At 51.1% G+C, this 115343-nt stretch carries 85 protein-coding genes (1 of these 85 only partly in view); 78 read left to right on the top strand and 7 right to left on the bottom strand.

All coding sequences use genetic code 11. From position 1 onward, the window contains the following. The 49 genes from ACFQ88_RS31685 to ACFQ88_RS31445 form a co-directional block, all read left to right on the top strand. Window positions 1-816, top strand: partial view of a sulfite reductase subunit alpha gene (locus ACFQ88_RS31685; protein WP_379460771.1) — the 3' portion only. It extends 339 nt beyond the left edge of the window; only the last 816 of its 1155 coding nucleotides appear in the window; its start codon lies off the left edge, out of view; its stop codon occupies window positions 814-816. 370 nt (window positions 817-1186) lie between these two features. Then, the gene (locus ACFQ88_RS31680) at window positions 1187-2101 is read left to right on the top strand and encodes an ABC transporter permease (protein WP_379460942.1); all 915 of its coding nucleotides are present in this window, start codon (window positions 1187-1189) and stop codon (window positions 2099-2101) included. 23 nt (window positions 2102-2124) lie between these two features. Further along, the gene (locus ACFQ88_RS31675) at window positions 2125-3009 is read left to right on the top strand and encodes a carbohydrate ABC transporter permease (protein ID WP_239633963.1); all 885 of its coding nucleotides are present in this window, start codon (window positions 2125-2127) and stop codon (window positions 3007-3009) included. 55 nt (window positions 3010-3064) lie between these two features. Next, a complete protein-coding gene (locus ACFQ88_RS31670; RefSeq protein ID WP_379460768.1) occupies window positions 3065-4585 on the top strand; it encodes an extracellular solute-binding protein in 1521 nt (506 codons plus the stop codon). Between the two features lie 131 nt (window positions 4586-4716). Continuing rightward, window positions 4717-6999 (top strand): helix-turn-helix domain-containing protein, encoded by a 2283-nt coding sequence (locus tag ACFQ88_RS31665; RefSeq protein WP_379460766.1) that lies wholly within the window; start codon window positions 4717-4719, stop codon window positions 6997-6999. Between the two features lie 116 nt (window positions 7000-7115). Next, the gene (locus tag ACFQ88_RS31660) at window positions 7116-9050 is read left to right on the top strand and encodes an S-layer homology domain-containing protein (protein WP_379460764.1); all 1935 of its coding nucleotides are present in this window, start codon (window positions 7116-7118) and stop codon (window positions 9048-9050) included. Between the two features lie 2 nt (window positions 9051-9052). After that, window positions 9053-13690, top strand: a complete 4638-nt coding sequence (locus ACFQ88_RS31655) for an immunoglobulin-like domain-containing protein (RefSeq protein WP_379460762.1) — start codon at window positions 9053-9055, stop codon at window positions 13688-13690. Window positions 13691-13890: 200 nt separating this feature from the next. Beyond that, the gene (locus tag ACFQ88_RS31650) at window positions 13891-15651 is read left to right on the top strand and encodes an alpha-L-fucosidase (RefSeq protein ID WP_379460760.1); all 1761 of its coding nucleotides are present in this window, start codon (window positions 13891-13893) and stop codon (window positions 15649-15651) included. A 219-nt stretch (window positions 15652-15870) separates the two neighbouring features. Then, window positions 15871-17109, top strand: a complete 1239-nt coding sequence (locus ACFQ88_RS31645; protein ID WP_379460758.1) for a Ger(x)C family spore germination protein — start codon at window positions 15871-15873, stop codon at window positions 17107-17109. Window positions 17110-17293: 184 nt separating this feature from the next. Continuing rightward, window positions 17294-18088 carry a DeoR/GlpR family DNA-binding transcription regulator gene (locus ACFQ88_RS31640; protein WP_379460756.1) on the top strand — a complete coding sequence of 265 codons (795 nt, stop codon included), beginning with the start codon at window positions 17294-17296 and terminating at the stop codon, window positions 18086-18088. A gap of 246 nt (window positions 18089-18334) precedes the next feature. Beyond that, a complete protein-coding gene (gene phnX, locus ACFQ88_RS31635; protein ID WP_379460754.1) occupies window positions 18335-19141 on the top strand; it encodes a phosphonoacetaldehyde hydrolase in 807 nt (268 codons plus the stop codon). Window position 19142: 1 nt separating this feature from the next. Continuing rightward, window positions 19143-20282 (top strand): phosphonoacetaldehyde reductase, encoded by a 1140-nt coding sequence (locus ACFQ88_RS31630; protein ID WP_379460752.1) that lies wholly within the window; start codon window positions 19143-19145, stop codon window positions 20280-20282. 41 nt (window positions 20283-20323) lie between these two features. After that, window positions 20324-21382, top strand: coding sequence for a PhnD/SsuA/transferrin family substrate-binding protein (locus tag ACFQ88_RS31625; RefSeq protein WP_379460750.1), 1059 nt, complete (start codon window positions 20324-20326; stop codon window positions 21380-21382). Window positions 21383-21420: 38 nt separating this feature from the next. Continuing rightward, window positions 21421-22209, top strand: a complete 789-nt coding sequence (gene phnC, locus ACFQ88_RS31620; protein WP_379460748.1) for a phosphonate ABC transporter ATP-binding protein — start codon at window positions 21421-21423, stop codon at window positions 22207-22209. Then, complete coding sequence (locus tag ACFQ88_RS31615; RefSeq protein WP_379460746.1) at window positions 22199-22984, top strand: PhnE/PtxC family ABC transporter permease; 786 nt, start codon at window positions 22199-22201, stop codon at window positions 22982-22984. Before phnC ends, ACFQ88_RS31615 begins: the two co-directional genes overlap by 11 nt. A 76-nt stretch (window positions 22985-23060) precedes the next feature. Continuing rightward, the gene (locus ACFQ88_RS31610; protein WP_379460744.1) at window positions 23061-23855 is read left to right on the top strand and encodes a PhnE/PtxC family ABC transporter permease; all 795 of its coding nucleotides are present in this window, start codon (window positions 23061-23063) and stop codon (window positions 23853-23855) included. Window positions 23856-24457: 602 nt separating this feature from the next. After that, window positions 24458-24796 (top strand): DoxX family protein, encoded by a 339-nt coding sequence (locus ACFQ88_RS31605; RefSeq protein WP_379460742.1) that lies wholly within the window; start codon window positions 24458-24460, stop codon window positions 24794-24796. Window positions 24797-25041: 245 nt separating this feature from the next. Continuing rightward, window positions 25042-26175 (top strand): glycoside hydrolase family 88 protein, encoded by a 1134-nt coding sequence (locus ACFQ88_RS31600; protein WP_379460740.1) that lies wholly within the window; start codon window positions 25042-25044, stop codon window positions 26173-26175. Between the two features lie 140 nt (window positions 26176-26315). Then, window positions 26316-28703 carry a helix-turn-helix domain-containing protein gene (locus ACFQ88_RS31595; protein WP_379460738.1) on the top strand — a complete coding sequence of 796 codons (2388 nt, stop codon included), beginning with the start codon at window positions 26316-26318 and terminating at the stop codon, window positions 28701-28703. Window positions 28704-28946: 243 nt separating this feature from the next. Beyond that, window positions 28947-30578: an extracellular solute-binding protein gene (locus tag ACFQ88_RS31590; protein ID WP_379460736.1), complete on the top strand. Its 1632-nt coding sequence runs from the start codon at window positions 28947-28949 to the stop codon at window positions 30576-30578. A gap of 210 nt (window positions 30579-30788) precedes the next feature. Beyond that, entirely contained in the window at window positions 30789-31643 is an 855-nt protein-coding gene (locus ACFQ88_RS31585) for an ABC transporter permease (RefSeq protein WP_379460940.1), read from the top strand. A 14-nt stretch (window positions 31644-31657) separates the two neighbouring features. Next, a complete protein-coding gene (locus ACFQ88_RS31580; RefSeq protein WP_379460734.1) occupies window positions 31658-32539 on the top strand; it encodes a carbohydrate ABC transporter permease in 882 nt (293 codons plus the stop codon). 130 nt (window positions 32540-32669) lie between these two features. Then, on the top strand, window positions 32670-34628 hold the full coding sequence (locus ACFQ88_RS31575) for a heparinase II/III family protein (RefSeq protein WP_379460732.1): 1959 nt from the start codon (window positions 32670-32672) through the stop codon (window positions 34626-34628). Between the two features lie 88 nt (window positions 34629-34716). After that, complete coding sequence (locus ACFQ88_RS31570) at window positions 34717-34851, top strand: hypothetical protein (protein WP_379460730.1); 135 nt, start codon at window positions 34717-34719, stop codon at window positions 34849-34851. A 310-nt stretch (window positions 34852-35161) separates the two neighbouring features. Next, window positions 35162-36928 carry a cache domain-containing sensor histidine kinase gene (locus ACFQ88_RS31565; protein ID WP_379460728.1) on the top strand — a complete coding sequence of 589 codons (1767 nt, stop codon included), beginning with the start codon at window positions 35162-35164 and terminating at the stop codon, window positions 36926-36928. A gap of 34 nt (window positions 36929-36962) precedes the next feature. Next, window positions 36963-38567 carry a response regulator transcription factor gene (locus tag ACFQ88_RS31560; protein WP_379460726.1) on the top strand — a complete coding sequence of 535 codons (1605 nt, stop codon included), beginning with the start codon at window positions 36963-36965 and terminating at the stop codon, window positions 38565-38567. Between the two features lie 119 nt (window positions 38568-38686). After that, window positions 38687-40270, top strand: coding sequence for an extracellular solute-binding protein (locus ACFQ88_RS31555; RefSeq protein ID WP_379460724.1), 1584 nt, complete (start codon window positions 38687-38689; stop codon window positions 40268-40270). A 28-nt stretch (window positions 40271-40298) separates the two neighbouring features. After that, window positions 40299-41255, top strand: coding sequence for an ABC transporter permease (locus ACFQ88_RS31550; RefSeq protein WP_379460722.1), 957 nt, complete (start codon window positions 40299-40301; stop codon window positions 41253-41255). 13 nt (window positions 41256-41268) lie between these two features. Beyond that, complete coding sequence (locus tag ACFQ88_RS31545; protein WP_379460720.1) at window positions 41269-42162, top strand: carbohydrate ABC transporter permease; 894 nt, start codon at window positions 41269-41271, stop codon at window positions 42160-42162. A gap of 25 nt (window positions 42163-42187) precedes the next feature. Next, window positions 42188-44206 carry an alpha-L-arabinofuranosidase C-terminal domain-containing protein gene (locus ACFQ88_RS31540; RefSeq protein ID WP_379460718.1) on the top strand — a complete coding sequence of 673 codons (2019 nt, stop codon included), beginning with the start codon at window positions 42188-42190 and terminating at the stop codon, window positions 44204-44206. 108 nt (window positions 44207-44314) lie between these two features. Then, window positions 44315-48181, top strand: a complete 3867-nt coding sequence (locus ACFQ88_RS31535; protein ID WP_379460716.1) for a carbohydrate-binding protein — start codon at window positions 44315-44317, stop codon at window positions 48179-48181. A gap of 144 nt (window positions 48182-48325) precedes the next feature. Next, window positions 48326-48640 carry a hypothetical protein gene (locus ACFQ88_RS31530; protein WP_379460714.1) on the top strand — a complete coding sequence of 105 codons (315 nt, stop codon included), beginning with the start codon at window positions 48326-48328 and terminating at the stop codon, window positions 48638-48640. A gap of 469 nt (window positions 48641-49109) precedes the next feature. Next, a complete protein-coding gene (locus ACFQ88_RS31525) occupies window positions 49110-50849 on the top strand; it encodes a sensor histidine kinase (protein WP_379460712.1) in 1740 nt (579 codons plus the stop codon). 1 nt (window position 50850) lies between these two features. Beyond that, window positions 50851-52443 carry a response regulator transcription factor gene (locus tag ACFQ88_RS31520; protein ID WP_379460710.1) on the top strand — a complete coding sequence of 531 codons (1593 nt, stop codon included), beginning with the start codon at window positions 50851-50853 and terminating at the stop codon, window positions 52441-52443. Between the two features lie 97 nt (window positions 52444-52540). Continuing rightward, a complete protein-coding gene (locus ACFQ88_RS31515; RefSeq protein ID WP_379460708.1) occupies window positions 52541-53818 on the top strand; it encodes an ABC transporter substrate-binding protein in 1278 nt (425 codons plus the stop codon). Window positions 53819-53913: 95 nt separating this feature from the next. Beyond that, window positions 53914-54792 (top strand): carbohydrate ABC transporter permease, encoded by an 879-nt coding sequence (locus tag ACFQ88_RS31510; protein ID WP_239633981.1) that lies wholly within the window; start codon window positions 53914-53916, stop codon window positions 54790-54792. After that, window positions 54793-55623: a carbohydrate ABC transporter permease gene (locus tag ACFQ88_RS31505; protein WP_239633982.1), complete on the top strand. Its 831-nt coding sequence runs from the start codon at window positions 54793-54795 to the stop codon at window positions 55621-55623. Between the two features lie 60 nt (window positions 55624-55683). Then, window positions 55684-56709, top strand: coding sequence for a Gfo/Idh/MocA family protein (locus tag ACFQ88_RS31500; RefSeq protein WP_379460705.1), 1026 nt, complete (start codon window positions 55684-55686; stop codon window positions 56707-56709). A gap of 188 nt (window positions 56710-56897) precedes the next feature. Beyond that, window positions 56898-57887, top strand: coding sequence for a 4-hydroxythreonine-4-phosphate dehydrogenase PdxA (gene pdxA / locus ACFQ88_RS31495; RefSeq protein WP_379460703.1), 990 nt, complete (start codon window positions 56898-56900; stop codon window positions 57885-57887). A gap of 23 nt (window positions 57888-57910) precedes the next feature. Beyond that, window positions 57911-59161, top strand: coding sequence for a nickel pincer cofactor-dependent isomerase, group 22 (locus ACFQ88_RS31490; RefSeq protein WP_379460701.1), 1251 nt, complete (start codon window positions 57911-57913; stop codon window positions 59159-59161). Between the two features lie 60 nt (window positions 59162-59221). Continuing rightward, window positions 59222-60241 carry a Gfo/Idh/MocA family protein gene (locus ACFQ88_RS31485; RefSeq protein ID WP_379460699.1) on the top strand — a complete coding sequence of 340 codons (1020 nt, stop codon included), beginning with the start codon at window positions 59222-59224 and terminating at the stop codon, window positions 60239-60241. Window positions 60242-60248: 7 nt separating this feature from the next. Next, complete coding sequence (locus ACFQ88_RS31480) at window positions 60249-61415, top strand: Gfo/Idh/MocA family protein (RefSeq protein WP_379460697.1); 1167 nt, start codon at window positions 60249-60251, stop codon at window positions 61413-61415. A 30-nt stretch (window positions 61416-61445) separates the two neighbouring features. Then, on the top strand, window positions 61446-62411 hold the full coding sequence (locus tag ACFQ88_RS31475) for a sugar phosphate isomerase/epimerase family protein (protein WP_379460695.1): 966 nt from the start codon (window positions 61446-61448) through the stop codon (window positions 62409-62411). Between the two features lie 51 nt (window positions 62412-62462). Next, window positions 62463-62783, top strand: a complete 321-nt coding sequence (locus tag ACFQ88_RS31470; RefSeq protein ID WP_379460693.1) for a UxaA family hydrolase — start codon at window positions 62463-62465, stop codon at window positions 62781-62783. Further along, on the top strand, window positions 62776-63945 hold the full coding sequence (locus tag ACFQ88_RS31465; RefSeq protein ID WP_239633990.1) for a UxaA family hydrolase: 1170 nt from the start codon (window positions 62776-62778) through the stop codon (window positions 63943-63945). Before ACFQ88_RS31470 ends, ACFQ88_RS31465 begins: the two co-directional genes overlap by 8 nt. Window positions 63946-63972: 27 nt before the next feature. After that, window positions 63973-64881, top strand: coding sequence for an acetaldehyde dehydrogenase (acetylating) (locus tag ACFQ88_RS31460; protein ID WP_379460691.1), 909 nt, complete (start codon window positions 63973-63975; stop codon window positions 64879-64881). After that, entirely contained in the window at window positions 64868-65884 is a 1017-nt protein-coding gene (dmpG, locus tag ACFQ88_RS31455) for a 4-hydroxy-2-oxovalerate aldolase (RefSeq protein ID WP_379460689.1), read from the top strand. The genes ACFQ88_RS31460 and dmpG overlap by 14 nt, the downstream gene beginning before the upstream one ends. A 321-nt stretch (window positions 65885-66205) precedes the next feature. Further along, a complete protein-coding gene (locus ACFQ88_RS31450; RefSeq protein ID WP_379460687.1) occupies window positions 66206-68122 on the top strand; it encodes a hypothetical protein in 1917 nt (638 codons plus the stop codon). A gap of 238 nt (window positions 68123-68360) precedes the next feature. Continuing rightward, on the top strand, window positions 68361-71903 hold the full coding sequence (locus tag ACFQ88_RS31445) for an OmpL47-type beta-barrel domain-containing protein (protein ID WP_379460938.1): 3543 nt from the start codon (window positions 68361-68363) through the stop codon (window positions 71901-71903). Window positions 71904-71963: 60 nt separating this feature from the next. Here ACFQ88_RS31445 and ACFQ88_RS31440 read toward each other — a convergent pair whose 3' ends face one another. Beyond that, complete coding sequence (locus ACFQ88_RS31440) at window positions 71964-73274, bottom strand: ABC transporter substrate-binding protein (protein WP_239633995.1); 1311 nt, start codon at window positions 73272-73274, stop codon at window positions 71964-71966. Window positions 73275-73503: 229 nt separating this feature from the next. Here ACFQ88_RS31440 and ACFQ88_RS31435 point away from each other — a divergent pair, with 229 nt between their 5' ends. Beyond that, window positions 73504-74565 carry a substrate-binding domain-containing protein gene (locus tag ACFQ88_RS31435; RefSeq protein ID WP_239633996.1) on the top strand — a complete coding sequence of 354 codons (1062 nt, stop codon included), beginning with the start codon at window positions 73504-73506 and terminating at the stop codon, window positions 74563-74565. A 149-nt stretch (window positions 74566-74714) separates the two neighbouring features. Here the strand turns inward: ACFQ88_RS31435 and ACFQ88_RS31430 are convergent, their stop codons facing one another. Then, on the bottom strand, window positions 74715-75614 hold the full coding sequence (locus ACFQ88_RS31430) for a helix-turn-helix domain-containing protein (protein WP_379460684.1): 900 nt from the start codon (window positions 75612-75614) through the stop codon (window positions 74715-74717). Between the two features lie 136 nt (window positions 75615-75750). Here ACFQ88_RS31430 and ACFQ88_RS31425 point away from each other — a divergent pair, with 136 nt between their 5' ends. Next, window positions 75751-77628 (top strand): ADP-ribosylglycohydrolase family protein, encoded by a 1878-nt coding sequence (locus ACFQ88_RS31425; RefSeq protein WP_379460682.1) that lies wholly within the window; start codon window positions 75751-75753, stop codon window positions 77626-77628. Window positions 77629-77953: 325 nt separating this feature from the next. Here ACFQ88_RS31425 and ACFQ88_RS31420 read toward each other — a convergent pair whose 3' ends face one another. Genes ACFQ88_RS31420 through ACFQ88_RS31410 form a run of 3 tightly spaced genes read right to left on the bottom strand, consistent with a single transcriptional unit; the run spans window position 77954 to window position 79819 of the window. Beyond that, complete coding sequence (locus ACFQ88_RS31420; RefSeq protein ID WP_379460624.1) at window positions 77954-78184, bottom strand: hypothetical protein; 231 nt, start codon at window positions 78182-78184, stop codon at window positions 77954-77956. A gap of 13 nt (window positions 78185-78197) precedes the next feature. Further along, window positions 78198-78725: a TlpA family protein disulfide reductase gene (locus tag ACFQ88_RS31415; RefSeq protein ID WP_239633999.1), complete on the bottom strand. Its 528-nt coding sequence runs from the start codon at window positions 78723-78725 to the stop codon at window positions 78198-78200. Window positions 78726-78748: 23 nt separating this feature from the next. Then, window positions 78749-79819, bottom strand: a complete 1071-nt coding sequence (locus ACFQ88_RS31410) for a YVTN family beta-propeller repeat protein (protein ID WP_239634000.1) — start codon at window positions 79817-79819, stop codon at window positions 78749-78751. Window positions 79820-79958: 139 nt separating this feature from the next. On the opposite strand from ACFQ88_RS31410, the gene ACFQ88_RS31405 reads away from it, so the two are divergent. The 10 genes from ACFQ88_RS31405 (at window position 79959) to cntE (ending at window position 89503) form a co-directional block, all read left to right on the top strand. Continuing rightward, on the top strand, window positions 79959-80912 hold the full coding sequence (locus ACFQ88_RS31405; RefSeq protein WP_379460621.1) for a sulfurtransferase: 954 nt from the start codon (window positions 79959-79961) through the stop codon (window positions 80910-80912). Between the two features lie 11 nt (window positions 80913-80923). After that, window positions 80924-81319 (top strand): rhodanese-like domain-containing protein, encoded by a 396-nt coding sequence (locus tag ACFQ88_RS31400; RefSeq protein WP_379460619.1) that lies wholly within the window; start codon window positions 80924-80926, stop codon window positions 81317-81319. Next, a complete protein-coding gene (locus ACFQ88_RS31395; RefSeq protein ID WP_239634003.1) occupies window positions 81316-81576 on the top strand; it encodes a sulfurtransferase TusA family protein in 261 nt (86 codons plus the stop codon). The genes ACFQ88_RS31400 and ACFQ88_RS31395 overlap by 4 nt, the downstream gene beginning before the upstream one ends. A gap of 25 nt (window positions 81577-81601) precedes the next feature. Further along, a complete protein-coding gene (locus tag ACFQ88_RS31390; protein ID WP_379460617.1) occupies window positions 81602-82714 on the top strand; it encodes a YeeE/YedE family protein in 1113 nt (370 codons plus the stop codon). A gap of 533 nt (window positions 82715-83247) precedes the next feature. Further along, complete coding sequence (cntA, locus tag ACFQ88_RS31385; RefSeq protein WP_379460615.1) at window positions 83248-84849, top strand: staphylopine-dependent metal ABC transporter substrate-binding lipoprotein; 1602 nt, start codon at window positions 83248-83250, stop codon at window positions 84847-84849. Window positions 84850-84872: 23 nt separating this feature from the next. Beyond that, the gene (gene opp1B, locus ACFQ88_RS31380; RefSeq protein ID WP_379460613.1) at window positions 84873-85805 is read left to right on the top strand and encodes a nickel/cobalt ABC transporter permease; all 933 of its coding nucleotides are present in this window, start codon (window positions 84873-84875) and stop codon (window positions 85803-85805) included. Further along, window positions 85806-86699 carry a staphylopine uptake ABC transporter permease subunit CntC gene (cntC, locus tag ACFQ88_RS31375; RefSeq protein ID WP_379460611.1) on the top strand — a complete coding sequence of 298 codons (894 nt, stop codon included), beginning with the start codon at window positions 85806-85808 and terminating at the stop codon, window positions 86697-86699. A gap of 3 nt (window positions 86700-86702) precedes the next feature. After that, complete coding sequence (cntD, locus tag ACFQ88_RS31370) at window positions 86703-87527, top strand: staphylopine uptake ABC transporter ATP-binding protein CntD (RefSeq protein WP_379460609.1); 825 nt, start codon at window positions 86703-86705, stop codon at window positions 87525-87527. Next, on the top strand, window positions 87514-88257 hold the full coding sequence (locus ACFQ88_RS31365) for an ABC transporter ATP-binding protein (RefSeq protein ID WP_379460936.1): 744 nt from the start codon (window positions 87514-87516) through the stop codon (window positions 88255-88257). Before cntD ends, ACFQ88_RS31365 begins: the two co-directional genes overlap by 14 nt. Before the next feature lie 43 nt (window positions 88258-88300). Continuing rightward, a complete protein-coding gene (gene cntE, locus ACFQ88_RS31360) occupies window positions 88301-89503 on the top strand; it encodes a staphylopine family metallophore export MFS transporter CntE (RefSeq protein ID WP_379460607.1) in 1203 nt (400 codons plus the stop codon). A 145-nt stretch (window positions 89504-89648) separates the two neighbouring features. Here the strand turns inward: cntE and ACFQ88_RS31355 are convergent, their stop codons facing one another. Continuing rightward, window positions 89649-90413, bottom strand: a complete 765-nt coding sequence (locus ACFQ88_RS31355; protein ID WP_239634010.1) for an AraC family transcriptional regulator — start codon at window positions 90411-90413, stop codon at window positions 89649-89651. A 210-nt stretch (window positions 90414-90623) separates the two neighbouring features. Between ACFQ88_RS31355 and ACFQ88_RS31350 the strand changes: the two genes are divergently transcribed. From ACFQ88_RS31350 to ACFQ88_RS31320, 7 genes are all read left to right on the top strand, one after another. After that, entirely contained in the window at window positions 90624-91931 is a 1308-nt protein-coding gene (locus ACFQ88_RS31350; RefSeq protein ID WP_379460605.1) for a Gfo/Idh/MocA family protein, read from the top strand. Between the two features lie 55 nt (window positions 91932-91986). Then, window positions 91987-93447 (top strand): sulfatase family protein, encoded by a 1461-nt coding sequence (locus tag ACFQ88_RS31345; protein ID WP_379460603.1) that lies wholly within the window; start codon window positions 91987-91989, stop codon window positions 93445-93447. Between the two features lie 370 nt (window positions 93448-93817). Beyond that, the gene (locus ACFQ88_RS31340; protein WP_379460601.1) at window positions 93818-94768 is read left to right on the top strand and encodes an ABC transporter permease; all 951 of its coding nucleotides are present in this window, start codon (window positions 93818-93820) and stop codon (window positions 94766-94768) included. Window positions 94769-94801: 33 nt separating this feature from the next. Then, window positions 94802-95677, top strand: coding sequence for a carbohydrate ABC transporter permease (locus ACFQ88_RS31335; RefSeq protein ID WP_379460599.1), 876 nt, complete (start codon window positions 94802-94804; stop codon window positions 95675-95677). A gap of 33 nt (window positions 95678-95710) precedes the next feature. Next, on the top strand, window positions 95711-97282 hold the full coding sequence (locus tag ACFQ88_RS31330; RefSeq protein WP_379460597.1) for a type 2 periplasmic-binding domain-containing protein: 1572 nt from the start codon (window positions 95711-95713) through the stop codon (window positions 97280-97282). Between the two features lie 33 nt (window positions 97283-97315). Further along, entirely contained in the window at window positions 97316-98347 is a 1032-nt protein-coding gene (locus ACFQ88_RS31325; protein ID WP_379460595.1) for a LacI family DNA-binding transcriptional regulator, read from the top strand. A 565-nt stretch (window positions 98348-98912) separates the two neighbouring features. After that, window positions 98913-99758: a LamG-like jellyroll fold domain-containing protein gene (locus tag ACFQ88_RS31320; protein WP_379460593.1), complete on the top strand. Its 846-nt coding sequence runs from the start codon at window positions 98913-98915 to the stop codon at window positions 99756-99758. A gap of 61 nt (window positions 99759-99819) precedes the next feature. On the opposite strand, the gene ACFQ88_RS31315 is transcribed toward ACFQ88_RS31320, so the two are convergent. Further along, on the bottom strand, window positions 99820-102081 hold the full coding sequence (locus ACFQ88_RS31315) for a helix-turn-helix domain-containing protein (RefSeq protein ID WP_379460591.1): 2262 nt from the start codon (window positions 102079-102081) through the stop codon (window positions 99820-99822). Between the two features lie 248 nt (window positions 102082-102329). Between ACFQ88_RS31315 and ACFQ88_RS31310 the strand changes: the two genes are divergently transcribed. From ACFQ88_RS31310 to ACFQ88_RS31265, 10 genes are all read left to right on the top strand, one after another. Beyond that, entirely contained in the window at window positions 102330-103292 is a 963-nt protein-coding gene (locus ACFQ88_RS31310) for an ABC transporter permease (protein ID WP_379460589.1), read from the top strand. 19 nt (window positions 103293-103311) lie between these two features. After that, on the top strand, window positions 103312-104178 hold the full coding sequence (locus ACFQ88_RS31305; protein WP_239634020.1) for a carbohydrate ABC transporter permease: 867 nt from the start codon (window positions 103312-103314) through the stop codon (window positions 104176-104178). Between the two features lie 72 nt (window positions 104179-104250). Continuing rightward, a complete protein-coding gene (locus ACFQ88_RS31300) occupies window positions 104251-105780 on the top strand; it encodes an extracellular solute-binding protein (RefSeq protein WP_379460530.1) in 1530 nt (509 codons plus the stop codon). Window positions 105781-105803: 23 nt separating this feature from the next. After that, complete coding sequence (locus ACFQ88_RS31295) at window positions 105804-106775, top strand: GNAT family N-acetyltransferase (protein ID WP_379460528.1); 972 nt, start codon at window positions 105804-105806, stop codon at window positions 106773-106775. A gap of 200 nt (window positions 106776-106975) precedes the next feature. Beyond that, entirely contained in the window at window positions 106976-107983 is a 1008-nt protein-coding gene (locus tag ACFQ88_RS31290; RefSeq protein ID WP_379460526.1) for a LacI family DNA-binding transcriptional regulator, read from the top strand. A 37-nt stretch (window positions 107984-108020) separates the two neighbouring features. Continuing rightward, window positions 108021-108857, top strand: coding sequence for a sugar phosphate isomerase/epimerase family protein (locus ACFQ88_RS31285; protein ID WP_379460524.1), 837 nt, complete (start codon window positions 108021-108023; stop codon window positions 108855-108857). A gap of 30 nt (window positions 108858-108887) precedes the next feature. Then, a complete protein-coding gene (locus tag ACFQ88_RS31280) occupies window positions 108888-109889 on the top strand; it encodes a C-terminal binding protein (RefSeq protein ID WP_379460522.1) in 1002 nt (333 codons plus the stop codon). A gap of 221 nt (window positions 109890-110110) precedes the next feature. Continuing rightward, the gene (locus ACFQ88_RS31275) at window positions 110111-110995 is read left to right on the top strand and encodes a fumarylacetoacetate hydrolase family protein (RefSeq protein ID WP_379460520.1); all 885 of its coding nucleotides are present in this window, start codon (window positions 110111-110113) and stop codon (window positions 110993-110995) included. A 108-nt stretch (window positions 110996-111103) separates the two neighbouring features. Continuing rightward, entirely contained in the window at window positions 111104-113071 is a 1968-nt protein-coding gene (locus ACFQ88_RS31270; protein WP_379460934.1) for a YjhG/YagF family D-xylonate dehydratase, read from the top strand. Between the two features lie 692 nt (window positions 113072-113763). Continuing rightward, window positions 113764-115343 (top strand): DUF4073 domain-containing protein (locus ACFQ88_RS31265; protein ID WP_379460518.1); only part of this gene is annotated, 1580 nt, incomplete at its 3' end.

Below are 115343 nucleotides of genomic sequence, written 5' to 3'. Positions count from 1 at the left end.
CAGCAGGCAGCTGAGCTTTCAGAGAATGAAGAGCTGAAGCAGCTGGTGGCGGATGCGGAAAAATTGAAGGCTTATACGGACGGTCGAGATGTACTGGATTTGCTGAGCGATTTTGCTCCTTGGAAAGCTTCCGCACAGGATATTACCGCTTTACTAAGAAAATTGCCGCCACGGTTGTATTCCATTGCAAGCAGCCTGACAGCGAATCCGGAGGAAGTCCACCTCACGATCGGCGCAGTTCGTTATATGGCGCATGGACGCGAGCGCAAAGGTGTATGCTCTGTTATGTGCGCAGAGCGTCTGAACGAAGGAGCTACCGTTCCGGTCTTTGTTCAAGTTAACAAACACTTTAATCTGCCGGAATCCTCGGAGACGGACATCATCATGGTAGGACCAGGAACAGGTATCGCACCATTCCGTTCCTTTATTCAAGAGCGTGCGGTGAGCAAGGCGACAGGCAAAGCTTGGCTGTTCTTTGGCGATCAGCATTCCGCGACGGATTTCCTTTATCGGCAGGAGCTAGAGCAATATCAGCAAGCAGGCGCCCTGACCACAATCGACGCAGCTTTCTCCCGCGATACGGATCAGAAAGTGTACGTGCAGCATAAAATGCAGGAGAACGGTCAGGAGCTGTTCGCGTGGCTTGAGCGCGGAGCTTACTTCTACGTATGCGGCGATAAGCAAAACATGGCGAAGGATGTTCACAATACCTTGATTGACATTATTGAAAAAGAAGGCCAGCTGAGCCGCGAAGCTGCTGAAGCCTATCTTAAAGAATTGCAGGAACAGGGACGTTACCAGCGTGACGTGTATTAATAAGACGGAACAACTAGGAAGGCGAGCAGGCTGAAGATCAGCCTTCTCGTCTTCTTTGCGTAACGGGAGCCGGTGTATCCGCCTCAAATCCATGAATCAAGAAATGACTATATGGCCTCCTTTAATGACAATCAAGCCTTGTAAGCCGCTGCTGCAAGGCTTTTTTCGTGTCTTTGCAATTACGTGCCGGAATGACTATGGACGGCAATGAAAGCCTTACCCTATGATGCAGAAGTGACAGCCAGAATAGGTTCACCGGTGAATCAACTCTGCAGTTTGTGGAGACCATCCACGGCATATTCATTGAGAGAAAGGAAGGAGCGTTATGACCACGGAATCGGCCGCAGCGGCCGTCAATGTACCTGGCGATATGCTGTACCGCCGGCAGCGCATACGGCGCATGCTGCGGAATCGCTGGCTTTACCTGATGCTGCTTCCCGGCATCCTTTATTTTCTTGTTTTCAAATACATTCCGATGTACGGGGTATTGATCGCTTTCAAAAATTATCAGCCGTTTCTCGGTTTCTGGGATAGCGAATGGGTCGGGATGAAGCATTTCGACCGGTTTTTCGGAGACCCGCTCTTTTGGAAATTGCTCAAAAACACCTTCGTGCTCGCGATCTACAATATCGTCTTTTTCTTCCCGCTGCCTATTGTAATCGCGTTGATGCTGAACGAGCTGCGCCTCGAGCTGTTCAAACGGATGATTCAGACCGTCGTGTACATTCCCCACTTCATGTCATGGGTTGTAATCGTATCGATCGTATACCTGTTCTTTACAACCGAAGGCGGCTTGGTTAATGAAGCGTTGGAGTCGCTTGGATTCGACAAAATCAACTTTCTGCTAAGCGCGGACTGGTTCCGGACGTTTATCACCGCGGAGGTGATATGGAAGGAGACCGGCTGGGGCACGATCATTTTCCTTGCGGCGCTGGCCGGCGTAGACCCGCAGTTATATGAAGCGGCCCGGATCGACGGGGCGAATCGGTTTCAGCAGCTGCGTCACATTACGGTGCCTGCGATCCGTTCCACGATTGTCATTTTGCTCATTTTGCGGTTGGGAAACTTTCTCGACACCGGCTTCGAGCAAATATGGCTGATGCTTAACGCGATGAACCGCGACATCGGCGAGGTATTTGATACGTACGTGTACTCGACGGGCATCACGGAGGGGCAGTACAGCTACAGCACGGCTGTCGGCTTATTCAAATCCATCGTCGGTCTGGTGCTGGTCGCAGCCTCTAATTATATCGCCAAAAAAATGGGTGAGGAAGGGGTCGTCTAAACACATGGAGAGGAAGGGTAGGCATGGTTAAAGACCGTAACCTCGGCAGCCGGTTGTTCGATACGGTGAATATCATCGTCTTGGTTTTGTTTGCTCTTATTACATTCATTCCATTCATCTATATTATTGCCGGGTCGTTCGCGACCCAGAAGGAGCTTCTGGAGAGGGGGTTCATCCTGTTTCCGACCGAGTTTACGCTAAGCTCCTACGAATACATTTTTTCTACCGGAACGCTGCTCAAAAGCTTGGGAATCACCGTCTATATCACGCTGGCCGGGACGTTCATCAATATTTTCATGACCTGCCTGATGGCCTATCCGTTGGCACGCAAAGATCTGGATTACCGGACGCCGATTCAGATGGCGGTTATCTTTACGATGCTGTTCAGTGGAGGGATGATCCCGACGTTCCTCGTCGTCAAGCAGCTGGGCATGATCGACACCTTCTGGTCGCTGCTTATACCCGGCGCGATCAGCGCCTTCAATCTGATTATTCTGCGCAATTTTTTTCAGCAGCTGCCGGACGGTCTCGAGGAATCGGCCAAAATAGACGGCTGCAACGATCTCGGTATCCTGTTTCGGATCGTCATTCCGTTGTCGCTGCCGGCGATCGCCACGTTTTCACTGTTTTATGCAGTGGGCCATTGGAATACGTTTTTCAGCGCGGTGCTGTACATCAATGATGCGGCCAAGTGGCCGATTCAAGTGCTGCTGCGCCAGATCGTCATCATGGCGGACGGCGGAGGGCTGGGAGATTCTACCTCGCTCGCTTCGGACTTCGTTCAGCCGCCGGAGCAAAGCATCAAAATGGCGGTCATTGTCGTCTCGACGCTGCCGATTCTCTTGGTCTACCCGTTCTTGCAAAAGCACTTTGCCAAAGGCGTACTGTTAGGTTCCGTCAAAGGATAAACGGTTTACTCCGTTTGCCGATATCTATATGATGAAATAAGGGGAGGAAGTTTCAATGAAACAACGATTACACAAATCTATGCTTATGGCGTCCGTGCTGACGCTAACGGCAGGTGCTGCCGCTGGCTGCGGGGGCACCAAGAGCACCGATGGGGGAGGACAGCCGGCTGCAGCCAGCGATGCTTCCAAGGCAGCTGCACCGTATAAAATGTCGATTATGCTGCCAAGCTTCAACCCGGAGCCGATGTCGACCGACGGAGAAATTTTCAAAAAAATTCAATCGGCAACGAACACCGAGCTGAAGCTCAACTGGGTGCCGTCCGCTACCTATTCGGATAAACTGAGCGCTACCGTAGCCTCCGGCGAGCTCCCGAGCGTTATCACGGTATTGAATCAGAAAGCGCCGTTCATCGTTAACTCCGTACGATCCGGGATGTTTTGGGAGCTCGGACCCTATCTGAAGGATTACAAAAATTTAAGCCGCATGAATCCGATCGCTTTGAACGCCATCTCCATTGACGGCAAAGTGTACGGGATATTCCGCGAGCGTGATCTGGCGCGGGACGGGCTGACGCTTCGCAAGGATTGGCTTAGCAATCTCGGCTTGAAGGAGCCGAAGACGATCGATGAGTTCTACAACGTTTTGAAGGCGTTTACGAATAACGATCCGGACAAAAACGGCAAAAACGATACCATCGGGCTTGTCGAGCAGCAGGAGCCTGCAGGCTGGAGAACCATGCTGGCGTGGCACGGAGGCCCTGCCGACTGGGAGGTGAAGGACGGCAAGCTGAGTCCGGCCCACCTGTCCCCGGCTTACTTGGAAACGATGAAGTTCTATAAAAAGCTGTACGACGAGAAGCTGATGAACCTGGATTTCGCTGTGGTGAAGGACGGACGTCAGGTGATGAATAAAGGGACGGCGGGCGCTTGGGTCGCCAATCTGAATGACGCCAACGGCATCGAGGAGCAGGCGAAGAAGGTCGATCCGAAGGCCGAGCTGACGCTGGTCGGTGCGCTGGAGGGGCCGAAGGGCTTGCGCAGCATAGCCGGGACGGGCTCTTACGGGATCTTCATGATTCCGAAGACGTCGGTCAAGACGGAAGCCGAGGTGAAGGCGATCCTGAACTATTTCGACAAGCTGTCGGATAAAGACATGCAGAACATGCTGTACAACGGCATCGAAGGCCGCCAATACACGGTGGAGAACGGTGAATATAAGAAGACGGCCGATCCCAAAATGCTGGTCGAATACGGCATGGGCGATTCCTCCCAGCTGGCGGTGCTGAGAGACCAGGTCACGACTTTCGGTTCCCCGCTTGTGCACCTGCGTGACAAGATGTGGCAGGAGAACGCGAAACGGGCGATTGAAAATCCGGTGAACGCTTATATCTCTGCTACCTATAGCGAGAAGGGCAAAGAGCTGGATAAACTGATCGATGATGCTCGCACGAAGTTTATTATGGGCTCCATTGACGAGAACGGCTGGAACAAAGCGGTGGAGCAGTGGAAGCAGAACGGCGGCAGCAAGATCATGGAGGAGTACACCGCCGAATATAACAAAAGCGCCAAGAAATAAACATTCCCGACCGGCAAAGCTGTATGGCGAAAAGGTCTGTGATTTTACCCCACGGTGCAGATATCTTTTTTGCTATACTTAGGGCATGAAAGCCATAGCACACGGGCGTTCCGAAGGAGAAAACATCAGGCATGAGGACACATTCCTATTTCCGCAAATTGATACTGCTGACGCTTGCAGTGGGGGCTTTTCCAGTTCTCATCCTGGGTTGGTATTCGTATAACTATTCTTCCCATACGGTGCTGGATAAGGTAAACGAAAGCAACGCGCAAATATTGCGGCAGACGCAGCTTCGGGTGGAGCAGACGTTGAAGACGATCGATTATTCCGCCTCCCAGCTGCTGAATACGCCTCTTGTCACGGCTGCCATCGGCAAGCGGCTTACAGCAGCGGATTCGGAGATGATTACCGATGTCTATGACAGTCTTATCGGTATCCAAACGTTCGAGCTCGGAATCAAGGACGTCCTCTTGTACAGCTTGGAAAAGGATTGGATCATCAGCAACTCCGGTATCGACGAGCACAGCCAGCCCGGGATGAAGGGGCTGTTGAACGAGTTTGCCGCCATGCCGCAAGGCTCCCGGTGGGTCAGCATGGATCTGACCGGGCAGTACAATACCGATCAGGAACCGCTGACGGCGGCCGGCAAACAGACGATCATGATAGTAAAAAAGTGGCCCATCAATTCCTTGCATCCGCGAGGAATGATGGCCGTCATGCTGTCCGCCAAGGAGGCAAACCATTTTATCGATCTTGAGGACAGCAACGGGCAAGTCATCATCGTCGACGAGAACAGCCGCATCATAGCTCATAGCGACGACTCCTGGGTGGGCAAGGACGTGTCGCAGGAACATTTCATTCGTTCCATTGCAGACTCAGGCGAGCCTACAGGATTGCTGCAGTCCGCCATCGGAGACGAGGACATGTCCGTCTCCTATCGTAAATCCCCATATAACGGCTGGGTATATATAGCGGTCCTGCCGATTCACGAAATGACGGAGCAGGCGCAAAGCATCGCTTGGACATCGCTCTGGGTCAGCATTCTCGCGCTAGGCATCTCGGTGCTCATCGCTGTTCTCGGCACACGCAGAGTGTACAGCCCGGTCCGCCGCATTTACCGCGTTCTTGCAGACAACCGGGCGACCCGGGAAGGAAAAGACGAATTCGGCGTGATTGCCGACGGGATTCAATCGCTGCTGTCCAATCAATCGAAGCTGCAGTTTCAGCTGGAAGGCCAGCAGGAGCATATGACGGAGCTGCTTGTCCGTAAAATGCTGATGGGCGAGGAGAAGTCCGCGGCGCTGCAGGAGAGGCTTCATTATTACGGACATACACACGATTGGGAGAAGAAGCGGGTGCTCCTGTTCCAGATCGATGATCTGGAGGAGAGCCGGTTCGAGGAGAAGGACCGCGACTTGCTGTTGTATGCGATGAGCAACATTGTCTCCGAGCTCGTCCCGGAAGAGGAACGTCTCGTCCCGATTATTTACCGGGACGCGGTTGTTCTGATCGCCGGGATGCCGTCGGGGACGGACGATGCGTTCAAGGAGCGGCTGTACCGCGCAGCCGTGTCGATTCAAGATGCGGTGAAACGGTACATGTCCATCGAGGCTAGCGTAGGTATCAGCCGAGGCTTCGAGGATTGGACCGGAGCGGAGCAAGGCTATGAGGAATGTGCGGCCGCTTTGAAATACCGGCTGCAGCTCGGACGGGAGGCCGTCTTATTCATCGAGGACGTGCTGCCTGGCAAAAGCAGCGAGCCGGCGTATCCGAAGGAAGCGGCGGCCCAGCTGCTGGATGCGATTCAGTCGTTGGATCGGGAACGGGCTGGGGAAGCATTAACGGGATTTATGGAGAGCGTATCCAGCCCGGGTGGTCATCCGAACGACTTCCAGCTGTCGTTAGTCCGGCTGTTCGTGGAATTGGTCCGACTCCTGCAAGATGCGGGCATCTCGATCTACTCGCTTACCCGCAATGAACGGCCGCTGTTCGACGAGCTGCTTCAGCTGCACACGGTACGCGATATCGAGGCGTGGTTCAGCGGTCAGCTCGTCGAACCGGGCATCACACTGCTGGAGCAGCGGCGGGAGAAGCAGTTCCGTACGATTTCCGAGGAGGTCAAGCGGCTGATCGCCGAAGAGTTCGATACCGATTTGACGCTGGAGAAATGCGCCGCCCGGATCAATTACCATCCGCAATATATTAGCCGGGTGTTTCGTCAGGAAACCGGCATCAATTATGTGGATTATTTGGCCCAGTACCGGCTGGACGTCGCCAAGCGCTGGCTGAGAGAGACCGATATGACGGTTACGGATATCGCCGGGAAGCTGAAGTATAACAACCCGGCCAATTTTATCCGATACTTCCGCAAAATGGAGGGCATGACCCCGGGCCAATTCCGGGGGAAGGCTTAGTCATGCAGCAGGCTAGCTTCAGGCGATCATTTATCGCCTGGTGCGGCCGGTATGCTGGCTGCAGCCACATCACAATTAAATAACCTATTATTTCTATGTGAAAAGGAGGGTTATATGTGAGGAGAGGCAGAACTAGACTCGCCTATTTGCTGCTTGTTCTCATCCTGCTGGCCTCGGCAGGCTCTGCCTATGCAGAGCCGTCAGGTACTGTGCTGGCAGCGATCGGCGAGCAAAAGCAAGGCGAAGCCTTCATCATTCAAGGAACAACAGACTTGCCCGAATTGATCGTTCAGGTCCTGAGGGCGAATCAATCGATTCTGGAAATGGATCAGCTTACGAAGGAGCAGTTTCAGATCGGAAAAACGCTCACGCTTCCCGCTGATGCTCCGGTAGGCATCTACACGGTGAAGGCGGGAGTAGGCAGCGAGGCCGCCGTGATGGCTTTCGAGGTGGTCGCCGGGGATCATGGCGGCGAGCCGGGGCCGGGGCCAGAGCCGCAACCGCAGCCTGCATTAGAATTAATCCCGATCGGCGCGGTCGAAGCAGGGAGGACGATACGGATTCAAGGCACGACGAATCAGCTTGTACTTCTGTGGAGGCTGTTCGCTCCGGACGGGACGCTGCTCAAGGAGCTGGCAATAACCCGAGGCGAGCTGGAGCAAGGCTATGCTTACACGATTCCTGCGGATGCCGTCAGCGGTGTGTATACGCTCAAGGTGGGCAATGGCAGCGTGTCGGGACAGCTTACGTTTCAGGTGACGCGAAACGATACCGGAACGCCGGGAGACCGGCCTTCGGAGGGAAGCGGCCGCAACCGAAGCAGCGTGACCATACCTACACCGGTGAAACCGGAACCGCAGCAGGACGGCTCGGTTGCCCTCCTGCTGCAGCCGCAAGGGCCGCCGGATGCAGCGGGAGCGGTTCAGGTGGCCGTCACGCAGGAGGCCATTGACCAAGCTATTGCCCAGCTCCAAGCAGGAGCCTTAAGGCTGCGCATCGAGGCTGTACCTATGGACGGGGCGAAGGCTTATACCTTTCATTTGCCCGCTGGCGTCCTGGTTGAAAAGATCAAGGGCCTGCAGATTGAGCTGCGTACCGAATTTGCCGGTGTGACGGTACAGGGCAGCCTGTTCCGCCAGAGCGAGACAGCAGGTGCTCAGACCGTTTCTATAACGATAGGGCAAGCACAAATGAATGCGCTTTCCCCAGAGGCGGCTGCAGCCATTGGTACACGTCCGGCAATTCTGGTTCAGACGTCGCTGGATGGGAAAGCGGTCGATTGGCCGAATCGCGAAGCGCCGGTCGTCGCTATTCCTTATACGCCGTCGGCAGCAGAGCTGGCCGATCCCGATGGAATCACGGTTTGGTCTATCGATCGTTCAGGCCAACCGTCTCCGGTACCGAGCGGACATTATGACAGAGCTAGCGGCAAAGTGATCTTCCGGGCGGCTCTTCCCGGTCATTACGCCGTCGTTCATGTGACGAAAACGTTCACCGATCTGACGGGCTACGCTTGGGCCGAGAAGCCGATTCGGGCGCTCGCGGCCAAGGGCATCCTGATGGGCGTTGCGCCGGCTACGTTCGCTCCGGAAGCCCCTATCAAGCGCGCCGATTTCGTGCTGCTGCTAGTTCGCACGCTGGAGTTGCAGGCGCCCTTCAAGGACAGCTTCGATGACGTGCGGCCCGAAGCATATTATTACGAGGCGCTCGGCACAGCTCGAGTCCTCGGCATTAGCGACGGAGCCGGCGACAATCGCTTCCAGCCGGAGCGCCCCATTTCCAGACAGGAAATGATGACGCTTACAGTGCGGGCGCTGCACACAGCCGGCCTGTTTGCCGAAAGCAGCGGCACCGACGCTCGCAGCGAGCTGCAGGCCTTCGCAGACTCCTCGCAGGTGGCGGACTATGCCGCATCCAGTGTTGCGGCGTTGATCCGCGAGGGCTTGATCGAGGGCAGCGGAGGCTCGCTTCATCCGCAGGACAGCACCAGCCGTGCGGAAACGGCCGTAATGCTGTACCGCATAGTACAACACATCGCAGGAGGGATGTAACGATGGCTTTTGGAACATCAAACAAGCTGCGGCAATTGTTGAAACGGTCATGCACCGTGCTTGCGGCCGGTGCTTTGCTGGTATCGGCCGTGGCAGGCTTCACCTCTGGAACCGCTCATGCCGCCCCCGTGAATCTGGAGGCGGATTATGCCGTAAACGAAGGGCCGCTTGTCCGCACAGAGCAGTTCAACAATACGAACTACACGCCGCTGCCGGTTCATGTCGTCGATGAGCTGAAGGGGATCCGGACCAAGGTCGTAAGAGATTTTGTAAAAATCAATTGGTACTACAATAAAGATGAAGCCAACAGCGATTATTTGGCATATTCCATCGACGACCCGCGCAACGCGACGAACCCGGATTTGCAGCATGGCCGCAAGGAAACGTACGATTTCATGTCCCAATTCGCCGATGCCATTCTCCTTTCTCTTGCTTATTCGTATGGCGGTGACGCGAATCCGCAGAGAAACCGTGTTCTCGCCGGCGAGACCTCGATGAACTGGCCTGAATTCGACAAGGCGATGAAGAAAATCATCTATACGCTGAAGGAGAAAAATCCGAAGATCGAATACATCGAGGTAGGTAATGAGCCGAACCTGGAGCCTGCTTATTACGGCCATGTGAAGGACGACATTCCCGGCTACATGCGTATGTATCAGGGCATGTCCGAAGCCGTAAAATGGGTGAATACGCAGGGTTTGGCCGGGCAGCCGCTGAAAGTAGGCGGGCCTGTATTGTCCGGCTACAACTTCGAGAAGCAGAAGCAGTTCGTCGATCTCGCTTACAATGCCGGCTATCAAGTCGATTTCGTGTCATGGCACCGGTACCAGGAAGACGTGCGGATGAACGAAACGCAGGAGATTGAGATGAAAAGCTACCTGCACAAGTTTTATCCTAATGCTACGACCATTGTTAGCGAATACGGCTGGAAGGGCGGCGGGGGCTTAAGCGATCCGACGAACAACGTCGGGCTGGCGAAGCAAGCGGCGTTTATGACGGACTCGGCATACTATTATGCCCGCGGAGGCACGGACATCCCGATGAACTGGGTGGCGGTCCATACGCTGAATGCATATTTCAAGAACCAGTTCGATGTCGACTATGCTTTAAGCAGCGGAGATACAAAGAATTGGCAGACGTTTTTGAACCCGGCTCCCAGAGCTTTACAATATTTGAACCTGCGTGGGTGGAGGGAGTCGGCATCGTCTTCCAAGCCGATGAAAATCAAAGAAATTCGTTTTTTTGACAGCGGCAACAACCCGATACCGATTCCGAATCCGGCGAACGATCCGAACATTGCGGCGGTTACGGACGGTGACGATGCGACGCAGTTTACCCAAGCCGATTACTGGACCTGGCTCAAATTCGATTTGGGGCCGTCGGCCCCGGGGATTGCCAGGGTCGATATCAAGTGGGGCAACGCCGATATCAACACCTTCCAGCTCATAGGCACTAGCGATAAGCTGAAATATTACGAGGTGCTCGGCCGCACCTTTTTCACCCCGTATTTCAACACCATGAGGATGTTCGCCCGGCTAGGGGATACCCGGGTGAAAGCAACCGGCGGCAGCGGCGACATCTATGGGACGCGGATGCTGGCGACGAAGAACAGCGATTCCAAAGCGACGATGATGGTGTGGAACAAGCAGGGAGATAGGGCCGCATCGTCCAACATCAGCCTCAGCGTGAAGCATTTACCGCCTGGCTTTGAAGGAAAGAGTGTCCGGATCAAAAAGTATTTGGTCGACGAGACCCACAGCAATTACGCTTACAACAAAATAGACGAGCTCCAACTAGTCGATGAAACCTTAGCGAACACGGCGGACAACCTGACGCTTAGCGCCACGCTGGATAAGAATTCGGTGATGCTGATAGAGCTCGAGGCGGTTGATCCGAGCATTCAAAACATTGTGTCCGCCGGCAAGCCGGTCACCTCCGCAACCGGAATGTCGAATACGGCGGCGCTGGTGGACGGCAACAGCCTGACAGCTGCTGTGGCAGCAAACGGCAGCTATCCTCAAACGATACAAATCGATCTAGGCAGGCCCTATGAGCTGGCGGGGATGCAAATCGACTGGACAAACAGTGCGTCGAGAGGCTACAGCTACGCCATCGCGACGAGCTTGGACGGAACGGCGTATCATACCGCAGCGGACAGAACCCATCCGGCTTCCATAGCCTCGATGGGGAATAGTCTGGAGTGGTTCCAGACCAAGGCGCGGTATGTGAAGCTGACGGTGACAGGCTCCACGTTCGATGGCCCGCTATCCATTAACGATGTTAAGATTTTTGCCGAAGCGCTGTATAAAAACGGCTTTGACACCGCCGAGGAAACGAATGCGATGGCGGCATGGACGACGGTTGGCTTCGGTTCGAAATCCACCCCATGGACCACCGTGAGCGATAGCGTCTATCATACCGCTTACGTTCAGCCGACGGACGTATATGGCACAACACCGAGCTTTGCGTTATTTGGCGACAATCTAAAGGATTACGGAATCGAAGCACGAGTTAAGACCTCGGACAGCGGAAACGTCCAAATGGGCCTTATCGCCCGAGCGACCGATTACAACAACCTGTATTACTTCAAGCTGCAACGCAGCGGCTCCACGCATCAGGCGGTGCTGGAGAAGCGCGTCAATGGAACGACAACCGTGCTTAAGACGGGGGATTTGGCTGAACCGATTCAATCGAATCGTTGGTATAAGCTGAATTTGGAGGCTGTCGGGACGACGCTTCGGGCTTCTATCGACGGCGTTCAGGTTATAGAGCTTACGGATGCCAGCCGGACTTCCGGCAAATTCGGACTTCGGAGCCATGAATCCATCGCCGGCTTCGACGACGTGAAGGTGTACCCTATTGTTCCGCTGCTTGGCGATATTAAGGTGAACGGCATGTCCATCGAGGGCTTCCATCCGCTCTTGAACAACTATACCGTGCTTGTGCCTTCGACGAGCAGCGCAGTAACTGTGACGGCGTCGGTCTATGGTACGGCCAATGCCTTGGCGTCTCCGGCATCCGGGCAGGTAACGTTCGACGCGGTAGGCCAAGAGAAGCCGTACACGGTAGCCGCTCTGTCGAGCGAGGGCAACGGGGCGAATTACTACAAGATCAACCTGCGCACCGCCAGCGCCGATACGTCGCTTAGCAGCCTAAGGCTGTCGGTCATCTCCGATCCGCTGACGGCGCCGGGCCGACAATTACCCGAAACGAGCATTGCCCTGGTTCCGAATCAAACCGAATATACGATTCGCGTACCTTCCCGTACGGCTTATGTCAAGGTGGTGGAGGCGATCCCGACGGCAAGCAATGTGGCGACGGTACAAATCACCGATGCTGTCTTGGTAAACGGATCGGGTACTGCGACCGTAAAAGTTACCTCCGAAGCCGGTACGGCGGCGGAATACAAGCTGAATATCCTGGCGAATCCGGAGACGGCTGCCGGAACGGTGCTGTACGAAGAGAATTTTGAGAACGGGGCATATAATCAGGACGAAGCGACCGGCTGGAATAACGGCGCCGTACCGAATGGCGCGGCTTCACATTTGCGCGTCGCGGATGAAGATCGGGGCAAGGTGCTGGAGAAGTATACGACGGCAAGCATGGCTTTTACGGTTGGTCAAAGCGGATGGTCCAACTACGATGTACGGGCCAGAGTGAAGGCGCAGGCCAGCCCGTCGCTGCCGGGCATAATTGCGCGCGCGTCCGACGACGCCAAAAACTTTTACATGCTGCGCATTCATAACGGCACGAACGGATTGCCCGGCGGAAGCACAGGGTACATCGTCCTTGGCCGTGTCGTGAACGGGACGCTCCGCGAGCTGGACAGCAAAAAAATCCCTTACCCGTATGTAGTCGGCAACTGGTATCAGCTGCGTCTCGTCGTCGACGGCAACCGGATCAAGGGCTATGTGGACGATAGTCTGATCTATGACGAAGTGGATAGCGGAACACTATTCCCGACGAATCCACCGGCGCTGACGCAAGGTAAGGCGGGGATCCGTGTGGCGAATCAGGCGGCACGCATCGATGACTTACAGGTGTCCGGCCTTGCCGCCATTCCGGCGGATACGGTGAAGCCGGTAATTACCCTGAACGGGCCGGCAGCGGTCGAGATTCCGGCTGGCAGTACGTACACGGATGCAGGCGCAACAGCGACGGATAATGTGGACGGCGATCTGACAAGCCGCATTCAAGTGAACGGCAGCGTGGATACATCGCTTCCGGGAACATACACGCTGATCTATACCGTGACGGACAACGCACAAAATGCGGCGGACCCGGTTGTTCGTACCGTAACGGTAGCCGCTGCAGTGGATAAACCGTTCACCGTCGCGGCACACGGCGGACTGAACCGGATGAAAGGTTTGAGCGCTAAGGTCGACGTTGTCCGTACGGCCGGCTCGATAGACCATGCAGAAGAAGAAGTCGTCTATTTTCAGCTGCTCAAGGGCAGCACGCCCGTGGCCCATGTTGCGCTGGAAAGCGAGCTTGCGAATGGCAGCAGTCTGACGGGTCATTTCGATGTGCCGGATGCGGAAACAGACGCCTATACAGTTCATGTGTTTATCGTTGACAAACTCGACTCCATGGATGGAACGTTGCCGATTCCGTTATCGAATAAGGTAATCGTGAAGTAGTTTTATTCGTAAAAGACTGCCTGTGGTTGAAAGGTTATCCTTTCGATTGCAGGCTCTTTTTCGTAAGATGCCATAAAGTATTTTTTGGACAAACACATATTAGGATTGTGCAAATAACGATAAGGATTATACATTCAAATCGGCCGGCACTTTGGATAAGATAATCCTAACAACATTAATTGAAAGGGGTTTCATTAACTATGAACAATGAAATGATTGAGTCCAGCTCATCTCCTTTTGTGAACAAAATGTCTTGGTGGCGGGAAGCCAAATTCGGCATGTTTATCCACTGGGGGCTGTATGCGGTACCGGCCGGGGTGTGGCAAGGCAAGGAAGTCAACGGTATCGGTGAATGGATTATGAAGCGTGCCCGTATCCCGATATCCGAATACAAGCAGCTTGCGGAACAGTTTAACCCGGTACAATTCAATGCCCGGGAATGGGTCGAGATTGCTCAACAAGCCGGCATGAAATACATCGTGATTACAGCCAAGCACCATGACGGTTTTTGTATGTATCACTCGAAGGTTTCCAAATACAATATCGTGGATGCAACTCCGTTCGGACGCGACCCTATGAAGGAGCTGGCCGATGAGTGCGCCAAAGCAGGGCTGAAGCTGTGTTTCTACTATTCACAGACCCAGGATTGGTATGAAAAAGATGCGGTGGGAAATGATTGGGATTTCCCGAATGCTGAAGAGAAGAACTTCGGGCACTATCTAGAGGAGAAGGTCAAACCGCAGGTTAGAGAGCTGCTTACCCAATACGGCCCGGTCGGTCTGATCTGGTTCGATACTCCGATGACTATGACGGAAGAGCAAAGTCAAGATTTGGCTGCATTCGTCAGGAGCATACAACCGGATTGCATCGTTAACGGACGGGTTGGAAACGGCCACGGCGACTACGTTTGCTTAGGCGACAATGAAACCCCCGCCAAATCGCTGTCTGTTGACTGGGAGACGTGCGCCACTCTCAATCATACTTGGGGCTTTAAAAGTAATGACCACGAATGGAAATCGCCGGAATTGATTATCAAGCTGCTGTCCGACATCATAGGCAAGGGCGGAACCTATCTTCTGAACGTCGGACCTACAGCGGAAGGAATCATCCCTGCGCCTAGCGTAGAAATACTGAAGGAAGTAGGGCGTTGGCTTAAGATTAATGAGGATGCTGTCCGGGGTACCCGGGGGAACCCGTTCGAGACCGAATTTGATTGGGGAACCGTGACAGTCAAGCCAGGCAAAGTGTTCGCACACTTATTTGAATGGCCTAACCAGGGATCATTCGTGCTCCGCGGCTTGAAGAATCACGTAAATAAAGCTTACTTGCTGGCATCGCCCGAGGAACAGCTTACTTTTGACCAATCCTATGATTCGGACACGAATACTCATGACCTGCGAGTCCAGCTGCCGCAGCAAGCCTTGGATTCACCCGTATCCGTTCTGGTTCTGGAAATTGTCGGGGAAGCGGTTGCGGACAATACTTTGATGCAGCGCGCGAACCGGCATATTGTATTGGAAGCGCACCATGCTGCAGTTCATCAAGGCAATCCCGACTCGTCTATCTCCTTATCCCGGTCCGGTACGATTACGGGCTGGACCGATATCCGTGATTCATTGAGCTGGGGTTTTAAAGTAATTACCCCTGGCCAATATAAGGTTGAAATGATAAGTATGGCCGAGAAAGCACGGGGAGCGATTGGTGAGCAAACCGGCCAATGGGAAGGCGGTCATGAGCTGCGTATAGAAGCGGCTGGACAATCGCTGTCCTGCGTTGTGGAGGAGCAGGAACGAATTGTGACTTCGCGTTCGCTTTACTTCAACCGAATCCGTTCCGAATGCGGATTGATTAACATAGATCAAGCCGGAGGCTACAGTCTTCAGATTAATCCTGTTAAGCTGAACGCTGAGAAGGGGCTTGGCTTAAAGCTGATTTCGGTTCATTTGATACCGGTACAGTAAGGAAGTCCAAAAGTTTTTATCATGAATAGCCGCGGAAATCGCGGCTTTTTTGTTTTTGGGATCAATTATGTCAAAATCCAGCGGCGCCTGAGGAAAAGAGAGGATTCGTAGGGTCGAGTCGTTTGTTCCCGGCATGAAATGGGAATAATTATTTTCTAAACGTTTATCCATCCTAGATTCTGGTGATTCGCCATGATCCAAAAGAAAAGAGGGAGCAGAGTGGGGACAAGACTAGGGGTACGGAGTCTTAAATGGCTGATTATCCTGTCAATCATCGTTCCTCTGCTGACTGGATGCTGGGACAGACAAGAGATTGAGGACCGCGCTATTGTACTTGGCGTATCCATTGATGAAGCAGGGCCTGATGCCGAGAAGGAAGAAAATGAGATTTCCCACCTTCACGATAAGTTCCCTGTTCCTAATAAAGCAATGATTCGGGTTGCCGTACAGATTGCCTTGCCCGGCAAAATTCCACTTGGACCCGGTGAGAGCGGCGCGGCAGGAAAAAGCTCGGCAGAAACGGTATGGGTGATCGAAGTCGTAGGGCATACGATCGACGATGCACTGATGAACCTGCAGCAGCAATTATCGTCCAGACTGTTTTTCGGGCATTTGCGCATCATTGTCGTATCCGAGAAAATAGCGCGGAAAGGATTACAGAACTTCAACGATTATTTTCGCCGCAATCCGGAAATTCGCAGAACCGCTTGGATGGTCGTATCTAAAGGAGATGCAGAGCCTTTCTTGAGAGCAGCACCCAAACTGGAGCGGGTGCCGACGCTATATTTGCTTTCGACTCTGGACGATTCGGTGAAGCAGGGCAAGTTTCCGAACGACTTCCTCGGCACTTATTGGAGCAACGAGTCGAAGAAGGGACAGGAAGCGTTTCTGCCGTACATCGAGCTGATGACAGAGCAAAATGTAGAGCTGAAGGGACTGGCCTATTTCAAAAATTCCATCATGGTGGATTCGACCGAGCCGTTTGAGATTGCGGCCTATATGGGGATTAAAGGCATGAATCCTGCCGGTTATCGTGTCTTTATCAGCCTGGACAATCAGCCGTCCAAAACCGTGATGATTTATGCAACGCATCGCGAATCTAAATTCAAAGTCTCAATTAAGGACGGTCTTCCCCATTTTGTTGTCAAAATTTTTATCGAAACCAATCTCGAAGAAAAGCTAAGCGAAAGCTTGCTTACAAATAGATCCCAGATTTTAAAAGAGATTGAGGCACAGCATCAAAAATCACTCCTTAAAACCTATTCCGGGTTAGTGAAGAAGACGCAAAAAGAAGGCTCCGATATTTTCGGATTTGGGGAATATGTAAGAGCTTTGGAGCCGGGATTTTGGAATGAACATGTAAAGACAAAGGAAAATTGGCAAGTCATGTATAAAAATATTGAAGTGCAGTTTGAAGTTACTAGCAAAGTTAGACGGGTCGGAATGAAAGCCAGATAATTGGACTGATCAAGCGATCGAATCGTTCTCGCAGGATAAAGGCACCTCATTGGCGACGTTCACAGCGAGATGTATCGGTCCAATACAATATATAAACATTACGTTAATATGCTGTTTTTTGCCGCTTCAACCTTGACTAGACGCATCGTGTTTGTATAATAAAATTAAAATAACGGATGAACTAGTGGAAGCAGGTGGGAATGTGCTGCAGGAGGAACGCTACAAAAAAATACTTGAGATTCTAAAGCTGAATGACTCCGTAAAGGTTACAGAGCTTGTTCAGGTTCTGAACGTTTCTATTGATACGGTAAGAAGAGATTTGGAAGCCATGGAGAACAAGAAGGTGCTTAAGCGCGTCCACGGCGGGGCGATCCTTGCAGCGGACCCTGGCGACCGCAATGCTTTTACCTACAGGGAAATAAAGAATAAAGAAAAGAAGACAGAACTCGCGTCATTAGTGTGCGAGTACGTGTCAGAAGGACAAGCGATTGCATTAAACGCCGGTACGACGAATTTGGAGGTTGCCAAGAAGCTTGCCGAAAACTTCGAAAGATTAACGATCATTACGAACGGGATACGTATCCTTGATTTTTTCTCGAGCAAGCCGAATTTTACGGTCATAGTGCCTGGAGGGATCTTCGATCACCAGGAATATGCGTTGTACGGGAAAAAGTGTGAAGTGGAAATAGCCGGCTACAATATTGATCAGGCCTTTATTTCGATCAATGCCATATCCGTGGACAAAGGCTTGACCGATTTCCGCCTCCATGAGATCGATATTATCAAAGCGATGCTGGGCAATGCACGGCAAAAAATCGTTGTTGCGGATTCAAGCAAATTCGAGAAAGTATCCTATATGAACGTTTCTCCTCTGTCCCAGATCGATATGATAATCACGGATTCAACAATCAATGAAGATATCGTAAAAATGTATAAGGACAAAGGGACTGTAATAGCGTATAGACGTTCGCAAGAATAATCGTTCACAATGAACGGGCACCCATACCCTTTGAATAAGCTTACATCGGCTAATAGAGGGATTTTCCATTAAAACCGCAGGCTAATTATACCTTGCGGTTTTTTTATGTTTTCTCAGTTTTAAAAACAGCACATAACAGCATTTAATTGTTAATTTAACGTAAAATATAGCAAATTGTATTGCTTGTTTGCGTTATTTCATTTTATAATTGGAACCATCAAAACCAACAAGAATTGAGGAATCGCGATGACGCAAAAGGATCGCATTAAGGCAGTTATTTTCGATTGGGCGGGAACGGTTATTGACTACGGTTGCTTCGCACCAATGCATGCATTTATTCAAACCTTTGAAGAAGCAGGAGTTCCGATTACGATTCGGGAAGCCAGAATTCCAATGGGCCTTCTGAAGTGGGATCATATTCACGCGATATTGCAGATGGACAGAGTGAAGGGCGACTGGATTGCCAAGTACGGTACCGCAGCTGTCAAGGAGGATGTGGATCGGCTTTATGTTCGCTTTGAAGCTACCTTGATGGAATCGTTGAGAACGTACACCGATCCGATTCCAGGGGCTTTTGAAACGGTGAGACAGCTTCGTGAGGCAGGGATTGCCATCGGTTCGACAACCGGGTACACCTCGAGCATGATGGAGGTCATCTTGCCGGAAGCCAAGCGGAAGGGATACTCCCCAGACTTCGTGATCGCTTCCGATGAAGTCAAGGCAGGACGCCCGTACCCTTATATGATATACCAGAACCTGATTGAGCTTGGGATCTATCCTCCGAAATCGGTTATCAAGGTAGGAGATACGGTATCGGATATTCATGAAGGCAGAAATGCCGGAGTATGGACTGTCGCCGTTCTTAAGGGCAGCAGCGAGCTTGGGTTAACAGAAGCTGAAGTAGATCTCATGCCTCCGGATGTACTTAATGAACGAATGAACCAGACAAGACGAACGTTCGAACACGCGGGCGCTGACTACATTATAGGGTCCATCGATCAGCTTCCTGATGTCATTGAAGAGCTTGAACGCACAGGATTGGAGAGAGATTAGTATGAATCACTTTTATAATCCGGTAGCTGTCTCCTTCGGAGCACCATCGGCTCAAGCTTTCGCGGATAAGCTGCAAAGCCGCTATGCAGACGCCGAGCGAGTATTGCTTCTAACGAGGGGTGGAGATGTTGAGAAGAGCGAATGCTTGCAGCCTGTCATGAACTTTCTTTCCGGGAAAGAAACGTTATTGGTTGAAGTCACGCTGTACAATCCCAATGTAACGGATATTTTGAATCTGAAACAAAAGATCGAGCCTTTCGACTTTGAGCTTATCATCGCTATTGGCGGGGGCAGCGTTATGGATGCAGCCAAAGCTTTGTCCGCCTTGCAGCGAAGGATGGTTCATACGGCTGCCGAGGTGCGTGAGGCGATTACAGGTGAAAGTTACCGTGAGATGCCGCAGTTCACCCCTTGGATCGGAATACCGACGACGTCGGGAACGGGCTCTGAGGTTACATGCTGGGCAACCGTCTGGGACGAAGAGTGCGGCAGTAAATATTCGGTGTCGGATGTGAGACTGTACGCGGCCGCTGCGCTGATACTTCCCGAGTTGACGGTTACGATGCCGCTGCGGTTAAGCGTTGCTACTGCGCTGGATGCACTGTGTCATGCAACCGAAGCGTATTGGTCCGTCCATACCAACGCAATTACCCGTGTGTATTCCCTGCAAGCGATCGAACGAATTCGGGGGACGCTCCCGCTATTAATCGAACAGCCCGATAATCTGGAGTGGAGAGAGCAATTATCCATGGCAAGTGTATTCGCAGGATTGGCCTTTAGCAATACCAGAACTACGGCTTGCCACTCGATATCCTACCCGTTAACGATGCTTTACGGCATAGATCACGGCATCGCTGCCAGTATCACCTTAGCGGCGGTATTGAAACATAACTTCGCTGCATTAATAGAACCGGAGAAATTGCTTCATGCATATGGAGCCGCCACTGCAGAGGAAGTAGACAGCTTCATTCAAAGTATTTATAAGTTATACGGGCTGCCGAACCGGCTGAGCCAATATGGTGTTACCGTCGAAGGCATCCGCAGCCTCGTGTCCCTTTCCTACACGAAGGGAAGAATGGACAACAATCCCGTTGAGATCTCGCCCGAAGAGCTTGAGCACATGCTGGTTTCCCTGCTATAGGTCGTACAAAACAATATATATTATTTAGGAGGCATTGTTCGATGAAAAAGATGTTGACGCTTATGGTTTCTTTATCTCTCGCAGCAGTAACGGCAGGCTGTGGTATGAAAGCAAATGAGGCACAGAATGGAACGACAGCTGTAAAAACCAAAGATACCATTACAATCGCTTGGTATCCCAATGAATCCGGCGCAGAAATGAAAGGCTCGCGTGAGGAAATTGGAAAAGTCGTTGCCGCTGCAACCGGAAAAAAAGTAGAACACAAGACAACAACCGACTACACGATCGCTATTGAATCCATTGCTAACGGCAGCGCAGATATTGCCTATATGGGAGCACAAGGCTACGTTGAAGCCAATGCCAAGAATAAAAAGGTTCAACCGCTGGCTATTTCAAGCGGGGAGTCGGGAACACTAGAGGATGCTGCTTACTATAGCTGGTTAAGCGTACGCAAGGGCGAGGAAGAGGCATACAAAAACGGCAGTGGTTATTCGATTGACAATATTGCCGGCAAAAAATTTTCGTTCGTAGCGAATTCCTCTACCTCCGGCTTTAAAGTGCCTTCCGCCGCAATCATTAACTATTTTAGCAAAAAAGACAAATATAAACATATGACTGTCGATGATCTGATCATGGGCGGTAAAGATAAGTTTTTCAGCGACGTGCTCTACGGAGGAACTCACCAAGGCTCGGCTGTCAATTTGTTGACCGGCAAGGCTGACGTATCCGCCTTCTGCGATACGTGCGTTGCTAACTATATCGAGCTGAGCTCCGGGAAGGAGAACACAGCAGGTGCCGTGTATAAGGTGAAGCAGGGAGCGGCTGAACCGTTCAACACATTGACAGGCAAGGAATTTTCGCTCATCTCCGTAACACCGGTCCTGAACCAGCCGTTTGTTATTAACGCAGGTACGGTAAGCCCTGAGGATACGAAGAAAATACAGGATGCCTTTACATCCGATGCCGTAACGAAAAACACTCAAATCTTCCTGCCTAAAGATTCGAAGGAATCCGGGATGTTCAAGCAAAAGAGCGGTAAAGAGAAATTCCTGACGGTGGACGACAAGTTTTTCGATCCGATCAGACAGCTGTCCAACTAATTGGCTATAGCAATGCAAAACCTTTTGAGGGAGCAACTATGACAACGTTATTAGAATTCAAACAGGTATCGAAGATGTACGGGGCGGATACAAAGGCTTTAACAGATATTAATTTTACGGTGAGAGAAGGAGAGTTCGTGTCGATTATCGGCCCGTCAGGGGCCGGTAAGTCCACTCTGCTTCGCTGCATTAACCGAATGATTGACGCAAGCGGCGGGGAAATCATGTTTAATGGCGCTAACATTCTTGAATTCAAGAAGCGCGAGTTAAAACGGCTGCGAACCCAAATGGGAATGGTATTCCAGCATTATAATTTAGTGAACCGATTGTCAGTGATTGAAAATGTCCTTCACGGCCGGCTAGGCTACAAATCCACGCTGGAAGGGGTTATGGGACTGTATTCCAAGGAAGAGAGGCTTCAAGCGTATTCGATTTTGAAGACTCTCGGTTTGGAAGAGCAGGTCTATAAACGCTGCGACCAATTGAGCGGCGGTCAAAAACAGAGGGTCGGGATTGCCCGCGCCCTTGTACAGAAGCCTGCCTTGCTGTTATGCGACGAGCCGATCGCTTCATTGGATCCGAATGCATCCAGAATCATCATGGATCATTTGCGCTATATTTCTGCCACGATGGGGATTACCGTTATCGTCAACCTGCATCAAGTGGATACGGCTTTGAATTACTCAGACCGGATTCTCGGTGTAAACCGGGGCACCATTGTGTATAACGGTCCTCCGTCTAAGATCAGCGGAGAGCATCTATCAACCATTTACGGCTCCGAGTGGAGTGAGCTTCAAGGAGAACTGGAGGTCCGTGATGCTAGATAGCTTTTTTGTCGGGAAGCGAATGAATACACTTATGTTTTGTTGTCTCATGCTGGCAATGACGATCATCGCTATAGTGATTACGGAGTTTGATGTCATCAAAGGACTCACTTCTATACCTAAAGCCACCGAATGGGCTGTCACCAACTTTTATCCAAACGAAAAGTCGCTGACGCGGCTTCCGGTTATCATCAGCAGCCTTGTCGAGACGGTTCTTGTCTCCATTGCAGCAACTACGGTTGCAGCCATGTTTGCACTGATGTTTGCTCTTGCCGGATCTCAAACAACCGGTACAGGCGGGGCGCTCAGCTTTATTAGCCGATCGATCGCTACGATCTTCCGTAATATCGATGTCGCTGCGTGGTCTATGATCTTGCTCATTTCTTTTGGTCAAAATGTTCTAACCGGCTATTTGGCACTCTTCTTTGGTTCCTTTGGCTTTTTGACACGATCCTTTATGGAAACTATCGATGAAGTCAGCAGCAGCTCTGTGGATGCATTAAGATCGACAGGAGCGAGCTATTTTACCATCATTTTTCAATCCGTAATTCCATCATGTGTTCCCCAGCTCATCAGTTGGATCTTGTTCATGATGGAAACCAACATCCGACAGGCTACATTAATTGGCATATTGACGGGCACCGGTATCGGTTTTCTGTTCAGCTTGTATTACAAGAGTCTTAATTTCAACGCTGCATCATTAATTGTTCTCGTCCTTGTAATCACCATTTTTGCCATTGAACTGGTCTCTAACTATGTCAGGAAGGTGATTTTGTAACATGGATCTTCAGAATCCCTCTTTAAAAGTCTCTCACAAAAATACCGGACAGGACATGACCGGTGATGAATTCAGAATGAAACAACCTTTCAATAAACAAGTGCTGGCGATCCGTCTCACTTTGACCGCATTCGTCGCATTGACGCTGTACGCATTCGCAACCTTCGATTATAAGGATATTCAGCTTATAGATGCAGTCCTGCAGACAACGCAAACCGTGAAAACCATGTTCTTTCAGCCATTCTTCAAGCACATTACCTTAATCGAGGCCTTTACACATTTGAGCATCACTCTGGGACTTGCATTTCTAACCACCCTGTTCGGAGCCGTCATTGCCCTTGTCCTTGGATTATTGGCTGCCAACAATTTATCCAACCCGAAGCTTTCCATCGCAGTTAAAGCCGTTGTAGCTTTCATCAGAGCCGTTCCCACCGTCCTATGGGTGCTGATTTTTGCGGTTGCTGCGGGATTGGGCAGCGTTGCCGCCGTCATAGGCATGACGTTCCATTCGGTCAGCTATCTCGTCAAAGCGTACTCGGAATCATTCGAAGAACTGGATAAAGGGGTCATTGAATCCTTAAAAGCAAGCGGAGCCAATTGGGTTCAAATTGTGTTTCAAGCCGTCCTGCCGTCGTCGATCACCTACTTGATCTCATGGACGTTTATGCGATTCGAGATCAATTTCGCCGTAGCGCTGGCAATGGGAGCGGCAGCCGGTGCCGGAGGCATTGGGTACGATATGTTCATGGCCAGCTCCTATTACTACGATGTTAGAGAAATCGGCGCCATTACGTATCTCATTCTTGCTTTTGCCGTCCTGCTAGAGTTCATTGCCGGAAGAATCAAGAAAAAATTAAGGCTTCATGACTGAACAACCATCGACGCAGACCGGTTCCACCCTGGCCATGCTAGAGTGAGTATTCCGAGTAATACCACATATAACCAACAGACTTATCCGAAGCATTAAATATTGTCGTGTCGGATCAGGAGCATCCAAGGGATTGGAACGATTTGCTTGAGAAAAAAGGCATTTTGGGGATCGCTTGCGAGTAAAATCTTATTCATCGAGCGGATGAGCAGCTGAGCAGCTAATGCAGCTGCTCGTTTTTTTCATTATTTCCAGGGAAATTGGCTCTCATGAACAGGATAGACGTTCTCACAACCTGTACTTAAGCGATAAAGGAATGACACTCAAAACTAAGCTTCTCCCTGTTGTCATCGGGGCACACAATCATGTGACCAGATACTTGAACGAAACTGAAATTCAGGATTTAAAAGCCATTCTTGAAAAAATATACTTGAGCGTAAAAGATGAGTAAGTTGTTTGGAAGCGGAGTGGGAAGGAGGTGAAATGCCATTGCCATCAATAAAGTGGAATAGGTTTTATAGGAAGGAAAGCATTCAACACCAAATACATGCTATAGCATGTATTTGGTGCGAAGGATAATAGAAGAGATAAGGAAGTGAATTATTATGGTCATTTTGATTTTGCAAATAATAGTCGGCGTATTCTTTATGTTTACAGGGGTTAGAATTATTAGCGGTAAAATGGCGAATGAGTTCAATCGTTTGGGAATGCCGTCTATTTTTAACCTATTAACCGGTTTTATTGAAATCATATGCTCGATCGGCATGATCGTAGGCATCTGGTTTTCAATATTTGCCGTTTTATCGGGGTTTCTTTTAGGAGCTACGATGCTGGTAGCGGCGTTCATTCTACTTGTTGTGGCTAGAGACCCCTTTCCGAAGGCAATTCCAGCCATAGTTTTATGTTTGCTGTCCGTTGTAATCAGTATTAGCCATTTGATATGACTATACGATTGTGGAATCGTGGTATCATTGTGCAACAACAAAGACGCGGCTGCCGGCATGGTCGGAAGCCGCTTTACATTTCGGCGGATTATTCTAAAAAACTCAAACAATCGATCAGAGAGAATAAATAATCGATGGAAATGTCGATTTATACTATTTTTTTTAGATATACAATCACGGATAATCTACATGACTAAGAGATAAATATACCTCTAGACTAAACAAAGTGATAAAGGAGTAAATAAATGAAACCTCAAGAAGTAGATAAAATCTGGGAGCAAATCGTATCTAAAGTCGGTGATATGGCAGAACGGATGCAAGACAAATCCCCACATCGTGCCGACAAAAGCGGTGTTTACGATTCCATGCCTACTTGGTGGTGGACTTCGGGCTTCTGGCCAGGCATGCTATGGATTATGTTTGATATGACAAAGGAGCCGGTCTTTAAGGAAAAGGCATGGAAATGGGATGCGGAAATCGAGAAGTGGTTGCATGAGGGGGAACTAGGGCAACTGCACCATGATGTAGGATTCCAATTCCTTCCAACGGCCGTGATCAAATACATACTTACGGGGGATCGCGAAGGTAAGCGAATCGGTCTTGCCGCAGCCAATTTTATGGCAGGACGCTATAATCCAGTCGGAAAATTTATTCGTGCATGGAATGACGATACGTGGGAGATGGATAAAACGACCGGTTGGGCGATTATCGATTGCTCCTTAAACTTATCTCTGCTCTTCTGGGCGGCAAATGAAACCTCTGACCCAAGATTCAAGCATATTGCAACCGCCCATGCGGATACTGTCTTACAGCACTTTATCCGGCCTGACGGCTCTGTTAATCACATTGTCAGCTTCGACGCGGAGACCGGTGCATTCATTGAATCGCTTGGTGGACAGGGCTTCGGTCCGCATTCTTCTTGGAGCCGCGGCCAAGCATGGGCTCTCTATGGTATGGCGAACACTTATCGTTATACCGGCGAGAAGAGATTTCTGGACGCAGCGAAACGAGTAGCCCATTATTTTCTTGCCTGCTTACCTGAGGATGGCGTGCCTTATTGGGATTTCCGTACGCCGGATATCGTGGATGAGCCAAGAGACTCCTCTGCGGGAGCCATTGCCGCTTCTGGTTTACTCGAAATCGCCGAGTTGACTGATTCCGCAGAGTCGCGTCTCTATCAGTCAGCAGCAGAGCGAATCCTAGCTTCGTTAACGCAGCATTGCGGAACATGGGATATGTCGGAACACGAGGCTATACTGCTGAATGCGACAGGGCATAAACCTGGTAATGTGAATGTCGACGTATCGTTAATTTACGGAGATTATTATTACGTAGAAGCAATGGCGAAATTAAAAGGCTGGAGTCATCGGATTTTTTAGATAAAAAAGATGGGGCAGGTAGGATACATCCTTCTGCCTCGTTTCCATTGATCCAAATTTTTCAAAAAAAGATGAACTATACATTAGGAACAGCAGCACTTAAAATGGTGATATTCATTCTTATTGAAAGGGTAATCAACATGAAGAGAATATTTTATCAGCGCCGCAGTGTTGCCCTAACTTGGCTTATCTCCTATTTGACGGTTCTCCTGCTGCCAATTCTTTGTAGTATCGTCGTTTATTTGATATCCAGCAGGACGCTTGAGAACGAAATTGATACGGCGAACCATTCGCTTCTTAGTCAAGTTCAGGAAGTATCAGATAATTATTTTGACGCGATGCAACGGCTAAACTTTGAGTTGTCCTGGAACGTGAATGTACGGAATCTGCTGTATTCAAATAATTACGCGATACATCCAGGGGATTTCATCGTTGATGCTTACTATATTTCGAAGGAAATGGAGAACTATGCAAGCGTTTACGGTTTTGTCGATTCGTTTTATATCTATCTGAAAAACTTCAATAAGGTCATTGCACCTTCCCATATTTACGATGGTGATTACGCTTACGGTATTTATTACAATGAGCAGATGCCATCCTTTGAGCAGTGGTCCAACACTGTGAATCAGAACGACTTACGCAGCTTCTTGCCAATGGTACGCATGGACGAAAATAGCAAGATGCAAAAAACGGTGGCCTATGTTAGCTCTTATTCCTTTGGTAACACGAATTCGCCGGCGACAAATGTCATTATGGTGGATCAGAAACACATGCTTGGCGCGATATCAAACGTAGAATTATTTAGCAAAGGGCATGTATTTATTTTGAACGATAAGAATGAAATTCTTGTCTCGAATTCAAGTGAGAATAGTGCGCTTGCCATTCCGCTCGATAGTATGAATTCCCATGATGGTGTCGCATTTGCCGAAGTCGATGGCACTCGTTATGCAGTACTTTATATGAAGTCGCAGCGGTCGGGACTAAAGTATGTATCGATGGTTCCAAGTAATCTATATTGGGAAAAGGCTAAGCTGGTCCGTAACTTGATTATCGCAAGTTGCTTATTAAGTTTGCTTGGCGGCGGATTGCTTACCGTATTCTTTGTTCGCCGGAATTACAATCCAGTCAATCAGTTAATGCAAGTACTATCTGGCAAAGCAGATATTGGAAGTGGCGCGGGAGAAAATGAATTCCAGCTTATTCAGCAGGCTTTTGACAATACGCAGATCAAAATGGATTCCCTGCTGATGCAGATGGAGCGGCAAAATCAAATGCTGCGCAATCACTTTTTGGTGCGACTGCTCAAAGGGAGACTGGATGGTACGATCCCGGTTACCGAGTCATTAGCCGCCTTCCAAATGCGTATCACTACTCAGGACTTCGCCGTCATTCTCCTTTATGTGGAAAGTGTCGAAGAGTTCTACAACAGGTACGGAGAAATGGATACGGCCAAAAAGCGGATATTGCTGCATTTTATCATTACCAACGTCTTGGAAGAGATCGCCGGTCAGCATAATGACGGCTATGTCGTAGAAATTGATGAAGGACTCGCCGTTCTGATTAATTTCCGAGAAATATCTGGCGCGGAACAATCATCAGAGCTTCAGAGGATTGCACGAGACGCCCAGCAGTTCCTTGCGGAACAATATTCGATTCATCTGACGCTTTCGATCAGTTTGGTTCACAGCCAAATTGAAAACATTCCTCAAGCGTACCAGGAAGCAATGGATGCTATGGAGTACAAGCTGGTGATGGGCAGCAAAGAAATTTTGTCTTACGAGTCGCTTCGTCAGGAGCCGAGTGAGATGGGCTATTATTATCCGCTTCAAATTGAGCAGCAGCTGATTAATTTTTTGAAGCTGGGCGAGTTCAATAAGGCAAAAGAGGCGCTGGATGAAATTTTTCAAAACAATTTCGAGTTATCGGTTGTATCTATAGATTTAGCGCGCTGCTTAATCTTGAACTTGGCTAGTACGATGATCAAGGCCGTTAGTGAGACGGGCAGTCTTAATGATAGCTTTCTAGTCCGTAATCCAAAGCGAATCAAACAACTAATGGCATGTGAAACGATCCACGAAATACGTGAGGAAATGACGTTGTTCGTGAAGGAAGTATGTGATCACAATGGTCCTTTACGCCAGCGCCAGCTGCAGGCAAATCGCCAAAGAGCAATGGATGATCGTGTCGGGCTGGTGATCGAATTCATTCTTGCGAATTACAACGATCCAAACTTGAATATTTCGTCAATCGGTCAACATTTCGATATGAAGCCGACCTATCTATCAAAGTTATATAAGGATCATACCGGAGAAGGGCTGCTCGAGTTCATCAATAGGACGAGAATTGATCATGCAAAGCATCTGATCGATCAAACGGACAAGAACATAGGTGATATTGCAGGATGCGTTGGTTATAATGACGTAACTGTATTCATCCGCACATTCAAGAAATATGAAGGCATTACACCGGGGAAATATAAAGAAATGGCGTCGGAAAGCCGTTTATACGAGGGCTCAACCAGTGAGTAGGCGGATATAGATGAAATATTACCAATCAAATTGGATATATAGCAAATGATTCACACAGATTAGAGGGATTCCATTGGCTATATTGCCAAGCGAGTCTCTTTTTTATCGATCAAATTGGATATTTATAAAATTGTATGAAGGTTAAAACTGATATAGGGTATGAGTAGGAGGTCGGTCAACTCGAGAGGCTGGCGCTCATATATACCGGCTCACTAACCGGAACATCTCAGGAGGTCGTAAATCGTGAAAAAAAGCTTCGCATCTGTAATGGCGGCAACTTTGTTGCTCAGTAGTTTTGTTGTAGGCTGCTCGTCGGCAAAGCCTGATTCCACTACATCTGATAAAAACGCTCCTACCTCAAGTACGAGCAATGAACCTACAACATATCCAATCACGACTGATCAAAAACTTTCGTATTGGGCTATTCTTCAAGGTAACATCGTAGGCGTAAAGTCATCATTAGATGAGGTTCCTTTCTTCCAGGATTGGCAAAAGAAAACGGGAGTGCCTCTCAAATATACGACAGCGCCTAACAACGGAAGCGAACAGCAGTTTAACGTTATGCTTGCATCCGGCGATTTACCGGATATGATCGAATATAACTGGACAAATGGTTACCCAGGCGGTCCGGAGAAGGCGATCAAGGACGGCTACATTCTAAAATTAAATGACCTGATCGACAAACATGCGCCAAACTTGAAGAAGTATTTGAAAGAGCATCCGGATGTCGACAAAATGGTGAAAACGGACAACGGCAGCTATTACATATTCCCATTCATTCGAGGCGATAGCTACCTTCAAGTTTTCCATGGACCGATTGTTCGCAAAGATTGGTTGGATGAACTCGGATTGCCTGTACCAACGACAATCGACGAATGGTACACGACGCTGAAAACGTTCAAGGAGAAGAAAGGCGCGTCTGCACCAATCTCGTTCGTCGGACAACCGAATCCGCTCAACGATACCGTTACTGGTGATTTCGTCGGTGCCTTCGGAGTAACCAGAGGGTTCTACCTAGATAATGGAAAGGTTAAATTTGGTCCGATGGAACAGGGCTTCAAAGACTTCCTGTCGACGTTTCGGAAATGGTATGCAGAAGGTCTCATTGATAAAAACCTGGCGACAACGGATACGAAAGCAATCGATGCGAACTTTGCTAACGGTATGACAGGCGCGACAGTCGGTAATGCTGGAAGCGGAATCGGGCGTTGGCAGCCAATTGTTGCCGCTAAAGACCCAAAAGCCATCTTGGTCGGCACACCATATCCGACTTTAAAGAAAGGCGAAACACCGCAGTTCGGTCAACTTGATGTTCCTTTCACGCCAGCTGGATCCGTTGCCATTTCGGCAAAATCCAAGAATGCTGAGCTTGCTGTGAAGATGCTAGATTACGGATACAGTGAAGAAGGGAAAATGTTCTTTAACTTCGGTACCGAAGGCGTCAGTTATAAAATGGATAACGGCTACCCGCGGTACACGGATCTTGTCATGAAGAACCCGGATAAATTGGCTGTAGCACAAGCGATGTCTCTTTATACCCGTGGAAATTATACGGGTCCGTTCATTCAAGATAAGCGCTATGCTGAACAATTCTTTGCGCTTCAAACACAGCGTGACGCTGTTTCGGCTTGGCAGAAGACGGACATGGTGAAGCATCAACTACCGCCAATTACACCGACGCCAGATGAAAGCTCCGAGTTCGCGAAAATTATGAACGACACGAATACGCTAGTAAATGAGATGATTTTAAAAATCGTCTTAGGTTCGGAGCCTGTTGAGAGCTTTGATAAATATGTAGAAAAAATGAAAACGATGAAAATCAGCCGTGCGTTGGAAATTCAGCAAGCAGCGCTTGATCGTTATAATAAACGCTAAATCGTTAAATCCAAGCAGGGGGAGCACTGCTCCCTTGATTTATTTTTCTGAAAATTCAGATAACAACAACGGAAAACGAATGGAGCTGGAGAGATGACCAGAATTGCTGCTGCAGCAAAAACAGTGCCTAAGAATGATCGCAACCGCAGCCGGAATAGCCTGGGAGCGGTAATTGTTCGCGATTTTGCTTTAAATAAATACCTATACCTGATGATCCTGCCGGTAATAGCGTACTATGCAATCTTTCATTACGCCCCGCTATACGGTACTTTAATGGCCTTTAAAGAGTATTCACCAGCCAAGGGGATTGCCGGAAGTGAATGGATCGGGCTTGCAAACTTCAAAGATTTTTTTACTTCTTTTTATTTTTGGAGAATTTTAAAAAATACAGTCATCATCAGTTTGTATACGCTTATCTTCGAATTTCCTGCTCCAATTATACTTGCCTTGCTGTTAAATGAGGTACGAAGCAAGTACTTTAAACGTTTTGCACAAACCGTTACTTATATGCCTTATTTCATCTCACTTGTCGTTATCTGCGGAATCATTGTCAGCTTCACAAACTCAGGCGGCGTCATCAATAATCTATTTACACACTTTGGTTATGACGGGCAAGCCATGCTGCAAAAGGCCGAATTGTTTCGTCCAATCTACGTATTATCCGAAATTTGGCAAAGAATTGGTTGGGAATCGATTATCTATATTGCAGCTTTGACCGGCATTGATCAAGAACAATATGAAGCGGCACGGATGGATGGCGCAAGCCGATTCAAGATGATTACGCATATTACGTTGCCAGGCATTCTGCCGACGATTTCAATTATGTTTATTTTGAGAATTGGCAATATGCTGAATGTCGGTTTTGAAAAAATCATCCTGCTTTATAATTCGTTGACATACGATACCGCTGACGTTATTGCTTCATTCGTCTTTCGTAAAGGACTTCTTGAGTTTAATTGGAGCTACAGTACCGCGGTTGGGATATTTAACTCTATTGTCAATTTGACTTTGTTGATCATCGCAAATCGCATTACGCGAAAAATCAGTGAAAACAGTTTGTGGTAAGGAGAATTATGTTTATGGATAAAAATTATAGTCTTTCCGAGAAGCTCTTAGATATTTTTGTTTATGCTGTGCTTTCCGTTCTCGTCCTTGTAACACTGTATCCGCTGTTATACGTCGCATTCGCTTCAGTTAGTGATGCAGGTAAACTGGTTGCGCACCGCGGTTTTCTTTTTACACCGCTCGGATTTAGTTTGGAGGCTTACGCCAGTGTATTTAAGAATCCAGGTATTTTGAGAGGTTATCGAAATACACTGTTCATCCTTTTCTTTGGGGTCGCGTTAAATCTGGTTCTGACCGGGCTTGGCGCCTATGTTCTATCACGTAAAAATGTCTTCTGGAACAAATACTGCATGATTATGATCGTCTTGACGATGTTTTTCAACGGCGGGTTAATTCCGCTCTATTTGGTCGTAAAAGGTGTTGGTCTCATTGACTCGCTTTGGGCGGTAATTTTTCCTTTTGCTATCAGTACGTTCAATCTGATTATTATGCGAACCGCATTTCAGTCCATCCCAGACAGTCTAGAGGAATCTGCAAAAATTGATGGTGCGAATCATTTTACGATTTTCTTTCGGATTATTGTACCTCTTTCCATGCCGGTCATTGCTGTTATGATTCTTTACTATACGGTTGATAAATGGAACGGATGGTTCTATGCATCCATCTTCCTTAAAGATACGAAACTGTATCCTTTACAACTCGTGCTGCGTGAGATTTTGATCGCGAACTCGACTGAAAGCATGGCAACGGCAGCTTCAAATCAGGATAAGTTCCAGATTGGTGAAACGATCAAGTATGCAACAATTATGGTAGCGACAGTGCCGATTTTGTGCGTATATCCATTTGTGCAGAAGTACTTCGTTAAAGGTGCATTGGTAGGGTCACTTAAAGGTTAGCGTTAGCTTGCAAAAATATTTCGTCAAAGGCGTCATGATCGAGGCCGTGAAGGAGCAAACAGATTAAGCTGGTTTGGCCGCAGACCAATAAGCTCTGCAGCCAATTCATATTGAAGGAGAGGAAACCATAATGAGTATACAAAATTTGTTAATAGAGCCGATTTCCACACGAGAGCTGCTGTCCAGCCTCCGATCCAGATTAGAGCCTATGGAAACTAAAAGCGCTTATATTATGGATCATATGCCGGAACTAGCGCGAGAAACGATAGCAAACGCCGAGAAAGCTTACAAAGGCATGATTACACTCCCGGGTACCGGCGGTGTGCCTGAATTTGTCGGAAACCCGCCCTGCTGGCTGGAACACAGACATAACGACAACGAATTTCTTTGGCAGCTCAATCGGATGAATCACTGGCAGGAACTGCTGCAAGCTTATTCTCTGACGAGGGATGACAAATATGGACGCAAAGTGATCGAGGAAATGCTGGATTGGATGGAAACGGTCGAAATCCATGAAGACATGGCGGACTATCCGATCGAATATTTCTCACAATGCCATCCATTACGGGCTTTGGAGCTGGGAATTCGGAATTACAAGACTTGGCCGCTCGTGCTGGAGCATCTGGGACATACCGATATGTTTACGGAGGAATTGCTTGAGAAGTACTTGGGAGCTGTATATAAACAAATAAAAATACTGCGCAAGGTGTCTCCGATTCTATGGCCCAAGGCGGATCACAATCATTTTCTTATGGAATGTCTCGGTGTTTTGACAACGGCGCTGTATTTTCCAGAACTGAAAGAAGCTGAGGAATGGAAGGCTTTTGCAATCGATGGGATCGAAAGATGCGCTTCGGCACAATTGACCGAAGACGGCGGCCAGATCGAAGGCTGCCCATCCTACCACAATGGCTGCATGTTTTGGTTCGGTCTGGCTGTCGTCCTTGCCAAGCGTTTTCATTTTCGCTTCTCGGATCGGTATATGGAGCTGCTGCGCAAAAATTTGGATTACTCCATTTATTCGTTGCGCCCGACCGGAAAATGTGTCCCCGTGGGAGATTCCTATGCGAATCATCTGGCGGTTATGGGTGCGGTGTACGGCTACATGGCATTGGACGATCCGACCTGGCTTGGACTTGCCGCCAATCTGATTGATGATCAGAAGATTATTCATGAGGCAAGCAAGCATGTATGGCGTGCTTTGGATGTACAGAGGCTGCATGAGGATTTGCGCGCGCTTCAAGACAAGCATTATGAGTGCGATAAATTGACGGCATTCTGGAACCGGACGCTTCACCAAGCGATAATCCGCAGCGGATGGGACACCGAGGCGCTGAGTTTCTTGTTTACGTGCAGAAGCCCGGTGCAGAACGTACATGCGCATATCGATCTGATGAGCTTTGACTTTACGGCGCTTGGCAAAAATATGGTTTGCGATCCAGGGTTCTTTTGTTATCGGGAGGATGAGGATCGGAGGCAGTTTAAATGCGCCAACTATCATTCCACGCTTCTGATTGATGAAAGGGATCATTTCGAATACTTGGGTTCATGGAAGTACGGACCGCAAAAGCCGGGGGAAATTTACAATGTGGAAGACAGAGGCTTTTATCAAATCGCAAGCGCTTACCACTTGAATTATGAGCCGGCTGTTCATCATCGCCATATCGCGCTCGTTGATGACCAAATAGTAGTCATTGCGGATCAAGTTGAAGGACTGGATCAGCAAGATGTGGAGCGGTACTTCCATTTGGATTTTACCGAAGTAGTGGCAGGCCCTGATGCAGTCGTAGCCGCAAGCGATATTGCGAACCTCGCCATCTATTCGTATCCATGGGAGGAAGTTGATTTGCTGCCGGGAAGGCTGTCCGACGACAACGATGTGGCAAGAGCCGCCACAAGAGTACGGTTCCATGGCATTCAGAGCGGCACGGTCACTTATCTGACGGTACTCGTTCCTTATAAAGGCGTTCAAAGGCCGGTGGTCGATATTCGCTTAACGGGCGCTGCCAGCTATGAATTTAGCTGTGGCGGTGATAGCTATCAAGTCATTGTGAATGACAAAGATATGACGATTCGTAAAACAGATTGAGAGGAGCAATCGGTATGCTTAGGAAGGGAACTTTGAAGGTCAAGTTACGGGGGCTATTCAGCTGATCTCTGAGAAGACCGAACGAGCCTTGAATGAATCTCAGACCGTATCTGCAGCAACAGAGGAACAGCTGTCATCAATAGAAAATCTATCTAAGTATGCCGTTTCGTTATCCCAGATGGCGGAGAAGCTGCAGGGGCTGTTGTCCAAATTTCGCGTTTAAATTTACGCAATGGTCTGCCTTAATGGCAGGCCATTTCCCATAAGAAGACAGGCAATGAATGGAGACGATCCCATCCAAATTGTGAAACAATTCACAACATACAGGCGAGAATGCATAGAGGATGCAAGGCTTTACGCATGTCGGAAATACTCACTTTTCGTGCTAATAACTGTATTCAAACTTATTACCCCGCATTGTATGATTGCTGTGTATATTAACCTGCTCGAGTATATAGAACAACGGATCAAGCTCCGGGTCGGACCGGGTGCTTGTTTTTCCTGTATTCATTTAGCGGGGAAGGAGCGGGTACATGAGGCTATATTCGCTAAAAAGACTGTTTACACCAAGCGTGAGCATCCAGGGAAAGATTTTCGTCGCCTTCAGTCTCGTGACTTTATTCGGCATTGTTGCTGTGACGAGTATTGTGTATCTGTATATGAGAGAAACGGTCAAGAATAACGCATTTACTTCCGTCATGGAAAGCATAAGACAAGCTGATGAATCCGTGAATGTGCGGCTGGAAGAAATCGGACGGCTCAACACGGTTGTCGCTACCAATAATACGGTACTGGCCACCTTACAGAGCGATACCCAAGAGCCGAGCTATGAGTGGTTCTTGGAGCAGAAGCGGCTGGAGGAGTTTCTATCTGCCTTGATAGCCTACAAGCCTTATATTTCTCGGGCTGCCGTCGTCGGATTGAACGGGAAAGTGTATTTCGTCGGCTCTCCCTGGCTTGATAAAACCGTATTAAACACCCCGATGATGGAGTACTTCCTGCAGCATGGCTCAGGGCGTGCGTATTACCATCAGACGGGCTTCAACGATTCCATTATTACGGGGCGAGAGCTCCGGTATAACCGCAAAGTGATAGGGCTCGTCCTATTCGACCTCAATGCCGACAGCATCAAAAAGACCTACGACGTAAAGCCAACTCCAGACAGCAAGCTGTATGTAATCGACGACAAGAACGAGTTCATCTATGAGCCAGGGACGTCCGGACTGGACAAAGATACGGTTATAAGCCTGAGTCAAGAGCTTGCCGGTTCCAATGCCTCGGTGGAAAAAGTAATTCATCGAAAATCGTATCTCGTTATCAGCCGAAAATCGGAGTATACCGGATGGACCACCTTAGCACTGGTTCCTATGGAATCGCTGTTGAATGAAACGGTGCGCATTCGCAATGTGCTGGCTCAGGTCGCCATTATCGTTTTTATCATTATCGCTATCGGCACAATACAGGTTTCCTCGCGAATTACTAGAAATATCCGCAAGCTGCGATCTATGATGAAGCATGTGATGGACGGCAATATGACACTGCCCGCTGCGGAGATCCGCTCCAATGACGAAATCGGTCAGCTCTATCAGGTATTCCGACGGATGGTCGAAGAATTAAAGCGCTTACTTGAAGGGATTATGGCCACAGAAAGACAGAAGCGAGAAGCGGAGCTAGCCGTGCTGCAAGCCCAGATCCGCCCCCATTTTCTCTACAACACATTGAATACGGTTAAATATTTGGCCAAGCTGAACGGAGTGCCGAATATTGTGGAAGTATCGGAATCGCTCATCGAGCTGATGCGCGGTGTGCTGGGGAACCCGAACGAATTTCTTACCCTGCAAGAAGAATTGCAGTACATTCGCAGCTACGTAAACATTGAAAAGTACAAATACGTGGAGCCTATCGATGTTACTATGGAGATCGAAAATGAAGAGCTGCTGCAATGCCGTGTGTTAAAGCTGATGCTGCAGCCTATCGTGGAAAATGCGATCATTCATGGGATTACTTCAGCGGAGCATGGCGGTCTGGTTGTCATCCGAATCTATAAAGAAGGACAAGAGCTGATCATCGAAGTCACCGACAACGGCAAAGGCATGTCTAAGGAGCAGATAGAGGCGCTGTTCGAAGCGAAAAGCGACCAGGCCGGTTCACGCTTCAGCGGGATGGGAGTTCGCAACGTGCATGAGCGCATTGTACGGCTGTACGGGGAGTCGTACGGCGTGTTTCTCTATAGCGAGCCAGGTCAGTATACGCGGGTGCAAATCCGTTTTCCTTTCCTGGATCAAAGTGAAGTAGGTTAAGAAATTCATGGTTTGGAAGCAGGGGGGAGAACCGATGTTTCGGGTATTATTGGTTGACGATGAGGCATTGGCACGCAACGATGTCAAAGGTTTGATCGATTGGGAAAAGCATGGATTCACCCTATGCGGCGAATCATCTAGCGGGCCGCTTGCGCTTTCCATGATGGAGCAGCTCGTCCCTCATATCGCCATCCTGGATGTAAGCATGCCGTCCATGAACGGAGTGGAGCTTAGCCGTATCATAAAGGAACGTTACCCCAAAGTGAAAATGATCATGCTGAGCAGCTTTGACGATTACGATTACGTCCGGGCATGCCTGACCAACGGGGCCATGGACTATTTGCTTAAGCATCGCTTAAATGCGGCAGCTCTCTTGTCGCTGCTGAACAAAGCGGTTCAGGATTTGCAATTCGAAGAACGGGAGCATGAAGCCCGCAGCGCTCAATCCAAAATCATTGAAAGGCTGAGCCCGGTCATTCATCGCGAGTATGTGTCGGGCTTAGCCAGAGATGCGCATGAAGCCGGAGCGGCGCTGGAATCGTATGCCCGGGAAAATCGGCTCTATGCCGATTCCGTCAAGTTTGGAGCCGCTGCCGTGCAGATCATTCCTTTTTTGCTTCTGACGGACTCCCTTACCGATGTGCAGAAAAGCCGCTTTGTGCAGCAGGCGGAGGACGTGATGCAAATGGCGGTTGGCGATATCCATAAAAGGACGGTAGCTTACGTGGGTGAGGGTCGCTTTATCGTTGTGTTCTCTTCTGCGGAGCGCAGCGAGCATGCTGTGAACGCTCATATCCATCAGCAGCTCACCGGACTCTCCCACGCGCTCGACAAATTTCTCAATTTGAAATGCATTTATGCTGCAGGGCCGCTCTGTGGAGGGGTGAAGCAATTGGGGGGCAGCTTCGACAATGCCAGTCAACAGATTAAAGAGCTGCTGTATCCAAATACAGGCCCATCCGTCTTGCGGGAGTCCTTGCTGTTAGAGGAGCAGAAGCAGCTGCTGCTTTATTTGGAGCAATTGGATGAAGAACGAATTAACCAGGTGATTATAGCCGTTTTGGCTCCGGTACAGGAGCTGCCGGTCTATTCCATGGCGGTACAAATGCTGGTGCGCGAAATGCTTCATATGGTAGACATGGTCTGGAAACGGTATTTTTCCCAAGTGCCAATGGATGGAAACCATCACCTTCCGTCGCGGAGCGATCTGGGACGAATAGGAAGCATCGGCGAGCTTGAACAGTGGCTGATTCAATACTACGGACGCGTCGTAGAAGCTATTAAGCAGCAATACGCTGGAGGGCCTTACTCGCGGCATGTTACGAAAGCCGTTCAATTCATAACGGACAATTATGCCTCCAATATTTCTTTGGAAATTACGGCACAGGCCCTTAGCTTGAATCCGTCCTACCTAAGCAGATTGTTCAAAGAGGAGACACAAATGACGTTCACCGAATATTTGAACCGGCACCGCATCAAAACAAGCTGCATGCTGATAGAGTCCGGCTCCTATTCCTTGAGACGAATCAGCAGCCAAGTCGGCTTTTTGAATTACACGTATTTTTTCAAGGTGTTCAAGAGTATAACGGGGATGACCCCTCAGGTGTACGCAGATCGTTTGAAACCGTCAAATAAGTAGAATGGAAAGTCATAAATTTGGAACGGGCAAGAACAAAAAAAACGGTTACAATGAGATCAGCTCCGATGGAAAACGCTTTCTTTTCAGAGGGGGAACCACTTGATGGGAGGAATAGAAGGATGAAAAGAAATTGGGGGACAGTACTGCTTTCTACCGTAGTCGTATCCGGATTAACGCTTAGCGCCTGCAATTCGAATAATTCTGGTAACGATGATGGGAACAAGGCGAAAGATGAGACTGCAAACAATGTGGCTGCGGCGGGTTTTCCCATTGTCAAGGAACCGATTAAGCTGAAGATGTTCACAAGAATCGCTCCAAGCAACGGACCTTTCAAGGATATGCCGGTGTTTCAGGACTATGAGAAGATGAGCAACATCCAGGTAGAGTTTATCGAGGCGCCGACGGACGGGTTCAATGAGAAGAAGAACCTGCTCTTTGCGTCAAATGAGCTGCCGGATGCGCTGTACCGTTCCGGACTTACTCCTTTGGAGGCTATCCGCTATGGATCCGGTGGACAATTGATCCCGCTGGAGAAGCTGATCGATGCCTACGCTCCAAATCTGAAAAAGCTGATGGAAACGTATCCGGAGATACGCTCTGCAATTACAACTCCGGAAGGGCATATTTATGCCATCCCGGGCATTGTGACGGTGGGGTCGGCACGAACCGACAAACGGTGGATGAATCAAGCCTGGCTGAAGAAATTAAATCTCAAGGAGCCTGAGACGACGGACGAACTGTACGAGGTTTTGAAAGCGTTTCGCGATAAGGATCCGAACGGCAACGGCAAGCAGGATGAGATTCCGATGACAGCCCGAAACGGTCTAAGCATCGTCCCCGTCATGGCCGGGTCGTTCGGCTTGGATTTCCAGCTCGGCTATAACATCAACTTGGCTAACGATAAGGTAAGTATTTGGATGGGCAGCGATAAGAATAAGGAATTATTAATGTATTTGAACAAGCTTTATTCGGAAAAGCTGCTGGATCAGGAGCTGTTTACCCAGAAGGAAGCGCAATATTTGGCCAAACAAGGGACGGGAAATACAGGTTACTTCTTTGACCAGACGAACAATCCCATGCTGGATGGTAAAGTATCGGACCAATATATTGGTACAGCTCCTGTAAAAGGGCCTCATGGCGACCGATTGCAGCTCGCCTCTCCGGTGCCGAGGGACTTTGGCGCCTTTGCCATCACCTCGGTTAACAAATATCCCGAAGCAACCATGCGCTGGATCGATTACTTCTTCGGCGACGAAGGCTCCACCAAGCTTCGTTTCGGCCGTCAAGGAGAAAACTATGAATTGCGCGACGGGATTCCTTATTATACGGATGCATTCCTTGCCACAGGCAACCAATCGAAAATTACGCCTTATGCAGGAGGCGGGGCGCCGCATCTGATCAGCGATAAGGTCGCTTCTTACATCAATCCGCCGCAGGTTCAGGATGCTCAAAAGAAGCTGGACCCATACATGCCGAAAATCCGCTATGCGGCCCCTATGTTCGATGAAGAAACCGCGCAAAAAATCAACGTGCTGCGCAACGATATCGATAAATATTACGAAGAGCAGAGCACTAAGTTTATAGCGGGAGCCCTTAGCTTCGACAAGTGGGAAGAATTCCAGGCCACTTTGAAGAAAATGAACATTGACGAGCTGCAAAAGCTGTATCAGGCAGCCTACGATAACCTGAAAAAGCAAAAATAAGAACCCATGCTGGTTGGGAGGGCTGCAGATGAAGATAACAGCGAACACGGCAGGCACGGCGTCTCGATCCAAAACGAGGCGCTCCAGCCTTTGGAAGGCGGTGGGGAGCAGGTATGATCTGTACCTGATGCTGCTGGTTCCGATCGTTTGGTATCTCGTGTTCCACTATGGACCTTTGTACGGCTTGCAGATCGCATTCAAAAACTTCAACCCGGCAAAGGGAATCGCCGCAAGCAAATGGGTGGGACTCGATCATTTCGAGCGCTTTGTGGAGTCTTACTATTTCTGGAGGCTGCTGTGGAACACCGTTTCGATTAATTTATTCTCCTTGCTCATTGCTTTTCCGGTCCCGATCCTGCTCGCCTTGCTTATTAATGAAATTCGCAGCAAAGCGTTCAGCAAGCTCGTGCAAAACGTGACTTATATCCCGCATTTTATTTCCGTAGTCGTTATGGTCGGCATGCTGATGCTGTTTCTGTCTCCGCGGGGCGGTCCGGTGAATGCCATCCTTCAGGCGTTCGGCTCAGAGCCCATACGGTTTCTTGATTCGGCCGGCTGGTTTAAGACAATCTTCATCGGATCCAATATATGGCAAAATATGGGATGGCAATCGATCATTTATATTGCGGCTCTTAGCGGAGTCAACCCGCAGCTGTATGAAGCGGCCAAAATGGACGGGGCCAGCCGGCTGCAGCGCATTTGGCACGTGTCGATTCCAGGTATTTTGCCGGTCATCGTGATCTTGCTGATTCTTGATGTCGGGCATTTTATGAACGTTGGTTTCGAGAAAATATTGCTTATGCAGAATAATTTGAACTTGGAATCCAGCGACGTCATCTCTACCTTTGTCTACACCACAGGCATTTTGAAAGGAGAGTACAGCTATACGGCAGCCATAGGTTTATTTAACTCTCTAGTCAATTTGGCGCTGCTGGTGCTGGTCAATCGATTTGCCCGTAAAAAAGCGGAGACGAGCTTATGGTGAGGAGGAATCAGCGATGAGGGAACATACGCTCAAGAAGGGGCATTCGGATGAAAAGGTATTCGATGCCATCGTGAATACTCTGGCCGCACTAGTGCTGGTAGCGGTATTGTATCCGCTTTTGTTTATTGTCAGCGCTTCCTTCAGCGACCCGGCTCTGGTGCTGAACGGCGAGGTGCTATTGCTGCCGAAGCAAGTGACTTTAGAAGCCTACAAGAATGTATTTGAGAACGAGCAGATCTGGAACGGTTACTTGAACAGCATTATATATACGGCTGTAGGCACAGCGATCAACCTGATCATGACGACGCTTGCTGCCTATCCGCTCTCCAGGCCGGATTTGCCCGGAAGGGGAGGCATTATGTTCTTCGTTACGCTGACGATGTTTTTCAGCGGAGGCCTCATTCCTTCGTATCTTCTCGTGAAGAGTCTGGGCATGGTTAATACGATGTGGGCGCTGATTATTCCCGGCGCCGTCGCCACCTATAACTTGATCGTCATGAGAACGTATTTTCAATCGAGTATCCCCTGGGAACTCCAGGAGGCGGCCCATATGGACGGCTGCTCCAACTGGAAGCTGCTCACGCATGTTATATTGCCCTTATCCAAACCGATATTGGCGGTAATGGTCCTGTTCTACGCGGTCGGCCACTGGAACTCGTACTTCAACGCCTTGATCTACATTCGTAACAAAGAGCTGTATCCGCTGCAGCTCGTGCTGCGCGAGGTGCTTATGGTGAGCCAGGCGGATGCCGTCGACAGTAACGTAGGATTGGAATCCAAAGTGCTGCTGGCCGAAAGCATCAAGTATGTGGTCATCATCATTTCCAGCCTGCCGGTGCTGCTGATGTATCCGTTTGTGCAGCGGCATTTTGTGAAAGGCGTTATGATCGGTTCTTTGAAAGGATAAACGAAGGGAAGGGAGTCCCATTTCGATGATGAATTCAACAGCCACAATCCGGGTGATGCCGGATCAGGTAGGCAAACACAAGATTAACCCTTATTTATTCGGACACTTTGTAGAAGACATCCGCGACCACATGGACGCCATGCTGGCATATCCCCTTACGGATATGGATTTTGAAAGTACGGACGAAGTATACAGGGGGCTTTCCGGCCAATGGCGCCCGTATACGAATGGGAAAAACACCATGTATACTCTCGAGCCCGCTGCTGCGCATCATTCCGGACACAGTCAGAGAGTACGCATGTATAGCGATGACGAAGGCTATGCAGGCGTAAGCCAGGCTATAGCCGTAAAGCGGGATCCTCGTGGCTACCGTATGGAGCTGTATGCAAGAGCATCCGTCGATATCAAGTTCGTCATTGCCGAAATCGCGGACAGGATGAGCGGAGAAGTGCTTAGCCGGTCGCGAATCGATCTGGTCAGCCACGACTGGCTTCATTATGAAACGAGCCTCACCATAGAGAGGGATTGCGAGCATGCGGAGTTCCGGCTGTATGTCCCCTCTCAGCACGACCGGTGGCTCGATCATGTATCGACGGGGATGCTGTGGCTCGACCATATCTCGCTGTTGCCATCGGACAGTGTCGGCAATGTCCGCAAGGAAGTCATCGATATGGCCAAGGAGCTGAACGCCGGCATGATGAGGCTGGCGGGAAATTATATCAGCGCCTATCACTGGCAGCAGGCTATCGGTCCTGTGTACGAGCGGCCATGCGTCGTCAACGAGGCATGGGGAGGCTGGACGAGCAAGTACTTCGGCACGGATGAGTTCATCCGGTTTTGCCGCGATTTGAACGTGGAGCCGCTCATTTGTGTCAATGACGGCTCGGGAACGCCGGAAGAAGCGGCCCAATGGATTGAATATTGCAACGGCGGCGCCGACACGCCGATGGGGAGGCTGCGAGCGGAGAACGGTCACCCCGAACCATACGGCGTGAAATATTGGGAGATCGGCAACGAGGTATGGGGGCCGTGGCAGGTCGGTCATTGCAATGCCGAGCAGTTTGCGGAACGGTACGTGCGCTTTGCCCAAGCCATGAAAGCCGCTGATCCCGGCATTGTGCTGCTCGCCTGCGGGGATACGAGGATGGATTGGAACCGTGCATTGCTCGAGCGGGCCGCCGAACACATGGATTATGTAACGCTCCACTTGTACCACGGTTACAACCGTTTCGGAATGAACAGCCGCACGCCCGCAGAAGAGCGGTATAAAGCGATCGTTTCCTATCCGGAGTGGACAAGAGAGTCGATCCGGCAGATAAGGGAGATGTTCGGATCGGATCCAAGGTATTCCCATCTCAAATTGGCTATTACGGAGTATAACACCATGTATTATCCGAATACCGTCCGCAAAGGTCTCCCCAATGAGCACACGTTGGAAGCGGCGGTGGCAAATGCGGCGAATTTGAACGAATTTATTCGCAACAGCGACCTGATCGAGATCGGCAGCTTTTCGGACCTGGTCAACGGCTGGCTTGGCGGATGCATCCGGGTAGGGGATTATTACGCGGATCAGTTTCGCGGGAAATCGAAGGGCTGGAGCGGGAAATCCTTAACCGTCTACGGAACCCCGACCTATCACATGATGAAAATGTATGCCAATCGGAATTTGGGGCATGTCGTTCAGAGCCGGATCGAATGCGGGAGCTACAAGCTGAGCAGCCCTGTGCCTGGCGCGCCGCAGCCCGGCGATTTACCGAATTTGGACGTTGTGGCTTGCATAAGTGAGCATGGAGACAAGCTATCGATCTTTATAGTGAACCGTGGGCTGGAACATACGATGACCGAAGTCAAGCTAGGCGGCTTCGCCGAGACGGGAACAGCCCGGCTGCTTGAATTGACGGCGGAGCATTATGAAGCGATAAACAGTGTACACCAGCCGGAAGCCGTTATATGCGAGGCTCATGATTTGCCTATTTCGCAAGGTCAGGTGAATTGCTCACTGAGAGCGACCTCCGTCTACGTTCTCGAAGTCACCCGAGAATAGCAGCGGGGACAGAGGAGCCGGAGAGAACGATTTGTGCTGATAGGGAGAGATTCATTCTCATGAATTTCGCACCTATCAATGAATCCGCATGGAAGGAACTGATGTTTAATGAGAGCATGGCTGACGGGTCTCTTTGCATTTATTCTGATCCTATCTTTTCCTGCAGCAGGATTCACTTACAGCAATCCGCAAACGGTGCCCGAATCGTGGCGTTGGGATAACGGGAACTTTTACGGGGAAGGCGATCCCTTCATCTTGAAATTTAACGGAACCTATTATTTGTACACCAGTACGGTTGACGATAAGCCTGGAGTGAAGGTATGGTCGTCGGAGGATTTGGTTCACTGGGAATACCGCGGGTTATGCGCCACCGAGCCGGTTACGAAGGGAGCCTACGCTCCCGAGGTGGTTTACTGGAACGGCGAGTTTTACATGTACACGGCGCTGCTTCAGGATGACGGCAGCACGCCTCGCGGTCATCGCGTATTGAAGAGCTCCAGTCCAACAGGGCCCTTCACGGCTCAAACGGGCAGCAAAGTCACCGGCATTGACGGACATGTGTTCATCGACGATGACGGGCAGTGGTATTTCTACAGTACAGGCAGCGGAAATATCGATGTCCGGCCGATGTCCGATCCATATACATTCGGGGAAAAGTCGAATACCGGAGCCGCAATGAAGGGCTGGACGGAAGGGCCGACCGTCATCAAGCGTCATGGGAAATATTATATGACCTACACCGGAAACCACATCTGGAGCGATGCCTACCGTGTAGACTACGCAAGCAGCACGAATCCGCTCAAGGGGTTTGTGCCGGCGGTATCGCAGAATCCGATTCTCTTGTCTACGGAAGGGAACCATGTCGGTCTGGGACATAACACGATCGTCCGCGGTCCCGACCTGGACACCGATTATATCGTGTACCACAGCCACGCCAATCCGGGACGGCAGCTGAACATGGATCGGATCGCCTGGAACGGGGACAACATGCTTGTGCTCGGTCCTACGACAGCCGAGCAGCCTGACCCGGCCATGCCCGACTTTAGCGACAGGTTCAAGCGAAACGAGTTGGGAGATGATTGGAAAGCGGTCGGTGGAGGACGTTGGGGAATCCTGGAGGAAGGCACGTTATCTCAAGAAGCATTGGGAGAGCCGGAACGATCCGCTATGCTCTTGTCCCGGCAAGCAACAGACGACGACTTCACGGCAGAGTTCAACTTGAAGCAGGTAGAGCAGGGCAGCAGCGCTAATCCGCTGATGGGTGCGGTTTTTTCCTATGTCAATGAGAATAACTACGCTACTGCCGTCCTGAACCGTAACCACAATCGGCTGGAGACCACGCTCCGCATCGGGGGCAAAGATATGGAACGGGTAACAACTCCGCTTCCGGCCGGTTACGATTATACGAAGTGGCATCAAATTCGTGTGGAAAAGGAAGGCGCAGACTATCGCATCTATGTGGATGGCATGCTCAAACAGACTCGTTCCGTCGAACGTCTGGGCAAAGGAAGAATCGGCTATATGACGACGGATGCGCATGCGGATTTTGGTTATGTCGCTTTTAGCGGCAAGGTGGGAGGCAGCCACGCCAATACCGATTACAAGCCGATTCCGGGAGATATTCAAGCCGTCCATTATTTACCGCGCGGAACCGATAAGTTGGACAAAGACGATCGCAAGCATGACCCGATTCAGATCAAAAAAGATGCAGACGGCAGCTATCATGTCGCATCGTTCGATAAGGGAAATTTGCAGTATAACATCAACGTAGCCGAAGCGGGAAGCTATCAGGTCGTCATCCGATATGCGGCGGCAGCGGATACCCGAATCAAGCTGGAGCTAGAGGAATCGGACGAGAAGCCGGTTCTGGTGCAGCTTCCTGCAACAGGCGGTGCGGATCAGTGGAGCAATGCGATCGTGTCGAATGTCAAATTGCCGCAAGGACTGCATAAACTCAAGGTGACGGCAGCTGGAAAACCGCTCGAGCTTGGTTCATTAAAGTTTAGCCGAACGGCCGAAACGCTGTCCGTGTCCGACGACTTCAATGACGGCGACGATTCCGGCTGGTCCAAGTTCGAGCCAGTCTGGCGGGTGGACACAGGGGAGGAGCTTCCGTTTGACATTCCCAAGCCGGTGCCGGGCATTATCGAAGCGCCTTTTTACAATACGGGCGGTGAAGGAATTGCCTATCACGACGACACTCCCGAGAACATCGGGGGCACTTACCGGAGCGATTCCGTCGATATACGCACGAACACCAATTTCAATGGGCTGAACATCGGTTGGAACAAAGCCGGCGAATGGTACAAATACAACATCGATGTGAAGCGTGCCGGAACGTACCGGGTCGAGGTCACGGCGGCTACGACCTTCAGCGATAATCAAGCGCGTATATGGCTGGATGATCGGACGGATCTAACAACCGGTCCGATCCGGATTCCGGCAACTGCGAATTGGAACACATGGCAAACCTCCGTATCCAAGGACGTGTATTTGCCGGAGGGCCGGCATACCGTTACATTCGATACGTATAAAGGGGAATACGATTTTGCAAGGCTGAAGTTCGTATCCTACGAGGTACCCGCAACGATCCCGGGCCTCGTGGAAGCCGTTCATTACAACACAGGCGGCGAAGGCGTAGGCTATCACGACAATACGCCGGCGAATATCGGCGGACAGTACCGTGATGACAGGGTCGACATTCGCGTCAATCCGAAGGGCGGCTGGAACGTAGGCTGGAACCAGACCGGCGAGTGGTTGAAGTACAACGTGAACGTAAGCCAATCTGCCGCTTATGAAGCTAGCGTCCGGGTAGCAACGGCGCTGGATGGCGGAAAAATCCGCTTGTGGCTCGATGATGTAACCGACTTGACCGGAGTCGTGGATATCCTGAATACCGGAGGCTGGAACAACTGGAAGAACGTCCAGCTCGGAAGCCTGATGCTTCCGGAAGGCGATCATACTCTTAAGGTGGAAATCGTTCAGGGGGAATATGATTTCGCCAGCCTCTCGTTTCAGACTTTAAATAACCCCCAAGCGTTACCCGGAACCGTACTGGCGGTGGATTATATGAACGGCGGGGAAGGTGTCGCGTACCATGACAACACAGCGGACAACATACGCGGCTTATACCGAACCGATGACGTCGATATCCGCTTGCTTCCGGAAGGATACACAACGGGCTGGAACCAAACCGGCGAATGGCTGAAATACGACGTGAATGTCGCCGAAGCCGGTACATACAAGCTGGATTTGCGGTTGGCTACAGGGATGGAAGGCAGCCAAGTCAGGCTGTGGCTCGATGATCAGACCGATCTGACCGGGATCATCGATATTCCTAATACGGGAGGCTTCCATGTGTGGAAGACGGTATCGAAGGACGGGATTACCCTTCCTGCAGGCCGTCACACCATCAAAGTGGAGATTGTCACCGGCGAATTCGACTTTTACAGCTTCCGGTTCCATAATGACCCGACCGTCCCCAAACAAGGCGTATATAAATCCGGTCCGAAGGGGTATCCGAAATCCGTCCTAGGCGACAGCAGGTGGTCGGACTATATTGTAGAGTCGGATATTCAGTTAGGCGGGGCAACGCCGGCTGGAGGCAGTGCGGGGATTATTTTCCGTGTGAACAACCCGGCTGACGGAACGGAATACAATCAGAACCGGGACGATTTTTTCCAGGGCTACTATGCTTACTTGACACCAGAGGGTGTATTCTTGGGCAAGTTTAACTATAACTTTCAATTGTTGACCAAAGCAGAACGAGCCGGGATGGCCGGCACGATGCAGCATTTGAAGGTCGTTGTAAGCGGCGCGAGGATCCAGGTTTATGTCGAAGGCGTAGACTCGCCTGTTATTGACTACACCGATCGAAGCGGAACGGCGTTCACTCAAGGCAGGGTGGGAGTTAGAAGCTTCAACAGCGAAAGTATGATCGACAACTTTAAGGTAACTCCGATTTATGTAAAATAGCAAAAGAAGAAAATCACTTTTCTCTGTGGCCTGCACGGTATGGAGAAAGGTGATTTTTCTTTTCTTGAAAGCATTTTTATCGTACGGGCGGGTATCGTTTTCGAGCTGAAAATAGTCTATTATTACCTTAAGGAGGGAGCGATTGTGAGAAGAAAATCACTTTTCTCAATACCTGGTTTATGTCTCATTTCTATAGCCTGGTACTTGTATGCAGATCAACAAATAACAGTTAACGAAGTCGGTACACAAGCTTGGGTGATCCCCTTTTCCAATGTCGATGATTTAATAAATCATCCTCAAGTTAACCTTATCGTAAAAGCGACTGTGACCTCCAATTCACAACCTAAAACTTATGTTCTTGCAGAGAAAATAGGAATAGAACGTAAACGAATGTTTACAGAATTGATCAAGTTCCAAAATATGACAATAGGGTTACTTCTTCCCAATCAATATCCATAATAGAGCCGACGTACATTACAGATAATGGACTCAAGCCCGGGAAAACAGAATTCCCAACCGGACTATACCGGAAAGCTGAGAGCCTCAAAACATATATCTTTCTTTTAACTTGGAATGAACAGCAACAAGCTTATAATCTATACGGGGTACATCAAGGTAAGTACAATATCGACGGGTCTGACAGCAGAGAAAGTGAAATTGAGATGATAAACGAAAATTATCGTCATTTAAAAGCGTCTATTAAAGAACGACTATTATGAGATTCTGCAGCACCGGTATATAGAACGTTCCGAGCGGTGGATAAACACCGTTACGGAGCTTTTTTGTTGTTATGCTTCAGTTACTGCTCCCGTCGCCAAAAGTGATTAAAATAATCCAGTTCTTATCTCACATTTTACATATCCTTTGTTTCGGGATGTTTGCTATAATGTTAAAACGCTTTCAAAACTAGCATAGGCCGGTGACTACAATGTACAAGCGCAGCTTGCTCGTGAAATTGCTCGTATGGATGCTGATGGCTACAGTCATTCCTTTCACTTGCTCCAATCTGATTTCGTATCGTTCCACCTCCGCCGCCCTAGAGGCCAATATGATTGAGTTAAACCATAAGACGATGAACATCGGCATGGACAATTTGAAAAAATATTTGCAAGAGCTCAACCAGCTTTCCGTTTCGTGGTATTACGATCAAAGCTTGATCAATTATTTATGGCTCGATAAGCCGGACTTTGACAGCGGCTCCTATATCGACCGGCAGCTCGCCTTCTTATATTTCAGCCGCCCGGAAATCAAGCTCGTTAACTATTACAGCGCAATGAGCGGACAACAATATATCAAATTCAACTACTCGGTATGGAGCTCGCCGCAGCAGCCGCAGCTTCCGCCGAATGTTAAGGACGAATGGACGAATTTGCCCGTTTACGAGACAAAGGTAATGAATGACAGCCGGTTTCTAGTTATTAACCGCAAGCTGATTGACTATCCGAAGCCGAATGTGCTCGGCTTGCTGTCGATGTATTTTACCATGGACGAAATTAAACGGCTCAGTACGCAGCTGCTCGACCCCGATCATGAATCGGTGTTTATTTATATGAACGACAGCCAACAGCTGATTTATGCATCGAGTGAGGAATCCGCCCCTCATCTGGATGAGACGACTTTAAGGGACATTACGAAAGAGCCGCAGCAGACTCACTGGAATGGACAGTTCAGGGGAGAACAGGGGGTCTTTCTTGCGGTGAGCGACCGTTTTCTCGAGATGCCGCTGACGATAGTAAAGTTCATTCCCTCCACGTTCATCAATCAGGCGGCCAAACAAACGTTGGATCGCTCCATGGTTATCCAATTTATTGCGCTTGCTTTCGTTATTTTGTTTACGGTCATTCTGTCTTATTCCACCATCGCACCGATCAAAAGACTGATCCGCAATATGACACGCGTGGAAATCGGACAATTCGACGTGGAGCAGTTCAAGAAGCGTGAGGACGAAATCGGCATTCTGGAGCTGCGCTTTCAGACGATGGTGCGCAATTTGAAGGAGATGATTATCCGGGAGTACCAGCAGCGGATTGAAATCTCGACGGCACAGCTCAAAATGCTGCAGGCGCAGATCAATCCGCATTTTTTGTACAATACGCTGCAATCGATAGGTACGACGGCGCTTCGCCATAATATAGAGGAAATCAGCGATAAAATATCCCAGCTCGGGGCGATTTTGCGATACAGCATGGATCTGGATACGGAGACGGTAGCGCTGCAGAAGGAACTCGATCATATTCGCGATTATTTGTCGCTTCAGGAATCCCGTTTTAAGCACAAGCTGACGTATACGATACATTGTGAGTCGTCTGCAGCGAAGAGGATGGTTCCCAAAATGATTTTGCAGCCTTTGGTGGAAAACAGCATTGTACACGGCATCGAAAGCGGGACAGGTCAAGGGGCCATCCGCCTGGAGATTACGATGGACGATGCGCTGATCCTTCGCATTATCGATAACGGCCGGGGAATGGATCAAACGGCTATTGAACAGCTGAAGCAACGATTCGCCAAGCAGCGGCTTCTGCAGCCGGAGGAAGACGGCATCGGGTTAATCAACGTGCTGCAGCGGCTCAGGATTACATACGGCGACGGGTTCGCTTGGACTATGGAGAGCAAGCCGTATGAGAAGACAGAAATCGTGCTAATCATTCCGATTCAGGAGGGAACTTGAGATGAATGTGCTGATTGTTGACGATGAAGAGCATGTAAGAGAAGGCATCGAGCTGTCCATCGATTGGGCGAAATTCGGCATCACCGAAAGGCATATGGCCGAGAACGGAATGGAAGCGCTGGAGAAGCTGAAAAGCTTCAAGCCGGCCGTCCTGTTCTGCGATATGAAAATGCCTGTCATGGGCGGGATCGAGCTGCTGGACAAAATCAGGGAGGAAGGACTTAACACGCAGGTCGTCGTTATTAGCGGATACGGCGATTTCGAATATACGCGCGCTACCATTAAGGCGAACGGAGTGGACTATATTCTCAAGCCGTTTCGGCGAAAGGACGTCGAGGAAGCGCTCCAAAAGGCGATTCAAGCCTGGCGGGAAAAGTCGGGTACGAAGCAGATCGACGTAGAACAGAGCTATTTGGTGCGTAAAGCCGACGAAATGGTGGGCGATAAGAAGCTCGCAGCCTACTTCCGTGGCGAAGCGCCGTTCACATCGTCGATCCGGCAAATCGCGGAGAAGCGCGGCCTCGCCGGCAGAACGCTGAAAACCGCTCTCATCCTGCCCAAAAACCGGATGAAGATTTTAAGCGAACGGTTCATGATGGACGAGGAGCTCTTCTCGTTTGCTGTGGACAATGTTGCCCGCTATACGTTGGGAGGACCTATGGCCAGTGCCTTGTGTCGGCTGGACGACTATCAATGGCTGCTCGTCATGGACGGTGAAGCTATGGGTGCGGGCGAAGCGGATCACAGGTTTTACTTGGAGCGCTTGAAGCGGGCCTGGCAGCAAACGCTGCGGCTGGAGGTATTGATCGGCGCGAGCGCTGCGCGTGCTCAGCTTGAGCATATTCACACGGTGATCGGGGAGGCGAGAGCGAGGCTCCTTAGCGGGGACGTGCTGAGCGACGAGGCCAACGGGACCAACAGCGTCAAAGCGTCCATACCGGCAACCGGCGAGCTTCCGCAGCTGATGAATGAGCAATTTTTGCTCAAAAAAGCGATTGAATCCGGCAATAAGCCGTTCGCAACCGAGCTGCTGCGCAAGCATGTTCACATGCTCCGGAGCCACGGAACATTGCAGCTTAAGGAGCTGCAAGTATGCACGATGGAGGCCAATCTGCTTCTCGGCCGGTGGAGCCAGCTGGCTTCGATACCGCAGGGCATGGCGCAGTCGGCCTTTTTGCCGATGTGGATCAACGATTTGGACGAATGGGAGCGGGTGCTGATCGGCCAGGTTCATTTACTGATCGATCATATGACGCAGCAAGCTTCGTCCGGCAGCAGTATGGAAGAGATCAAGGACTATTTGGACAGCCATTTTCATGAGGACGTATCGCTCTCCCGGCTGGCCGAGCAGTTCCATTTCAGTCCGCAGTACATTTCCAAGAAGTTCAAGGTGACGTACCATAAGACGATCGTAACCTATTTGACCGATTTAAAAATGGAGCGGGCCAAGGCGCTGCTCTCCGGCACCGACATGCCGATAGCGGAGATCGCCAATCAGCTCGGCTACGACGATGAGAATTACTTCAGCAAGGTGTTCAAGAAGCATGCCGGCATGTCTCCGTTTCCGTATCGAAAGAGGAATGAGATTAAATAACTCCTTGTTTCAGCGCGTATATTCCATGTCGAATTCGTCGGCTTCTCTTTACAATAAAGCTATCAAGTCAATCCACAGAGTACCGAGGAGGAATACGATGAAAAAGAACAAGTGGGTCGCCCTAACGGCAACAGCAGCATTAACCGTGTCCATTCTGTCAGCCTGTGCCGGAGGGAATGAACCGGCCAAAACGGCTGCGCCGGCGCAGTCCAGCGCCCCGAAGGTCACTTTGAAGCTGATTCAAGGGAAGGTGGAAGTAACCGACCAGGTGAAGCAAATGGCAGCCGATTATGCGTTGGAAAATCCGAACGTTACGATCGATGCCCAAGTGATCCGAGATGTAGATACGATGCTCAAAACGAGATTCGCCTCCGGAGATGAGCCGGATATCTTCTTCGTGAAAAGCTTCAGCGGCATTAAAGATTGGAACGAGCGGCTGTACGATTTGTCGAATGAGCCATGGATGAGCCAAGTCATGGATGCGGCGCTTCCAGGGATGACGATCAACGGCAAAAAGTTCGGCTTCCCGGTAGCGATGGAAGGCTACGGATTCATTTATAACAAAGATTTGTTTGCCAAAGCAGGCATCGACAAAGTGCCGACCACATTGACGGAGCTGAAGCAGGCGAATGAGAAGCTGAAGGCAGCGGGTATTCCTTCCTATGCCGAAGGCTACAAGGAAGGCTTCGTGCTTGGCCGCAACCTGTTCAACCTGCCTTTCGCCTATGCAAGCAATCCTAACGATTTGATCGGCAAAATTAACGCAGGCACAGCCAAAGTACAAGACGTACCGCTCATGAACAATTTCTTTGATGTGCTCGATATGACAGCGAAGTACGGCAAAGGAGCCGAGTCAGTCGGCATCAGCTATGACAACCAGGTAGCCGAGTTTGCAAACGGCAAAACGGCGATGATGCAGCAGGGCGTCTGGACGATCGAGCTGATCACGAAGGTCAATCCGAATCTCAAATTCGGCATGTTCGCCATTCCGCTAACCGATAATCCCGCCGATACCAAGCTTCCGGTAGGCATCCCGAATTATTACGTTGTCAACAAAGACTCCAAGCAGCTGGAGGAAGCGAAGAAATTTCTCACCTGGATGCATAAGAACGGTCAGAAATATTTGGTCGATTCGATGCACTTGATTCCGGCATTTAAAGATATGAAGGCTACGAAGGAGCTGGGTCCTCTGGCTGACGATATGAACCTATATGTGGAGAAAAACCAAACGATCCCTTGGGCTTACTCCTTGTGGCCGGCCGGAATGGACGTACAGTTTACCAAGCCGCTGCAAGCCTATGTCGGGGGGCAGATGAGCAGAGAAAAAGTGCTGGAAGAGGTTCAGAAGCTGTGGAGTAACGCTGTGAAAAAGTAATTGCCCACCCATGGATCAGCCCATGCGCCGATTGTCGCTGTTCCGGTTATCGCGTATAGGCTGATCGTTTATAACGGGGAAAAGGAGTATGCATCATGTCGCGAACGAAAACGAGAAAATGGTTATTATACATCGCCTTTGTCTCCCCTGCTGTCCTGTTGTTCACGATATTCATCATGTGGCCGTTTCTGAGAGCAATCGTGTATTCGTTTCAGGATTGGAACGGCATCAGCAGCGAAGTCAAATGGGCCGGGTGGAGCAATTACACACGGATGCTCAGCGATACCGAGTTTGTAAGATCTTTTACCTTCACGCTAAAGTACGTGGTCGTTAGTACGATTTTGGTGAACATCGTTGGATTTGCGCTTGCTTTTGTTTTGAATATGGCTTTGAAAACGAAAAATGCGCTAAGAACCGTGTTCTTCCTGCCGCATGTCGTCGGCTCGCTTATCATCGGCTTTATCTTTCAATTCATTATTACACAAGGCTTTCCGCAAATTGCAAGCCTGACCGGCATCTCGATATTTGCAAAAAACTGGCTCAGCCTGCCGAGCTACGCATTCTGGTCTTTGGTGCTGGTAAGCGTATGGCATTACGCAGGATATTTGATGGTCATTTACTTGGCGGCACTGCAGGGCATTCCGACCGATATGATAGAGGCCGCACAGATGGATGGGGCCGGCCGCTGGCGGAGGCTGTGGAATATTATACTGCCGCTCATTATGCCGGCGATGACGGTATGCTTGTTCCTAGCGATCTCCCACGGATTCAAGGTGTTCGATCTGAATTTCGCGCTAACCAAAGGCGGACCGTTCGGAACGACGGAGTCGCTGGCGCTCCATATTTATTTGGACGCGTTCACAAAGAACGAATATACGTACGGCTCGGCTAAAGCCGTTGTATTCTTTATCGTGCTTGCCTCCATCACCGTGGTACAGGTGTTCGTCATGAAGCGGAAGGAGGTGGAGATGTAAATGAATGAACGTTATAACGCTGGAAAATTCATCATCGAGCTGTTCATGATCGCGCTTGGCGTTATCTTCTTTATTCCGCTTTATTTAACCTTCGTCAACGCCTTTAAAAGCTACAATGAGGTCCTTGCTTCGACGGCTTCCTTGCCGGAGCAGTTCCGGTTCACCAACTTCACTACCGTCTGGAATCAGATTCATTTCCCCGGGGTCTTCGCCAATTCGCTGATCATTACGGTAGCCGGCGTTCTCGGCATCCTGCTGATCAGTGCCGCGGCTGCCTACCAGCTGGTCCGAAATCCGGGAACGGTCAGCCATATTATTTTTCTGGTCATTCTGTCGTCGCTCGTCATTCCTTTTCAAACGATGATGATCCCCCTCGTCAAGGTGGCCAAAGACCTGCATCTGATCAACTCGCTGCACGGAATGGTCATCATGTACTGGGGCTTCGGCATCCCGCTCGCCCTGTTCCTGTACCACGGCTTCGTCAAGGGGATTCCGCTGGAGCTGGAGGAAGCGGCCACGATAGACGGCAGCGGGACGGTCGGCGTATTTTTCCGGATTTTGCTCCCGCTATTGGCGCCGATTACAACAACGATTGCGATCCTGCATTCGCTGTGGATCTGGAACGACTTTCTGCTGCCGTTCATCATGCTGAGCGCCAAGGCGAATCAGACGATTCCGCTCGCGACGTATGTATACTTCGGGGAATATACGAACCAATGGCATCTGGCGTTAGCTGCTTTGACGCTGGCGGTTTTGCCGATCATCGTATTCTTCCTGGCGATGCAGCGCTACATTATTCAAGGCATTACTGCGGGAGCGGTGAAAGGTTGACCGATTTCGGAGGAGCAGCCCCGCAATTGGGCGGTTCAATCATTTAGGAGGCTTATCATCATGACAACGATAAAAATAGGCGTTATAGGCTGTGGAGCCATTGCCAGAAGAAGACACCTGCCGGAATATGCGCAATTGCCGAATGTGGACATTGTTGCAGTCGCCGATGTCTTCGCAGGACGTGCCGAAGAAATGGCCGCACAATACGGCGCGAAGGCGTATACCGACTATCGCGAGCTGCTGCGTCACGAGGAGCTGGATGCAGTCAGCGTATGTACGCCGAATGCGCTGCATGCGCCGATCACCATCGCCGCCTTGGAGGCGGGCAAGCACGCGCTGTGCGAGAAGCCGATGGCGGTCAGCGAGGCGGAAGCGAGGGCGATGATCGCCGCATCGGAAAGAAACGGCAAGCTGCTCATGATCGGGCATAACCAACGCCTTATGCTGCCGCATCAAAAGGCGAAGCAGCTGCTGGCAAGCGGCGAGCTGGGCCGAGTATTAACGTTCCGCACCTCGTTCGGGCATGGCGGTCCGGAGTCATGGAGCATCGAAGGAGCCGGGGGCTGGTTTTTCAAGAAGGAGCTTGCGTTTATCGGAGCGATGGGCGATCTCGGCGTACATAAAGCCGACCTCATGCGCTATCTGCTCGGCGAAGAAATCATCGAGGTTGGCGCTTTCGTCGGCACGCTGCATAAGCCTAATACGGATGTGGACGACAATGCAGTATGCATCGTCAAGACGGAGAGCGGCATTATCGGAACGCTGGCCGCGAGCTGGACTTACAAAGCGAAGGAAGACAACAGCACCGTATTCTACTGCGAGCACGGCATATTGCGGTTGATCGAAGATTCAACCTATAACGTGATTGTTGAGAAAAACAATGGGGAAAAGGTACTGCATCAAATAGGCAAGGTGGCCACCAACGAGAAGCAGACGGAGAGCGGAATCGTGCGCGAATTTGCCGGCCATATTACGGCTAACACGAAGCCCGCGATTTCCGGCGAAGAAGGGATGAAGTCGCTCAAGATCATTCTGGCCGCTCTGGAGTCTGCCGAAACCGGCCGGATGGTACGGATCCCATTGTAAGCCCGTTAACGGGGCAATTGCTCGGCGAATTAGCAGGAAAGATGGAGCATCGAGGTTCGTATACTCTTATAGTGCAGTGCGCTGACCATAATGGACAGTGCTTCAGGCAAAGCAATGCTCTAAATATTCGGAATACTCAATTAATTATTCGTTAAGCACAAACATATACAGAAGGAGATGCAGAGAACTTGAAAACAAAACCGGTTGTAGGAGTCACTTTAGGGGATGCGGCGGGCATCGGCCCGGAATTGGTTGTCAAAGCGCTGCAAAATGCAGAAATTCGTCAGCTGGCCACATGGGTGCTGATCGGTGATGAGCGCGTGCTTCAGCAGGGGCAGGACGCAGCGGGAAGCTCGATTACTTACCGCAGCATAGACAATGTCGGGCAGGTAGACTCGGCAGATGATCTCTACTTCATTGATTTGCATAATGTACCGGCGAATGCGTATACGCCGGGCCAGCTATCGGTTGAGTCGGGCAAAGCGACAGGCGAGACGTTGACGTACGCGCTGAAAGTCGCGCAAAACAAACAGCTCGACGCTGTCATTTATGCGCCGATCAACAAGGAAGCGCTGCATAGCGGAGGATTCCACTTCCAGGATGAGCTGCATTTCTTCGCAGATCTGCTCGAGTGCAAGGAAGGCTTCAGCGAAATCAACGTCATGGATAATCTATGGGTGACCCGCGTGACGTCGCATATCGCTCTCAAGGACGTGAGCCGACTGGTTACGAAAGAACGAGTTGCCCGAATCATTCGTTTTGCCCATACCACATTAACGAATGCCGGTATAGCCAATCCGAGCATTGCCGTTGCCGCGTTGAACCCGCATGCCGGGGACGGGGGACTGATGGGAATGGAGGAAATTGAGGAAATCCGCCCCGCTATTCAGGAGGCGAAGCAGGAGGGCATTAACGTCGCTGGTCCGTACCCTGCGGACACGATCTTCCTGCGGCTCAAGACCGATCCGTTCGATTGCCTGGTCGGGATGTATCATGACCAAGCGCAAACAGGGATGAAGCTGATGGGCTTCAACAGAGGCGTTACCGTCAGCGGAGGACTGCCGGTGGTTATTACTACGCCGGCGCACGGCACCGCCTTCGATATTGCCGGCAAAGGCGTTGCCGATCCGGGTGCGATGGAGCAGGCGATGAAGCTAGCCGTTCGATTGATCGGATAATAGACGAAAAGGAGAGCATGCACATGAAACTGCCGCGGATGGTGCAGGTTAAGCAGCGTTTCGCCGGGCCTGCAGTGGAGCATATCGCAAGGGAAGTATGGGAGCAGCTAGCCCGTGCCGGCATTGATGAAGCCGTAACGCCGGGCATGAGAATCGCTCTGACGGCCGGGAGCCGGGGAATCGCCAACATCGCAGAGATCATCAAGGCGACAGCAGCGAAGCTCAAGTCGCTCGGCGCCGAGCCGTTCATCATTCCTGCAATGGGCAGCCACGGCGGAGCTACGGCGGAGGGCCAGGTGAAGGTGCTGGCCAGCCTCGGAGTGACCGAGGCGTACTGCGAAGCGCCGATCTTGTCGTCGATGGAGGTCGTGCAGATCGGCCGGACGGAGCGGGACATCCCGGTGTACATCGACCGCCACGCTTCTGAAGGGGACGGCATTATCCTGATCGGCCGCATCAAGGTGCATACCGATTTCAAATCGCCGATCGGCATCGAAAGCGGCATTATGAAAATGGCGGCGATCGGCCTCGGCAAGCATGAGCAAGCACTTGCGCTGCACAATTACGGCATTCAAGGAATCCGCGACTTCATGCCGGAGGTGTCGCGCGTCGTATTTGAGAAAGCGAACATTTTGTGCGGCATCGGCATCGTGGAGAACGCATATGAGCAAACGGCGGTAATCGAGGCGATCCCGACACCTCGTATCGAAGAAAGAGAGCGTGAGCTGCTCAAGCTGTCGGCTTCGCTCATGCCGAAGCTGCCGGTACAGCAGCTGGATGTGCTGCATGTCGACCGCATCGGGAAGAACTACAGCGGTACCGGCATGGATACGAACATTATCGGCCGCATGCGCATTCTAGGCGTCGATGAGCCGGCATCGCCTAATATCAAGTATGTGATAGCGGGCGATCTGAGCGATGAATGCCAGGGCAACGCGCTCGGGATCGGCCTTGCCGATTTGACGACGAAGCGGCTGTTCGAGAAGATCGATTATCACAAAACGAATGAGAATGTGATTACGAGCACGTTCCTGCATCGCGCATTGATTCCGATCATCTTGGACAACGACCTGGAAGCGATGAGAACGGCACTGCGCTGCTGCTGGGGTGTCAGTCCCGAGCAGGCCCGCATCATACGGATCGCTAACACGCTGCATCTGGAGCATATGTATGTGTCGGAATCGCTGATTCCTGAAATCGAGGCGCTGGACCACGTGAAAGTGGTCGGGGATTTGGAGGAAATGAAATTCGACGGCAGCGGAGTATTCATATAAACACGGTTTGATCTTAAGACACGACACTTAAGACAGTTCAAGCTCATGGGAGGCAATCGTATGAACAAGATTCGAGTCATTCAGGTCGGGGCCGGGAGGTTCGGGCAATCGTGGTTGAAGGTGCTATCCGAGTATGACCAGGTAGAGCTGGCGGCGGTTGTCGACGTAGTGCCGGACAATTTAGCGGCGGCATCGGCCATAACACAGCTTCCTGACAGCAGGCTGTTCGGCAGCCTGGATGAAGCGGCTCAGGCGGTAGAGGCGGATATGGCCTTGATCGTCACCCCTCCGGCTACTCATAAATCTATCGCTCTTCAAGCTCTGCAGGCAGGCTTGCATGTGGTGCTGGAGAAGCCGCTCACGCATACGTTCGACGAAGCGGCGGAGCTGTACGAGCAGAGCAAGCGCTACGACCGCAAAATCATGATCAGCCAAAACTACCGCTGGCGACCTTGTATCCAAACCTTAAAAAAGCTGCTGCAAGAGCAGATTATCGGCCGTGTAGGCTATATCGAATACGATTTCCGCAAGGCGCATCAAGTCGGGGGCTGGCGCAACGAGATGGACGAGATTTTGCTCGAAGACATGTCGCTGCATCACTTCGATATTATGCGGTTTATTTTGGACAAAGAACCGGTTGATGTATATGCGCAAAGCTTCCGTCCCTACTGGAGCTGGTTTAACGGCAATCCGTCGGCAAGCGTCGTCATCCGTTTCGAGGATAATATTCGTGTCAACTATTTCGGCAGCTGGGTAAACCGGGGCCGGGAGACAACATGGAATGGCGACATCCGCGTATACGGGGAGCACGGAGCCATCGAGATGACCGACGATCAGCTCTTCATATGGAAGCAGGATAAGGAAGGCGAGCCATCGGCAGTGGAGCTGCCGGAAGCAGCTTACGGCGACCGGATGTCTTCGTTGAACGATTTTGTCGAGGCGATCCGAAACCATCGGGAACCTGTAACAAGCCTTGCCGACAATATCAAAAGCTTCGCCCTCACTTGTGCGGCGATTCAATCGACCCGAGAGGGCCGTAGCGTCACCATCAACGATTTCATCTCCAAGTATACGAGGTGAGATACGGATGAGTAACAAGCAAATCAACGTCGGCATGGTCGGCTACAAATTTATGGGCAAGGCGCACAGCAATGCGTACAGCCGGATCGGGATGTTCTTCCCCGAGACGGTAACTCCCGTTATGAAAACGATATGCGGCAGAGACCGTCTAGCGGTCGTGCAGGCAGCGGAACAGTTCGGCTGGGAGGGCTTCGTCACCGATTGGAAGGAGCTGTTGAGCGACCCTGCGATTGAGCTCATCGATATTAATGCCCCGAGCGATGCGCATAAGGAAATCGCTATAGCAGCCGCCAAGGCGGGAAAGCATCTCTTTTGCGAAAAGCCGCTTGCCTTGAATTTGGCGGATTCGCGGGACATGCTGAAGTCGGCGGAGCAAGCGGGGATTAAGCATATGGTTGGATTCAACTACCGCTTCGCGCCTGCGGTCCAGCTGGCCAAAAAGCTCATTGAACAAAACAGGCTGGGGGAGATTTATCATTTTCGCGGCTGGTTTTTGCAGGATTGGCTGCTTGATCCGGACTTCCCTCTGGTTTGGAGGCTGCAAAAAGAAGTGGCGGGCTCCGGCTCCCACGGCGATTTGGGCGCGCATGTAGTCGATCTGGCCCACTATTTGGTCGGGAGCATGTCGGAGGTGATCGGCATGAGCGAAACGTTCGTTCCCGAGCGGCCGATGCCTACTGCAATGTCCGGTCTAAGCGCCAAGGGCAGCAAGGACGCCCCCAAGGGCAAAGTTACGGTCGATGACGCGACGCTTTTTTTGATCCGTTTTGCCGGCGGCGCTATGGGCAGCATCGAGGCAAGCCGGTTCGCCGCAGGCCATCGCTGTACCAATGCGTTCGAAATCAACGGAAGCAAAGGCAGCATCCGCTTCGATTTTGAACGGCTGAACGAGCTGGAGGTTTATTTTACAGACGACGATCCCGACGTTCAGGGCTTCCGCCGTGTGCTGGCGACGGATCCGGCTCATGCCTATATGGATGCATGGTGGCCTCCGGGACATACGATCGGTTATGAGCATACGTTTGTCCATGAAATTCGGGAGCTGATGGAGGCGATTCGCGAGGACCGGCAGCCGGTACCGAATTTTGCCGACGGCGTCATGTGCCAGCAGGTGCTTGAAGCGGTCGACTTGTCCATTGCCGAACGGAGATGGGTGAAAATTAGCGAGCTATAGCCATATTAAGCGAATAAAGGAAGTGGAACGATGCAACTCGGTGTTTTTTTGAAATTGTTTAGGACTCTCTCCTTGGAAGATGCCCTGGAGCTCGCAGCTAGCCAAGGCATTCAGACGGTAGAAATCGCTACAGGAGGATATGTGGGCAACCAGCATTTGAATCCGAAAGAGGTGCTCGGCAAGCCTGCTGAGATCGCCCGAATCAAGAGCGCTCTTGAGCGAAACGGCTTGACGATCAGTGCATTAAGCTGCCACGGCAACCCGCTGCATCCTAACCCGGCGATTGCAGAAGCTCATCATGATGATTTTATGAATACAATCCTGCTTGCTAAAGAGCTCGGTGTCGAAACGGTCGTCAACTTCTCGGGCTGTCCGGGGGAATCGGAGACGTCGCAGCGTCCGGCATGGATTACATGTCCCTGGCCGACGGATTTTCTGGAGACATTGACCTGGCAGTGGGAGCAAAAGGTTATTCCATATTGGAAGGATATGGGAAGAGCAGCCAGAGAGTACGGAATCCAAATAGCGGTGGAGCCGCATCCCGGCTTTGTCGTCTACAACTCGGAGACGGCGCTACGGCTCTGTGAAGAAGCCGGCGAGAACGTTGGAATCAATTTCGACCCCAGCCACTTGTTCTGGCAGGGCATGGATCCGATTGCGTGCATCGTTAGCCTGGGTGAGCGCATTTATCACTTCCATGCGAAGGATACGGCCATATATCAACGCAACAACGGGCTGAACGGCGTACTGGACACGAAGTCGTACCGCGATATCGCCAACCGTTCCTGGGCTTTCCGCACCGTCGGCTACGGTCATGGGCATGAAGTATGGAAGGAAATCATCAGCACACTGCGGACCTTAGGCTACAGCGGAGCTATTAGCATCGAGCATGAGGATGGGCTGATGTCCACCCGGGAGGGCTTCAACAAGGCGGTACAGTTTCTCCAGGAGGCAATGATTACGGAAACGTCCGGCGAGATGTACTGGGCTAGATAACGAGATAACCTGTTTCGGTCCCGATAAGAACCGTACACAGAAGAATGGAGGATGAGCAGCTTGAACACAGCGGGCAGCATCTATAGGGCCATTATGATGAAAAAGCAGGACAACGTAGCTACGGCATTGGAGGATATCCCGGCGGGCGCTGCGGTACAACTGCACGTCGACGACGCTAGCTTGACCGTGACATTGTGCGAGCCTATCGCGTTCGGACATAAATTTGCGGTTCGGCCGATCACTGGAGGAGAAGATATCCTCAAGTACGGCGAGGTCATCGGGATGGCAAACCGGGTCATTCAGCCGGGGGAGCATGTCCACGTTCACAATTTGGATGGAAAAAGAGGGCGGGGGGATCAAGTTGGTGCATAACGCGAAATTTTGGGGATACCGCCGCAAGGACGGACGGGTGGGAGTCAGAAACCATGTGCTGATCTTGCCTACCATTGTATGTGCGACACAATCTGCCGTTCGTATAACGGAGCTGGTGCAAGGCACCGTGTCGTTTATTCATCAGCACGGCTGTGCGCAGGTAGGAATCGACTACGAGCAAACGTTCCGCACGTACGTAGGCATCGGCAGCAATCCGAACGTGTACGGCGTCGTCGTGCTCGGTCTAGGATGCGAGACGCATCAAGGGCGCAGCGTCGCCGATGAAATCGCCAAGCGGACGGGAAAACCGGTCGAGCTGGTGTCCATTCAGGAGAACGGCGGCACGCTGATGACTATCGCCAGGGGAGCCCAGGTGGCGGCACGTATGGTACAGGACGCCTCCATGCAGCGTCGCGAGGAATGCGACATCAGCGAGCTGATCGTAGCCACGGAATGCGGCGGATCGGACGCCTGCTCCGGCTTGTCGGCCAATCCGGCCGTAGGCGTAGTGAGCGACATGCTTGTCGATGGCGGCGGGACGGCGATATTGGCCGAGACGTCGGAAATCATCGGCGCGGAGCATCTGCTCGCGAACCGTGCGGTAGATGACCGGGTCAGACAGCGCGTGTACGAGGTCATTCAGGCGATGGAAGCCAAAGCGATCATGATGGGGGTCGACATTCGCACCGGCAACCCGACGCCGGGCAACATTAAAGGCGGTCTCAGCTCGCTCGAGGAGAAGTCGCTCGGTGCCGCAGCGAAAGCCGGTTCCCGCCCGCTGCAGGAGCTGATCGATTATGCGGAGCAGCCGACGAAGAAAGGTCTCGTCTGGATGGATACGCCCGGACAAGATATCGAGCAGCTGACCGGCATGGTGGCCGGTGGCGCGCAAATTGTTTTGTTCACCAGCGGTCGCGGTACGCCGACAGGCTCCCCGATTGCTCCGGTCATCAAAATCGCCACGAATACTCGCATGTTCGAAACGATGGCGGACAACATGGATATGAATGCAGGCACCATTATAGAAGGAAAAGAATCCGTACAGGATGTAGGGCGCCGGATGTTTGACGAAGTGCTGGACGTGGCGAACGGCAAATGGACGAAGGCGGAAATTTTGAAGCAGTACGACTTCGGAATCAATCGGATCGGTCCTACGTTTTAATAGCACGGTTGGAGGGAGAGCAGAACCATGAAGAAAATCAAAGCGGCGATCCTGGGGTCGGGTAACATCGGCACGGATTTGATGTATAAGCTGGAGCGCAGCGAATGGCTGGAGCTGACCGCGATGATCGGCATCGATCCGGCTTCCGATGGATTGCAACGAGCGCGCTCTCGCGGTTACGCGACTTATGATAACGGCATTCAGGCGATCTTGGATCGCCCGGAGCTGGCGGATATCGTATTCGACGCGACGGCAGCCAAAGCGCATGTAAGACATGCCAAGGTGCTGAAGGAGCTGGGCATCACCGCCATCGATCTGACGCCTGCGGCGCGCGGACCGTTCCTGTGCCCGGTCGTTAACTTACGCGACCATTTGGAAGCGCCAAATGTGAATTTGATCACGTGCGGAGGGCAAGCGACGATTCCGATGGTTCATGCAGTGAACCGGGTGGCGGACGTCACTTACGCGGAAATCGTAGCGACCATCTCGAGCAAAAGCGCAGGTCCAGGTACTCGCTCGAATATCGACGAATTCACGAGTACGACCCGGCGCGGGCTGGAGGAGATCGGCGGAGCGGACCGCGGTAAGGCGATTATTATTCTTAATCCGGCCGATCCGCCGATTATGATGCGGAATACGGTGTACTGCCAGGTGCGGAACATGAATAAGGAGGCCATCAGACAATCTGTGCAAGAGATGGCTGAACAGGTACGGGAGTATGTGCCGGGCTACCGGCTTAGGCAAGACGTCCTGTTCGATGAAGACAAGGTGACGATCTTCATCGAGGTGGAAGGAGCCGGCGATTATTTCGAGCCTTATGCCGGCAATCTCGATATTATGACGGCTACCGCCGCCCGGATCGGCGAAGAGTTCGCCCGGTACCGGCTGGCGGCGGCCCCGGCAGGGAAAGGAGGCGACGCTAATGCTGCGCAATAGCGATAAGCCGGTCCGCATAACGGAAGTATGTTTGCGGGACGGCAGCCATGCGGTGGCCCACCAATTTACGGTGGAGCAGGTGCGGTCCGTTACCCGGGCGTTGGACGACGCAGGGATGCATTACATCGAAGTGAGCCACGGCGACGGACTGGGAGGCTCGACGCTCCAGTACGGGCGCTCGCTCGTCGATGAGATGAAGCTGATCGAAGCGGCGGTCGACGAATGCAAGCAATCCGCCGTTGCGGTACTGCTCATCCCCGGCATCGGCACGGTGCACGAGCTGAAGCAGGCCCGCTCGCTCGGCGCACAGCTGGTGCGCGTTGCGACGCACGTTACGGAGGCGGACGTATCCGCCCAGCATCTGTATGCCGCGCGCGAGCTTGGCATGGAAGCGCTCGGCTTCCTCATGATGGCGCATTCCGCGCCGGTCGAGGTGCTCGTGGAGCAGGCGCAGAAGATGGAAAGCTACGGCGCGCAGGCGGTCTATGTCACCGACTCGGCAGGAGCGATGCTGCCGGAGCAGGTGCGCGAGCGCGTGAAGGCGCTGCGCAGCTCCTTGTCGTGCGAGATCGGCTTCCACGCGCACAACAATCTTTCTCTCGCCGTCGCGAATACGCTCGTTGCGATGGAGGAGGGTGCCACGCGCATCGACGGCAGCGTGCGCTGCCTTGGCGCCGGCGCCGGCAACACCCAGACCGAGGCGCTGATCGCCGTTCTCCAGCGCATGGGCGTCGACCTCGGCATCGATCTGTACAAGATGATGGATCTCGCCGAGAGCGTGGTCGCTCCGGTCATGCACCGCGTGCCGGAGATTAACAAGGGCAGCCTCGCGATGGGCTACGCCGGCGTGTACTCCAGCTTTCTGCTGCATGCAGAAAAGGCAGGCAAGCGGTTCGGCGTCGACCCTCGCGATATCCTGCTTGAGCTCGGCCGGCGCAAAGCCGTAGGCGGTCAGGAGGATATGATCGTCGACGTCGCCGCAAGCTTGCGCACGCGGCTGTAAGGAAGCAGCTTCCGCGCAGGATGTAACCGCATAATAGCTCAATCTCAGCACCGGACTTTTGTCCGGTGCTTTTTGTGTCCGGTGCTTTTTGGATGCTGATTAACCGAGTTTACCTATACATGCTAAAGTGATGATTTGGTAGTTCTATGAGAACAAGTACTTCAACATATCCGATTGCGGTTATTTGGTTTATTTGGTGTACACTCGCAGGTGCTGCACTTGTTCATTTATGCAACTAAATCGCAACTGGATGGGAGGTTGCGGGCTGTATTATGATCGAGGTGCTTAAGCTGCAATCTATTAGATGTGGAGGAACCCATAATGATCATCGATGGAAGCGGGAAAGCGAGCAAGATTACAGAAGCTTCAGCTGCCTACACAGCAGTTGTCCCTGCACCTGACTTCAGCCGGATCCGACCGGACGATTTCGCGGATGACGATTACATATCCCCTCATGTATGGCCCAGCGACCGCCGGGGCATTCCGTATTACTACAAGCATTTCCACACGGTGGCAAACGCAGTGCGGCTGGAGGAGCCTCATCGTGGTTTTATCGATCTGGTGGTTCATCGCAGTCCCGAGCATAATTTCCCGTACAATGCACGCGTTCAAGAGAATCACCTGTGGTTTGCTTACTTTTACACGAACCCGGCGCCATGGAATATGTACTATGGGATGCCCCAGGTACAGCACCGGCTGGAGGCGATACTGGAGCACCTGCTAACCTTGCAGGGGCCGAAAGGAGCGTTCTCCGAGTACAGCCCGGAGGGATACAATTTACCGGGAACGTCGTTCGCGCTCCAATTCCTCGGCCAAACCGTACGGTTGCTGAAGGAGGCCAAAGCGGCAAATCCTGACTTTCCTTTCATTAACGAAGATCTTTATACCAGAGTGATTGAAGCGAGCCGGAAGGCGATTGAACATGTCTTGCATGACAGCAGGCTTTGGGAGCATGGAACCGGCTTTACGAACCAATATACTTTGATGTGGTCGGCAACCGCAGCCTATTTGGCTATCCATCCGGATGAGGCGATCGAATCGAAGCTTCGTGAAAGGATGGCCCAATCTGCAAGCGCCTTCATCAGTCCGGCAGGATTTTATTACGAGAATAACAGCTATGATATGGGCTACAACGTGGGCGTCCATATTCAGAATATGATGGCGGACTACTACTATTTCAGGAAAACCGAGCTGGAGCAGGAAGTAGTGGAGAAGGAGAGCAGGTTTATTGAGTGGTTGTCCTACAATCTGGTGTTAGAGCCGGACGGATCGTTCTTCACGTCGAATGCGTCCGCTTCCTGCCGTACGGAATCCGCCCACTATGAGAGAAAGGATATTCCGCTTGCGGAGAAGCTGCTGCTGGCTAGAGCTTTTGTCAAATCGCAGGAAGAGGTCGCGAGAGATATCCAGAGGGCGAAAGGCGAGATCATGAAGGACGGCAGCTGGCCCAATGTGCCGGAGCTGAATAAGACAGGAGGCAATTCCTTTAATCCCTACGGGCTCTATAACCGTATCTTGTACCGGTACTATCCAACGGAGGCCGAACGTAAGGAGGCCATTGCCAAGCTTCCGTATAGAGCAAGCGAAAGATTCAACCATCAGCGCAACGACGACCGCAGCGGTCTGCAGTTTACCTACGTACGGCGGCCGTCCTATTATGCGGCTTTTGCGGCCGGACCTCAGAAGGTGAACGCGCAAGTATTCGGACTCGGTCTGCTGTGGCATCCGCAGGGCGGTATTCTTCTATCCAGTCAGACCGAAGCGGGAGCCTTGAAAGGAAGCAAAGGGCTGTCCTGGGGGACGAAAAAGGATGGCGAACCTCGGGTATACGAGAACGGAGATGTCTGCCCGCGATACTACGTAGACCTGCAAGAAATACCCCCTGTACGGGGCTGCACCGATATAGCTCAGGGCGATATGGAAATGAGATATGAGCTCGGGGCTGAGGGTGAGAAAACCGTCCGCTTCGGGGAAAATGCCATTGCTGTGACCGTCCGCCATCTCGGCCGCATCGAAGAGCAAATTCCGCTCATGGTTGCTCCTGGCGACCGGATGGTTGTGGAAGACGGTGAGATCGCTCTGTATAGGCGCGATATCGTGCTGCGTATCCAATTCGAAGGAGATGCGGTTGCCAAGCTGGTTCCCAAGCCTTTCCACATCTACACCCGCCAAATGCAGATACTTACCCTGGAAGCCAAAGAAGCTCTTCAATATACCTTTAAGATGGAATCGTGTTAAACACAGACTGAATCCAGGCGCAGATCCGATAGTTTATACCTATTGTGAGTTCTGCGTCTTTTATAAATCCTGTAATGTATGCACTTACATTAACATATATGGATTTTGTTCTTACAAGAAAGTGCTGTCTAAAATGGAAGGGAGCCGATGCTGAACTCAAAGTGCTTATGATGCATTACTGCTTTTCGTTTGTGCCAAGATCGAGAGGAAAGAAAAGGAGGCTTGCGAGTTGATAAAGATGAAACCGTTCCTGCCTTTTGCAACCCTGTTAACCGTATGTATCGCGATACTAACCGTGCTTCTAGCCCCGGTGCCATTTACTCCATCAGTCAGCGCCAGTGAGGAGCCTATGACGGTCATTGACGAAAATGCCGATTACTCCAAGCTTTTTTACAAAACAAGTAATATTGCAATAAGCTCTAGCAGCCCCGAGCGGTATGGAGGCGATAGCTCCAGATTTTACAAAACGTCGAATGGGGAAGCTTATGTCATTTACGAGACTCCGAATGCAGATATTCGTGTCTGGAGCGGCTTCCAGATTGTGACGTGGTACAATCGAAGCGGCACGGGTGTCATACCTGGGGATATGTCTTTTGAGGCTTCGCCGGACAACTCCGTATACACTCCGATGGAAAGTGTTGTCAAAACGGTCAGCACGGATCCGTTGGTCGGGGGCTGGGGCAAGGTGAGCTGGGATGCGACGGCACTGCCTGCCGGGACCCGATATGTCAAGATCGTGTTCGGAGATACGGCAGCGCATCCGAGCTCGTGGGCCATCCAGATCGGCAAATCGACCCTGTACTCTGTGTACAACCGGTTGGCTCTTCAAGAAGAGATCGACGCCTCGCAATCCGTGCTGAATAGCGCCGTAGTCGGTAACGGCCCCGGACAGTATCCTCAAGCGGCTGCCACCGCGTTCGCTTCGGCGATTGAGGCCGCACGGGCTGTCAACAATAATCCCGATGCATTGCCGAACGAAATGCAGTCCGCCTACAACCAATTGAAGCAAGCGCGCAGCACGTTTTTGAACGCAGTCAACATGGCCTTGAATTGGCCTGCCGGCGCTACAATTACGTCTACTTCATCAAGTCTTAATCACATAACGGTGACCTGGCCTGCCGTAATGGAAGCGAACCAATATGCCGGCGTCACCTATCACGTGTACCGGAACGGCAGCGAAGCGGCAACCGTTACGGGAACGACCTATACGTTTAACGGGCTCAAGCCCCAAGCCAAGTACGAGTTCAGTGTCGTGACCCGTGCGGGAACCAATCAATCGAAGCTGCTAGGTCCTGCAGTACTCGCTACGAGCGATATCGGAGCCGTTCCAGCTCCCGATTTCAGCTTGATCGATCCCGATGACTTTGCCGATGAAGATTATATTTCGCCGGAGGTTTGGGTGAACGACCGCCGTGGAATTCCTTATTACTACAAGCATTTCCACACGGTGGCCAACGCAGTAAGGCTGGATGAGCCGGATCGCGGATTTATCGATATCGTGGTGCACCGGGATCCGAAAGATAATTTCCCTTACAATGCGCGCATTCAGGAAAATCATCTATGGTTCACCTATTTCTATACGAACCGGGCCTCGTGGAACATTTACTACGGGATGCCACAGGTGAAATACCGTTTGGAAGCGGTGCTTGAGCATCTGTTATCCCTGCAGAGCCCGCAAGGAGCTTTCTCCGAATACAGTGCAGGGGGCTACAATTTGCCGGGAACGTCGTTTGCCCTGCAATTTCTCGGTCAAACCGTTCGTCTGTTGGAGGAGGCCAAAGCGGCGGACCCCAGCTTCCCATCCATTGACGAAGCTTTGTACAACCGAGTAATCGAGGCAAGCCGTAAAGCGATCGTGCATGTGTTGAACGACAGCGCCTTCTGGACGCACGGCACCGCCTATACGAACCAGTATACGCTCATGTGGTCCGCCACCGCCGCCTATTTGGCCTATCATCCGGATGCGGCCATCGATGCGAAAATGCGCGAGAGGTTCGATCAATCTGCAGCGGCGTTTATCAGTCCGGCGGGATTTTATTATGAGAACAGCGGGTATGATATGGGCTACAATGTAGGCGTCCATATTCAGAATATGATGACGGACTATTACTATTTCAAGAATACCGATATGGAGCAGAAATTGGTTACCAAGGAAAGCAAGTTCATCGACTGGCTGTCCTACAATCTGGTCCGTGAGCCGGACGGCTCGTTCTTTACGTCCAATGCGGCGCCGTCGGGACGTACAGACTCAGGTCATTACGCGAGAAAAGATATCCCTCTTGCGGAGAAGCTTCCACTGGCAAGAGCGTTTGTCAAAACCCGGGACGAAGCGGCGGCGGAAATCGTGCAGGCTAAAAGCGATATCGTCAAGAACGGCATCTGGCCGAATGTGCCGGCCCTTTCTTTGAACGGAGGAAACTCGTACAATCCGTACGGACTGTACAACCGGATTCTGTACCGCTACTATCCAACGGAAGCGGAGCGTGCGGCGGCGGTTGCCCAGCTGCCATACCTTGCGAGCGAACGTTTTAATCACCAGCGCAATGACGATCGAAGCGGGCTGCAGTTTACTTACGTGAGACGTCCGGACTATTATGCGGCATTCAACGCAGGGCCCAAGAAGGCGGCCATGCAAGCCTTCGGGATTGGATTGCTCTGGCACCCCCAAGGCGGTATTATGGTGTCCAGCCAGACGGAATCCTCGTCGGCTTCAACAAATCGAGGATTATCATGGGGAACAATGAAAGCTTCGTCCAATAGGGTATACGAGAACGGAAATGTGCTGCCGACCTATCGAATCAACGGACAAACGCTTCAGCCGGCTATCGGGCATGGCGATGTAGCGCAAGGTCAGATGGAGGTTCAATACAATCTGGGTACAGCCGGAACGAAATCGGTAACCTTCCTGGAGGACGGTATATCGGTGCAGGTCCAGCATGCCGAGCCGTTTGTGGAATACGTGCCGATCGTGGTAGGAGCAGACGATCAAGTCATGCTGAACGGCGGAAGCTTCACGTTGGTCCGTGGCAACGCCGTGCTGCACATCACCTTCGACGAAGGGGTGGAAGCGAATCTTGAGCAGAAGGGATACCGGATTTACGACAAACGAATCCATATGCTCAAGCTGCAGGCCAGCGGCTCCTTGACCTATACGATGACGATGTCGACGGACGAGACGGCACCTGTGTCGACGTCGGCCATAGTGCCTTCGGAGCCTGCCGGAGACAACGGCTGGTACACCGGTGATGTCACGGTAACGCTGAACGCGACGGATGAAGGGACCGGTGTGGCGCGTACGGAATACCGTCTGAACGGAGGAGAGTGGAGGAGCTACGAGGGTTCGATTCCTATTGCAACCGAGGGAACGAATGTGCTCGAATACCGCAGCTCGGATCAAGCCGGCAACACGGAAGAGATCCGTACGGCTACGATACCGGTCGACCGGACGGCTCCGACGATAATCGTCGTGCCGGATCAGGCGAAACTGTGGCCGCCGAACGGACGGATGACGCCGATCCGGGTGACCGTGCAGGAGGCTGACTCCATCTCCGGTATAAGCACAGTAACGCTGGACTCCATCGTTAGCAGCGAGCCGGACACGGAAGGTGTTGCTGACGCGGACTACGGGACGAACGATACCGAGTTCCGGCTTAAAGCGGAAAGGGCGGGAGAGGGATCGGGGCGGGTCTACACGATTACCTATACGGCTGCCGATAAAGCGGGACACAAGACCAGTGCTTCGGTCACTATCACAGTTCCTCACGATGCTGGACAGGAATAACGGTGCAAGCAAAAAAAAGCGTTTGGTTGAATGACCAAACGCTTTTTCTCTGGGCTGGCATTACTTGGCTTTCACTTCCTTGGCTGCCTTGGCCGCTTCGATGGCTTTATTGATTTCTTCCTCGAAGCTTCTTAACGCCGTGTTGGAATCCGTCTTGTCTTTAATCATCGTGGCGAAGGAGCTGCCGAAGTCTACGCCGACGTCGGTCAGCTTGGAATCCCGCGGTTCCATGGGAGGGGCGTCGGGATAATAGAATAACGCGCCTACGTTTTTGCCAGCCCATTCCGGCACATTTTGGCCGAATGCTTTTTTCACGGCAGCGCTCTTGAGTGTTGTCCCTTGGCCATTCTTGGACAGAAGCGTCTGCATTTCCTCGGAGAGCATGTAGGAGATGACCTCGAAGGCTTCGTCTTTATACTTCGACGTCTGCGCGACGAACAGCGACAAAGTGGCCGGCTTGAACCCGGTATTCGGACGCTCCTTCAGGCCGGGCACGGATACCACGTCCCAATTGAGCTGCGGATTGGCGCGAACCGCACCGACAATCGCCGAATGGCTGTTGACCATCGTGGCAATCGTCCCTTTGGAGAAATCGCCCAACGGAGCGATAATCGCGCCAGGAATTTCGAAGAAGCGTCTCAAGTTGTCGTACAGCAGCTTGTAGCCGTCATTATGAATGGTGGCTTTGTCTTCCTTTGTATGCAAAGGACTGATAGAGAGCTGGTTATTCAGCATAATATTATTAGGCTGTGTCGTAAAGCCCTGGTAAGTAACGGCCCCGTCCTCCCGGGTCAATAGCCGGGACAGCTCATAGACATCGTCCCAAGTCATGCCGTCCTTCGGGTAAGCGACGCCAAACCTGTCGAAGATATCTTTGTTGTAAAATAACGCGTACTTATTCATCGTAAACGGCAGGCTGTACAGCTTTTTCTCGCTGTTTTGCGCGAGCGTGTGGGCCAATACATTGGGTTCAATGCTGCCCAGATCGAAATTGTGTTTTTTTACCAGCTCCTGCAAATCATAATGGAAGCCGTTCGTAATGACCCTGCTTGTCGTGAATGCGGTCGATTCATAAATAATGTCTGGCAGCGTTCCCTGCGCAATCAGGTCGGCGTACTCGCTGCCTTTCCCCCTGTTAATAAAATTCAACGTAATGTGAGGGAATTTCGCCTTTAGGGCTTCCTGGATCGATGGGTCCAGGGTAGCCTCGAGCGAGCTTTGCGCGAAGTACCAGGTCAGCGTTATCGGATCCTTCGGCTTCTGTGAAGCGGGATCCCCTGCAGGTTCGATCGGCTCGCCCCGGCTGCAGCCGTTCAATAATGCACCGATCAGAAGGCAGCTTAACCAAACGGTTTCTCTCTTTTTGATCATAACAATCAACCTCCGTTTTTCATGTGTGCTCTGCCGGCACCCTGTCAATGAAAATCATGATGGTATAGTTGTCACGCGTGCTTTCACGAGGGTTCCGTTGGAACGGACCAAACGATTCATTTAGCGGATAAAAACGCTTACAAAATGTGGATATCGTTATGGTACAATAAATGATAAGCATGATATAGTTGAGGTTTTGTTGATTATATTACGAAAGGCATGTGAACCTATGGCCAGAAAAAAATCTGTCACTTTGCCTATGTTAGCCGAAAAGCTGCAGTTAAGCGTGTATACCGTATCCAAAGCGCTGCGGGGACTGCCCGGAATGTCCGAGGCGACTAGAAGGGAAGTCATCCTGCTGGCCAAGGAGCTCGGATATTTAACGAAGGATCAGGAGCGCAGCCTCCTGTATGAAGGCATTCCGCGGCTTTCCATTCAGCAGAGGCGCTTCCTGATGGTTACGACCTCGCATTTCTCTTTTACCTTTCAGCAATTATTCCTTGGCTTGAAGGAGAGAATGCACGAGCTGGGCCATAAGGTAGATATGGCTTTTATGCCGGCGACTCTTTCGACGGAGGGGTTCAAGGAATGGGTAGATCAAGAGGGGATCATGTACTCGGACGGCCTGTTTCTCGCCCCGCTTATACCTGAGCCGCTGGAGGCCTTGCTATTGGAGCTGAGACTGCCGCGGGTTTTGATAAATTTTCCGCCTGTAGGAGCCCGAGTGGACAGTATTATATGGGATATCCATGACGCAACGATTCAGTCGGTCCGTTACCTGATCGCGAACGGTCACCGCAACATCATGTATGTGGGGGATACGACGACAACCCGAGGCTATAAGCATCGCTGGGATGTTTTTCAGCTGACGATGAAGCAGGAAGGCATCGAGGTGGAAGAGAGCAGCCACTTTATTAGGATTTCAACGAAGGATCCTGAGTGGATTGCCACGTTCCAGAACCATCTGGAGCGGAACAATCCGACGGCACTGATCTGTTCTTCCCATGGGACGAATTTGTCATGGTTGTTCTACGCATGCAGCGAGGCGGGCCGCAAGATTCCCGGCGACGTGTCGATCATCCTCATCGATAACCTGCAAGCGAGCACCGTTCCCGACATTACGCGCCCCGTGCTGTTTATGCAGGAAACGGGGTATCGGGCTGCCGACCGGATGCTGTGGCGAATTGCCAACACTCAGATGCCCTACGAGCATATTCGAGTACAAGGAACGTTCTTCGAAGGGGCGACCGTCAGGAATTTGTTGGCGGTTGAACAAGGTACAACCCAATAGCGACGAAGCCTATGGACTCTTAATAAATTGATACGCCAACGCAGTGAATAGGGGCTTCAGGGATGGCATCACCTGTAAATAATTGTAAATTATTAAAATCGCTGGAGCGGACTCTCGGCTGCTCCCCGATGAAATCATTCGCTCCCTGCTTAGGGGAGCGTTGTTTGTTTACCGTCGCGATAGTGCTGCGGCGCGACTCCTTCCACCTTTTTGAACAGGCGGCTGAAATAAAACGGGTCCGAATACCCGACTTCCATGGTTATTTCTTGAATACTTTTGCCGGTATGAAGCAGCAAATGCTTGGCTCTCTGGACCCTGAGCTGTTGGATATATTGAACCATAGGGATTCCCGCGTATTTCTTGAACACTTGGCATAAATATTCGTATTTGTAGTCTAGTGTCCGTTCCAGCCTCTCTCTAGTGATGTCGGATTCGTAGAAATTGTTCAAATGATTGACCAATTTGCGAAAGGTAAAGTATGAGACCGGGAAAGCCGTGTCGAGATCGCTTTGCTCCAGAAAGTCACTTGCGATGAAACCGAGCATTTCCGCGAGAAGCAGCGTGCTTTGATAACGAAAGTAGCCTTGGGGCTTCCTCATCGTTTCCACAAGCTGCTCAAATCGGCTGAGCAGATGATAGCGCTTCTGGTTCTTGTACATTCGGGGGACAATGAGCAGATCCTCATGGTTGATCTCGACGGTTCGCAGCTCGGTTCGTTCGGCATGGATAATATTAAGCTCAGTGGAGCGATTTATATTGATAGTGTCCAGTCCGGGACTGCAGGAAAATTGGGCCCAAAAGAATTTGCCCTGCCGTACGTCCGGATTCCATCCGTTATGCTGCTCCCACGGTCCAAGCAATAGCGAATCCCCGGCTTGCAAGACCATCCGGCTTCCGCCCGCTTCCAAATGTACCGCTGCTTCTGCCGCGACGATCAGCTCATAGTACGGATTATAATGCTTATCGAAAAACGAAGAGTTGGTATTCACATCGAAAAGATCGGCCCACTTCACGTCCAGTACGGATAATCGCGACATTGAATAATACATGAAATGACTCCCGTTCCTATTTTTTGGGGAAACATCTTAATCGCGTTAATGGCCTCCGGCAAAAAGCAAATTTATAATCGGTTTAGGCTTACGTCGATTATATCATAACTGAAAACGGTTGAAGGGGGCGGTATATTTGAAAGAATTAAATGTATTAAACGAACTAGATTATTATCGGATTGTATACGGAGGCTGGCTGGGCAAAAATATAGGGGGGACGCTCGGCGCGCCGGTAGAGGGCGTTAAGGATCTATTGGCATTGACGTTCTATCCGAAGCTGCCGGACGGACCGCTCGAGAACGATGATCTTGATCTTCAGCTGGTTTGGCTGCACGCGTTGGAACAGTACGGCCCCGGGCTGACGGCTCGAGAGCTGGGACAGGAATGGCTGGAGCACATTTTTTTCCCTTTTGACGAATACGGTTACGCGCTGACCAATTTACGAAGAGGATTGATTCCTCCATTATCCGGTTCGTTCAACAATCCGTTCACGAATTGTATGGGATCTCCTATCCGTTCTGAAATATGGGCCATGATCTCTCCAGGCTTACCGGAAAAGGCGGCTTATTATGCCTATCAGGATGCTATCGTCGATCACGCGGGCGGAGAAGGGGTATACGGAGAGATGTTCTTCGCCGCCATTGAGAGCGCCGTATTCTTCGAGAAGGATCGCGACCGTCTGATCGAGATCGGCCTGCAGTACATTCCTGCTTCCTGTCGGACCTATAAAGCAGTACAAGATTTGATCCGCTGGCATCAGGAAGGGAAGAGCTGGACGGAGGCCCGATCGCTGATTCTGGAAAGGCACGGTAGCAACAATTTTACCGATGCACCGCAAAATATCGCGTTTACGATATTGGGGTGGCTGTACGGCACAGATTTCGAAGATGCGATTCTGAAGGCTGTCAACTGCGGTTACGATACGGATTGCACGGCAGCTACGCTAGGTGCCATATTAGGCATGCTGCTGGGTCCGGACGGGCTCCCGGACAAATGGGTGAAGCCTGTCGGTGACCGGGTTGTCGTCAGCCCGCCTATCAAAGGGTTCCCCGCACCTAGGAATCTGGATGAATTAACCCGCCGCACGATTCGTATGGGGAAACAGGTCCTGGCTGCATCGGATTCAGGTATTACGGTTCACCCCAATGAACCAAGCACATGGGATAGGCATTACCATACTTTGGAAGAAGTTAGAGAGCTGTGGGACAGGACTCCAACCTCGAATCAATATTTGCTCCCGCGGGGAACAGTGCAGAGCCCTTCACTTGAGCTGATCATCGAGTACGGCCCGGAAGGACCTGCTATAGGTAAGAATCAGACGAAAACACTGCATTTCACTCTAATCAATCGCTCGCTGACCGCCATCGCAGGAAAACTCTCGCTTGACCTGCCGCAAGGGTGGAAGGGTCCGGATGCATTCGAGACGGTCATGCAGCCGAATGAACGTACGCAATGGGATGCCGAGATTGGTTCGTCTTCTTCTGCAGGAGCTTATCATGAGCTTGCTTTGGTCTGGACAAGAATTCACGATCAAGTGGTATGGGCAGCGGAGAAGGTCCCGTTTACCCTGATTGCCTCTTCACACTGGATAGTATGGGGGCCTTCTAGCAGCGATGGGATTGAAGCTGATTTCTCCGGGAACCGTCTTGCATGGGATAAGGCGGTCGGAATGGATGGAGATGGACGATACAGGGCTGTATCGAAGCTCCATAATCCGTCTGATCGGCAAGTGAGGTTGATCGCAGCGGCGAATAGTCCCATAACGCTCAAGCTGAACGGGGAGGTCGTAATCGATTGCAAACATGCTCCCCACTTTATGCCTGCTTATCACAGGGCGCCTAAAGAGCAGCAGGTTGAGTTGACGCTGGCGGCAGGAGTTTACGAAGTTGAGGTGGAAGCTTACCAAAGCGGCGTGCCGCTGCAGGCTTATATATTGCCGGTTGCGACCCGGAATACTAGTGAACCAGGACCTTGCTATTACTACACCGATATGCTTTTTGATATAGAGCTGTAGCAGGTTGCATTGCATGCACTTTATTATAGGCGGCAGCTCTAGTTTTCAGGAAATTTGTCGCTGGAAAGCGGTCAATGGACGCAACGTTAAGGAGGTAGCCCCTCATCGCGATATCTCTGTGCCCGTTTCACCGCTCCCTAAGCGAGTCCCAATCGTTGACGATCCCTTCCGTTGGAGAGTGTTGCCCAAGTTGATGTGGACCGCAGATCCGTTATTTTACCAAAAATGCCTCTATTTGCAGGCTGATCGGACTACAGGTCCTTTATTTTGCGTATATACACATTTTCCCCTGTTAAAATAATCCAATAACGGACTCTCGGTCCGATCACACTTCAAAAGCAGCATCATTTCTGGAAATAACGGATCTCCTGTCCGATCTTTTTGACAAACTAGTCGGAAAGGGCATACCCCACTGAATATTCGTTATCGCCTTTGATTTTTCAACAAACCCTGCTTCCGTAGGGAAATTATCATCGTAAGTGTAGATATCGCCGGAGGCAGCGGATTTCTCATCTTGGCATCGGACATTGTCCGGTGCTTTTCTTTTATCCTGCATCAGGGACTGCTGATCAATCGCTTATCAGCTTCTTTATCTTTTGTTCCAACTGCTCGCGGTCCAACATGTACAACACGTCGACGACCTTACCGCTTTTGTCGATCAGAAAGCTTGTAGGAATAGCCCGTACCTGGTACGGTCCGGTCGCGTCTCCTTTCGGATCGAGCAGGACGGGAAACCGGAAGTCGAACTCCTTGACGGTGTCCTTCACATCCGCAATCGTGTCCAGATGCGTTGCGTTCACGGCATAAAGGTCGATCCGATCTTGATATTGATCGTACAGCGCTTTTAAATCCGGCGCTTCCTGCCGGCAAGGTCCGCACCACGAAGCCCAGAAGTTCAAGATCAGCGGTTTGTCCCGGGTCCCTCCTACGTGATACGGCTGCCCTTCGAGCGAAGCCAGCTCGAAGGATGGCGCCAGATAGCCGGCTTGCGGCCCGGTATCCGCCGGCTTCGCTGTGTCACTGACTTGGAATACATTCAAATATACGGTTACGCCAATGAATAACAGAATGATGATGACAATAATCCGATTTCGCATTATACCCATTCCCCCGCCTGCGGTTAGCAGCTGCCGCCGATGCCGGGCAGCGCTTTAAGCTGAATCCCATGAGGCTGTGTACCGACGGTAATCCGGTCGACAACCTCCTGCTTCTCGGTATCTATCACAGCTACCTGATTGGAGCCGCTGAGCGTCACGTAAGCTTTCGTTTGCTGCCGGTTGAACGAAATATGCTTGGCTCCCGGAAGGCCGGTTATCGTCTTCAGCGCTTTATTGCTTTGCAAGTCGACAAAAGTAACGGCGCTGCCTTCCATTCCTGTGACAATTGCAGTCTGTCCGTTATCGGTTACGACGACATCCGTCGCTCCGTCAGCCACGTCGATTTTGCCGAGCTGCTTGCCGTCGGCGGTATCGTAAATTTCCAGGGCGTGGTCTCCGGCAGCCGGTACGTACAGCTTTTTCCCGTCGTCGCTCACTTTGACGGCACGCGGGATTTTACCGGTAGCGATGGTGCGCTCGACCGTCTTCGTTTTCACATTCACAATATATACTTTGTGGTTCTCATGATCGCTTACATACAGCTTATCGCCGAGCAGGGAAAGATAGTTCGTTTTGGCGCCAGTGCCCAGATCGATTGTTCCCGCCTCTTTTCCTTCCTTCGTGTCGACGAGATAGACAAACTGGCTTGCTACGGCAGCGACATATAACGTTTTATTATCGGGGGACAGCACCATGCCGTGCGGCATAGGGCCGACAGGTACTTCCTTCACGACCTTCAGCGTCTGCGTATTGATGAAAGAAATGGTGCTGCTGTGCTGGTTGGCCGCATAAGCTTCGCGCATCGTACTCGAGAAGATGACGGTCGACGGGGATTCCGACACCGGGATGTTCCCGACCACCTTGCTGGTGACGACATCGATAACGGAGATGCTGTTCTCTTTCTCGGAAGGGACATAGAACTGGATGCTCGTCAATTTGCCGGCCGCCGGCTGATTGGCTGCCGCCGATCCTTCAGCGTTAGCAGTCTTTCCTTGCAGGCGCTGTTCCGCCTCTTGCTTCGTTTCCAGGGCGCATCCGCTTAACAGCACGGTTAACGATGCGATAACAAGTAACCCTTTTTTGTACGTAATCATTGCAGGCTCTCCTAACTTGAACATCATTTTCATGGTCCGCAAAAAAATCATTGTATTTCTATCGGAATTGATGATATTATACAGTGGAATCGTGATGGAAAGCAATCGTTCATTTTCAAATTAGTAGGGGGAATCATCAATGAAAAGCAAATGGATTACCGTTACCTTATTGGCTGTGGCCGTGTTGTCGGCAGCTTGCGGTAAAAAAGAGGCACCCGTCTCTGTAAATGCAGGGGACGCCAAGACTAACGGATCGGCTGCCGTGGTGAAAACGTCCGATACGTATCCGAACGCACAGCTGCTCGCGGATGTGAAATGGGCGGAAGAGCATGCGAAGGACGGCAATGTAAAAATATTTGACGTACGCTCCAAAGGCTACGAGCAAGGTCATATTCCCGGTGCGATTGCGCTAAACTCCGGCTTGCTCAAGGATGCCAAAAATAATACGATCTTGGCGACCGAGCCGTTCACGGAGCTGTTCCAAAGCCTCGGCGTAAACAGCGACACGACCGTGCTGCTATACGATGAGGGGAATGCGCTGAACGCAACACGCGTCTTTTACGCACTGGAATATTACGGGCATAAAGACAAAGTGAAGGTGCTTAACGGAGGATACGCAGCTTGGGCTTCCGCAGGCAAAGACGTATCGACCGACAAGCCGGCGGTGACGAAAGGCAATTTTATCGCCAAACCGAACGATAAGCTGGTCACGACCAAAGATCAGATCAAAGAATTGAACAAACAGCAGTGCCTGCTGCTCGACGTTCGTTCCGCAAAGGAATACACAGGCGAAGATGTTCGTTCCCAGAAAGGCGGACATATCGATCAAGCGGTCAACAAAGAATGGAGCGATTCGATCGACGCGAGCGGTGCGGACGGCGTGCCGAAGTTTAAAAGCTACAAAGATTTGAAAGCCGCATTCGATCAAATCGGCATCGTGCAAGATAAAACGGTCATTCCATACTGCCAAACGAACGTGCGCGGGTCCCATACTTACTTTACATTGAGACTGCTCGGGTTCTCCGATATTCGTCCTTATGAAGGCTCTTGGGCGGAATGGGGCAATGCGGCTGACACGGAAGCCGTCAAATAAGGAGCGGAGCCATGGCACAGATCATAGAAAATATTTCTCATCTCGATTCGCAGGAGCTGCTTTCTTTAGCGGCAGACCCGGAGCGGAGAGCTATCTTCATTGATGTACGGGAGCCGGAGGAGTACGAGGCCGCCCATATTCCGGGCATCCCGCTCATCCCGATGGGCGAGATCGTAGATTTGATCGAACGGCTCGACCGGGATCGGGAGTATGTATTCGTTTGCCGGAGCGGGCGGCGCAGCCTGGAGGTCGCTATATTTTTCAGCGCAAACGGGTTTGAGAAAGTGCATAACTATTTGGGCGGCATGCTGCAGTGGCAGCTGGAAGAGCGCAAGGTAGCCCATGGCCGTGAGCATATCACTGAGCAAATTACCCTAGACCAATTGGAGAGGAAGATTACCCCATGAGCTTGAGTGAACAGCAATTACTAGAACTGAAAGCCGATATAACCGTTGATGCAGTGGGCGAGGTGTGCCCGCATACGTTGAATTTGGCGTTGGACGGCCTGAAGCGGGCGAAGCCGGGCGAGATTGTCGTTGAAATTACGGATCATACGATCGCGACCAAGACGATCCCGGCTGCAGTAAAAATGAACAAATACGGAGAGTTTCTCGGCGTGGCCAAAAAGAACGGACAATATCATATTTTCGTTAAAAAAATATAAGAACTGAACTGGAAGGGGAAGACCGATGGCATACACATTGGATGTCTTTATACTGGCCGCAGTCTTCGGGTTCCTGTACGGGTTTCTATTACAGAAGGCGGATTTTTGCTTCGTTGCCTCCATTCGCGACTGGATCAGCGTAAAAGATAACCGGATATTGAACGGCGTTCTCGTTCTGATCGCCACGGCTCTGCTCGGATGGGGGCTTGTGCTGACGCTCGGCATCAAACAAGTGTCCGACGTCTGGACCGTACCGCTCGGCGGCGCGAACCTGCTTGGCGGCATTTTGTTCGGAATCGGAATGACGATTGCGGGCGGCTGCGGTTCGGGTACGCTGTACCGATGCGGCATGGGGTATGTGCAATTTTGGATCGTGCTGCTGTTTGCAATTGCAGGCAATCTGCTGTTCGCTTTTCTTTACGACCCGTGGGCGAGGGATATCCTGCAACCGTTAACGCTGGTTGAGAACGGATATACGCTGTACACCTTGCCGATCCCTTACTGGGTAATTCCCGTTGTCCTTGTGGCCGGAATGCTGCTCATTGCCATTTATCGGTACGGCGCGTCCGGATTTTGGGGCGGAGTGAAGGAGTCGCTTACGGATTGGGAGAGAAATCCTCTGAAGCAATCGCATTGGGATATTCGGCTGGTGGCCTTCCTGATCGGCGTCGTCGCGACGATTCAATTCGCGCTCATGTCCAATGTCGGCATTACCGGTCCGGAGACGCGTATCGGAGCCGTTGCTTTGGCGCAGCTGCTAGGAGACGATGTCGTATTCAACAACACGTATTTGAACGCGCTGTTTGCCGATTTCCCCCGGGTCGGTCTGGGGCCGGAAGAAACGCTCGTGATCTTCCTGGTCATTGGCTCGCTTGCGGCATCACTGCTGAGCGGAAGCTTCAAAATCCGTTTCCCGCGTTCTTCCCGTTTGCCCTATGCCATCGGCGGCGGCTTGTTGATGGGAGTATCGTCACGGATTGCACCGGGCTGCAACATCGCGAACGTCATCACGGGTATCGGCGGGCTGTCGCTTAGCAGCGTGCTGGTCATCATTGGCATGATAATCGGAATCTTTATCGTCGTTGCCTTCATATTCAAAATGCCTTTGATGCTGTTCCAGCGGTATGACTCGATGTAAACCGTGAGGTACGGACTCCCTCAAGGGAATAATGCACACTGTAGAAAAACCCACTTTTTCTTGAAAAAGTTGGGTTTCTTTTTTACGTCTAGGCTTAACAGCCATTTTTTACATTCACATATTTTAACGGGGCACCGTATAAACGTGTTAAGTAACGCCTTTTAAAGTTTGAGAGATTTTTGTGAGAACCCTATGCTTGAATGAACATAAGGCTCCATTTCCAGCAACCGGCATTTGTTAGTCGCAAGGAATTAACATATATCTAATGAGTAACAGTACTATGCCACAAATGATACCAAGCAACTATTATGGAAAAAACCTCCTACGAATTCAACGAGACAATTCGCCTCACTATTCGTGAATTATATTTTGCAGTTTGAAATCTAGCTTGTCGGCGCTTTTTTATTACAAGTCCGCAAAAAAAGAAAAGTAAACATATTGACGCCATACAAAATTATGGTATGATTATCCACGGGATTTAATAGTAATAATTACTATTATATAATCTTATTTTTTATATCGGAGGTTGCTGCATGTCTAGAAAAAGGTTTGTTGTTTTAGCTTGGATGATTTCGCTTGCATTCCTGGTCGGCTGCAATAACGGAAACGTCGCCACTACGGGGACGGCTGCAGCAAAAGAGCTGGTCTACGCCACAGCGAAGGATATCAACGACATGAACCCGCACTTATATCCGGGATCCATGCCGGCTCAAGGCATGGTGTACGAATCGCTGATTGAGAATACGGAGGAGGGAATCAAGCCGCTGCTTGCCGAATCCTGGAAGGTCTCGGACAACGGAAAAGTGTATACCTTTCATCTCCGTAACAATGTCAAATTCCACGACGGGGAGCCTTTTAACGCCGAGGCGGTCAAGAAAAATATCGATGCCGTCCAAAGCAATGCAAGCAAGCATTCCTGGATCAAGCTGTCGACGAAAATCGTAAGCTGCAACGTGCTTGACGAGTACACTGTTGAGCTGGTTTTATCCGAGCCGTACTATCCGACGTTGGTCGAGCTGTCCATGACCAGGCCTTATGTGTTCATTTCACCCAAAAACTTTATCAGCGGTGAAACGAAAAACGGAGTCAACGGCTATAAAGGGACTGGGCCCTACATGCTCGCCGAGCATAAAGTAGATCAGTATGCCGTGTTTGAAGCGAATGAAAGCTATTGGGGCGGTCCGCCGAAAATAAAGAAAGTAACGGCCAAAGTTCTTCCTGCAGGGGAGACGACCTTTCTATCGTTGAAAAAAGGCGAGGTTAACTTCATATTTACCGATGATCGCGGCACGGACAGTCTTGATGTAGAAGCCATGAATAAGCTGGCGGAATCGGGTGATTATCAAATCGTTAGAAGCAAAGCCATGAATACGAAAATGATTGTTGCCAATAGCGGCAAGCGGGATCAGCCTATACATGAAACAGCCGTTCGCGAAGCGATTTGGCACGCCATTGACCGCGAAACGATCAGCAAGCAAATCTTTAGCGGAACGGAATCCGCTGCACACACCTTATTCTCAGCCAACGTGAACTATGCGGATGTCGATCTGAAGAAGCGAAGCTACGATCTCGAAGCGTCAGCAAAGCTTCTCGACGGCGCCGGGTGGAAGCTTGAGAATGGTCAAGCCGTCAGAACGAAGAACGGCAGCAAGCTGACGATGAAGCTCTATTACGATACCAACTCTTCCTCGCAAAAAACACAGGCCGAGTTCATTCAAAACTCATTAAAGAAAATAGGAATTCAGCTCGAGCTGTCCGGTGAGGAGTCCAGCTCCATTGCGAATAGAAGAACTTCCGGCGACTACGATCTGTTATTTAATCAAACCTGGGGACTTGCGTATGATCCACAAAGCACTATTGCCGCTTTTACATCCAAGTCTTCTTACCTGCATACGACAAGCGGCATTGCCAGAGCCGATGAGCTTTACCAAAAGATCGATCAGGTTATGGTGTCCGTGGATGAATCCACCCGAAAATCGTTATATTCAGATATTATGAGGATCGTACACGATGAAGCCGTCTTTATTCCCATTACGAACGGCAATGTAACTGTAGTTGCTTCAAAAGCTATCCAAGGAATCTCCTTTAAGCAAACTCAGTTCGAGCTGCCTTTTGAACGAATGAGCATAAGATAGCGTCAAATGTAAAGGAGATCTCTATGGCCAGATACATAGCGAACAGGTTATTGTTGTCACTCCCTTTGCTCTTATTCATTTCATTTATTACGTTTGTTCTCATCAATCTATCGCCTTTAGATCCGGCCGAAGCGGTACTGCAAGCACAGGGTGTACCGGCAATAACGGACGAATTGATTGCTCAGACAAGGGCACAGCTCGGCATGGACCAACCGTTTATGAAAAGATACTTAAATTGGTTGGCTGCAAGCGTTCAGCTGAATTTCGGAAATTCATACGTCACGGGTACCCCCGTGTGGACATTGCTCGGACCTGCCTTTCTCAACACCTTGAAGCTGACGTTCGTTTCGGTGATTGCGATTATAGTTCTGTCCATCATGTTAGGCGTAGTCTGTGCACTTAGGGAGGGCAAATGGATCGATAAATCGGTAAGAGGCGTTTCCTTTTTCCTGACCTCTGTGCCGTCCTATGGACTTGCAGCGTTGATGATCTGGTATTTCTCCGTGAAGCTGGATTTGCTGCCGACAAGTGGAATGGACTCGTACCAACACTACATTTTACCGGTAAGTGTCATCGTGATCAGCTACTCAGGTATTTACTTTCGTATTGTCAGAAGCTCGATGGTAAGCCAGCGGGAAGAAGACTATGTATTGTACGCAAGGGCGTGCGGTTTGACGGAAAAGAAAATAACGATGCACATCCTGAGAAATTCATTGCAGGTAGCCGTTTCCGTATTTTGCATGGCGATACCGATTATCCTGGGGAGCACGGTGGTAGTCGAAAATATATTCGCATGGCCCGGGCTAGGAACGCTTAGTGTCAAATCCATTCTGAGCAGGGACTTTCCGATGATCCAAGCGTACGTTCTGGTGCTGGCCGTAGCCTTCGTCTTGTTCAACACCGTTTCCGATATCATCAATGCAGCGATGAATCCTAAGCTAAGAAAGGATTACTGAATGAAACTTTTAAAGCATGTGCTGAATGACAGGCTGGCCGCTTTCTCCTTCTCTATCATCGCTATGACCGTTGTGGCGGGGATCTTCGCCACGTTCTTTGCACCGCATGATCCCGAGGAGGTCCATATGGAGCTTCGATTTGCATCTGCTTCATGGGGATATCTCCTAGGCAATGATCACTTGGGGCGCTGCATCTTATCCAGATTGATCTATGGAATCCGCCCCAGCGTGTTATGGGTGTTCGTTGCGCTCATTCTGTCCGTATCGATAGGAGCGGTTCTTGGCTTTATCGCAGGCTACTACCAAGGCAAAACCGACGCTATTTTGATGCGGATTTGCGATGTGATGCTTTCGTTCCCGGGATATGTCATGACGCTTGCTGTCATCGGTATTTTGGGGGTCGGCCTTGGAAATATTTTGATTGCGTTTGCGCTGATGAAATGGGCATGGTTTGCACGTATTATCCGAACATCCGTCATGCAATATGCGCAGTCCGACTATATCAAATTCGCCAAAGCCATCGGGGGCAGCGACGCCAACATCATGTGGAAGCACCTTGTGCCTGTCGCTCTACCCGACATAGCGGTCCTAGCCAGCAGCTCCTTTGGCTCCATGATATTGCACATATCGGGCTTTTCGTTCCTGGGATTAGGAATTCAAGCTCCGAATGCAGAGTGGGGAATGATGCTGAATGAAGCGAGGGAAGTCATGTTCTCTCGACCGGAGCTTATGCTGGCGCCCGGCATGGCCATCATTGTCGTCGTGTCCGCGATGAACTTTTTGTCGGATGCGCTGCAAGCGGCTTTGGATCCTAAATTAATGGCTTTTCCTCAGAAGAACCAAGACGCCGCAGCCGTCTCAACCGTGAAGCTGCAAGAAAATGGGGTGGCATAATCATTGACGAATATTTTGGAAGTCAACCAGTTGAAGGTTTGGGATAGCGGTACCGGCAAAGTTATCATTCCTAATAGCTCGTTCCACGTAAAACAGGGAAGCAGTCTGGCTATCGTAGGGGAAAGCGGCAGCGGGAAGTCGATGACCTGCAGGGCGATCATGAGATTAAATAAACCGGGGATCCGCCATACGGGAGACATTCTGTTCAATGGGGAGAACTTAACTCATCTTCCGAGAGAACGAATGAGGAAAATAAGAGGAAAACAGCTTTGCATGATTATGCAAAACGGCATGCGTGCCTTTGATCCTTCTTGCATTATCGGAGTGCATCTTAAAGAAACCCTTGTAGAGCATTACGGGTGGAGCCGTGAGGAAATAACAACGAATATGAAGCATGCCATGGAAAGCGTCATGCTGAAACATCCGATCGATATTATGAATAAATATCCGCACCAGTTATCGGGAGGAATGCTGCAGCGGGTCATGATAGCGCTGGCGATCGTATTGAAGCCGGACCTCGTGATAGCCGATGAGCCGACGACCGCACTCGATTCGATCTCGCAGTTCGAAGTGGTGGAGCAGTTCACTCAACTTCGGGATCGGATGGGCTGCTCGATGATCTTCATTTCGCACGACCTGGCTGTTGTCAGGAAGCTGGCTGACGAAATGGTAGTCATGAAAGACGGAGCCATTGTAGAGAAAGGGACGACCGATGCCGTTTTCTCAGAAGCCCGGCACGAGTACACTCGGTATCTGGTGTCTACGAAGCAGGCGCTAACCGAACATTTTAAGCGCATCATGGGGGGTGTTAATGCTGCTGCGCGTTGACAATGTTGAGAAATCTTATCCACATTTCGGACTATTCTCTAAGAGCAGACAACAGGTATTGAACAATATCAGTTTCGAATGCAAGCACGGGGAATGTCTCGGCATTATTGGAGAAAGCGGAAGCGGCAAATCGACATTAGGCCGATTAATCCTTGGCATAGAGAAGCCGGACCGAGGAACTATTGTGTTCGAAGGAAAACCGGTTGAAGACCGCAAGGTAAGGTCGGGGAACCTCAGCGCCGTATTTCAAGACTATGCTTCCTCCATGAATCCGTTCTATACCGTGGAAGAAGTTATTATGGAGCCACTGCGCTTGCAAAAGCAAAAACAAGCCGAAGGGCACAGCCAAATCGATCTGTTATTATATCAAGTCGGTTTGAATCCGTCTTATCGCAGTAAATATCCCCATGAGCTGTCCGGAGGAGAGGCTCAGAGGGTCTGTATCGCCCGAGCCGTCTGTACGGTGCCGAAACTGATAGTATTAGACGAAGCCATCAGCTCCTTGGATGGATCCGTTCAATTTCAAGTGCTCGATTTGTTAAAAAGCCTGAGAACCATGTACAACATGGGGTACATTTTCATCACCCACGATATTCAGGCTGCTGCCTATATTTGCGACAGTCTAATGATCATCCGCAAAGGCCGGATCGAAGAAACGGTTAAGGTTGAACAGCTTGGAGACGTTCAATCTGCGTATGCAAGGAAGCTGCTGCAGATGGTCATTACCTAGCTGCGGAGAGACAGCCGAGAGATTTGAGGAAGGAGATCGCGGTGTGAGAGGAGCCTTGTCTTGGCCATTTGTACGATTATATTTGTTAACTCTTTTATATTTTAGCGCAAATTCCATATTAAATGTCATGATTCCGTTAAAGGTTGAATCTCTCGGTGCGACCAACACAACGATCGGCTTGATCATGGGGGCGTATTTGCTGACTACCATGTTCTTTCGTCCGTGGGCGGGCCACAAGATTCAACAGTATGGGCCGATCAAAGTACTGCGCACGATTCTGGTCGTCAATGGATTGGCCTTGCTCCTTTATACGGTTACCGGATTGGGAGGCTATTTCGTCGCCCGTATACTGCAAGGGGTGTGTACCGCTTTTTTCTCGATGGCATTGCAGCTGGGCATCATTGATTCCCTACCGGACAAGGATCGGTCGCAGGGGATTTCCATGTATTCCTTATGCTCCTATTTGCCGGGTATTGTTGGCCCCCTGCTTGCGCTGGGTATTTGGCAGGCGGGAGATACGAATTATTTTGCCTGGGTCATGATTGCCATAGCCATCTTTACAGGAGCGGTTGGCTTCAGCGTCCGAATAGACAAGCACGAGAACGGATCTGCTTCAGCCCGGATGGAGCAGGGAGCAGCCATATTCAATTCGTTCCGTATGCTTGTCCAAAATCCACATTTATTCAGGTGCAGCGTCTTGATGCTCTCAGCTTCCGTTATATTGGGTTCGGTTACGGCTTTTATCCCGCTGTATGCCGCTCAGATCGATGGCGCGAATGCAGGGGTGTATCTCATGCTTCAGGCTGGTACCGTTGTATTGGTTAGAGTTGCCTTGATGAAAAAAATCCCGTCGGACGGCAAGTGGCGTTCCTCATTTATCATGTGGATCCTGCTTATTCAGACCGCTTCCGCACAAAGCATAAGCTTCTCTGCCGCAGGCGGCGCTGCTTTTTTATATACAGGTGCCGTCATGATGGGAATCGCTCAAGCACTCCTGCATCCTACCCTCACAACCTATTTGACCTTCAAGCTGTCCCAGACGAATCGCAATGTGCTGCTTGGGCTGTTTCTGGCAATGGCTGATTTGGGCGTATCGCTCGGCGGAGTCGTCATGGGGCCCGTGGCGGATATATCCTCGTATCCGTTAATGTACATGATTTGCGCCATGTTAGGTGCGGCAATGATTATTTTTACATACTCCATAAAACTATCGGGAAAATCCGATATGCTTAATGATCAACCATAGCTTACAGACCTGGCCGAAAAGCCGGGTTTTTTCGTTAAAAGGGTATACAATGTAAGGCAACCGACGAAAAGCTAATGGGGATAGGTGAGGTATCTCTGCATGGAAGGAGCCCCCCTCCGGGTACCCTTGCAGCTTGCTCCATCTGCTAACTGCGCCAGGAGGCAAACTTTCTGTTGAATTGTCTCGGGCTTTCGCCGGTATGCTTTTTGAAAAATTTCGAGAATGAAAAGATATCGTTAAACCCAAGATCGGCGGCAATTTCGGAGATGCTCTGCTCTCTGTAGCGGAGCTGCTCCTCCATCTTCTGGATTCGGACTTGGTCGATGTAAGACTTTAAGCTTTCCCCGGTTATTTCCTTGAACTTCTTCGATAAATGGCTGCGCGTATACGATAGCTCTTCGGCAAGCTCGTTGATCGTGATTGCTCTGCCGTTGCGCATTTTTACCTGATCCATAACAAGCTTGACCAGCAGCTCGGAGGTATCGTCCGATTTGTGGAAATCGTCGGACTGAACGTAGTGAAACATCGTATCCAGAAAACCGTTAACAAATGCTTCCTCATAGCTCTTGTAAGGAGAATCATGAATGACCGTCTTGAAGGAGGAGACGAGCCTGCTGGTGAACTGGTTTCCGTGAATCGTTCCTCCCCATACAGGAAAGCCGTCATCTTCCCGCTCGAACTTTAAAGTAAGCCAAGAGGCGCCATTTGGATTATATGTAAACCCGTGCTCCCAGCCTGGAGGAACCAGCAGCATATCGCCCATGTCCAGGGAGTGCTCCTCCCCGAGCATGGTGCTTTGAATTGCGCCTTGCGTAACGATCTCCAACTGCCAATACTCGTGCCTGTGCAGTTCTCTAACAGATGGATATGCTCTTGAGCCGAAATAAACGGAAAGCACTTTGGATTTCATATGCGTCCTCCCTATGGATGGCAGTGGATAATGAGAAGCTGAATCACACATTTTTACAAGTAATGCGACTATTCGGACATTCGTTTTCCGATGGGTACGTGGTAATTTAAAGGTATTATAAAGCAATGGGGTATGCGCTTACAAGGCAATAAAATCAAATTATGATGAAGTCGCGACCAGCACCTATTAAACAATCTGGGGGAAACGAAAATGAGCAATCCGATGTCAGATCATATTGAACAAAATAGCCCTGTTACCGTCGTTATCGTAGGAGCCGGACATCGAAGCCTGATCTACGCGTCTTATGCAAAGCAGCATCCTGAACAAATGAAAATTGTCGGCGTCGTCGAGCCGGATAGCGAGCGCAGGAATCTAACCAAGGAGCGCTTCGACATACCGGAGGAATGCTGCTACGCCGATCTCGAGGAGTTTGTACGCCAGCCTAAAATGGCCGATGCCGTCATTAACGGCACGTTGGATGATATTCATGTAGCTACTTCGATTCCGCTGCTTAGAGCCGGTTATGACATCATGCTCGAGAAACCGATTGGCGTGAGCGAGGATGAAGTAATGGAGCTGTATGAAGAAGCTGAGCGCAACGGCAGAAAAGTGATGATCTGTCACGTGCTCCGCTATGCGCCATTCTACGAATCGATTCGCCGCCAAATCGCCGACGGGGTGATCGGCAATATCGTCAGCGTGACAACAAGCGAGAATGTCAGCTACCACCATATGGCTATGGCTTATGTAAGAGGAAAGTGGGGGAACAAAGGCAAGAGCGGTTCGTCGATGCTCATGGCCAAAAGCTGCCACGACCTGGATATCATAACCTGGATGCAGGGCGACGTACGGCCGGCGAGAGTCGGCAGCTTCGGAAGCTTGATGCAGTTCCGTCCGGAAAATGCGCCTGAAGGGGCAGGTACCCGATGTCTGGTCGATTGCGCGATAGAGGAATCCTGTCCGTATTCCGCACGCAAAAACTACATTGAGCAGCGACTGTGGAGAGCTTACGTTTCTTACAATACTCATTTGGGGGTCAAAGCAAGCGACGAGGAATTGGCGGAATCGCTGCGGACGGACAGCCCGTACGGGCGCTGCGTATGGCATTGCGATAACGACGTGGTCGATCATCAGACCGTCATTATCGAATTCGAGGACGGAAGCACGGGGACGCATGTGATGACCGGCGGCGTGTCCAAGCCGGGCCGAGCTATTCACATTATCGGAACCAAAGGAGAAATTCAGGGAGAGCTCGAGGAGGGCTCCTACATCATCCGCCATCCCGATGCCCGCAAAGGCCGCATTTATTCCGAGCAGCGCATCGAGCTTGGAGTGGCCAACGATATGCACGGCGGAGGGGATCTGCGTCTTGCCGAGGATTTCGTCAAAGTATTGCGAGGCGCGGAGCCATCGATATCCTCGACCGCTTTGGAGAAGTCGATCGACGGGCATTTGATCGGATTTGCGGCCGACCGGTCGCGGGCGGAGAATAAAATCGTCGAGCTGCGACGTGTGTAACTGACTTTAAACCAGCTGCAAACGGTGCAGTGGGTTCAGATGGGAGATACCGTAGATGCGGGATATGCAAAAGTCAAACGAAAAACCGAATGTCATCCTGATTATGGCGGATCAACTGAGACTGGACGCTATCGGCGTCCATACTCCGAACATAAATCGGTTAAAGGAAAACAGTGTCGTATTCGAAAGAGCTTATTGTGCCTCTCCCATTTGTGTACCTGCCCGTGGAGCGTTCTTTACCGGCATGTATCCTAATGAAACGGGCTGCCTCATCAACCGGGGCGAGGAGAGGCACTCTTTTGTGAGGAGCGGCCTTGATCATCTATACGGGCTTATGGATAACGAATGGGACAGCTGGCATACGGGAAAGCAGCATCTTCAGATGAAGCCCGGTTTGGATAAATCCCCTGACAGCCGTACGAACTGGAGAAGAGTTGAAGGCCGATATGAAGCCTTTTTGAAGGAGAACACGAAACGAAAGCCAGGAGGGCCGAATTTCCGCGGGATCGTGCCTGAGATGGCATACGGAACGATAACGCGTCCAAGATGGTATTCGATTCCTGCCGTTGGCCGGTACGAAGAAGGACAGACGTACTTCATTGACGAGTTTATTGCCAGAGACTCTGTGGATGCGATTAGAAATAGGGATCGCAGCAAGCCGTTGCTGCTTAATGCCATGTTTCACGCGCCTCACCCTCCACTGGACATTCCCGATCCATGGTTCAGTCTGGCTGATGAGGTTGATTTGCCGGAGAATGTAGGGGAGTGGTCGCCGAATCAGTCGCCGCTGCAATTATATAATTTGACCGGTGCCATAGGAAGCCGATACTCACGGGAAGAATGGAGACCGGTATGGAAGGCCTATCTGGGACTCGTATCGCTGCTGGATCATTGTGTCGGCCAGATTATCGACGAATTGCAGAGGGAGGGGCTTTACGACAACAGCCTGATTATTTTTACAAGCGATCATGGAGAGATGCTGGGCTCACACGGATTGTGGCAAAAAATGTGCATGTACGAGGAATCTGTCCGTACGCCGCTGTATATGAAGTTTCCGGCTGCCTTCCAGCCGGCTGTCACTTCCTGCAGCTCGCTGGTCAGCAGTATCGATGTGCTCCCGACGATTTGCGACTATGCACAGATTCAGCCCAAATCTCCGATGTCCGGCCAATCGTTGATACCGTTGATCACCGGCGGTGCTTCAGGCCGTGAGAGAATCTTTATCCAATACGACGGCAATGGCGGGAGAGGCAACTTCAGCCGTTGTGTTGTCGAAGGGGAATACAAGCTGATCGTCGATATGTTTAAGAACGAGACGTACATCGAGCTGTACAATGTGGTGAGAGATCCTCAAGAGAGGGACAATCTTGCGTTCCAAGATCAAACTTATCGCGCACGCATTGAACAGCTGCTGCACCATCTGCGTGAGCACATGCATGCTACGAACGATTTGCTGGAGCTGCCGGATGGCATGTATGACCGGTTCCTGCAAGATTACACGGAGTTTAAAGCGTAAGCTTCAGTAAAAATAATCGATTAATAGGCGCTGCCCCTCGGGCGGCGTCTTCTTGCAATTTATGGAACAAAATAGCCTCAACATTTACGATTTCTTAAAACCCAGGAAACATTCTTTTGATAAAACCGGTTTAAAATGATAATTGTCGGAACAAACAGAGGGGTTTAGTCATCAAGAAGATACACTCATAACGCAAAACCGCTCAATATTTTACATTTATTGGCTAATCGAGGTGAAATTTTATAGGATCAACAAAATTGCTGCTTGTATGGAGAAGCGTTCCTATAAATTGGAACGCTCCAAAAACTAAAATTGGAACGTTCCAATTCAGAGAAACGACAGAAACTCATCACTTCAGGAGGTGATCACAATGAGTCAAGAGGTCGTCAAAGCCGCTATTGCCGGGGAGAACAGGCGGATTCGGTTTTTCCGGAGCTGTATGAAGTACAAAGGGCTTTTGCTGCTGCTGCTGCCCTCCTTCCTATGGTTTTTCGTTTTCAAATACATACCGATGTACGGTGTGGTGATCGCATTTAAAGACTATCAGCCGATGCAGGGTGTCATGGATAGTCCTTGGGCCGGGTTCAAATATTTCGAAAGATTTTTTACGAACAGCCAGTTTTTCACTCTATTGCGCAACACGCTGGTTATCAGCATCTACAAGCTGGTCTTTGTATTTCCCGCGCCGATCCTGTTGGCGCTGCTATTAAATGAAGTCCGCAATCAAAGGTATAAAAAGACAATTCAAACCTTAACTTACCTTCCTCACTTTATTTCTTGGGTGGTGATCGGCGGGCTGATCCAGACGGTGCTTTCGCCGACTAACGGGGTTGTGAACTATGTCCTTGTGCTGGCAGGCTTCGAACCGGTCAAGTTCATGATGACGCCTGAGCTGTTCCGGGGAATCGTAGTGCTCGCAGATATATGGAAGGAGGTCGGCTGGGGGAGCATCGTGTATTTGGCGGCTATCTCCAGTATCGATCAAGATATGTACGAGGCCGCGCAGATCGACGGCGCGGGAAGGCTGCGGCAGGCGATCAGCATTACGCTTCCTGCTCTGGCGCCGGTCATCATTATGATGTTCATTCTACGGATAGGCAATATGATGGATGCCGGCTTCGACGGGATTATCAATCTATATAATCCGACCGTTTACAGCGTTGCCGATATTTTCGATACGTACGCGTACCGGGTAGGTCTGATCGATTTTAATTTCAGCTATTCGACGGCGATCAGTCTGTTCAAAAATGTCGTCGGGCTGCTCCTTCTCATCCTCGCCAGCAACGTAACGAAACGGTTGAGCGGGCATGGCATTTGGTAGCTGCACATCGAATCAAACAGGAGGAGAACCAAGTTGACCGGTAAACCATCTAGCGCTGAGACCGCGTTCAAGGTCTTTAATTACAGCTTTCTCGGCATTGTCGCTTTTCTTATGATTTATCCGTTTTGGGAGCTGCTGATCGTATCCGTCAGTCCTGCCGTGGAAGCGTCGAAAACCGGCTTGAAGCTGATTCCGCGGGGCTTCACCCTGGAAGCGTACCGGATGGTGTTCGAATCCAAATCGATCGGCATCGGGTATTTCAATTCCATATTCCGGACTGTAGTCGGCACTTCGATAACCGTATTTTTATGCTTTTGTACGGCGTACCCATTGGCCAAAAAGGTGCTTCCCGCGCGAAACGCGTTCACGATTTATTATTTGATCCCGATGTTTTTCGGCGGCGGCCTCATTCCGAACTTTCTGCTGATCAAAAGCCTCGGACTGCTGGATACGATCTGGGCGCTTATCATCCCGTCGTTATTGAGCACATTTCAGATTCTGATTATGCGCAATTTTATTATGTCGCTCCCCGAGTCGTTGGAGGAGTCGGCGCTTGTGGATGGAGCCAGCTTCTTCATGATCCTTCTGCGGATCATTATTCCGCTGTCCATGCCGATTTTTGCGACGGTCGCTCTGTGGGAAGCCGTGGCGCACTGGAACGCCTGGTTCGATGCGATGATCTATACGAGATCGAATCACAATGTGGTGCTGCAGCTGCTGCTGCGCCGAGTGCTGATCGAACACAACAATGAAGGAATTACCGACAGCCTGCAAGGCGATGAGGGCATTGTTACGAAAACGATGGAAGCCGCCACCGTCCTTGTGACTATCGGACCGGTCGTTCTCATGTATCCTTTTTTACAAAAATATTTTATCAAGGGCGTTCTTGTCGGGTCCTTGAAAGGATAAAAAATCATTTCCCACCTCAGGAGGAGATTCGAAATGTTTGTCAAAAGAAAAAGAGCAATCCCCGCCATGGCCATTCTGGTATCCGCTTCGCTTGCAGTAACCGCATGCGGCGGACAAGCCCTATCCGATACCAAAGCCGGCAAGTCGGCAGCAGATTCGGGCAAGCCGCTGGACATCAAATGGCTAGGGAACGGAACGGCCGGCATGTATCCGGAGCAGGACGCTTATATCGTTCAAGAGCTGAATAAACGCTTTAATGTGAAGCTGCAGCCCGTAAAAGCCGATTCGACAAAAGATCAGGAGCTCAGCATGCTGCTCGCCTCGGGCGAAGTACCCGACCATATGCTGGTTAGCGCCAACAGCATCGGTAAATTCATCAATCAGGGCATAGGACGAACGATCCCTGTCGACATGATCAAAGAAGTCGCTCCGAATGTGTGGAAATCGACACTGTTGAACTATCCGCAGCTGGAGCAGATGTCCATTTACAAGGACGGTCAGCTGCTGGCTCTTCCGGAAGGGACGCGAGAGCTGTTTCCTTTTACGGCGGTGAGAACGGACTGGCTGAAGAAGGTCGGGGCGACCATGCCGACGAATCTGGATGAGTTCAAGGAAGTGGCCAGGCGGTTTACTACCGAGGACCCGGATGGAAACGGGAAAAATGACACGTATGCTTTCTCCCTGACAACCGGTTATGGGAACATTTATACGCTGGCGGCGGCATTCGGCATTTCTTTGCCCGCAGGAACCGTCAAGGACGATACATGGCTCAAGGACAGCAGCGGCAATCTCGTCCGCGCCCAAGTAAGCGAAAATTACAAAAGCCTGGTTGCCTACATAGCCGACTTGTACAAGAGCGGTTATATACAACCAGACGTTACCATTAAAGATCAAACCGCTTTATTCTCGGATGGAATCGTAGGGATGCAGACGGCAGGCTGGACCTCTTTGATGCCCAAGTACCGACCGAGCGACTTTTTCGCACTTACCTTCAAAAAAAATCCTCAGGCGACGACCGATTATTTGCCTCCTTTAAAAGGACCAGGCGGCAAAGAGGCGACGTTCGAAAATCAATCCGCCGTTTGGCGGTATATGGTCATAGGCAAAGATACATCCGATGAGAAGCTAAAGAAGATTTTGCAAATACTCGATGCGCAGCTGGTCGACCCGGTAGTTCACGATTTGGTCTGGAGAGGTACGGAAGGCGTCCATTTTACCAAAAACGGCGAAGGCATGGCGGAGCTGACCAAAGAATATGCTTCCAACGAAAAGCAAGCGGAAACGGGCATCAAATTTTTCATCATCAACAACCGGAACGAGGAGCAGTTCAAGCTGTCCTTCGGTAATGAAGCTGCCGTTCAAGCCAATCTTCAAAAAAATTATAAAACCGTCGATCAGCTTATACCTGCCGGCACCATCGTTAAAAGCTACAGCGAGTATGGCGCCGATGTCAAAAAGGTCGAGGACGAGTTTTTTATTAAAGCGGCAACAGGAGCTTGGGACGTCAACGCCGAATGGAATAACTATGTAAAACGGTGGAATGCAGCCGGCGGCGAGAAAATCACGAAGGAAGTCAACGATATCTACAAGTCGCTGAAGAAATAGAACATAGAAATTGGTCAAAAGAGAGGTTCGCTTATGCCGGTTACCATCATGGATGTGGCCAAGGAGGCCAATGTTTCCAAAAGCACGGTATCGCTGGTTATGAACAACAGCGACTCGGTGAAGCTTGAAACGAGAATCAAAGTGCTCGAAGCCATCGAAAGGCTGGGCTATGTTCCGAATATGGCAGCGCGCGAGCTGACTACAAAGATCAAACATATTTTGGGACTCATCTTTATGACAGACAATACGACGAACAAATCGTACCGGTTCGATTCGGTCACCGAGACGCTGCTCTACGATACGTTCAACGGGATTTCCTCCGGAATGAAGCAGACCGACTTCGGTTTGCTGAGCGAACGGTTCTCCGCCTTTGAAGCGACCCAGGAGCTGCCTTCCTTAATTAAAAATAACCGCGTCGACGGCGTATTTATAGTCGGGGGCTTGTTCGACGATTCGTTCATGCAGCGCCTTTTGCAGCGCAAAATCGCGGCCGTGCTTGTAGGACGCAGCTATCCGGGCATCGATTGGGTAGCTCCGGACGTACTGGACGCGATGTACAAGGGAACGAAATATTTGCTGGAGACCGGTCATAAGCATATTGCGTTCATCCTTGGCCCGCGAACCAGTCCGGTAGCCCACAAGAAGCTGGAAGGGATCCGCAAGGCGCTAGACGAGGCCGGTATGGCGCTTGAGGACAACGCGGTCAAATATTGCGATTATACCGGCGCCTCCGGGTATACGGCTATGAAAGAGCTGTGGGAATCCGGGGTCCTCATGGATTCGGTCTTTGCCGCCAGCGACGGGATTGCGGTCGGCGCAATGCGATATTTGTATGATCAAAGGGTGCGAATCCCCGATGATATATCCATGGTCGGCTACGAGCAGTCGGTCATTACTGAGCATGCCTTCCCGGCGCTCACGACGATCGACATCAACAAAGAACGGATGGGAGAGGAAGCGCTCCGCATCCTTCTGAACCGGATTGCCCGGCCGAAGGCGAAGCCGGTGCAAATGACGCTTGCGCCTTCCCTGGTCATCCGCGACACCGTAAAGCTGCGGGGATAGGAGGCTCGCTCTTTCGCGCCTTCACACTAGCCTACTTAGAAAAAACCGATTTATACGAAAAAGCCAAAGGGTTTCTCGATAAGCACAACTGCCTTTGAGAAACCCTTGCAGCTGCAGTATATCAGGCCCGATGCAAAGCTGCTCCATGGACCTGCTAGCGGTCGATCGGACAGGAGATCCGCTATTCCTTGTAAATTTGCTTCTTTTGCATGAAAAAAGCCCCATTTTCGGGAAAATAACGGATCTACGGTCCGAAACGACCGCATTGCTTTTCATAGCATCATTCTCTAGAGTTCTATCAACAAAAGCCTTAAATAACGGTTTTCACTACAAGCACACCTGCCTATCAGGCAGGTTTTTCTTTTCCTTTTTATCGATTGTAATGAAATGTTCGACTGGTTAAACAAATGATAACCTTCCCAAAACGAACTGATTTCTTAATACTATGCATCCCTGTATGATGAGAGAGTACGGGGAAGGGGGGATTCGTTCGTCAGTCCTGCACGAGCTTCGAGCTACATAAGAAGTAAGCGCATTCCGACTATGGAAAGGAGACGATTTTGAAATGAAGAAGTACTTTACATTTTTCACCAAACAACACATTTCCAAAATGGCCGCAGCCGTAATGATGGGCCTTGCATTGACAACATGTGTGAGCCCTGCAGCCCCCGTCCATGCTTTGTCGTCTTACGACACGGCAGTCCTTGCCGACAACCCCGTCGGCTATTGGCCGTTATCCACGACGGTAACCGCAGACCAATCGGGTCACGGCCTGAACGGCACGTTCACCGGCAGCCCGACGAATACGACCATGCCTAACGGAGATGCGGCGCCGGTGTTTAACGGCGTAGACCAGTATTTTACGATCCCGGACAACGACTACCTGGAAGTCACTCGCACCGGCGTCTTGACGGTCGAGGCCTGGGTACGTCCGGATGTCCTCCAGTTTTCCCACAGTGAGAGCAGCGGTTATGTTCACTGGATGGGCAAAGGGACTTCCGGTCAGCATTCGTGGGTCGCGAGAATGTACAACTTGACCAATCAGGAGAATCGCCCGAACCGGATCAGCGGCTACTCGTTCAATTTAACCGGAGGGCTCGGCGCAGGCTCCTACTTCCAGGACACGGTGACCGCCGGCCAATGGATCCACTATACGCTTACGATCAATACAACGAATACAAGCTCAACGTATCCGACCGGGTATACGAAAATATTCAAGAACGGCGTCCAACGCGACCAAGACAAATTGTCCGATTACAATATCGTTCCAGGCAACGGGACCGCTCCTATGCGGATTGCAACAAGGGATCTCGCCTCGTTCTTCCAAGGCGCGATCGGCAAAGTGGCCGTCTACGACTACGAATTGACCCCGGCTCAGCTAGCGGCACACTACAATGCCATGACGAACTGACTTGACACGAGAAAAGGACTACCTTCCGTACTATAGGGGAAGGTTAGTCCTTTTCCTTTGTTCATAGAATTTGAGCCCGCCGGAATTCGCTAGGAGTGATACCGGTATGCTTCTTGAACATGCGGTTGAACGACGCAACGGTGTGGTAGCCGACGAGTCCTGCGACGTCCTGTACTTTGAGCTCCGTTTTTTGCAGCAGCTCCATCGCTTTATTCATACGAACCGTGTTTACGTAATCGCTGAAGTTCGTTTCCGTCTTCTCTTTGAAGTACGAGGATAAATATGCGCCGGTGATGTTCAGCTTATCCGCGAGCATGTCGAGGGATAAATCGCTGCCGAAATGCTCGTTCACGTAGCTTGTCACGAAGCTCGTAATATGATCGGTTGCATCCTTCTTCTGTCGAATGGCGCTGGCGGACTGAGCCAGCAGCTCTTGGAAGAGGAGCTGGAACTGCTCAAGTGTCCGGCAATCCCTCAGCTTGTCGGCAGGATTACGCTTGCCGTCCAGCAGTGCAACCGGATGGTGGCCGGCGTAGAGCGTCTTAATAATCAGAGTGACGATTTCTTTGGCCAGCTCCAGGATTTGAAAGTAGGTGGCGCCTTTCCTGACTGCAAGCTCCAACGTTTTGTTGACGAGCGGGACGGTAATGGCATCGTTGCCGGAGGACAGGTTCGCAGTAAATTCCTTTAAGCCGGACTGCGAGAACCATAGATCGGGCGGAAGCTCCTCTTTTCTGCGAATAACTTGCACGCCTTCGCCCAGCTTGCGCTGCTTTGACAATTCGAGTGCGTATTCGAAGGATGTATTAAAAGCAAGCGCATTATCGTTCACCGGAGTAACCGCTATGGTGACGGCACAGTAATAGGCGTCCAGCTCCAATATGTTATATATCTTCTGCAGCAGCGCGTCCAATACGGACAGCTCCGTGTCGTTCATGAAGACGATGGTCAATATTTGATCTTTCTCAATTTGGAAGGTCAAGGAATCCCGGTAGGTATGGGTGAATTGGGAGTGAACGAATTCCTTAATATAGTACGACGCCCGGTTCGGATCCATCCCCATCTCGGCCAGCTCGCCGTCTTTATACATCAATTGATACAACACAATAAGATAGGGCCGGTCCGAGTCGATAGATATTTTGGCATCCTCGATGTCGGTATAAATCATTTTAACTTTGTTCAAATAAGCGTAATGCTTCAATAGCGAGTTTTTCGTAATCAAATCCTTATGAATCGTTTCGTTCGTTTGAAATAAATCGTGCAGCTTCTGGCTGATGACATTGAATTCCCTGATCGGGCTTAACGAAGGAGGAGAAGGATGCCGATCCATCTGTTGAATGGAGCCGATGATAGCGGAGAGCGGATTGTTGAACCTTCGGGCGAAAAAGATCGATACGGCAATTCCGATGACTACGGAAACGACGATAAGTACCGCCATAATCACGTTCAGCTTGAAAAATTGTGCGGTAATCGTGGCAAATGGCACGACGACAACGTAAGTAAAGCCGGTTTCGAAGCCTTTTTGATAAAAATAATAATTCGTTCCTTCCATATAAAAGCCGGCATTCCCCGTGAGCCGCGCCAATTCAATAGAAGACTCCCGATTCGTTGCCGAAAATGTTTCGCTGCCTGTTTCGTCGAAAATGTAAAATCCGGAATCCTGCTGAATATGGCTGAAAGCATCGAACATGGAAACACTGTCCATCAAGCCGATGATGGCAAAGTTGTCTGCGGCCGCGCTCTTGAATACGATCGGGTTGAAGCGGCCCAGGGTGCGGGTGGAGAAGGCCGTATTTTCCGTGTACTCGGCAGCAGGATAGACGCGAAAAGAAAACGGCTTGGCTATTTCCGCCGACCAAAATTCGGGGGTATATCGGGATTTATACAATTTGTTAAACATCGTATCGGCTTCTCGCGAGCCGTCTTTGTCAAACACGTAGTCCCGGTGCGGAAAAAAATAAATAAGGTCGTATAAATAAAGCTGACTGCCCGCCATCGTGTTCTGCAGATCTCTCTGAACCTGGCTGACCATGTAATAATCGAACTGCTGCGGATTCTTCTTAAGATATTCGGTATAGTTGTTGAAGTAGAGCCCCACCATTAAGCCTTTAATCAATTTGACGTATTTCTCATAGCTGGCGACGGTCACATCGAGGTTGCGGCTGCTGTTGCTAATAATCTCATCGCGGATGCTGCTGCGGAAAAAAGTAAACGTAACCACATTGAGCGATACGAGCAGCAGGATGATCGTAATGAAGCTGATGAGCAGCCGGTAGAATAAGGAGCCACTGTACTTATTTTTGGGTAAAATAGCAGCGTGCATAGTCATCCCCTCTCACGATAGCCAGTATCTTGTGCAAAATTATAGCATGGAGAAATTCGCTGTGGGAGACAAAATTTACAATCTTCTGCATCAATTTTTACGATTCTTATCAATTTTATCGATGGTTAAAGATTTGGTAAAAAGTAAATGAGGTCATGATAGCCAGTGCAACGCTTGCTTGCTATGATAGGCTCAACTTACCATCCTTTCCGCAGCAAGTCGCCGGAATAGAAAGGGAGAGATGACTGTTGAGCACAAATCCATCGGCCGCGCTGGCCGTCGAACCCGCTTCGCAGCGGTCGAAGCAAGCGTCTTATTGGAAGCAATGGAAGCGCGGCAAATATTTATTTCTGCTATTTTTACCAACGCTGCTATTCTATGTGCTGTTCAAGTACGTCCCCATGTTCGGTCTTATCATTTCGTTCAAAAACTACAACTTGTTTAAAGGCGTGTGGGAGAGCGAGTGGGTAGGCTTCAAGTATTACAAGCTGTTTTGGGAAAACCCGGATTTCTTCAAATTGATTTATAATACGTTTATACTTGGCGTATACAGGCTTGTATTCGGATTTTCGGCACCCATCATCCTTGCGCTGTTATTAAATGAAGCGAGACATGCGCTGTTCAAGCGATTCGTGCAGACCGTCAGCTATTTGCCGCATTTTATCTCGAACGTCGTGGCGGCCAGCATGGTGCTGATGTTTTTATCCCCGTCAAGCGGCATTGTGAATCATATCATCCAGTGGCTCGGCTTCGAGCCGATCAACTTCATGGTTATGCCCGGCATGTTCCGTTCGGTCTACGTCGTCTCGGAAATATGGCAGCATGTCGGGTGGGAGACGATCATCTATTTGGCTGCGCTTACATCGATTGATCCGCAGCTGTACGAGGCGGCGGAGATGGACGGAGCGGACCGGTGGAGGAAAATGCTTCATGTCACGCTGCCGGGAATAGCGCCCGCTATCGTTATTGTATTCATCCTCAACGTCGGACACGTCCTGGACATCGGCTTCGAGAAAGTATTCCTGCTGTACAACCCGGCTATCTATGAAACGGCGGATATCATCAGCACCTACGTATACCGGACGGGGATCGGTCAAGGGAATTACAGCTACGCGACAGCCATCGATTTGTTTACGGGCATCGTCAGTCTTATCTTTATATATTCCGCCAACTGGGTAAGCCGCAGAGTCGGCGAGACCAGCTTGTGGTAGCAAGGGGGATCGGAATCGCATGAGAACAAAGCTCGGCTTGGTCGACGTCATCATCGTCCTGCTGCTCCTCGTCGTAGTCGTAGTAACGCTGTACCCCTTCGTCTATATGATCGCGGTCTCCTTCAGCGACACGGTGAGCATATTGAAGGGCGAGGTCACTATTTGGCCCAAAGGCTTTAACCTGGACACGTACCGCATCGTGCTGAGCGATCCTCGCATTGCTTCAGCCTACTTGAACACGATCCAATATGTCGTCGTCGGCACGCTGGTTTCGCTCCTTATTACCGCCGCCGGAGCGTTCGCCATTTCCAAGAAAGAATTGCCGCATCATCAATTGTTCACGCTTCTGATCGTATTTACGATGTTTTTCAGCGGGGGGATGATTCCAACCTTCCTCGTGGTGAAAAGCTACGGGCTGGTGGACACCCTATGGGCCATGGTGCTTCCTACCGCCGTCAGTACCTGGAATTTGATCGTGATGCGGACCTTTTTTCAAGCCATGCCCAAAGAGGTGGAGGAGTCCGGCAAAATCGACGGCCTTACCGACATCGGCATTTTCATCCGGCTCGTGCTGCCGCTATCCAAAGCGGTGCTGGCCACCATCGGACTGTTTTATGCCGTCGGCATCTGGAATAACTTTTATTCCGCCCTGCTGTATTTACGCGACCAAGATATGTTCCCGCTGCAGGTTGTCTTACGCAATATCGTCCTGCAGGGCCAGATCAATTCCGCTAATGTAACCAGCGTCGGCAGCGATAATCTGGTCGTGGACGATGCTTTGAAATTCACAACGATTCTCGTATCCACCGTTCCCATCCTGCTTATTTATCCGTTCCTGCAAAAGTATTTCGTCAAAGGGGTGATGATCGGCTCGGTGAAAGGGTAGCCATCCTCATCGAGGAGCTGCCGATAAATTGCGCTGCAATCAAAACGATATGAAAATGGGGAGATGGGCTCAATGACACGTACTATGAAAGGGTTGTCGCTTTGCGTCGCCGCCGGATTATCGCTTTCCACCCTCGCAGGATGTACGGATAACGGAAAGGACACATCGGCACCGCCTGCCGCCGGAGGGAACGGAGAACCGGCCAAACAGACGTTCACTGCACTTAACTACTCCAATCCAAGCTGGCCGTACAATAAAGAGAACATCGTATGGAAGATGATAGAAGAGAAGACCGGGGTTACGTTAGATGTGCAGCTGCCGTCAGGGAAGCTGGAGGACGCCTTGAGCGTGACTATCGCATCCGGCAATTTGCCAGATCTTATGCTCACCATGGACAAGAAGCTTGCCGACAAATACGGCCAGCAGGGAGCGCTGGTCAATATTTTGGATCATGTGAACGAGATGCCTAACCTCAAGAAATGGATGGAAAAATATCCGTTAGAGACGCAAAACACCCTATCCTCCGATGGTAAAATGTATATGTTCCCGAATGCCGGAATCGGGGAAACGAACCGGATGATCTGGATGTACCGGGAGGATGTGTTCAAGAAGCTCGGACTGAGCCAGCCGCAGACATGGGATGAGCTGTATACGGCGCTCAAGAAAGTAAAGGAAGCGTACCCGAAGAGCTATCCGTTCTCTTTCCGCAACGGCCTGCAGCGCCTATTGAATTTTGCTCCGGCATTCGGCACGGGCACCGACGTCTACTACGACTTCAACAAGAAAGAATGGCGCTACGGTCCGGTCGAGGACAACTATAAGAAGATGATTGAATACTTGAACAAATTTTATAAGGAAGGGCTCATCCCGCCGGACTTCCTGTCTGCGGATACGAAGCTGTGGCAGGACTTGATGTCGACGGACCGGGCGTTCGTGACGGTAGATTACATCGGCCGTATCGACTTCTTCAACTCGGCACTGCGTAAGGACAATGCGCAATATAATCTGCTGTTTATGGGTGCGCCCGCCGGCTTTGCCGGGGGACCGGCCAAAAATGCCTATACACAGTATGTGGATGAGGGATTCATGGTAGCTACCTCGTCTAAGAAGATTAAGCAAGTCATGAAGTTCATGGATTTCTTTTTCACCGAAGAAGGACGGACGATGGCAAGCTGGGGTAAAGAAGGGACCACGTTCAAGACGGAAAACGGCAAAAAGCAGTTTATTGAAAAATACGCGGACGTCGCCGATATGAGAAAGAAAACGGGCTTGTCGACGGACGGGACTTACGCTTGGTTTGATTACGATGCCCACCTATCTCTATCGTCGCCGGAGCTTCAGAAGGCTTACCAGGAAGCGCCCAAGTATGACAGCCAGCAGCAGCCGCGCCCTGCGTTCACGCCGGATGAGATGGAAGTACTGTCGCTGACCGGCGATACCATTAAGAAAAAGCATGACGAGAACATCTCCAAATTCATTGTAGGAGAACGCAGTCTTGACGATTGGCCGAAATATGTCAGCGACATGAAGGCGCTGGGAGTGGATAAAATCGTCGATATTTATAAAAAAGCGTACGACCGTTCCACGAAAGCCGCCAAATAACAAGTAGAAGGGATACAGCTACGATGAGATACGAGCCATTGACTGCCGCTCATATCAGCGGTTTACAACGATTATGGAACACGGAATGGGGGCATTCGTTCCCGATGCGCGAACGGCTTCTGGTCCAAAATGTGCTGGAGGACCGCAATGTGGTTGGCGCAGGAACCCGGGTTGCCATAGACGAAGCAACGGGCGAGCTCGCAGGATATGTGGTGGCGAAAAGATGGCAGGACTCCATAGGAGGCCTCGATTATGGAAGCGAGCTCGGATGGATTCATGCGCTGCTGGTGGCACCGGCCTATCGAGGTCAAGGGATCGGGAGCAAGCTGCTGTCCGAAGCCGAGAGCGTGCTTCGCGACCGTGGAGCCAAGCAGATCCAAATCGGCAGCGATTTCCACATGCGGGTGTTTCCCGGCGTGCCGATGCCCTGCGATGATGTGTCCGCCTGGCTGGAGAAACGCGGGTATGTGAACCAGAGGCTCGTATTCGATTTATTCCGTGAATACGAGGACGCTGATGCCGAGCCGCTGCCTGAGCGCGAAAGCGTTCTGTTTCGCCCGCTTAAGGCGGACGAAGCGGATTCGTTCAATGCATTTATGCGGCGCTGCTTTCCGGGATGGGTATACCAGACATTGCATTACTGGCAGCGGGGCGGAGACGGACGCGAATTCGTCGTATGCGAGAAAGACGGAGAAATCATCGGGTTTTGCCGGATTAACGACTCCCATTCGCCGATTTTGGCGCAGAACATCTATTGGTCTCCCTTGTTTGAGCAGGAGCTCGGCGGTATTGGCCCGCTTGGTATCGATGAGCGGTATCGGGGTCATGGCTACGGGCTGGATATAGTTAAGGCAGGGGTCCACCACCTGCATAGGCGGGGAATTCGCAATATCGTCATCGATATGACTCCGTTCGTCGATTTTTACGGCAAGCTCGGCTTTCAGACGTGGAGAAGCTATGTCTCCTTCCGAAAAAGGTTCGCAGAGGCGGATTGACGAGGCTTGATGACCGCTCGAAACATGCAAAGACCGTAAGGGATTTTCCTTACGGTCCTTTTTGCTGCATTCCTTGAAGAGTAAGCAATGGATATTGTTTACAAAGATAGGCGTCTAAAATATAATAAAGGATAGATATTATCGTTAATATTTACTGATTGATCACTACCCACAATCTACTGACAAAGGGTTTGTTACGCATGAATGCCAAGAGTATCCGTCAAAAAGAAATTGCCGAAAAAACCGGTTTTTCCATCAATACGGTGTCGCTCGCCCTTAAGGGAAGCCCGCGGATTAGCGAGGAAACGAGAGCCGTTATTATGGCATGCGCGGAGCAGCTGAACTACATTCCGAATGTCGTCGCCAGGTCGCTCGTTCAGAAGAAGACGAATACGATCGGCATTATTTTGACCGAGCTTATGAATCCGATTCTTACGGAAACCGCGCAGGAGATCGAGCAAACTCTCAAGCAATCCGGCTACAACATGATGCTGATGATTACCAACTCCAGTCCCGTGCAGGAAGCGGAGGCTCTGGATGTGCTCGTCTCCCGGCGGGTGGACGGTATCTTGATGTACCCTGTGTACACGGCGAATTTCGCCAAAATCAAGCAGCTCCGGGATAATAAATTCCCTATTATCCTGCTTGCCGGAGGGGATTACGACATCCCGACGGACGCGGTCTATGTGAACCGGAGAGCCGGCGCTTACGAAGCGGCATCGCATTTTATCCGGGCCGGGCACAAGCGCATCGGCTTTATCGGCGGCGGCAACTACAGCGACAGGGAGAAGCAGAACGGTTATTTGGCCGCATTGCAGGACAACCATATCCCGTTCGATCCGGAGCTGGTAGGCAGAGTGCAGGGCGATGGCTACGAAGACGGGTATGAAGCTATTGGTCCATTGTATGAGAGCGTCAAGCCTACGGCCGTCATCTGTACAAGAGACTATATCGCGCTTGGAGCGATGCGCTGGTGCCGTGAGCGGGGAATCCGCATTCCCGAACAGCTGTCCTTTATCGGCTTTGACGACGTCGCTGCCGCCGGCTTTGCTGAAACGCCGCTCACTTCCGTGAAGTATGACGTCCAGACCGTTACCAAGAAGGCGACGGAGCTTTTGATGCAGCGAATTGAAGAAAGGGAGAATCCGGCTGCCGCCCCGCTTCAGAAGATTTCCATTCATCCTAGGTTGATTGTCCGTCAATCCTAGGCTTTTTTTTCCAATTATATCGTAGGAGGAGATTCTAATGAAATTAGGATTCAGTACGATCGGTTGTCCCCAGTGGAGTGTTGACGAGATTGTTGCTTTTACGAAACAAAGCGGATATGAAGGAGTTGAAATCCGATTTGTCCGAGGCAGCGTCAACCTGTGGGAAATGGAAGAGTTCCAGCCCGAATCGCTTGCGGCTACCAAAGCAAAGTTCGAGCAAAACAGAATCGACGTTGTGAGTATCGATACTAGTGTGCGTTTTGTCACCGGTGCTCCTGAAGAGATTGCCAAGCAGCTGGAACAGGTGCAGCGCAATGTCCATATCGCATCCGCGCTCGGCGCGCCTTATATTCGGGTTTTCGGCGGTCCTATCCCTAAGGATCAGACGCGGGAAGAGACGCTGCAGCACATCATTGCCGGCATGAATCGGGCGGTGGAGCTGGCGGGCGAGCATGGGATTACCGTTCTGCTGGAAACCCACGATCATTTCAGCACCGGCGAGCAGGTTCTTCCTATTCTCGATAATGTGAAGGGACTCCATATTTTATGGGACATTCTCCATTCCTACCGCCACGATGAAAGCTTCGAACAGACGTACAGGCTGATCGGAGATCGAATCAAGCATGTCCATATTAAAGATGCATCCGTGTTCACGCCCGCCGGCTTTGATTACAAGCTGATCGGAGAAGGAACGATCCCGGTAGCGGAGGCGGTTCAAGTGCTTCGCCGTAACGGTTATAGCGGCTATTTGAATTTTGAGTGGGAAAAAGGCTGGCATCCGGAAATCGAGGAACCGGAAATCGCGCTACCGCATTACGTGTCGGTTATGAATCAGATTCTCTCAAGCGGAACGGACGGCAGGAACGACAGTTAACATATCGCGAAGCGAAGCGGAGGGCGGATTATGGCTGTATTCAAAGTCGTCATTACCGATTATGAATATAAAAGTCTGCAGATCGAACGCAAGATTCTGGAGCAGCTGGATATGGAATTCATCACCTCGTTCCAATGCAGGACGGAAGATGAGGTCATCGCGGCGGCACACGATGCGGACGCCATCCTTACACAGTATGCGCCTATTACAGATAAGGTCATCAGCCGGTTGGACCGGTGCAAGGTGATTTCCCGCTACGGCGTAGGCGTCAATACGATAGATCTGCATGCCGCAACCCGCAAAGGCATTGTCGTATCGAATTGCACCGATTACTGCATGGATGAGGTGGCAGACCATGCTCTTGCTCTGCTGCTCGCATCCGCCCGCAAAATTGCCCAGGTGAATGACTATGTGAAGCAGGGCGTATGGGATTATAAGAGAGCGATCCCCGTGTTCCGGTTGCGGGAGAAAGTATTGGGGCTCGTCGGCTTCGGGAAAATCCCGCAAAATCTATGCGTGAAAGCGCAAGCGCTCGGCATGACCGTAACCGCTTATGACCCTTACATTTCCAATGATGTTACCGCCCGATTCGGAGTGCTGCAGGTTGATTTGGCTACTCTGTGCCGGGAATCGGACTTTATTTCCGTCCATGTCCCGCTCACCCCGGACACCCAAGGCCTTATCGGCGCCGAGCAGTTCCGACTGATGAAACCCGGTGTCATTGTCGTCAATACATCCCGAGGGCCTCTCATTGATGAGCAAGCGCTGATAACCGCATTGGCAAGCCGGCAAATCGCAGGCGCTGCCCTGGATGTGCTGGAGCAGGAGCCGATCCGACCGGACCATCCACTGCTCTCCATGGAGCAGGTCCTTCTTACGCCCCACGCTGCCTGGTATTCCGAGGATTCCGAGCAGGAGCTGAAGGGGAAAATAGCCCAGAACGTCGTCGATGTTCTCTCCGGCTTTTATCCAAGGTACTTGGCCAATCCTGATGTGAAGTATAAGGTGCATTTGAAGGAACGAGAGCATTAACCGCGTAGTTCGCGAAAAAAATCCCGCTAAAGATTCTTAGGAATGCTTATGCGCTGCCGGGTAATATAGTATGATGATTAGTAGACAACGAGAATTCTGCTCAATATCTGCACATCATCTTTGAAAACGCTTCAATGGCAATTGTTTATCTCAGCTAGAGACTTACACCATGATGTAATGCTGGTTAGTAGAGTATAACAAAAACGGGAGTGTGGCGTGGGATGAGAATTATTCGGTTTATTGCACAGGAAAGCGGTGAACCGCAGCTTGCGGCTATTACGGATGAAGGTGCAGGCTATGCGCTTCCATACCGCGATTACTTATCGCTGGTGAAAGCGGCGGAGTCGAGAGGAGCTTCCGTGCTCGAGCTCGTGCAGTCGAGCATTGCGGCGGGCGAGCCGTTCACGGCCGATGTGTCGGACTTGCAGCTGCTGACGCCGATTGAAGCGCCTGAAGTATGGGCTGCCGGAGTGACGTACGAGAAGAGCCGTGAAGCGAGAAATTACGAGGCGACGGCAGGTAAAATGGATGCGTCTACGTTTTACGATAAAGTGTACGACGCGGAACGTCCCGAGCTGTTCTTCAAATCGACAGCCGCGCGTACGGTTGCTCCAGGGGGAGAGGTTCAGCTGCGCAGCGATTCGCAATGGCAGGTTCCCGAGCCGGAGCTTGGCCTCGTATTGGACGGCCATGGCCGCATTATCGGTTATACGATCGGTAACGATATGAGCTGCCGGGATATCGAGGGAGATAATCCTCTGTACTTGCCTCAAGCGAAAATGTGGAAGCGCTCCTGCTCGATCGGTCCTGCAATCCGGCTCGTCGATGCAGTGCCGAATCCTTACGATTTGGACATTACGTGCAGCATTTATCGCGGCGGGGAGCAAGTATTCGAAGGGAAAGCGAATACGAAGCAGCTCAAACGGAGATTGGAGGAGCTGGTATCCTTCCTTGTCCGGGATAACGAAATCTACGAAGGTACCGTGCTGCTGACAGGCACGTGTATTGTTCCTCCTAATGAGTTTACGCTGGCTGGGGGAGACCGGATCGAAATCGAAATCGGGGGGATCGGCAAGCTGATCAACCCGGTGGCCTGCGCGGGATAACCTCGCGGGCTTCTTTTTAAATGAGCTGCAGCAGGACAAGCACCCGGGCGGGATGAAACCCGGCCGCGCCGCAAAGGAGGAGCCATGGATAAACCGTTTGACGAGATTATGGGAACCGAAGCCGTAGCCGGCTCTGCCGGCCTGTATGAGGTGATCACTCATGCTTCCGGACCGGAAGGGAAGCTGCCGCTTACGGACGAGCTGCTTAAGTCGGCACCGAGCGGCGAATTGTTCGGCATGTCGCAAAATGCAGGGATGGGATGGAATCCTGCGCTTCTGAACGCGAAGCAGTTTCTGCTGCTCAGCACCCAAGGCGGGATCCGTGAGCAGGACGGCACTCCCGTCGCTTTGGGATACCATACCGGCCATTGGGAAGTCGGCTTGTTAATGAAAGCGGCTGCTGCCGAAGTAGCGGCGCGGGGAGGCATTCCCTTTGCCGGCTATGTAAGCGATCCTTGCGACGGGCGCTCCCAAGGCACGACAGGCATGTTCGACTCGCTGCCATACCGCAACGATGCGGCCGTCGTATTTCGCCGGCTGATCCGTTCCTTGCCCACGCGAAAGGGCGTTATCGGCGTAGCCACTTGTGACAAGGGACTTCCGGCGATGATGCTGGCGCTTGCGGGCATGAGAGATCTTCCCGGCGTCATCGTACCCGGCGGGGTGACGCTCCCCCCGACAGCGGGCGAGGATGCGGGTAAAATCCAAACCATCGGCGCCAGATATGCCAATGGGGAATTATCGCTTGACGATGCCGCGGAGCTCGGATGCCGAACCTGCGCTACTCCGGGAGGAGGCTGCCAGTTCCTCGGCACGGCGGCAACGGCGCAAGTCGTGGCGGAAGCCATGGGGATGGCGGTGCCACATTCCGCTCTCGCCCCGTCGGGGCAGCCGATCTGGGAGGAGCTCGGCAGGCAATCCGCCCGTGCCGTGATCCGGCTGGAGTCGCAAGGTCTACGGATGCGCGACATCTTGACGGATTCGGCCATTCGCAACGCAATGGCGGTCCATGCCGCCTTCGGCGGGTCGACGAATTTGCTGCTGCATATTCCGGCCATCGCTCATGCGGCCGGCCTCACGATGCCGACCGTTGAAGACTGGATCCAGGTCAATCGCGAAGTTCCCCGCCTGGTTAGCGTGCTGCCGAACGGCCCGGTTTATCATCCGACGATTCGGGTGTTTTTGGCCGGCGGCGTGCCGGAAGTGATGCTTCACTTGCGCCGTCTCGGCGTGCTGGACGATTCCGTGCTGACCGTAACCGGCGAAACGCTCGGCAACGTATTGGATTGGTGGGAATCGTCCGACCGCCGCCGCTTATTGCGCCAACGGCTGCAGGATGAGGACGGCGTTGACCCGGACAGCGTCATCATGAGCCCGGACCGGGCGAAGCAGCTTGGCATTACGTCGACGGTTACGTTCCCGACGGGCAATATCGCCCCGGAAGGCTCTGTGATCAAATCGACTTCCATCGATCCTGCCGTGCTGGATGAAGACGGCGTATACCGTTTTACAGGCAAAGCAAAGGTGTTCACAACGGAACGGGCCGCCATTGCTGCCATCAAGAACGGAGCTATCCAGGCGGGCGACGCGATGGTGCTGATCGGACGCGGACCCTCGGGAACGGGTATGGAGGAAACGTACCAGCTCACGTCTGCCCTGAAGCATCTATCCTTCGGCAAGTATGTGGCGCTAATTACGGACGCCCGCTTCTCCGGCGTATCCACCGGCGCTTGCATCGGCCATGTCGGCCCGGAAGCATTAGCCGGCGGGCCTGTAGGCAAGCTAAGGGACGGCGATACGATCGAGATCATCATTGACCGTAACCGTCTGGAAGGCAGCGTTCACTTCGTAGGCGAGGAAGGGAAGACGTACACGCCGGAGGAAGGAGCGGAAGCTCTGGCTGCGCGCCCGTTCCATCCCGGACTTGCCGCGGATCCCGGACTGCCTGACGATACGAAGCTTTGGGCCGCCCTGCAAGCCGTAAGCGGCGGCACGTGGAAAGGCAATGTCTATGATGTGGAACGAATCGTAGCCGCACTGGAAGCTGGGAAAAAAGCGTTGGGCTGGACTTCTTGAAAGCTCGTCCTTGTGGTTTAGCTGCGAGTCGACGAAAAACCGATGTGTGAATTGCGGTCTGCCTTTTGCCGGCGGGCCGTTTTTTTATTGGAGAGCGATATATGGAACGACAGCGACTGCCGGAATTGGTAAGGAAGGGGTCACAGGGCTCCTCTTGAAGAGAATGATAATCAATATCAACTAAATTGTCAGCCCTTACGTGACAAATTGGAGTAAAATAATAACCATTGACAGCCGAAAGCGGCTAAGTCTACTTGCCGGTTAAGCTTGGAGTGAATGCAGGACCTCGTAGCAGGGATATCGATCTGCAAATCGAATGGCTGTAAGGCTCCGTTGACAACTGGCCGACAACGGCCTATAGGAAAGGTGTGAAGAATGGCATGAAGCCTTGCTGCGGCCTTCTGGCACAACGTAGGGCCGGAGCTGAATTCTGTTCTAAAGAAGTAATGGGTTCGGTTCGCTTGGAGCCGGAGGGAAATTTCTCGCTCTTTCTTTTAACCTCACGTGTCTAACGATAAGAACATATGCCAATTCAAACCTTTACGGATATTTATGCGTTGTCGATTTTTGTTCTTGACGGCGTTTTTTTGTCATAACGACTCGAAAATTCCCAGATCGGGGTATTCCTATTTGACGGGCATTCCTTTACAATGATAAGTATCATGGGATTTTGTGGAAATGGGGGGCATTATGTGAGTTTCGGAAGTCGGGCATTGAGGCGATGGACACTGTCGCTGATTGTATTTTTATTCGCATTTTCTGATTATTCCTCGGCGTTCGCCGCCGATCGGTTCGTGCTGGAGCCCGTAACCAAGGACTCAGTTACCGTGGACCCCGATATTCGGTACGGGGACTACATATCGACAGCGGATGGAGGATACGTTGCGGCGGGGACCGACGCAGGCGGCGAAGACCCGGAGTTGTTCATGGCAAAATGGAGAGCGAACGGCGATTTGCAATGGCGGACTTCGCTAGGGTTCGACACTAGCGGTATTCCTCCAGCGGTGAACGACGTGCTGGAGACGCCTAATGGGTATATGTTCGTCGGTAGGATGAACGACGGTATGCTTTACGGCCTCGTTAATGAGACGGGGGGCGTCGTTCAATCGGGCGTGCTGCTGCCGGGGGGCGGCTCCGCGAATTTCATCGCGAAAATGGAAGGTGCCGGCACGGTGCGGTATCTCGTTGGAGGTATCGCGCCATTTTCCGATATCGGGGCGGTAAACTCAATCTTCACCCTTGATGTGAACGGCAACCCGGGGGCGGGCATCGTCCACCTGACCACATATGGTCGCATTCCGTTCGAAGGGCTGACTCTACCGTCCGGCGACGTAGCAATCGTCGGATACGGTTCCGAAGGGACCGGCTCATCGTTCGGCACGTTGTACACTTACAGCGCCCGTTCCGGGGTTGGCCCCTTAAAAAAGTTCTACAGCGACGGGGGTAGCCTTACGCTGCAGGCCCTGGCTGATGCAGGCGCGGGATCGGGTTATTATTTGATCGGCAACGTGTTGGCGGGGAATGAGCAAAATATCGTCGTGCTGCGCACGGACGCGGACGGGAACGAGTTGTGGAGAAAGGAATATCCTCACGAAGGCGCCCAAGTCCCGGAAGGCTTGCTGCGTACAAGGGACGGCGGTTTTCTGATATACGGCGGCTCCAACGCGGGCGACGGCGTCCTACTGAAGACGGACGCAAACATGAACGAGCAATGGTTCAAGGTGATTCCTGGCACATGGAACCTTCGCGCCACGTTGCAGCTTGCGGACGGCTCGTATCGTGTCGCCGGGAACAGCGCCAACTTAATCGACATGTACGTCGGACCGCCGACGGGCCTTGTGCCGGACGACGAGGCGAACGTCCTCGCCGGACTGACGGAGGACATGGAATACATAGGGAACGGCAGCGTGAGTTACGTCGTTTACGACAGTGGCGACGCACCGACGTTCGCAGGAAATCAGACGGTATTCGTACGTTATAAAGCGGATCCGGCGGCGGGGTATGAGGTTGGCAAAGCGGCCTCATTCGACTTTACGGCGAATCCGGTCTCGATCGCGTCCGTCTCCCTGTTGGCGGGCGTACCGGTTGAGTACGGCACTCCGCTGTCGAAGATCGGATTGCCGGCGACGGTGAACGTCGGGTTGAGCGACGGAACGAATGTATCAGCGAGCGTGATCTGGAACGGCGGCAATCCTGCGTACAACGGAACGGTACCGGGGGCGTACAAGTTCGTCGGCACATTGACGCCGCCGAGCGGGACGACGAACCCGGC

Source organism: Paenibacillus sp. NPDC056579, from assembly GCF_042793215.1.
Lineage (GTDB): Bacteria > Bacillota > Bacilli > Paenibacillales > NBRC-103111 > Paenibacillus_S.
The sequence above is the reverse complement of the archived record's forward strand: the minus strand, read 5'-3'. Positions and strand labels throughout refer to the sequence as shown.

Excerpts from the sequence above, each read along its gene's own strand:
- ACFQ88_RS31680 (WP_379460942.1), top strand. The coding sequence starts at position 1,187 with ATGCTGTACCGCCGGCAGCGCATACGGCGCATGCTGCGGAATCGCTGG.
- ACFQ88_RS31675 (WP_239633963.1), top strand. The coding sequence starts at position 2,125 with ATGGTTAAAGACCGTAACCTCGGCAGCCGGTTGTTCGATACGGTGAAT.
- ACFQ88_RS31670 (WP_379460768.1), top strand. The coding sequence starts at position 3,065 with ATGAAACAACGATTACACAAATCTATGCTTATGGCGTCCGTGCTGACG.
- ACFQ88_RS31665 (WP_379460766.1), top strand. The coding sequence starts at position 4,717 with ATGAGGACACATTCCTATTTCCGCAAATTGATACTGCTGACGCTTGCA.
- ACFQ88_RS31655 (WP_379460762.1), top strand. The coding sequence starts at position 9,053 with ATGGCTTTTGGAACATCAAACAAGCTGCGGCAATTGTTGAAACGGTCA.
- ACFQ88_RS31650 (WP_379460760.1), top strand. The coding sequence starts at position 13,891 with ATGAACAATGAAATGATTGAGTCCAGCTCATCTCCTTTTGTGAACAAA.
- phnX (WP_379460754.1), top strand. The coding sequence starts at position 18,335 with ATGACGCAAAAGGATCGCATTAAGGCAGTTATTTTCGATTGGGCGGGA.
- ACFQ88_RS31630 (WP_379460752.1), top strand. The coding sequence starts at position 19,143 with ATGAATCACTTTTATAATCCGGTAGCTGTCTCCTTCGGAGCACCATCG.
- ACFQ88_RS31625 (WP_379460750.1), top strand. The coding sequence starts at position 20,324 with ATGAAAAAGATGTTGACGCTTATGGTTTCTTTATCTCTCGCAGCAGTA.
- phnC (WP_379460748.1), top strand. The coding sequence starts at position 21,421 with ATGACAACGTTATTAGAATTCAAACAGGTATCGAAGATGTACGGGGCG.
- ACFQ88_RS31615 (WP_379460746.1), top strand. The coding sequence starts at position 22,199 with ATGCTAGATAGCTTTTTTGTCGGGAAGCGAATGAATACACTTATGTTT.
- ACFQ88_RS31610 (WP_379460744.1), top strand. The coding sequence starts at position 23,061 with ATGAAACAACCTTTCAATAAACAAGTGCTGGCGATCCGTCTCACTTTG.
- ACFQ88_RS31605 (WP_379460742.1), top strand. The coding sequence starts at position 24,458 with ATGGTCATTTTGATTTTGCAAATAATAGTCGGCGTATTCTTTATGTTT.
- ACFQ88_RS31600 (WP_379460740.1), top strand. The coding sequence starts at position 25,042 with ATGAAACCTCAAGAAGTAGATAAAATCTGGGAGCAAATCGTATCTAAA.
- ACFQ88_RS31595 (WP_379460738.1), top strand. The coding sequence starts at position 26,316 with ATGAAGAGAATATTTTATCAGCGCCGCAGTGTTGCCCTAACTTGGCTT.
- ACFQ88_RS31585 (WP_379460940.1), top strand. The coding sequence starts at position 30,789 with ATGATCCTGCCGGTAATAGCGTACTATGCAATCTTTCATTACGCCCCG.
- ACFQ88_RS31580 (WP_379460734.1), top strand. The coding sequence starts at position 31,658 with ATGGATAAAAATTATAGTCTTTCCGAGAAGCTCTTAGATATTTTTGTT.
- ACFQ88_RS31575 (WP_379460732.1), top strand. The coding sequence starts at position 32,670 with ATGAGTATACAAAATTTGTTAATAGAGCCGATTTCCACACGAGAGCTG.
- ACFQ88_RS31565 (WP_379460728.1), top strand. The coding sequence starts at position 35,162 with ATGAGGCTATATTCGCTAAAAAGACTGTTTACACCAAGCGTGAGCATC.
- ACFQ88_RS31560 (WP_379460726.1), top strand. The coding sequence starts at position 36,963 with ATGTTTCGGGTATTATTGGTTGACGATGAGGCATTGGCACGCAACGAT.
- ACFQ88_RS31555 (WP_379460724.1), top strand. The coding sequence starts at position 38,687 with ATGAAAAGAAATTGGGGGACAGTACTGCTTTCTACCGTAGTCGTATCC.
- ACFQ88_RS31550 (WP_379460722.1), top strand. The coding sequence starts at position 40,299 with ATGAAGATAACAGCGAACACGGCAGGCACGGCGTCTCGATCCAAAACG.
- ACFQ88_RS31545 (WP_379460720.1), top strand. The coding sequence starts at position 41,269 with ATGAGGGAACATACGCTCAAGAAGGGGCATTCGGATGAAAAGGTATTC.
- ACFQ88_RS31540 (WP_379460718.1), top strand. The coding sequence starts at position 42,188 with ATGATGAATTCAACAGCCACAATCCGGGTGATGCCGGATCAGGTAGGC.
- ACFQ88_RS31535 (WP_379460716.1), top strand. The coding sequence starts at position 44,315 with ATGAGAGCATGGCTGACGGGTCTCTTTGCATTTATTCTGATCCTATCT.
- ACFQ88_RS31525 (WP_379460712.1), top strand. The coding sequence starts at position 49,110 with ATGTACAAGCGCAGCTTGCTCGTGAAATTGCTCGTATGGATGCTGATG.
- ACFQ88_RS31520 (WP_379460710.1), top strand. The coding sequence starts at position 50,851 with ATGAATGTGCTGATTGTTGACGATGAAGAGCATGTAAGAGAAGGCATC.
- ACFQ88_RS31515 (WP_379460708.1), top strand. The coding sequence starts at position 52,541 with ATGAAAAAGAACAAGTGGGTCGCCCTAACGGCAACAGCAGCATTAACC.
- ACFQ88_RS31510 (WP_239633981.1), top strand. The coding sequence starts at position 53,914 with ATGTCGCGAACGAAAACGAGAAAATGGTTATTATACATCGCCTTTGTC.
- ACFQ88_RS31505 (WP_239633982.1), top strand. The coding sequence starts at position 54,793 with ATGAATGAACGTTATAACGCTGGAAAATTCATCATCGAGCTGTTCATG.
- ACFQ88_RS31500 (WP_379460705.1), top strand. The coding sequence starts at position 55,684 with ATGACAACGATAAAAATAGGCGTTATAGGCTGTGGAGCCATTGCCAGA.
- ACFQ88_RS31490 (WP_379460701.1), top strand. The coding sequence starts at position 57,911 with ATGAAACTGCCGCGGATGGTGCAGGTTAAGCAGCGTTTCGCCGGGCCT.
- ACFQ88_RS31485 (WP_379460699.1), top strand. The coding sequence starts at position 59,222 with ATGAACAAGATTCGAGTCATTCAGGTCGGGGCCGGGAGGTTCGGGCAA.
- ACFQ88_RS31480 (WP_379460697.1), top strand. The coding sequence starts at position 60,249 with ATGAGTAACAAGCAAATCAACGTCGGCATGGTCGGCTACAAATTTATG.
- ACFQ88_RS31475 (WP_379460695.1), top strand. The coding sequence starts at position 61,446 with ATGCAACTCGGTGTTTTTTTGAAATTGTTTAGGACTCTCTCCTTGGAA.
- ACFQ88_RS31470 (WP_379460693.1), top strand. The coding sequence starts at position 62,463 with ATGAGCAGCTTGAACACAGCGGGCAGCATCTATAGGGCCATTATGATG.
- ACFQ88_RS31460 (WP_379460691.1), top strand. The coding sequence starts at position 63,973 with ATGAAGAAAATCAAAGCGGCGATCCTGGGGTCGGGTAACATCGGCACG.
- dmpG (WP_379460689.1), top strand. The coding sequence starts at position 64,868 with ATGCTGCGCAATAGCGATAAGCCGGTCCGCATAACGGAAGTATGTTTG.
- ACFQ88_RS31450 (WP_379460687.1), top strand. The coding sequence starts at position 66,206 with ATGATCATCGATGGAAGCGGGAAAGCGAGCAAGATTACAGAAGCTTCA.
- ACFQ88_RS31445 (WP_379460938.1), top strand. The coding sequence starts at position 68,361 with ATGAAACCGTTCCTGCCTTTTGCAACCCTGTTAACCGTATGTATCGCG.
- ACFQ88_RS31440 (WP_239633995.1), bottom strand. The coding sequence starts at position 73,274 with ATGATCAAAAAGAGAGAAACCGTTTGGTTAAGCTGCCTTCTGATCGGT.
- ACFQ88_RS31435 (WP_239633996.1), top strand. The coding sequence starts at position 73,504 with ATGGCCAGAAAAAAATCTGTCACTTTGCCTATGTTAGCCGAAAAGCTG.
- ACFQ88_RS31430 (WP_379460684.1), bottom strand. The coding sequence starts at position 75,614 with ATGTATTATTCAATGTCGCGATTATCCGTACTGGACGTGAAGTGGGCC.
- ACFQ88_RS31420 (WP_379460624.1), bottom strand. The coding sequence starts at position 78,184 with ATGCAGGATAAAAGAAAAGCACCGGACAATGTCCGATGCCAAGATGAG.
- ACFQ88_RS31415 (WP_239633999.1), bottom strand. The coding sequence starts at position 78,725 with ATGCGAAATCGGATTATTGTCATCATCATTCTGTTATTCATTGGCGTA.
- ACFQ88_RS31410 (WP_239634000.1), bottom strand. The coding sequence starts at position 79,819 with ATGATTACGTACAAAAAAGGGTTACTTGTTATCGCATCGTTAACCGTG.
- ACFQ88_RS31405 (WP_379460621.1), top strand. The coding sequence starts at position 79,959 with ATGAAAAGCAAATGGATTACCGTTACCTTATTGGCTGTGGCCGTGTTG.
- ACFQ88_RS31400 (WP_379460619.1), top strand. The coding sequence starts at position 80,924 with ATGGCACAGATCATAGAAAATATTTCTCATCTCGATTCGCAGGAGCTG.
- ACFQ88_RS31395 (WP_239634003.1), top strand. The coding sequence starts at position 81,316 with ATGAGCTTGAGTGAACAGCAATTACTAGAACTGAAAGCCGATATAACC.
- ACFQ88_RS31390 (WP_379460617.1), top strand. The coding sequence starts at position 81,602 with ATGGCATACACATTGGATGTCTTTATACTGGCCGCAGTCTTCGGGTTC.
- cntA (WP_379460615.1), top strand. The coding sequence starts at position 83,248 with ATGTCTAGAAAAAGGTTTGTTGTTTTAGCTTGGATGATTTCGCTTGCA.
- opp1B (WP_379460613.1), top strand. The coding sequence starts at position 84,873 with ATGGCCAGATACATAGCGAACAGGTTATTGTTGTCACTCCCTTTGCTC.
- cntC (WP_379460611.1), top strand. The coding sequence starts at position 85,806 with ATGAAACTTTTAAAGCATGTGCTGAATGACAGGCTGGCCGCTTTCTCC.
- ACFQ88_RS31355 (WP_239634010.1), bottom strand. The coding sequence starts at position 90,413 with ATGAAATCCAAAGTGCTTTCCGTTTATTTCGGCTCAAGAGCATATCCA.
- ACFQ88_RS31350 (WP_379460605.1), top strand. The coding sequence starts at position 90,624 with ATGAGCAATCCGATGTCAGATCATATTGAACAAAATAGCCCTGTTACC.
- ACFQ88_RS31345 (WP_379460603.1), top strand. The coding sequence starts at position 91,987 with ATGCGGGATATGCAAAAGTCAAACGAAAAACCGAATGTCATCCTGATT.
- ACFQ88_RS31340 (WP_379460601.1), top strand. The coding sequence starts at position 93,818 with ATGAGTCAAGAGGTCGTCAAAGCCGCTATTGCCGGGGAGAACAGGCGG.
- ACFQ88_RS31330 (WP_379460597.1), top strand. The coding sequence starts at position 95,711 with ATGTTTGTCAAAAGAAAAAGAGCAATCCCCGCCATGGCCATTCTGGTA.
- ACFQ88_RS31325 (WP_379460595.1), top strand. The coding sequence starts at position 97,316 with ATGCCGGTTACCATCATGGATGTGGCCAAGGAGGCCAATGTTTCCAAA.
- ACFQ88_RS31320 (WP_379460593.1), top strand. The coding sequence starts at position 98,913 with ATGAAGAAGTACTTTACATTTTTCACCAAACAACACATTTCCAAAATG.
- ACFQ88_RS31315 (WP_379460591.1), bottom strand. The coding sequence starts at position 102,081 with ATGCACGCTGCTATTTTACCCAAAAATAAGTACAGTGGCTCCTTATTC.
- ACFQ88_RS31305 (WP_239634020.1), top strand. The coding sequence starts at position 103,312 with ATGAGAACAAAGCTCGGCTTGGTCGACGTCATCATCGTCCTGCTGCTC.
- ACFQ88_RS31300 (WP_379460530.1), top strand. The coding sequence starts at position 104,251 with ATGACACGTACTATGAAAGGGTTGTCGCTTTGCGTCGCCGCCGGATTA.
- ACFQ88_RS31295 (WP_379460528.1), top strand. The coding sequence starts at position 105,804 with ATGAGATACGAGCCATTGACTGCCGCTCATATCAGCGGTTTACAACGA.
- ACFQ88_RS31290 (WP_379460526.1), top strand. The coding sequence starts at position 106,976 with ATGAATGCCAAGAGTATCCGTCAAAAAGAAATTGCCGAAAAAACCGGT.
- ACFQ88_RS31285 (WP_379460524.1), top strand. The coding sequence starts at position 108,021 with ATGAAATTAGGATTCAGTACGATCGGTTGTCCCCAGTGGAGTGTTGAC.
- ACFQ88_RS31280 (WP_379460522.1), top strand. The coding sequence starts at position 108,888 with ATGGCTGTATTCAAAGTCGTCATTACCGATTATGAATATAAAAGTCTG.
- ACFQ88_RS31275 (WP_379460520.1), top strand. The coding sequence starts at position 110,111 with ATGAGAATTATTCGGTTTATTGCACAGGAAAGCGGTGAACCGCAGCTT.
- ACFQ88_RS31270 (WP_379460934.1), top strand. The coding sequence starts at position 111,104 with ATGGGAACCGAAGCCGTAGCCGGCTCTGCCGGCCTGTATGAGGTGATC.